Below are 115,343 nucleotides of genomic sequence, written 5' to 3'. Positions count from 1 at the left end.
ATTTTTAGGCAGTAAGGTAAGAAGCGGGCGAGAGCTATCGATGGTATATCCCGCCTTTACTTGAAGGCCGGATATCACGCCATTGTGAGGCGCATAAATCGTTTCTTCTGCGTTACTCTTGTGACTTACTATTTGCTGCGTGAGATCGCTCAAGGTGTTCTCCACGTTTGCCATTTCATTGGCCTGCTGTTGAGGCAAAGTGGCAAGTTCATGGTGGAGAGCAGCGATATTCGCCTTTTCGTCATTTTGGTCTTTTTTGGACAACGTAAGCTGTTGTTCGGCGGTCAACCTTTGTAGCGTATGGTTTTCATAGTCTGCTTGGCTAATGTGCCCTTGATTAAGTAAGGTTTGCGCTTTCTCCCACTGCTTTAGTGCTAGTGCCCACTGGGTTTGCGACAATTCAACGATGGCGTCTAAAGCCGTTAATGCCCGTTTGGCTTGGCTTAGTTGTTCTTCTAAGCCTTGTCGCTGCGCTCTATGCAACACATCAAGACGTTGAATACTTTGACGTGTTCGATGCTGCTTTGCTTCAAGCTCAGCGAGCAACTGCGTGCTAACTTTATTACCTGATGCATCATCGCTACTGTAGTTGATCTTAATTAGCGGCGCGCCCTTACTCACTAATTGACCTTCACTGACCAATACATCAAGTACTTTGCCGCGCCTTGCATCGGCATAGAGCTTAAAAACGCCATGACTGGGTTCCAGCCATCCACTCACTGATGCCTTTCGTGCGTAGCTTCCCGTATTTAGATAAATAATCACTGCCAAAATCCAGACCACAAGCAGGCCAGCTATTGCAGAATAAACAGGTTTTGGGGTCATTAAAAAACGTCCATCAACAGCATTTGATTGCTCATCAATGACTTCCTTTCTAAACAGTCCTGTTCTCATCTCCATTCCTTTTTTGTTTACGTATTTACATTGCAGTGCTTATCTAACTTTGTTTGGGTCACGTTAAAGGTATCTGGCCGCCACTTCCGTTTAGGCTTTTTCTCCTTGGCATCACAGTCCTTGACGCCTCCGTTTTGTTACTACCAGATACCTTGTGGTCAACATTACTGCGGTGACGGTGTTCACTTTAGGTGGGTTGGGAACTTGATGAATTACTGCTAAGGTCTATATTTCAGTAGCACACGGTTTCACTGGTGTTGGCGCATTTTTGAAAGCGGCTGGCTCAAATTTAGAAGTGATTCAGACACAAATAATTGCCAGTAAAATACAAAGAAGTCATAGAACTGTATAAAGAATGTGCTATAAAAAACAAAGGAATATGAAAATAACACGGTAAGAACACACAGAAGGAAGCCTCATGTTTGTGCCCAGCATACTTTTAAAGCAACTCTATACACGCGCAAGTCTTACGAAGACAGATAAAGGCTTATCTTTTTCTCTGAAAAACAGATTGAAAGACGCAACCATTAAAGAAGTAAAGTGGATATCTCTTGATGGCGAAAAAATTCCAGAGCATAAAATTTCACTCCAGTTAACTCCCGACTCCAGTATTTCCGTAGAAGCATTAAACAAATCAGACGGAGAGCCCTTTGGCTTGCGTCAAACCATTACCGTGCATTTAGATATTGATGAAGCGCCGTGCCCAGAAAAGCGAAAACTGGGTATTTGCTTTTCTGCTTCGCCTTTTGGAAAGCTTAAATTTGAAGTGGAAGACAATATTACTGCGCCAGGACAACGCAGCGCTTTTATTCCTCGTGACGACATGGATGACTACGGCGAAAGTATTATAAAAACACGCCAAGAATATTTCGAAAGCGCCACCGGAAAGAAAATTGATCACGTAGGTAAGTATTCAATCGACCCACAAGCGCTTAAGGGGAATATTGAGCATTTTATTGGCGTGGCGCAGGTTCCTATCGGTATTGCAGGGCCGTTGAAGATAAACGGAGAGCATGCACAAGGGGAGTTTGTCGTGCCGTTAGCGACAACCGAAGGTACGCTGGTGGCATCGTATAACCGAGGCATGAAGCTGCTTAACATGAGCGGTGGCGTAACGGCAACGGTCGTCGACGATGCTATGCAGCGAGCTCCTGTATTTATTTTTGAAAATGCACGGGGTGCCAGAGATTTCGTTAAGTGGATTAAAGCAAACTTTGAGAAGATTAAAGAAGAAGCAGAAGCGACCTCAAGTATTGCTAAGCTGACGTATATCGACCATTTCCTATCGAACAAATTTGCGTTTTTGCGTTTTAACTTTAAGACTGGTGACGCAGCGGGTCAAAACATGGTTGGACGTGCTACCTTCGCAGCATGCGGGTGGATACTCGATCATTATGAGGGGATAGAGAATTTCTACCTTGAGTCTAACTTTGCTACAGACAAAAAGGCCTCTCAAATAAACATTATGCGTACCCGTGGTAAACGGGTGACAGCTGAAGCCACTATTAAACGCGAACATCTATTAGAAGTAATGCGCGTAGACCCCAAACAGATAGATTATCACGGCCGTGTAGCTGGCGTAGGATCTTTCTTGTCTGGTGTGAATAACACGGGTCTGCATTCACCAAACGGTATTACTGCTATGTTTATCGCCACAGGGCAGGATGTTGCAAACGTATCTGAATCGTCGGCGGCAATGATGTATTCAGAATTAACAGACGACGGTGACCTGTACGTGTCTATTACCATTCCATCGCTCATCGTAGCGACGTATGGCGGTGGTACAGGAATAGGTACACAGCGCGAGTGCTTAGAGTTGCTGGATTGCTACGGGCGAGATCGCGTGTATAAATTTGCAGAAATTGTGGCGTCTGTGGTGTTGGCTGGAGAGATATCACTAGCATCAGCCATTAGTTCGTCAGACTGGGTGTCGTCACACGAACAGTATGGCCGAAACAGATAAAACCTTGGCCAACGAGGCGATTCATCGGCCAATTGAGACTAAAAATATTGGCCGATGAAAGCGCCGCGGTTTCGCTTCGCCACCGCCTGCATAAATGCACTGAAGCGCTGTGCGTTTCCATTACTTCGGCTAAAGCCTACGCCGTGTATACGAATAACAGGCTGTCCATTGGCACCTTGGTTAGCTTGGGTAATCTGACTTACAATCTGATCTAAATTCGGCCTTTGATAATCATCACCAAACACGTAAAGACTCACGCGCCCTTTGGTGTTTTTATACAGCTTGATGGCTTTAAGGATCCCCGCTTCAGGCTGACTCGCCCCTCCTTTAAAGCTCTTCATTTGGCTCATTGCGGTGTCTCTCATTGTTTGTCTGTCATCTAGCCATTGCCCAGCTCTACTGGAAAACATAAAGCTTCCGTCAGCAGACATAATCTGAAAACCTTTCATTTTAGGATGGTTTTTTAAAATGTCGTTTACGACGGTGATCACGCGATTCCAACCACTGCCAGAGGACATGGAACCCGAGTTATCGATAGCAAAAATAACGTACTCAGCATCGGTGGGAATTCCACCAACATCGTCGTCAGGGGTATCTGTCGGGTTCGGCGTATTTAACATAGCGGTTGCTTGGCGTATTTCGTTACGCAGCGACGAAGCTTTGTCTTTCAGTTGATTAATGGTTTGTTGTGCGCGTGGTATCGATGAGTCTAAATTGTCTTTCTGTTCCGTGACGGAAGCGGTTTTGCTTTGTGCTGCTTTCAGTTCTTGTAGCTTATCTGACAGTGCGCCTTTGAGCGTTTCCACATCAACTTGAGCCTGTAATACCTGGTCAATAAGAACACTTACGTTACTAGGGCCGCGCTCGGTGTCTTCAGTGCCGTTTTTCGCCAGAAGCACCAGCATGACTACGGCGCCGAAAGCACAGGAAATTATGTCGAGAAAGGCAATGTTAAATACCTCAACGGGGGCTCGTTGAATTTTTCGCATTAAGGCCACTCCGGAGCAGGTGATAGGAAAGTGCCGCTTGTTGCGCGGGTCCATTCCCAGTACATAGGTGAAGCAAAAGGATCGCCCTCAATGGGCAGCAAAATCACATTGTAATGCACGCCTTTCTTAGCGCGCTTAACGGTTTCAACAAATAAGGTCTTACGGCAATCTGATGAAATTGACTTTTTACTACTAATGAAGCTTTTGCAGCTCATAGGTAGTCCGTCACCCAAGGTAGGAAGGCCATCGGTGACAATATACACATCGGTGATGTTTGGGTTAGCCTTAAATAAAATGCTTAAACCTTCTTGAAGGTTTGTTCCTCCATTGGGGACGACGGCACCGAGGTCTTTAACTATGGCGTTCATCGAGCCGCTGACTTTGGCACTATTTACATCACGAAGGCCTAGTGTGGTAGCGGTGTCTGAAAAAGTCACTACGGTGACTCTTGATTCTAAAGGGACACGCGCGAGCATCCATTGGGCTACCCGTTTGGTGCGTATCCACTTCGGCGTAGAGACCTTCTGGCTATCACTCAACGCTAACTTGCCTAAAATATCCACCAAGTTATCGCCCATCATTGACGCACTTTTGTCAATTAGCAGACCTATTTCCGGGCCTTCTATTTTCATGCCAGTGATGTAATTCTGTTCGCCGGTACCTTGCATTTGAATGTTGGCTGACTTTTCTACTTCTTTAGACAATGCGGCTAGCTGGTTTTCAAGATCAGCCACTACTGCCATTTCAGTAGACATATCTTGCAGTAGTTTTGACTGGTCTTGCGTTGTATCTGCTTGCGCTTGCTGAGCATCGTCTTGCTTCGCTGACTCAAGGGCAATTTTATCGTTTAATTCGTCAATCGACTTTTTGAGTTTTTGTTGTTCTTGCTCTGCGGCGGCGAGTTCCTGCTCTAATTTTTCTTTCTCTTCAGTTGGTGTAGGTGTAAACGCTTTAAAGTCGACCAGAATGAAAATAAGAATAACCGCGCCAAGGCCACAGGCCATAACGTCTAAAAACGCCAGGTTAAATCCGTCTTCGGCTTTACGCACTTTAGGCATTACTGTCTCGCCTAATTAGTTGTGAAGGTGTGACAGAAGGTGGTGTTCACAAGACTCTTGTGTGCGAATTACCATAGTGTCTTGGCGACCATTTAACAGGTGCATTAACAACATTAGTATAAGCGATATAAAAAGCGCGACGAGCGTAGAGTTGAACGCAACGCCCAGCGAAGCCGTCATTCCCGCTATATCACCATCTAGGGCTGCGTCTGCTTGCGCAAGGGCTGCGCCAATACCGCGAACAGTGCCAACGAAACCAATCGAAGGAATAGCCCAGATTATGTAGCGAATCACGTTATTACCACTTTCAAGCTGGGCAGCAATATTTTCTACCGAAGCGTGGATTGCATCGGCAGCATGCTGCACGTTCTGTGTGTTTTTAAAGCGTCTAATGCAGTTTATCCACGTGCTGTATGCGGGGGTGTCGCTATAAGATGAAGACGAAAGCTCATCTAACGCTTTATCTACATTTAGTGGCGTATCTTTGTTGTGCTCAGGCAGTAAGTCTCGTGAGTAAATCTCTTCTTCATCCAGCAGCTTCCAAAGTTTGTAAACCATTAGGAAAATGCAAAACAGCATCAGCGAGATACAAACCTGTTGCTCGATATCTTTAAGAATAACCCAGAAAGAGGATAGGGACGCTGTGCCAGCCGTTGCCATGACTTTTTCGGCTGCGGGGCGAATGACACCGGCAAATAGGAAATGTACCAAGGCAAATATAAATAGAAAGACCCCGCCACTTACAAGAAAGCTGGGGTTCATTGACAACGTATTCTCTTTATTCATCATCATTCCTTGATAGTTAAATGTTAGTTGGAAAGTCTTGCGGCGAATCTAACGATACAAAGTACGCACTTGCGGTGCCCGCAATGGCCAACAATACTGCAGCAATGATCAGTTTCTTTTTCATATTAATTCTCGTATCTCGCTATGCGAAAGCCTATATCGTCAGCAGGTTCAGTCTCACCGCTGCGCACGCTTGCGCGAATATTTTTAAGCCGACCCGTTTGAAACGACGCGCCTTTTACTACGTGTTTACCTTGTCCAACAGGGCCTAGGTAGTCGGCAAAAGTACCAGACTGGTTTGATGGTGAATTCTGGTAAACATCGTGGACCCACTCACGCACATTGCCATCTAAATCGTAGAATCCACCACGTTCAGCTTTGAACGAACCAACAGGGGCTTTGTCGACAAATCCGTCATCGTAGTCTTTTAAAATGAAGGTCTGTTTCCCACTTAGCGACGCATCAGCGAAGTTACCTTGCTTATCGCGAAGCCTAAACTGATTACCCCAAACAAAGATTGTTGGTGATGCTCGGCGATTCATTTTTGCAACGAATTCCCACTCGGCTTCCGTAGGTAAACGATAGCCTTTCGAGGTTTTATCAATACCCGTTACTCTGCCATTTTGAACAACATAAAACGGTGTTAAACCTTCCTTCTCGCTTAGCCAATTTGTAAACGCAACCGCATCACTCCACGAAACACTCGTGATCGGTAGCTTGCTGCTAGCGCCTTTCCCTGCGAACGCGGCGAACTGCGCCTGAGTAATCTCGTGATTAGACATCCAGAATTTACGCGAAAAAGATACGTCTCTTTGTGTTTCATTGCGCTGGCGATCCTTTTCGTTTGCAGGAGAGCCCATAGTGAAGGCTTTGGGTGTAACAAGCGAAAGTTGAATACCCAGTGTATTTGCAAAAAGCGGCTTACCTTCACGCCGTCTTGCTTCAAACTCTGTAAGCATATCAGCGTGTACTTTCACCGGCTTGTTTGCACTAGGTGTAATAGTCTTGGTAACACTGCGATATCCTTCACGTTCGAATGTTACTGTGTGCGGTAAAGCTTGAAGCGTTAAATTAAGCGGCGTTTGACCTTTAGATGAACCGTCGATGAAAACTTTTGCACTTAACGACGCGCTTATATTCACTTGTCCTCGCTCTTCTTGAAGGTTGAACGTAAGCGCTTTGTTCTCGCCGGGAGCTAGCGTGATCCGCTGGCTTTGTGAAATAAATCCGGTTTTTTCATACTTGACGATATGTGGCGTATTCGCATCCACACGAGATCTTGTATCAGTCGGTTTATTATTTACTGTCAGTACGCCGCCCTGAGGGTCTGTCGAAACTGTTATCTGTGCTTGAAGGGGTTGAAGGTTATAGTTTCTTGTCGGGTTAGGGCGTTGGCTAGTGACTTCAATGGTGTCTTCCAATGGCTCTAGCCCTGACTTCGTCACGACAATTTCGTACTTACCGCCATTCATATTAATAGAAAGTGGCGTGACACCCATATCTTTACCGTCAAGGGAGACATTGGCACCAGAAGGGCTTGAGTTTATGCTAATTGCGCCCTTAACTGGAGAAAGTGAAATAACTTGTTCAATTTCCTGCGCGATATCTGCATCAAATTGGATCTCACCCGTTTCATAATGCGGATGACTGGCGCTTGCTCTGTAGCTGCCCTTTTTTAATTCCGTTACGTAGGTTCTCGATACCGCTACTTTCTCAGCGTTTAAATGCCAGGTTATTTCACTCAACGAAGGGGAGGTTGATAGAGTGATTTTTGCGGGTAAAGGAACGAGCGTAACATTAATAGTGCTTGGCGAGTTGTCGTTAATAACAACCGTGGCGTCTTGATATTTTGGGGCCGAAACCTGGACTTCAGCATGGCTACCAAACACGTAAAGCTTGTCACTAATGAACATCGCACTACCACTTAAAACAGCAAATTGCGGATTTTGTGCTGCACGTTCTGGGGAAACTGCAAAGGCATAACCTTTGGTAAGAAACAGCCAGCCAAAATAAACAACGAGAACGGCGGCCAGTCCTATTAATGAAGCTATAGCAACGCCTTTTCTTCGCTTCTTTCCTTTGGCTATGGCGTCATCAATACTGCTCACTAGATAGGTCCTTATACTTTTTCAGTACATACAACATGTACTGATAGGTTGGTGTCTGACGGTGAAACTACAATCTCTTGAATGGTTGAGCGATAACCCTCGCGGCTCCCTTCAATGCGATATGTACCAGGTTTCAGCTGAATGGTTTTTGTTTTTACTTCCCCCACGAGGCCTACTCCAAGTACCTTAATATAGGTATCGTTATCCGACGTTATTGTTACGGAACGGGGCTGATTGATATTGTCGATCACTTGCTCAAGTGAAGATATTTGGGCACGAAGTTTTGCGCTTTTTTCTGCATGTGAACCTGCTCGCGCAATGTCTTTAAGGGCTAGATTTCTGACGTTGTTATCCGATAAACGCTCTGGCCGCCTTTGGTAAGCGCTCAAGCTTTTTTCTGCATCGAGTATGGCTTCGGCATTTTGCTTTGCCTCAAGTAAAGCAGGGCTGGCTGGAAAGCTAGCGAGGCCTTTATTAGCTAGCAGCTTTACGGTTTGCCATTCATCTGCGCTGACAAACAAGGCGACTTGATTTTCAATTTTCTGCTGCTCTTGTGAAGCAATTAAAGACGCGAGCTTTTTACTAATGGTGGCAAGCTCACTGCTTGAAGCTTTTAGGCTCTTGGCGTCATTTAGGAATTCTGCGGCAGCAGGGAAGTCACCTTGCTCAATAGCTCGATTTGCCTGAGCTAGCAGCGTATCAAATCGGCTGTCTTGCAATTGCCGGTTAATAGCATCAAGTGCTTGCTGTGCGTCCTTACGGGCAGGATCTAACTGTACTATTTTTGCGTACGCTTCGCGCTGTTTGCTGATGTTGTTTTCGACCTTACCAATGCGTGCCTGCTCGTAGGCGTCTTGCACCTCGTCAAATACATCAATGCGTTGCTGCAAAATGTTCGCTTTTTCGAAATCAGGGTTTATCGTTAACGACGTTTTGTTTAGGTTAAACGCGCTTGAAATATTCCCGTTATTGAAGGCAAGGAGGGCGTCTTCATAAGGTTGAGTGTAGGCGTTTTCGTAGTCAGTATTTATTGTGTCAACTGAGCTCTTTATATCATCCAGTGCATTCATAACTGCGCTGTAGTTGGACGCGCTATATTCATTAAACGCGCTATTCAACTTGCGCTCAACTTCACTCGCTTTTTCTAGGAACATCTGGGAGTGTGAAACGCGACTAACCAAGTCGTTTACACTTTGTTTTGACTCGCTAAGCGCCATTTGAAGGGCTTTTCGTTCTTCTTCATTAACTTCCACAACGGGTGTAGCTTTTGCGGTTTGCGGTACTGCTGTTGTGTCATCCGTGGCGTCCGTAACGTTCGATGTGACAGTAGGCATATATGAGATAAGGAGCACGCCTGCGACGCCTATCAACATGACCAGTGAAAAACCGAGCAGTGACTTTTTTATGAGTGCCTTTTTCTTTGCTCTGCTTTGCTCTATTTGTTGCTCAACGCTTGGCATGCGTAACCCTTTACTCTCTAACTTAACAATAGAATAGATATCTTATTTAATGGTTTTGATAACACCAACGACTGGGCTTATAGCGCAGTCATTGGTGTGGATTCCATGTCATAGATATCTTTAAGGCGAGCGCGAAGCTGGTAGTATTGTTCGCTTGCTGTGCCTTGAAGCTCAATTCGTTGATTGTCTATTTCAACAATTTGATCGGCTACCTGAATATCAAGGTTTTGACCCATTTCATCGAATAGATCCCGTTGGGCGTGAAGCTCTTTGTTAGTTTTGATTGCTTCGCTCAGTGTACCAATTGCGGCAATACCAGCACCTGCAGCGGCTACTTGACCAGCCGTTGAGCTAGAGTTAGAGCCTAAAAGCACTGACGCGACTGCGAATAACCCTGCCGTGACTTGTTGTGTGGTGCGCTCTGCTTCAAGTTCTCTGATTTTCTTGGCTTCAGGAAGTGTCTCTTTCTGGTACTTACGGTATGGCTCTTCAGTGGTTACCCAAAAAGAATCATAGGTTTCTTGAAGGCTATCTATAAATTGTTCATCTTTTGCCTGTATGGCGCGCACGCGACGAAGCATTGGATCGCTATCTGAAGGCGCACTTACTAGCTCAATCTCACCTCTTCTGCCTTGAGTAAGGTATTGGCTAAACGACTCAGGGCTATACATTTGTGCGTAGCGCAGGTCTGACACCATTTGCACTTCTTGCTTGTAGGCATCGGATTTCTTTATAAGCAAATCATAAACGAATTTTGCAATTTGCTCGAAAACTGGGCCGTTAGGGTTTTCGCCGCGAGACATGGCATCGCGATACCAGCCTTCACTTACGCGGTATTCAAATTCTTCTTCACCCCACACTGTGTTTTTAGCGTCCATCACTTTCACGCCAATTTCTACAGTTTCGGTATCTGAGTAATTAATTTTGCCCAGCACGTAAACATCGGCAAGTGCAGAAGCATCTGGCGTTACGTTAATACTGCCGAAAGATTTGGTTTCACCTAGGGCTTCTTTCGTCGCTATCGCAAAGCGGTTAGCTTCTAAGCGACGCACTTGAGGCCAAATCCCTTCCTCTTCTATTTCATCGTAATCGATAGTGCCATCACGTTCTGTTGGAAAGCCCGGGTCAAATACAGGTATGGCAACATCCATGTAAATTTCGGAGTTGTAGTTGTAGGTGTTTTTTTGTGCGCCTAACGCCTGACCGCCTCCTGGGCCTACCATAGATGGTCCTACACTGGTGACATTAGTCTGCGTTGAGCCACATCCGCTCAAGAGTATAAACGATGCTGTTGCCACCACGGTAAACAGGGCCTTGGGTTTAAATGAAGACATATCCTTTCCTTCCTCTGATTTTTTATTTACAACCGTATTGCTCTTTTAATGCTTGGAAATGCGCCTTTTCAGACTCAGTTGTTGCTCCTTGCAAGCCGGCAATTACGGCGTCACATACCGCTGAACTTCCACCTTTCGCTTGTCCTCCAACAGACTGTTTTGAAGGATCTGAACTTGAAGTGGTTGTTTGTGTATTCGTCGATGATTCTTGAGACTCAGTGCTGCTTTGTGAGCTAGACTGCCCAGCGCCTGCCCCCGAAGATGATGTGCTCGAGGTATTACCCGCACCAGCGCCTTGCCCGGCACCTTGACCCGCCGCGCTAGCTACGCTTTGTGCGCTCGATTGTGCCGCTGCATTCATGCATTCTTCGCTTTGGTTTAGTGCGCCAAATAAGGAGTCGTCTAACGCTTGTATTTTTTCCGCTTCTGTCATCGTAGATAGGTCTTGTTCGCCAAAATCGAGAACGGCGCAATCTTGATAATAGGTAGGGGCTTCGCTCGTTTGAGCGCCAGCTGAAGCAAAAATGAGTGCGTTAAGCAGTAATGCTAGTGGCAAATAATACTGCATGGCGAATAAGTCCTTTTAATCTGATTTGGGGTGGTTCATATATTACCCTCCATCCTTACAGCAGTTATACCACTCTTTTACTTAAGACTAAACTCAGTTTTAAACATGCACAGGTAAGTTTTCATATTCAGAAAATAAAAAGCCGACGAAACAGGAAGCTTTCGTCGGCTTTAGCGTTGGGTTAATTAAGGCCTACTAGTTTATGTTATTGGTTACTACAGGCCTTTGGACGCAGAATTAATGCTCCCAATGATAGTGGTGCGCTTTCGCTTCTACATCATCTGCCGTTTGTTGCGGCATAAAGGTGGCATTGTCTTGCTCAAAGAAAAACGGTTTACGTTTTTTCTTACTGCCCACTTCGTTCATGGTGGCCGACTCATATACGCGTCCATTTAGTACAGTGTATTCTACGAATTCACTCTTTCTAATGTCGCTTAATACGTCGCCATCAATCACAACTAGGTCAGCAAGTTTACCTTTTTCGATACTGCCAAGATCTTTGCCCATACCTAGGTGTTTCGCGCCATCAATAGTACCGCCGCGTAGCGCTTCCCAAGGCGTGAAGCCGCCTTGTTCCATGATCCACAGCTCCCAGTGAGCAGCTAAGCCTTCACGCTGTCCGTGAGCACCAATATGTACACTGACCCCATTATCTCGGAGCTCTTTGGCGTAGCTTGCTACGTTTTGGTGGTTGTACTGATTTTCTGGCGCAGTAGGTCTGCGGATCGCACGGCTATCTAGAATAGTCGACGGCGTATAACGAAGAAGACGCGGGTTCTTCCACACTTCAGTTTTGTCGTACCAGTACTCTTCACCCATCATGCCGCCGTACGACACAACAAAGGTCGGCGTATAGCCAAACTCAGTGGCTTTCCACAGTTGAGTGACGTCGCTGTAGCCTTTTTCCACAGGAATGCTGTGCTCAAGACCCGTATGGCCATCTACCAACATAGTCAGATTCTGCTGAAGCTTACCGCCTCCTTCAGGCACTACCATCATCTCTTGATTTTTTGCTGCCCACAGCACTTGCTGACGCTGGTCACGACGCGGCTGATTGTAGCTTTTCACTGAAATAGCACCGGCTTCTTTCAAGCGCTCTACGTGGAAATAGGCATCTTCATAATTGTTGATAATCGCTTTGTAACCTAGTCCTTCTGCACCGTATAAAATCGTGCCGGTGGAGTAGATACGTGGTGCAACAATATCGCCTTTACGCTGTAATTCTGCCGCAGCAAAAATTTCTGTCGTGTCGTTTGAAGGATCATGAATGGTTGTTACGCCGAACGACACATTCGAGTACTGACTCCAGTTTTGCTGAGGAATAATCTCATTGCGGCCCTGCGAGCCGTGAGCGTGCGCATCAACAAGCCCTGGGATAATGGTTTTCCCCGTGGTGTCTATTTTCATTGCATCATCAGGAATGGTCACATCACCACGTTTACCCACTGCTTCAATGCGGTTGTCTTTAATCAGCACAACGCCATCTTCGATCACCTCTTGGGTGTTGTCGGCATCGCGCATGGTTACCACTTTACCGCCAACCAAAGCTTTGTAACCAGATGGCTTGTCAGCTTTAGTGGTAAACGACAAATCCATACCTTCAGCTACCGGCTCAGGCAGCGTTTCCCTTGCGCCATCAACAAAGGCAAAGGCTTCATCGAGTGAACGGCTAAATAGCGTAGGGCCGTTAAACCAGCTAAGGGTTCTATTGTCAGGCGACCACGTTAAGTATTCACCTGCACGGCTTGAGAGCTGCGTTACCGGCAGTGAGGTCATGTTCGGGCCTATGGTGATGCGCTTGCCATTTTCGACAAACGGCGCCACGTACGTTTTGAACTGGTAAACAAACGCAACCCATTTCTTATCGTGTGAAAGTTTGTACTCACTTACTTTATCTGCACCGTAAAGGTGAGTTCGCTTGTCGTTACCCTTAAGGTTAACGCTTGAAAGCTGGGTTTCGTAGTAAGCTTCGCCGCCCGCTGATTCGGTGAAATACACTCGGTCGTCGTTACCCGCGAAATGCGCGTTGTAGCCGCCCTCAGAGACTTTTTCTACGGTGTCTTCTTCAAGATCTGCTACGTAAATTCCTGGCTCAACCGAGTATTTGGGGTCTAATAAGTAGCCGCCCGTAAACTTGCGGAAGACGACTTTCTCGCCATCGGCAGAGAACGACGGCTCAATGTAGTGACCTGGCTGCTGGGTAATAACCTTTCCTTTCCCGCCACGAGCAGAAACCACGCGAACGGTGCCTAGGTCTTGGTCATTCCATGTCGTATAAACAATCGACTTTCCGTCGTTAGAGAAGCGCGGATAGTATTCGTCATGGTCGTTTTGTTTCGTTAAACGCTTAATTTTGCCAGATTTAACGTCGCGTACATAAAGTTTACCTAACGCTTGGAAGAGTACGGATTTACCGTTGGGCGACATTTGAGACCAGCGGATCATGCGAACGTCAAATTCATCAGGTGCGACATCTACGTCAAAGCGTAACGCATCGGCAAATTTCACCGTGCCTTCAACGGTCACGTCCATGGTGCTGGTGGTTTTATCTTTCACGTTGATAGTGTGGAACTTACCGCCTGTCCAATATACGATTTCGCTGCTGTCTGGCATCCAGTCGAAGTAGGCAAAGTAACCTTCCGAACCAAAGCCTTCCTGCATATCTCGCTCTAGTTCTAACGTCAGTGGTGTTTCTACACCTGTCTTGATGTCTTTAATGAAAAGCGCGGTTCTATCTTTAACGCGACGCACAAAAGCGATGTATTTACCGTCAGGTGAAGGCGTAGGAACCACAGCGCCGCCCGTACCGCTAATATAGCGGCTCTCTTCGCCGGTTTCGCGGTCGTAGCGAGTGATAGCAAAAATGCCTTCTAATGGGTCGCGGTTATATTCAAAGCGGGCGCCCGGAACCGTATTTTCGGTAAAGTAAATATACTTGCCGTCATGAGAGAATACAGGGTCAGCAATGTTTTGTTGGTCGCGCTTTCCGCTGTTACGAGCTTTAATTTGTAGGCCGTCACCACCTGATTTGTGGTACATCCAAATCTCGCCCGCAGGAATACTACGGCTAGACATGATGCCTTTGGTTACCACTAGGTATTCGCCGTCTGGGCTCCATTTAGGAGAGTGGATAAGATTGCTTTTCTCTTTGGTTACCTGACGAAGATTACTACCGTCAATTTCCATAACCCATACGTTACTTAACCCATCTTTATCCGAGATAAATGCGATCTGTTTACCGTCTGGAGAAATTGAAGGGTGAATATTCCATGCGAAGTCTTGGGTCAGCGGGGTCGCATCGCCACCACTCATGCTCACTTTGTACAAGTCACCCAGCATGTCAAAAACCATAAACTCGCCGTTTGGTGCAACGTCTAAGCTAGACCACGTGGTTTCGTTTGTTTTGATAGTGACTTCGTTTAATGCATAAGGTGGGTTGCTGACTTCCCACGTTTCAAGCTCGGATTCTGTTTTTTCTTCACTGTCGTTTTGGGCGTATAAAGTAGGTGCGACGCCCAAGCCCAGGGCGCTTACTAGCGTGATGGCCAGTAAACTTTTCTTTGTCGTTATCATAATTGTGTTTCCAACCGCTTGTTATTTATTTTCTGTCTACATCAGAGTACATGACTTAACATGAAGATACGTACTCTTGAATTGTAAAACTAAGGTTAATCTTACTGCAAAGTAGGATAGATTCATTTAGCTTATGCGATTGTAAGCACGATTTTAGCGTTTAACTTTCATTGACCAATTTTCGAGAATCGTTACTATTCGCGTTTATTTCGCAATTTGTGAGCGCTGTTTTGAAACTTTGGGTACGACGACTGCACCTTCTATTAGCGCTGGTATGTGGGTTATTTATTATTTGCCTTAGCATCACCGGTGCATTGCTAGTTTATGCAAAAGATATCCAAACCTTTGTCCAACCAGAGAAGTGGACCATAGAATCTCACGAATCGCCCTTACCCCTTTCTTACATAGTGAATGCGCTGGAAGACGAGACGGGTCAGAAAGTCGAGCTTTTAATGCCCGAGTCAGACCCTGAACTCGCTTGGCAAGGGAAGCTCAACAATGGCGAATACGTAAGCGTAAACCCCAACTCTGCCGAAATACTTCATAGATACGATTATTACAGCACGTTTTATGGGTTCACCATGGCTATCCATCGATGGCTGTTGTATCAAGATGGTGACAACGAAAGGCCACTTAGAAATTGGGTGTCTGTTAGTGCCTTAGTTCTACTTCTTGAAGTAATTGTGGGTTTTTACCTTTGGGTAAAGCCAAAAAATAGAATAAAACGCCTTGCGATTAAACGCCGCGCCAAGTTTCGAATTCTCATGTATCAACTTCATACAGTGCTGGGCGTTTATTTGGCTATACCACTAATACTCATCGCTTTTAGTGGCATGGCGTTTAATTGGAAAAGCGCTACGCAGCAGGTGGTGGAAACCGTTACTTTTTCAAAAGTTGAGAAAAGGCCAGTACCTGAACCGTTATCCCACGATGCTAGTAGTGCTTCAGTGGCTATCGATACATCTTATCAAAACGCCTTAGCGGTGTTTCCCAATGCGTCACTATTTCGCATTTACTTCCCAAAAAATTCAGGCGAACACATAGGTTTCAGAATGCAAAACCCCGGCGAGTCTCACGCCTACAGCTGGGTTTGGACAAACCCTCAAAATGGAGAAATAACGGGTTATTACGATGCATCAAAAGCGAATGTAGCGACGCAGGTTTGGAACTTCAAATACAAGTTTCACATTGGTGATTTCGCGGGCCCATTGCTTGAATTTATCTGGTTATTAATCGCATTACTCCCTGCGTTTTTTACGATAACAGGGTTTTACTTTTGGTATAAACGCTACTTTAGATAATGAGAATAATTTTCATTATCTTTACATTGTTCTTCTACACCTTTAGTATAACGCGCCTTTCGTAACCTTATTTTCTTAAAAGAGTTTTCATGTTTAGACCATCGCTTACGCTCATTGCCTTAGCCGTTAGTGCGCCTTCTTTTGCTAATGATGCCCTAAAGGATATGGAACGTATTATCGTTTCTGGAAGCCGTGTTATTGAAAGTATTGATGAAGTACCAGCGTCAATCACCGTTATTTCAAGAAAGCAGATTGAAGATCACCTGAAGGTAAATCCCGAGTTACAGAGCTTGTTAGCGCAGATGGTGCCGGGCTTAGCTCCAGATACAGGTAGTTCGAGCAATACTGGCCAGTCTTTGCGCGGACGTGCTCCGCTTGTGATGATTGACGGTGTGCCTCAGTCCACGCCGCTTAGAAATGGCTCGTTAGGTGTGAAAACGATTGACCCTAGCGCGCTTGCTAGAATTGAGGTAATTAAGGGCGCTACGTCTGTTTATGGCAATGGAGCGTCAGGCGGTATTATCAACTACATTACCAAACAAGCAACAGCGCAAGACACGCATGAGGGCCAAGTGAGTTTGTCTTCACGTTTTAGCGCAGTGAAGCTTGAAGAGTCAGCCGGTGCGCGTATTTCAGCTGCGATTAACGGCAAGGTGGAGAATTTCGATTACCTTGTTACCGCCAGTTACGAGGAAAACGGCGTTCAGCGCGATGCAGAAGGCGACATCTTAGGTTTGCAGTACGGCCTGTCAGACGCTGAAACACAGAACTACTTTACCAAATTTGGTTACGATTTCGATCAAGAGAAACGCCTTCAATTTAGCTACAACTACTTTAGCTCTCAACAAAAAACTGATTTGGGAGATGTTCCCGGAGACATCAACGAAGGCGTGAAAACCTACGCTATTCACGTACCTGAAGCGTTGCAAAAACGCGGGAAACCTCAGGGGCCTGACGGAAATGAGAACATCACCCTGAAATACACAGACAGCAATATCTTTGCAAACAGTGAAATGACGCTTGATGTGTACTCGCAAGATATTGAGAACGTATTCTTCTTTTCGCCTAACTTAGCTAACCCCGATGAAGGCTACGACGGCGGCCAGTCTATTATTCGCTCTGAAAAGCGCGGCGCTCGCGCGACGTTTAATACTGCCATTGATTTCGATGGCGTAGAAGCCACGTTTATCTATGGTATCGACGCGCTAAAAGACACTACCTCACAGCCGCTGGTTGATGGGCGCGTGTGGGTACCTGAAATGGAAATGGACAGCTTAGCTGGCTTTTTACAAACAAAGTGGGTAATTCACTACGACCTTATTGTAAAGGCAGGTGTGAGAAGGGAAAGTATCGATTTATCGGTTGATGACTACGAAACACTGAAGCTGTGTCGCTCTGAAACTCAATGCTCTGTTCCTCTTCAAGTTAAGGGGGACACTATAGATTACGACGCAACCACTTATAACATTGCGATAAAGTATAACTGGAGCGACAGCTTTAGCCCGTTCTTCAATTATTCGCAAGGTTCAGATATCGCTGACATTGGCCGCCTACTGCGCGCTGCAACGGTAGATGATATTGGTCTTATTCAAACGGAGGCTTCTATCATCGATAACTACGAAGTGGGCTTCACCTCTCTTTTCGACCAAGTACGCCTTGAAGTTGCGGCTTACAGAAGTACATCTGAACTCGGTACGACCAATAGTTTCAACGAGGTGACAGGTGTGTATGAGCCTGTTCGCGCACCGCAGGAAATTTGGGGTTATGAAGGCTTAGTAGACTATCGAATCTCTGAAACGCTCAATGTGATAGCCACATATAGTTACGTTGAAGGGAAAAATACCGAAGCTGATGTGTACCTTGGCTCTCGCCAAATTAGTCCACCCAAAGCAACGGCAAACGTAAACTGGAAGCCATCAGACACTTTATCGTTAACAGTTAGCTATCTGTATGTGGGTGATCGTAAACGCTTCTCGCCAAATGCTGACGGCGACTATGTGGGCGATCAAGGACCTATATCGAGCTATAATATTGTTAACCTAAGTGGACAGTACCAGTTCGCTGAAAACTGGAACGCGTTTATGGGTGTCGAAAACCTGTTTAACAGCGACTACTATCCTGCGCGCGCTCAGTCATACACCTACGGTGGCTACAATATTAAAGGATTAGGCACCACAGCAACCCTTGGTGTGACTTACTCTTTCTAACCAATAGCACCTCGTCTAATTGTGGCGAGGTGCCTTCTCTTTTTCATCACTTTCAGTGATGCTTGTCTATTACAGCAATAATCGCTAATTTCGTAACAACTCATTAACAATGAATTGTGTAGGAATTACCGTGAGCAACGCTGAACAACAATTGCATTATTCTACTTGTACGCTTTGTGAAGCAATGTGTGGTATTGAGGTAGCGACGAAAGGCCGTCAAATACTGTCAATAAAAGGGGATAAAGAAAACCCATTTAGCCAAGGTCATATCTGCCCGAAAGCGAGTGCGTTAAAAGACTTGTACGACGATCCTGACCGCTTGAAGCGCCCGGTAAAAAGGGTACGAATTGACGGCGAGGCGAGTGCACCGGAAGACTGCACCTGGGAAGACAGCGCATGGGAAGAGATAGGGTGGGATGAAGCCTTTGATTTGGTCGCAAGCAAGTTACACCACATCCAGCAGGCCCACGGCAATAATGCGGTAGGTGTGTATTTAGGAAATCCTAATGCGCACAATATGGGCTCAATATTATTCGGGCCGTATTTCTATCGTGCCCTCAAGTCGCACAACCGCTACTCCGCTACCTCCGTTGACCAGTTGCCCCATCATATTGTTAGTCGCCGACTTTTTGGTCATATTTCCCAAATTCCCATTCCTGACATTGATCACACGCAGCACTTTATGATCATCGGCGGGAATCCGCTGGCCTCTAATGGCAGCATTATGACCGTGCCAAACGTGAAAAAGCGTTTAAAGGGCATTCAAAAACGTGGAGGGAAGGTCGTCGTTATCGACCCTAAACGCAGCGAAACTGCCGATATTAGCTGTGAACATCACTTTATTCGTCCAGGCAGTGACGCGCTGTTACTGCTAGCTATGCTGCATGTATTGTTTGAAAAGCAGTTATACAAGGCGGATGAAATTTTACCTTATGCCGAGGATATAAAAGCGGTCGAAAAATACGTTCGTGATTATTCACCACAAAAGGTGAGCGAGCTTACCGGTATTACAGCTTCACAAATCACTCAGCTTGTTTTGGACTTCTGCAATGCTGAGTCTGCAGTTTGTTATGGAAGGATGGGGGCTAGCGTACAAGCGTTTGGTACGCTCACTCAGTATCTAATCATGTTGTTTAATATGCTCACCGGAAACCTAGATAAGCGGGGTGGCATGATGTTTACTCAGCCAGCCGCTGACGTATTACCTGTATCAGGCAAGGGCAGCATGGGCGGATTTTCTTCTCGCGTAAGAGGGCTTCCGGCGTTTGCTGGTGAATATCCGGTAGCGTGTTTAGCCGAGGAAATCTTAACCCCGGGAGAAGGACAAATTAAGGCCATGGTAATTGGTGCAGGTAATCCAGTGGTCACTACACCAAATGCAGAACAGCTTGATAAAGCATTTTCTCAACTCGATTTTATGGTTGCGGTGGATTTTTACGTTACCGAAACCTCCCGACATGCAGATGTGATCCTTCCTCCGGTAACCGCGCTAGAACGCGACCACTACGACATTGTTTTTCACAACTTTGCCGTGCGAAATTTCGCTAAGTATTCGGAAGCGGTGGTGGACATTGACGAAGACCAGCTTAGCGACTGGCAAATATACCTTTCGTTAGCCGAAAGGCTCGATGCGCTAAACGGAAAAAACACCGCACACTATGCTGCGCTTTGGGACAAGCAGCCTAAAGGTGTGGTCGATGATTTGTTGCAAGCAGGTCTTTATGGTCGAGCAGCAAGTAAAAAAGAAGGCGCTGATGCTAACTTAAGCGAAACTCCAACCGCTATTCCGGAAGGCGGGTTGTCGATTGATACGCTTAAAGCACACCCACACGGTATCGACTTGGGGCCGCTACAACCGTCTTTGCCTCATGCCTTGTTCCATGAAGATAAGAAGATTCACTTAGACTTTGATTATTTCATGGCTGACTTAGACAGGGTTAACACGCATTTCTTTGGAAAAGCGAACCAAGGTACGCCGCAAAATCAGTCCGTCGTTTTGATAGGGCGCCGGCATATTAAAACCAATAATTCGTGGCTGCATAACAGCCCCCGTATGGTGAAAGGCAACAATCGATGTACGCTGCAGCTTCATCCTGATGACGGGGCTAAATACGGCATTACAGATGGCGATGAAGTAAGTGTGAAATCGCGGGTTGGCCGGTTAACCATAGAGGCTGAAATCACAGATGCAATTATGCCCGGCGTGGTATCTATTCCCCATGGATGGGGGCACAACAAAAAAGGCATAAAGCTGTCTGTGGCAAGTCAGCACCCTGGGGTAAACACCAATATTCTTACTGACGATTTACAGGTAGACGAATTATCGGGAAATGCGGTGCTAAATGGCGTGCCCGTTGATCTAGAAAAAGTAAGTTAAACACATAAAAAAAGCCGGCATTAACTAATAAGCTAATGCCGGCTTTTGTGAGAAAGCGCTCAATTGGGCGCGTCTCTCTAGGTCATCGTAACAAACTCTTCTGCACTGGTAGGATGAATGGCTACACACGCATCAAAGTCAGCTTTGGTCGCCCCCATTTTTATGGCAACGGCGAAGCCTTGCAGAATTTCATCCATGCCGTGCCCAATACCGTGAAGGCCTACCACTTTTTCGTCTTTACCCGCGCATACCAGCTTCATCTTGGTCATTTGACGGTGGCGGGTTACCGCGGTGTACATAGACGCAAAACTAGAGGTGTACACTTTAACGTTGTCTTCACCGTATTCTTCAATAGCTTCTGGCTCTGTTAGGCCAATAGTGCCAATGGGTGGATGACTAAACACAACGGTTGGAATCATTGAATAATCCATGTGAGCGTCTTTTTGGCCGTTGAATAAGCGTTCGCTTAGCAAGCGACCTGCTTTAACTGCCACTGGAGTAAGCTCTGCTTCACCGGTAATATCACCAACCGCGTAGACATTCTTTGCCGTGGTGTTTTGATATTTGTCGACCTTAACCGTGCCGTTGTCGTTCAGTTCAACGTCGGTATTTTCAATATCAATTTTGTCGGTAGAGGGTTTACGGCCAATCGCCCAAATCAAGCAGTCAGCTTTTAACACTTCTCCATTGGTTAAGTGTACTGATAGCTCGCCATCGTCAGCTTTTTCCACTTTTTCTACGCTAGCATGGTCGTGCAATTTGCAACCTTCAGCGTGGATCATGTCAACCAAAGTTTCGTGAATAATAGGGTCGAAATTTCTAAGCGGAGCGTGTTTGCGAACTACCAAATGCGATTCTGTACCAAGGGCGTGAAGAACGCCGGCTAATTCCACTCCAATGTAGCCTGCGCCAACCACGACAGCGCGTTTCGGCTGTTCTTTTAAGGCAAAGAAACCATCAGAATCAATACCGTACTCAGCACCTTCAATATCTGGGATGATTGGGCGGCCGCCTACAGCAATCGTAATATGATCAGCCGTGTACTTTTCGCCGTTGACTTCTACCGTGTTGTTATCGATAAACTTCGCGAAACCGCGAATTAAGGTAACGTCATTTGCGGTAAGAGCGCGGTCGTAAGAAGCATGAATACGCTCAATATAAGCCTGGCGGCTGGCAATTAGGCTGTCCCAGCTAAAGTGATTTACCGACAAATCGAACCCGTATTCAGGTGCATAGCGATGTATGGCTTCAGCCACCTGTGCTCCGTACCACATGGCTTTTTTAGGCACGCAGCCAACGTTCACGCAAGTACCGCCAATATCTTTCGCTTCAATGATGGCGGCCTTCTTTCCATGTTTAGCTGCACGGTTTGCAGATGCGATACCACCGCTGCCACCGCCAATACATATATAATCAAAATGTGTCATTCAAAAAGCCTTCTTTGTCGGTTAGGCGAACGTAAACGATAAGCATAAATGCCTTCGGAAGGTTCGCACAGCAAATCATTCTCTATCGGTCTTGTCATAAAGAGTAATCAAAAGACCGAGATTTGCTTTAGGGAATTTCATTTAGTTTATCAATGGGGACAGTGCAGCCTAATTAAAAGGCTAAGACAAAGCGAAGCATATTCATGCATCGCTCATCCTGCTTTCAGCACGTAATCTTTAAAGCTTATTCACTTATAGTAGCAGAAAGCTCTTCTGGTTCTATTTGAATACTAAACGCTTTTCCACGTTCTTCTTCAAAGTGTACGAGTTTTTGAATGGTGGCATCACTAAACACATGTCCCTCGGGAAGGATAAGGATGTGACTATCGTTATACAAATTTTGGGCTAGTACCATGCCTGCTTTGAGCTGCGAGGCTTTCAATGATGTAGAAAGCAGTTTAGATGTCGTTACATCTTCTGCTTCGAGCAACAGGTCCAAAAATTCACCGTCATAGCGGGTGTTTCTGTGCTTTTTCATTTCTAGTTTGGCATCGCGAGGGCTCATTTCGATACCGCTCATTCTGCCGGTTACTAAGCGCCAGTAATCTCGGGCTATGGCCAAGATACGCGCGCCAGCAGGAATTTCTTTTGCAACTTTGTTATACAAGCCTGAGCCATTATAGTGCTCGAACTGAAATTCAATAATGTCAGAAACTTGATGTAGTTCATGAGCCGGAGCAAGTATTAACGCAGCCTGCTTGGTTTGCGATAGATAGTTTTGCTGCTGTTGATATTTAAGCTTTGAAAATGGCGCCTTAAAATCTTCGCTTTCAAGCCCTAGTAACCCAAGCTCGCAGATAAGGCCAGCATAACGCACCTGTTTGATTTCTTCTTTCTCTAACCGAGCAATACGCGCCAGTTTTGATGCCAACTCGCTAACCTCAATGGCAAACTTACCATTAATGTCAGGGTTAATGCTTATCACGTTGAACAGCACCTGCTCCATTGCAAGGTTGTGTTTTTCGATTTTATTTAGCGCTGCTTTTATCTGGCGCGTGCGCTTTTGAACCACTTGTTCTAGTGAGGCATTTACGTCGCGTAGCTTTTTATTTTGCAGTCGTGTTAGTTTTTGTAGACGAAGGTTTTCCGCCTTTAACTTAACTCGTTCTAAGCCTTCTTCTACAACAGCGATAAGCTCTTGGTTGTCCCAAGGCTTTTGCAGGTAACGGTGTATCTTGCCTTGGTTTACGGCTTTAATTGTGGACTCAATGTCGGCATAGCCAGTGAGCACAACTCTAAATGTCTCGGGATAATTGATAGCGACCTGTTCGAGTAATTCCGCACCTGACATCTGCGGCATTTTCATGTCAGAAATAACTACATGAACATCGTGTTTACTCATTAGATCTAACGCTTTGGCACCACTATCAGCAAGCAGTAAGGTGATGTCCATAGTGAACAGCGCACGCTTAATAGCGCGAAGGATATTCGGCTCGTCGTCGACAAATAGAACCGTGTAGGTCGTGGCTTGTTCTGTAGTAGGCTCTGTCATAAATTATTATCCTTATAAGCGACGTTACAACTATTACACGCAATGCTGCTTGATAACACTATTAGTTGATTCATCCTTCGCTCTCTAATGTTTTGTCTGATTGTGAAACAAGGGGGAGCGCTAACGTAAATATGCTTCCTTCTCCCTCTTTGCTGGTGGCTGAGAGCGTGCCGCCATGCTCCTGAACAATGCCAAACGAAATTGAAAGACCTAAGCCAGTGCCTTGCCCTTCAGGTTTAGTTGTAAAAAATGGATTGAAGAGTTTGTCTAAATGACTTGATGGAATACCGCAGCCAGTGTCTTCTACACGAAGCTCGACAAACTTGCCCGCAGTACAGGTGGTAATAGTTATCTTACCGTTCTTACCCGTGCTCTCTATCGCTTGACCCGCGTTAATGAGTAAGTTGGTAACAACCTGAGAAACCTTGCCTACATTCATGGCAACGTCAGGGACTTTGCCTAAATGCGTTTCGACAGTACAAATATACTTTAATTGGTTGTTCACCATGGCAAGGGTAGTGCGTACACAATCATTAATGTTGTGCTGCTGCATGTGGTCACTGTCTACACGAGAGAATAGCTTTAACCCTTTTACAATTTCAGCAACCCGACTTAAACCGTCTCTCGAATCGCTGAGGAGGTCGGTGATATCTTCATTGATAAACGCCATATCCTGATTAGCTAACATTTTTTCTAGTTCTGATAAGGCAGAAGCACGCTTACCCTCGTCTTGCTCATTAAGCACCGCGTTAATTTGTGAGAATATCATTTGGTAGGTAGCAACGTACTCGCTTAAGGTGGATATGTTGCTGCTGACAAAACCGACAGGATTGTTAATTTCATGGGCGACCCCCGCTGCTAGCTGGCCAACTGACGCCATTTTCTCAGCTTGAAGTAGTTGTACCTGGGTCTCTTTTAGATCTTTATTGGCCTCTTGGAGTTGATAGTTTTTCTGATGCAGCAATGCGGTTCTATCCTGAACCTTTTCTTCAAGTAGCGTGTTAAGCTCTTTAAGCTCATCTTGCGCGTATTGACGCTGCGCATGTTCTTCTTTTAAACGCTCAACCAGTTGATTAAATGCCTCTGCCAGTTCGCTTAACTCATCAGTGCCGCGCACGGGAACAAAAACATCTTGATAGCTGTTGTTTTTCACTGCATCACCTAAACGTTTAGCGCCTTCGTGTAATTGATGAAGTTGCGACATCAGGTAAGAGCCAAGTAAGTAAGAGCACAATCCGACCAAAATAAATTCTAGAAAAGCCAGTGTAACTGTCCAGTTTCTCACCCTCGATACTGATTCAGTTACTGAAGCAATGTTAAGCCCAATCTCTACATAGCCGTACAAAGTCCTGTTCACCATGATGGGGGCTCGGGTGTCGTAAATACCATCATCAGCGTCCGAAACACTTGTGTCGGCAGTAAAAGGGCGGTTTAGTGCGTTGGTGTTACCCTTTTCTACGAAAACTCTGCCTAATTTGTCTTTAACTTTGACGTAAGCAATATTGGGGTTGGTAAGGATTTCTGAGACGTCGGCATCTAGAGCTGCAAGGTCGTAGCTTAAAAAGGCATTTTTTGTCGTCGAAACAAAAAGGGCAACCGTGGTGTCGGCTGACTTCTTTATGTTACTATCGACAAGGTCATTAAGTAGCTGAAACACCGTCACAATGAGCACTAGCAGCAAAAGCGCTGCTATTGATGCGATGCCTGTTATTGTTTTTATACGCAACGACAGTTTCATACGAGTCTACTCATAAATGCGGCCTCGATAGCGACGCTATTCCCAATGCTCTCACGTCGTCCCAATCACTGTCGTTTGACGCTATAAAGCCGTTAAATCCAATACCTTTTAAAATCCAAGACTTACTTGTGTCATTCGACAAAGCAAGTAATGCATTAAGAATAGCTTGTCTGTCAGCGAGTGCCATATTTGGATGGGTTGCGATAGCATGAGGCGTATAACCTTTGCTCTTCCAAAGGACACGTAATTCTTGTTTAACGTCGTCAGGTGAACTGTTAAGCGTACGGACAATGCCACCCCCAGCATTGAAAAAGCCCCTTTGTACTGCGAGGTACACAGAGTCATGAGAATTGACGTAGCGCGGTACAAAAGCAATGCTTTTCATCCGCAAGTGAGCGCTTGTGATAATTGTGGCAGCAAACGCAGCTGGCGCTGGGAAGGCTACTTCAGTACCGCTTAAGTCATCCAGAGAGCGTATGGGGCTGTCTTTATGTACAACAAGTAAGCCGCGAATTTCTTTATCGCGTTGGCGCGCAAGCGCGCGGTATCCCGCAGATTCATTAAAGACCACAAAGTGGTAGGGGTTCATGTAGGCAATATCATATTTGCCGTCGGCGAGATTCGCCTCGAAGGTGGGAATGTCTTTTGCAGTTTTAAAATCAATCTTAAAACCGGTGTAATTGCTCACATAGTCGATTAAGGGTTGCCATGTTTCAGCCATTTTCTTGGCAGACTGCTGAGGTACAACAGCAAAAGTAAGGGGTTTAGCATTTGTCGGTAATGCGCAAACACCTACAAGCAAACTTAAAAGAGCGAATCGCGATAACCAAGCCATAATGTCACTCCCTTTAAATCGATTTACATCGACATAAACTGCTCAAGGACCATTGTTAAGTCATGATTTGAGAACGGCTTTTGTAAGGTGGCATCAGCCCCTATCTCAAGCGCGCGCTCCAGGCTAATTTCATCGAGTGCCGATATGACCACAATTTTGAGATCTTTATATTTATTTTGATCTCGCGTGAATTCGATAACGCTGTAACCGTCCATGCCTGGCATACTTAAATCGAGGGTCATGACTTTGGGCTCGTATTGGCTAAGCATAATCCCCGCTTGGAAGCCGCCTGTAGCGATATACGACTCATAACCCGCCCGTCTGGCCACGCGCTGAATAGACTTGGCAACTGGCATTTCATCGTCAACAATTAATATTGAGGGCGTGGCAATGCCTTTCAATGAATCGGGAATTGGCATGTCGTGTCGTTCAAGAAAGGCGACAAAATCTTCTACTAATACTCTGTTGTTTCCACGCCCAGGAAGTTTGAAGCCTTTCAGCTTGCCGCTTTCGATCCATCGAATTACGGTGCGCAGATTTACATCGCAATACGAGGCTATTTCGCCTGAGGTCAACGTTTTCATATCTATGCCTTGTAGATTTATTAATCGAAATTATAGACGCTGAACAGCGAAGGGACAAAGTAGACAAAAGGATGAAATGTGACATTTGTGACAGAGCTTGGCGGAGCTGACTGTGTTGTTCAGTTTTTATGAGGGGCATTAAGAAAAACGGTGCAGCGGCATTCATTGAATTCGTAAATATAGGCAATAATCATGATCCATGCACGTTAACGGCAAGTAAGTTCAAAATAGGTCAACAGTGGCTAAAACAATAGCTTGCTTTTAATCAGCGAAGCCCCATCATTATTCTATCAACGTGTTAAGAGTGAAAAAGATTATGACAACCCCTGCAATTGAAATGGTAGATGGTCTACCAATTTTTTCTGCTATTGAACCTGCCTCTATTAAGCCTGCAATTGAAAAAGCCATTGCGGCGTGCAAAAGCGAAATAGAAGAGGTCGTGGCGTCGAAAGATTACTCTTACCAGAATTTAGTGCTGCGCCTTGAAGAGGCCGATGATCGTTTAAGTAAAATATTTTCACCCGTTTCGCATATGAATAGTGTAGTGAGCAGCGATGAATTGCGTGAAGCTCACGATGCGTGTTTGCCATTACTATCTGAATATGGAACTTGGGTAGGCCAGCACGAAGGCCTTTACAATGCTTACGCTTCCCTTAAAGCGTCTGACGAATTTGCGACCTTAAGCGAAGAGCAGCAGAAAGTGATTGAAAACGCCGTTCGCGATTTCACATTGTCAGGCGTAGCGCTTCCCGCAGAGCAAAAGAAGCGTTTTGCAGAGATTCAGGCAAAGCTTAGCGAGCTATCGTCAACCTTTTCCAATAATGTGATGGACGCCACTATGGGCTGGACTAAACACATTACCGATGAGGCTGAACTTGCCGGTATGCCAGAGTCAGCCCTTGAAGCAGCGGCGCAAGCTGCGCACCAAAAAGACTTACAAGGCTGGTTGTTTACGTTAGACATTCCGTCTTATTTGCCAGTCATGCTTTACGCCGATAATCGCGAACTTCGCGAAGAAATGTATCGCGCCTATGCAACAAAAGCGTCCGATCAAGGCCCTAATGCGGGTAAGTGGGATAACACCGATATAATCAAAGAGACCTTAACGCTGCGTACTGAACTGGCTGAATTGTTAGGCTTTTCAAGTTATGCAGAGCGTTCACTAGCGACTAAAATGGCAGACTCTACCGATCAGGTCATCGGTTTCTTACGTGATTTGGCGGCTAAGTCTAAGCCTCAGGCAGAGAAAGAGCTTGAAGAAGTACGAGCGTACGCGAAAGACAAGCATGGTGTCAGCGAGCTAGCGGCATGGGATTTACCGTATTACAGCGAGAAACTGAAACAGGAAAAGTACACGATTTCTGATGAAATGCTTCGGCCTTATTTCCCTGAAGATAAAGTGCTGTCTGGTTTATTCGAAGTTGTACATCGCCTGTACGGCTTAAAAATTATTGAGCAGCCTGGCATTGATACGTGGCATAAAGATGTACGTTACTTCACCATTACTGACGATGCTGATGTGATGCGCGGCAGCTTTTACCTAGACTTATACGCACGAGCTAAAAAGCGTGGCGGCGCGTGGATGGATGAATGTCGAGTTCGTCGTGAAAAAATGAATGGCGAATTGCAGCTACCCGTTGCGTACCTTACCTGTAATTTCAACGCACCTGTAGGGGATAAGCCAGCGCTATTCACCCACGATGAAGTGGTGACCATGTTCCATGAGTTTGGTCATGGGATCCATCACATGCTTACTAAAATGCGCGTAGCGGGTGTATCCGGTATTAACGGTGTGCCATGGGATGCGGTTGAACTGCCAAGTCAGTTTTTAGAAAACTGGTGCTGGGAAGAAGACGCACTTAACTTTATCTCTGGTCACTATGAAACTGGCGAACCGCTTCCTGCTGATTTACTGGAGCGTATGCTTGCTGCACGGGATTACCAGTCAGCGATGCAGATGGTACGCCAGCTTGAATTCAGTCTTTTCGACTTCTTACTGCATAGCGAAAAAGGCAGTGAGGTAGACGTACAGGGCACATTGGATAAAGTGCGTGAAGAGGTGGCCGTGGTCATTCCTCCATCGTTTAACCGTTTCCAAAACGGCTTTGGTCACATATTTGCTGGTGGATACGCAGCGGGCTATTACAGCTATAAGTGGGCAGAGGTGCTTTCTGCCGACGCGTACAGCAAGTTTGAAGAGGATGGCATTTTTAACCGCGATACGGGCAAAGCGTTCTTAGAAAACATTTTAGAAATGGGCGGCAGTAAGCCTCCTATGGACTTGTTTGTTGCTTTTAGAGGGCGCGAGCCGCAAGTTGACGCTTTGCTTCGTCACAGCGGTATTAAAGGCTAGGCACACATGAAAGAGTCTAAATTAGAGTCTTTTCAATCTATCTACCGCCGAGCGTGTGAGCGCAAAGGCGGTGAAAGGGTGCTTGAAGCCATGCTCCAAGCACCACTTTCTAAAGCGCAAATTGAAGCAATTCCTGACGACCGCTTTTTAGCGGCGATGACCAAAAAAGTGTTCCAGTCGGGCTTCGTTTGGCGAGTTATCGAGCAAAAGTGGCCCGACTTTGAAACCGTATTTTTCGGGTTCGATATTGATAAAGTGTTGTTGATGCCTGATGAAATGCTAGAGCAAAAAGCGTCAGATAAGCGCATTGTTCGCAACTATAAAAAAGTGATGACAGTGCGTGACAATGCCATGATGATCAAAGACGTAGCCCTGGAGCACGGTAGCTTTGGTAAGTTCGTAGCAGGCTTTGAAAAAGACAATATCACTGAGCTTTGGGCGTTTTTGAAAAAACGCGGTGCGCGATTAGGCGGTAACACCGGCCCCTACATGCTTCGTGCACTAGGCATAGACACGTTTTTATTCTCACGTGACGTGGAAGGTTACTTGCGAAAGAATGAAATTATCGACGGTGGCTTAACCTCGAAAAAGTCGCTGTCGGCGGCCAATGCGGCATTTGCGCAATGGCATGAGGAAAGCGGCCGTTCTTTGCAAGAGATCAGTGCCATTGTTGCTTATAGTTGGGGCACAAACAATCAGGTAGCGTAGAGCAAGCTGATCTAGTCTTCTATACAAGCGAGCTTGTGCCTTGCAGGCTCCGCTTTTGTGAAGGTCAAAGGCTTGATTTACATCAGGAGACAGTCAGGCATAAAGCTTTTGCTTGAGCACACAATCCTATACACTTCGGCATTAATAAAAATATTCAAATTACAGGACTGTCATGAGCGACAATCAAACTCCCGCTACGCAAGCAGACTCTGCAATCGACAATGCTACTGAGCATACAACGCACTTTGGTTTCAAACAGGTGGATAAAGGGCAAAAAGCCTCTTTAGTTGCTAATGTTTTTGACTCTGTTGCAGCAAAGTACGACGTAATGAACGACCTTATGTCGATGGGAGTGCATCGTTTATGGAAGCGTTTCACAATAGACTGCAGCGGTGTTCGCGCGGGTAATAAAGTATTGGATATTGCCGGTGGTACTGGCGATCTAACCGCTAAGTTCTCTCGCTTGGTAGGCCCTACAGGGCGCGTAACCCTTGCCGATATCAACTTGTCTATGCTGAAAGTAGGCCGTGATAAGCTTCGCGATCGCGGCTTGGTAAGCAATATCGATTATGTGCAAGCTGACGCGGAAGCACTGCCTTTCCCCGACAACCATTTTGATGTGGTGACCATGGCATTCGGCCTCAGAAACGTAACGGAAAAGCAAAACGCGCTTAATTCTATTTTTCGCGTGTTAAAACCAGGCGGCCGTTTACTGGTATTAGAATTTTCTAAGCCTACGTCAGAGCAGCTCAGCAAACTCTACGATATGTACTCGTTTCACATTTTGCCAAAAATGGGTCAGCTAGTGGCGAACGATGCAGAAAGCTACCAATACCTTGCGGAAAGCATACGTATGCACCCAGATCAAGAAACCTTGAAGGGGATGTTCGAGCAGGCTGGCTTCGAGCAATGTGATTACCAAAACCTGACTGGCGGTATTGTAGCGCTACATAGAGGTTATAAGTTTTAATGCCTACTTCTGCGCTGGTTACCGCAACGGCTGAATCGGTTTTAAACAAGTTGCTGTCTTTAGACGAAGACAGCGAAGTAAGGCTAAAAGCGCTTGCTGGCGCCAGGCTTACCGCGTTCATTTCGCCGCTTCCTTATGGTATTACGCTGTCGTTTTCTGACCGTATTGACGTACTCAGCGAACAAGGCTCGTTTGAAGACGCCGTCGCGTCCCTTGGGCCGAAAGACTGTTGTATTAAAACGTCGCTACAAACCTTGCCAGAGTTAAAAGAAACCAGCCAGTTGACTCGTCTTATTCAGCAAAAGGCCCTCTTTTTGGAAGGAGAGCTCAATGTTGCTCAGCAGGTCAGTGCCTTGTTTCAGCAGCTCGATATCGACATTGAAGAGTTGCTGGCACAAAAGACCAACGATGTTATTGCCCATCAGACCGTGAAAACGGTGAAAACCGTGCATGAGAAGTCGATGTCAGCGCTAGCTTCCATGGCGAAGGTATTCGGCAACGCCGTAGTAGAAGAAAAGCAGCTTGCTGCACACAAGCTGGCGGTTATGCACTTTAGTGACGAAGTTAATGCGCTTCGCGATCGAGCAGAAAGTGCCGATGCGAGACTGCGCCGCCTAGAAGAAAAATTTAAGTAAGATTGAGAGAAACAGGCTCATAAATGCGTATTGTTAGGTTATACCGAATTAACAAGGTATTGTTGGAACACGGCTTAGACGAACTTATTCCAGCAAAGTGGTTACCCTGGTACGCGCGGGCTATGCGTCATACCATTTTTTGGGTGCGAAACAAGCACAAGGACAAGTCAGCCGGCGAGCGTATTACCCTTGCACTACAAAACCTTGGGCCTGTTTTTATTAAATTCGGCCAGATGCTCTCTACCCGCCGAGACTTGCTTCCTCCTGCCATTGCTAACGAACTTGCTCGTTTGCAAGACAAAGTTCCGCCGTTTTCATCTGACGCTGCACAAGACATTATCAAGCAAGCGCTAGGGCTTTCTGATTTAAGCGAATTATTCAGTGAATTTGAAAAAGCGCCGCTGGCGTCTGCCTCTATAGCCCAAGTTCACGCGGCAAAGTTGAAGCATAACAACGAAGACGTCGTGGTAAAGGTATTGCGCCCAGATATTCGCGATACCATCGTGGCGGACATGGAGCTTTTGTTTAGCTTGGCTAACGTGCTTCAACGCTGGCTTCCTGATGGCAAACGGCTGCGTCCTGTAGAAGTGGTTGTAGAATACCGCAAGACCATTGTTGATGAACTTGATTTACTGCGTGAATCTGCAAACGGTATTCAGTTAGGGCGGAACTTTGAAGGTTCAGACGCGCTTTATGTACCTAAAATTTACAGTGACTACTGTCGCAGTAATGTGTTGGTTATGGAGCGTATTTACGGTCTTCCAATCTCAAATATAGACGCATTACTTACCCAAAATACCAATATGAAAAAATTGGCCGAGCGCGGTGTGGAAGTTTTCTTCACTCAGGTATTTCGCGACAGTTTTTTCCATGCAGACATGCACCCGGGCAATATCTTTGTTTCTACCGAACACCCTGAAAACCCCAAATATATCGCCATCGATTTTGGCATTGTGGGTACGCTCAATCGTGAAGATAAACGCTATCTGGCTGAGAACTTTATTGCCTTCTTCAACCGCGACTATCGCAAAGTCGCGCAGCTTCACGCCGACTCAGGCTGGGTACCGCAGGATACCAATATCGATGAGTTCGAGATGGCCATCCGCACGGTATGTGAACCTATATTCCAAAAGCCACTAGCTGAAATATCCTTTGGTAACGTGCTGCTGCAGCTATTTAATACGGCACGACGTTTCAATATGGTTGTGCAGCCACAGCTTGTGCTACTGCAAAAAACATTGCTGTATATAGAAGGCTTAGGCCGTCAGCTCTATCCTCAGCTTGATTTATGGAAAACCGCCAAGCCGTTTCTTGAAAACTGGATGAAAGAGCAGATTGGCTTTACCGCCATGATGGGGAAGGTGAAAGACAACTTACCTTTCTGGTCTGAAAAACTACCTGAAATGCCAGACCTGCTGTACGACAGTTTACAGCAAATGAAGCGCTTGCCATTGCAACAACAAAGGGCACATTTGGCACTGCTTCAAGAGCAAAAGAAAACAACTCAGACCACTCATTTAAGCGTAGTGGGCGCCACCTTTGTGTTAATGACAGCAATACTGCCAATGTACGATTTATCTTGGTATTTCCCTGCAAGTACAGGCGTAATTGGCGCAATTTGCTGGTATTTAGCCTGGCGGAAAGGGCATTAATTTTTGTTACGCTGCGGTGAAATATTTATGAAATCCGTAGTTTATCAATTAATTTGTATATTAATCGTCCCGAAGAGTGTTATAGTGGCTTTGGCTTTTAGCCAAAGTCTTTAAAGAGACGCGATTTTGTATTATTTGCTATATGTTAAACCACTCGAGTTACCCGGTAATTTGTTGTAAGTTGTTTGTCCATTCGTAAGTAAGACCCAATACTCCGCCAATTTAAAGACTCTAAAGAACTTAGTTACACGCGCTTATGCGCAATTTAATACGATATTTGAGGTCTATACGACATGTCTAAAGTTACAGGCACAGTTAAGTGGTTCAACGCTGATAAAGGTTACGGTTTTCTAACTCAAGATAACGGCGGTAAGGACGTATTCGTTCATTTCCGTGCGATCATCTCTGACGGTTACAAAACGCTTCCAGAAGGTCAGCGAGTAGAATTTGAAGTTGAAGAAGGTCAAAAAGGTCTTCAAGCTGCTAACGTGCAAGCTATCTAAGAATTCAAAAACGGCGGTCATTTGACCGCCGTTTTTCTTTCTATTGTCTGCATTTCCACACTCACGCTAAACGCGCGACAAAGCTTTTAGTCCATACCGCTTTTGGTTTAATCATTTTTAACGAATAACGCTTTCATCAATAGCTAGTCTACTACGTCGCTATCGTCATCCTCTCTCGGCTACACCACATAAGCACTCGTTCACCCCAATAAATTTGAAGCTCGCAGCATATTCCTAATATCAGTACGCCAAGGTATTGCGTAGTCATAGTGTTTAATGCTTTACTCATTACAACGCCCATTTGGGTAATACCAGTCCGCACAGTTAATTACCCACTCAGCGAGACTCAAAGTGTTCGTAATCGCTGCGATAAATACGTCTACAGGGAGTGCTTAAAGCGCATGACATCAACTATTCGATCTTCATTGGCCACCGCGCTACTTATTCTAATTTCAAACCTTGCTTATGCTGCTCAGGCAAATGGACAAGTCGATGATCAGGGTGTTTTAGCAATGGTGCTTAATACCGAAATCCGTATGGCAGACGTCGTACCTAGTGAAGAAGAACGTAAAAACTTGAAGCAGCAAGCGAATGACAATTACGCAGGTATGCTTGATTATGTGGTCCGTGTAAATGCGTCTAACAGAATTTATGAGCTTGTTTTAGAGGACTATGCAAAACAAAAAGGCATAACGGTTAATCAAACACTGGTAAGCAAGTTTATCGAGAAGTTTGAAGGTCAGGTTTCAAGTGAAACGGCAACGAAACCCATTAAGGAGATAGCGGCCAAGCAGGTTATACAGTTTCAAACAGAAAAAGCGATGTATGAAGAGTTTGGAGGGCGTGTTATCTTTCGCCAGTCTAACCCGCAAATGCCGATTGACGCTTACAATACACTGCTATCTCGCTATCGCGATGCAGGTAAACTTAGCATAATAGACGAGGACTTGCGGGATGCATTTTGGGATGTATTCACGCCTCCCTTTCAGTACGAAATTGCACCAGAAAATGTCGACTTTAGTCAGCCTTGGTGGCTTTAAATAGCCTCCATAAAAGTAAAGCGCCTGACGTAATTCGCTGAAAAACTAAGAACACGGAAATAAAGGGCTACATCTCACTATGCGTAGTGAAAAAACAAGCGGTATAGACACAATAGATAAAGCTATTTTGGCCATGCTACAGAATAACGCTGACACGCCTGTCGCAGAAATCGCTGAGCAAATTGGGCTTACGGTAACGCCCTGCTGGCGGCGTATTCAAAAGCTAGAAGAGAAGGGCATAATCTCTAGGCGAGTAGCGCTGTTGCAAGCAAAACACCTGGGGCTGGCCATGACCGTTTTCGTGCAAGTAAAAGCGGGCAGACATGATGGTAAGTGGCTGGCAAGTTTCGCCAAGCACGCCGCGTCGTTTGATGAAGTTGTTGAATGCTATCGTATGTCTGGCGAATACGATTACCTACTAAAAGTCCTTGTTACCGATATGGATTGCTTTGATCATTTTTATAAGCGATTGGTTAACGGTATAGAATTTTCCGACGTCACTTCAAGCTTTGCAATGGAGCAGATTAAGTACACAACCTCGGTACCGCTTAACCATATTTAACCCCTCATAATTAGCATTGGTTTTCTCAATACCTTCGGTGATAAATGAGGCAACTTGCAGTTGAAGACACTAAGTAATACCAGTCCGCATAGATCATTACCCACTCAGCGAGAGTTAAAATGTTCGTAATCGCGGGCGTGTTACCGCAGGTATAGTGGTTCTACATCAAGGTGACACAACAAAGAGTACGAACATTTTAAACTCGCCCTTCGGGAAGGTCTGGCAAGCTTCCTAGCTTCATTCTGGGAATTTGAAAGGGAACAGCCATTCCTGCATTCCCACGCTTTGCTAGGAAACTTGCCAGCGCCTTCTGAGTGGGCAATTTTCTAAGCGGATTGGTACAACATAAATTCGATAACTTCCCGATTAAAAATCTGAAAGAAAAAAGCAACCGTAGCGGTCTATTTTTGTTCAATTGTAGGAGAAGTAAATTTTGTCCTGCTACGAATAGAAAAGGGTGCAGAGACGTGCGACAAGTATAGACGTGCCCCTAAATAATATGGGGGTTATATGTTTAAAGCCATCAAGCAAAGAATCTTGCTCGGTTATCTTCTCGTTGTAATTGTGTCGCTCATCGCGGCAATTGTATTGACAAAGAACAACGCCAATGTCGAAAACTTAGTAGAAGCCTACGTGGCTGAAACATTACCCTCGTTAAGCGCTATCGATGATATACAAACTCAAAGTAAAGAGCTGGTGCTTATCGCGTATTCCTTATACGGAACCACAATAAATAGTCGCGAATATAACGGACAGAAAGACCGGCTCGTCGACGAGACCAACGCCAAATTTTCCCAATTCAGCTATATGGGAAGCGATGCCGCTCAAGAAAAATTTGATGTACTGGTTGCGTCAGCTGCGTCTTTACAGCAAACGATGTCAGCAACATCTATAGATTGGGATATTGCACGGGAAAATCTTCAAGTTATTACCCAAGCAGCATCTGAACTAAATGCACTTTTAACTGGGGTACGCTCGGGTGTTGAGCGTGCTGCGAACTCTCGAACCATGGCTATTTCTGCTGAACTCAGTGTGAGCCAGTTCACTATCTACAGCCTAATCATATTGCTACTGGCTGTATCCATAATGGGCTACATACTTGCTAAGCGGAATATCGCAAGTCCTATCGAAGAGATGGCTAAGAGGCTTGACGATATTGCAAAAACACGCAATTTACAGTCACGTCTACCTACTCAAAATTTACAAGAACTCCACGCGATAACGCATAGCGTTCAAGGTCTACTAGCCGTATTTCACAAGGGAATGACTGACCTTCAACATGCAGTGAATGACCTGAACCACTCATCACAAACACTTAACAGTGCAACATCACACTCTTCAACCGCTATTCTAAGCTTTCAAGGAGACATCAAGCAGCTAGTGTCAGTCATGGATAATCTGTCTGATGAAATGGAACAAAGCCTTACTCTATCTATAAAAGCTGCGGAACAAGCGAAAGGTAGTGCCCACCAGATAGCGCAAGGTAAGGTGGATGTGGAAACCACAGCGCGCGCCATCTCTGATTTAACCCTGAACATTGATAAAACTGCTACTACGTTAGATAAGCTGCAAAGCGATGGAAAAAATGTATCGAGTGTGGTGAAAACCATTGCTGAGATTGCTGATCAAACTAACTTATTGGCACTTAATGCTGCAATAGAAGCGGCAAGAGCAGGAGAGTCGGGTAGAGGTTTCGCGGTGGTGGCGGGTGAAGTGCGTACGCTAGCATCAAGAACTCATCAATCGACAGTTGAAATTAATGCCATGTTAGAAAAAATAGTGCAGTCAATTCGTGATTCTGTACAAACTATGACTTCGAATAAAGACAAGGCACACAACGCATTGGGGCTTGCCAATGAGCTGGTGATTACGTTGGAAGACGGACGCAAAAGTGTTTTATCGTTAGTTGAGGTGAGCAATGAGGCTTCGGCTCTTGTACAACACGCTAAAGATCAGGTGCAAGTTGCACGCGAAGGGGCACTAGATTTTCAAATGCTGGGCGATCAAGTAAAAGCCGCGAATACCAATGTGAATAGTGAAGCGAAAAGCTTATTCAGCCTGGCTGAGAACCTTCAGGAAAACGTTAATAGATTTAAATTGAGCTAAAAAAATGGGGCCGGTTTGACGGGCCCCATATAAATTAATGATTTTGGTCTTCAACGTGCTGGTCGGCAAATATCTTGGATTTCTTTTTGATTTTACATCCTAAGATACGCTGCGCATTTTTACGGCCGATATAGTGAGCGACTGTGTAGGGGTGCGCGCGCTTGAAGAACCGTGAGAACGAATGGAATACATTTTCCATGGTATTGGCTCCTTCTATTAAAAATTGCCCCAAATAAAATATAGTAATATTACAGTTTGATGTCAACAAAATATTTAACGGTAAGTAACGTTTAAATTTTGATCACACCTTAAGGGTAGACTAGCTAACGCTAAACATCCTCTAGTCATTGGTATACATTGTTCGAGGGAAAGGATCATATTTTGATCGCAGGTTTTCAGATCGAGTTCGTGGATTGGGGATACTGGTCGCCGCAAATGCCCCAAGCACAGGAAAGGCGTCGGGAACCGCAAGAAACTCGCAATGTACAGCGTTTAGTATAGCGCTGAATAGAAAGTGAACACCATTGAATTTCAATGATGTTCACTATTGTTTCAAGTAATTGGGATCTGCTGCGATCCCATTAACAAAGGCTAGTAGTAAGAAAGCTTCTCTGATTTACCGGAGAATATCTTATATACCATGGCCGTATAAGCCAAAATAATAGGTACTACAATAACTACGCCAACAAGCAAGAAGCGCAGAGAGCTTGCATCACTAAGCGCATCCATCACCGTCATCTGTCCAGGGATGATAAACGGATAGTAGCTTATGCCAAATGCGGTGAAACAAAGTAAAAATACTAGAAGGGCAATAAAGAACGGAAGCCATTCGCCTTTCCCTTGTGCATCAGGCAGTTTTTTAAGCAACACACCACATAGTGCTAGAAGCGCAAAACACGCTACTGGAATAGCGAAAAGCACATAGCCCCAAGGAGCAGACAACCATAAGTCTCGTACGTCATCGTGTAAGGTTAGATTCGCGATACTTACCGCGACAATCCCTACCGCCAGTACCCCTAAACCTCTTCTGGCCCAGTAATACGCCTTTTGTTGAAGCTCACCTTCGCCTTTAAGTATTAACCAGCACGAGCCAATAAACGCATAGGCAGCCGTAACACCAAATGCAGCGAGAAGTGCAAAGCCTTGCGCCCAAATATCTGTGCGAAGACCCGTCACGTATATACCCAACATATACCCTTGAGCTAATGTGGTTAAAAGCGAACCGTATTTGAATACCATGTCCCACTTACGCTTTTTCACCTGCACAACCTTGGCGCGAAAATCGAACGCTACGCCGCGCAAAATAAGCCCTAATAACATGAAGGTTGCAGGCAAGTACAAGGTTTGTAAAAACTCACTATGGGCTTCAGGGAAAGCAATAAGCAGTAGTCCTATGGCGAGCACAAGCCACGTCTCATTGGCATCCCAGTAAGGCCCTATAGAGGCTATCATGTCATCGCGAAACGTTTCTGTTCTTGGCGGGATAAGTACACCCACACCCAAGTCGTAGCCATCTAAAATGGCGTACAGCAATACAGATAGACCAAGTAAACCCACATAAATATTTCCGAGCATTTCTGCTGATACATTTTCAAACATGTTTGCTCTCCTTAAACCGTGCTTGGGTCTGGGTCAGTAGGTTGCATTTTTGCCTTGGCAACTTCGCGCTCTTCCGTCGTTATCTCTTCAATTTCAACGGCTCTTCTGCACATCAACATAAGTGTTCCCATGTATGCGATTAGAAGCACCGTATAGATAACAAGATAAAGCGTGAAAGACAGAGCAATATTCGCCGGTGGCAATTGGGTAACGGCATCAGCGGTTCTTAATACACCGCTTACCAAATAGGGCTGACGGCCTATTTCCGTTACGTACCAGCCTGCTAATGTAGCAATCCAGCCGCTAAACGCCATGCCTGCAAACGTGCGTTTAAGCCAAATTGGGAAGTCTTTGTTACGCATAAGATAAAGACTGCCAAGCCATGACACAGCGAGCATCAACATGCCCATACCCACCATAACCCTAAAACCGAAGAAAACAGGAGCAACGGGCGGATGCTCTCCTTCAAACTCATTTAACCCTTTAATCTCGCCCTTAAGTTCGTGAGTAAGAATTAAACTTGCGCCATAGGGAATGGGAATTTCAAAATGATTCTCTTTGCTATCTTCGTCAGGAATTGCAAAAAGCAACAAAGGTGCACCTTCAGTGGTTTCCCAAAGTCCTTCCATCGCCGCTACTTTCTGAGGCTGATGCTCAAGGGTATTTAGACCATGCATGTCGCCAGCAAAAATTTGCAAAGGAATTAGCACTGCCGCCGTATAGGTGGCTGTTTTTAAGGCGAGCTTGGGCGCAAGCTTATCGTCGCCTTTAAGCATGCGGTAGGCTGAAAGCCCAGCTATCAGGAAGCTGGCCGTCAGTCCAGACGCTAACATCATATGTACAAAGCGGTAAGGGAAAGATGGGTTAAAGATAATTTCTTTCCAGTTTGTGGCGTACACCACACCGTCGACCACTTCAAAGCCCTGTGGGGTTTGCATCCAGCTATTTAAGGCTAATATCCAGAACGCAGAAGTAGTGGTGCCAAGTGCAACAATAAGGGTTGAAGCCGTATGCAGCCAGTTCGGAACACGGCGTATGCCAAACAGCATGATGCCTAAAAACGTGGCTTCTAAGAAAAAGGCGGTAAGTACCTCATAACCGAGTAGTGGCCCCGCCACATTACCTACTTTCTCCATAAATCCAGGCCAGTTAGTACCAAACTGAAATGACATGGTGACGCCGCTTACTACACCCAAGGCGAAGCTTAGGGCAAAGACACGTACCCAAAAGCGATACATACGCATCCACACAGGGTGACCTGAAATATTAGAGCGCAGCTTAAAGTAAAATAGAAACCAGCCCATCGCCATGGTGATGGTTGGAAACAAAATATGAAAACTAATATTTAACGCAAATTGTAAACGAGACAGCAAGAATGCATCCACAGAAGGCCCCCTTAGTTAACGCTGTTTTTCCCCGGAAGTAGCTTGTCCTTAAGCTCAAGCATACGGCCCACGCCAGAACCCAACTTCATCAACGTGTTTAACTTTTCAGGCCCAAGATTTTGAAGCTCTTCAGACCATGCCGTAATTGATTCGAGTAAATCGTGAATTTCGTTCAGTTTATGTTGTGCATTTGCCTCTTTTTCATTGGCAGGTGCATCAAGCAACAAATCACGCAGTAGACTCATGGTTGGGTCTATCTCGCGCTTTCTTCGTTCTTCAAATACTCTATTGGCCAATGTCCAAATATCGCCAGCCGGAATAAAAAACTCTTTTCTCTCACCAGGAACAAGATGCTGTTTAACTAAGCGCCATGACTGAAGCTCTTTTAAACCCATGCTGGTATTGCCTCTGGATATGTTGAGCGCATCTGCAATTTCCTGCGCCGAAATGGGCTCTTCGTTTAAAACAATAAGCGCAAGAATTTGCCCAACCGTTCTGTTGAAACCCCAACGACTTCCCATTTCGCCAAAGTGCATAACCGCAGATGTAATTAAAGGCGTCATTTTCATTTTTACCTTCCAGAAGTTTCAGAAATTACTGAAAGTTTATTGCGTAGGATCAAGAAACACAAGTTTTATTAGTGATATCACGTACGAATTTTTGAAAATTTAATGTTCTCAGCTAATGATCTAGACGTCGATATAACATGCTTTCTCAGTCATAAGTTGTTATCGTGTGGGTTACTCTACGGAACACACGACGAAAGCTCGCTTTCTTGATACTTGGCGCTAAGTAATGCAAACAATTGACAATACCCCTACAACGCTTCAAAACTGTGAAGATGAAGCTATCCACTTGATTGAAAGCGTACAAAGTTTTGGGTATGTCATAGCCATTAACCCTAGTACCAAAAAAATTCAGGTAGTGAGCGAGAACATTGATGACATGTTCAAAGTAGACGTCGTTCCCGGTGAAACACTTATCACTGAACTAATTGACATTCCCACTCCTGAAGCGCGCACATTCCAGACTATTCATGATGCTGTAAAAGGCGGAAATGTACGCCACGCCTACCAGTGGAAGTTTGCTGAAAATGCGCTCCATCTCAAAGATTGGGAGAAAGAAGGGAGTGGCGTTGCCTTCGATTCTAATGGGCTGTTAGTTATTGAGCTTGAGCCAACCCCTCAACTAAGCTTTGAGGCGGCGCAGCAATGGGTGCCAATGGATGTAGATATTCGCGCATTGTTACCCAATGTCGATGACCGCGACTCCATAGGCGATGTTGCCGATGCTATCGCTCAGGTATTTAAGCAATACATAGGTTTCGACTCGGTCATGGTTTATCAGTTTGACAAAACCTACTGTGGTGAAGTAATTGGTGAAGCCGCAAGTACAGATTCTCGCTCATTCAAAGGGTTGAAGTTTCCGGCTTCGGACATCCCCAGTCAGGCCCGTGAACTGTATCTAAAAAATCGAGTGCGCTGTGTCTACGATGTAGAAGAGCAAGTTATAGGCCTTAAGCCTTCGGTTAAAGAGGCAGAACGTCCGCCATTGGATTTATCAATGTCAATGGTTCGCTCTGTTTCGCCTATGCACATTGCCTACCTTAAAAATATGGGGATCCGCTCTTCATTTTCAGTTTCGCTTGTTTTTGAGGGTAAGCTGTGGGGATTGTTAGCATGCCACAACAGTGAACCTGCTTACATCGACCAGAAGAAACGTTTAGTTTGCGAATCATTAGGTCACCTTTATGCCTGGCAGCTTCACACGAAAGCACTGCATAAAAAGAAAGAGCAATTTCAAATTCGCCAACGCAAGCTGAACTATATTGTTCATCAGCTTACTTCATTCACGAACCCGCTTGAGGCCATCACGCAGAAAGAAGGAGACTTACTGGATGTTGCTGATTCGTGCGGTATGGCGGTGGTTACCCCTACGGGCAACTATCTGGTTGGTAAGACTCCCACAGAGAAAACCTTGGCAAAATTACTCGAAAAATTTGCCATTAGCGGCTCTGAGCAGTCCATTGCTATAAACCGATTAACAAACGAAATTTTAGATAGTGGCGACCTAAACGGCATTCGAGGCATGTATATTTCCTGCGTGTCTTCAAAACTGGGCTACTACACGGTTTGGTTTAGGGAGCAGAAAGACAAGACCATTCGTTGGGCGGGTCGCGATGCAGCCAGAAAAGATATTGGAAAGTCTCTTACTCCTCGTAATTCGTTTGATATGTATTTGCAAAGTGTCGCTGATGAATCGATAGAGTGGACCGAAGATGACCAACTAATCATTGAAGGTTTTGATCATCTGTTTATACCTTACGCGCTAAGCTTAAAAGCGTCGCTCGATAAGCAAATTAGTAAATTAGAAGAGCTGGATAAAGCGAAAGATCAGTTTCTTGCCAGCATTTCTCACGAGCTACGTTCACCACTTAACTCCATTGTGGGGTGGACCGATTTAGCGCTTATGGATGTCGGCAATGTGGACAGAATGACTGATGCCCTTGGCGTGATAAAGCGCGCGGCATCAACTCAGGCAGCACTGATCAACGACATTCTCGATTTATCCCGTATTATTTCAGGTACGATGAAGCTCAGTACCCATTCGCTTAATATCGCAGGGTCCATATCTGAAGTTGCCAAATCTTTTGAGGCTGGGTTTGCGAGCAAGAATATTCAGCTATCGATAAATTGCGAAGACGATCACACGCAAATTCTGGGTGACAATCTCCGTATAAAACAGGTTATCAATAACCTGTTGAGCAATGCGCTTAAGTTCACGTCGAAAGGCGGTACTGTGCATGTAAGAGGTCGAAGAGAGCATTCAAACTACCTTTTCCGCGTTAAAGACAATGGCAAAGGTATGACGCGCGAGCAGCTATCTCATGTTTTCGAACGTTTTTATCAAGGTAAAAACGAGCACAACAAACATGGGTTGGGCTTAGGCCTGTCTATTGTGAAAAGTTTAGTGGAGATGCACGGTGGTGAAATTTATGCTGAAAGCGACGGACCTAACACGGGAACAACGTTTTACGTAACGCTGCCCATTGCGCCGCTTAATTTGCACGACGACATTATTGAAACTAAGAACTCTGAAATTAGCGACCTGACTGAGTCTTTGCGTTTGAACGGCTTACGGATTTTAGTCGCAGAAGATGAGCAAGACGCCCGTGATTTTATAAAGCTGTTTCTAGAATCTAACGGCGCGCGAGTTAATGTTGTAAAGAACGGCCTGTTAGCATGGAAAGAAATTAACGATATGCCAGAAGCCTTCGATCTTCTGCTATCGGATATTGGTATGCCGGAAATCGACGGGCTGGGTTTAGTTCTAAAAATAAGAGCCAGTGAAATACCAGAAATTGCAAAGCTTAATGCCGTAGCACTGACCGCTTATGCCTATACATCTGATCGCGTTAAAGCACTTAAAGCTGGCTTTAACAACTATGTGTCAAAGCCAGTCGATGGCGAAGAATTGCTGACAATTCTGGAAATGTACTTACCAGAAACGTCACACTAACTCTGACGACTCCCCGTCTTCTTTGCAACCTTTGATCAGCGGTATTACGAAGATAGAGCGCGAAGATAGAGCGCGAAGATAGAACGTTAACAAAGCTGACGCATATCTTTGAATAGGTCGTTTAGTTTAAGCAACGACAGGTATGCTTTGTAGTGTAGAAGTCGCGTAGTCGACTTCGTGCTTCTCTACCTAATTTAATGCCTTTCAACGCTCATTGCTTTCAAAGTTCACCGAAGTCAAAATTCATCTACCAGCGGCGGAGTAATAGCTGGTAGGTGGTTTTATCTAACAGCGACTCGCGGGGCGACGAACTTTCTTTATCGGGAAGGGCAGCACGCGCTTCTTCAAGCGATGCATATCTATCCCCGTCAATATAAAACGCGCTGGCTTCAGATGTAGGTTTACCGTCAAGGGAATAGGTGGTGTTTAACAAGTCTGACGTGGTAGTTATGTTGCTGTGCCCGATAAAGTCGGCAACGCCATCGCCATTCACATCTTTGGTGAGCCAAGCTAGCTCAAGTGGCTGATTCAATTCCCCCGAATTCTGCATTGTCGACACAGCTTGATTGAATTGCGCAATAATCCTTTCAGCGTTAGCAACATTTTTGCTGATAGCTATTTGAAATCCGGTTTTTGCTAAAGGTTTTGCTGAAAAGTGCAAGGTTTCTTCATTATCGTTAGCCAGCAGTATGTTTAGCTCTCGCGCAAGCAGCTGGGTGGTAATTAAGTAAGGCGCTCTATCGTCGGCAAGTTGTCGAAATGCATCAAACGTAGTGGGGTTGCGTGACCACTTTATATCTTTCAGCAGTCTGAATGAGGGCGTATTCGCAAAGCGATTTTCAATAGCGACCCGGTTGTCTTTTAAATGAGGAAAAAGCTTTATTGCCTCAACGTCCGCCTCTTTGCTTACCGCGTAAAGGTAAATGGGTAAGTAGATATCGGATAGAACATAGTTGCTGCTATCCTCGCCCAAATTAACGTAGGCAAATTCACCGTCTAGCTTACCTGTCAGTACAGAACTGCCCAAAAAAGCTTGTCGCATAACCTGAAGTTGGATATCCAACTCCGCCTTCTGAAACACCTTTTCGAGCAGTGTGTTAACTCGAGCAGGCTCCCCATCGTCGCTTATGTAGGTCTCGAAGGAAGCTGCACCTAATTTGGTAGGGGCGGCATGTAATTGCGAAACATTAAAACAACAAAGGGCTAGGCTTATGCCTAATAAAGAAAGACGTTGAGTGAAAATAGAGAGCGAGAACGCGCTGAATCTTACCAAAGGTGAACTCCGAACTGCCGTCATACATTTACTACACTGTAATGCAGTTAGTCGCTTAATTCCAATAAACACATTCTGGCTTAAATTAACAAAATGTAAGCGACATCAATATATTGAGTGTAGTGTCCACGTTTATACTAGCTTTTATTGAGTAAAGTCATTCGTGACGATAAGCCGGTTTCATTACCAGCTTAACGTCACGAACTTGATTGCATGCATATACGCACGCTTAATATAGGCGCTCAATAAAAACGCTTATTCTCCAAAGCTTCCCGCAGGACCTGGATAAACCACTACGCTTTCAACACCGTCCTTGTTCACGCTGGCTACGCCAAAGAAGTAGTTGTCGATAACAACGTTCTCAAGCATGGCTTCGGTGACGTTACCCACATATTTACTGTATTCCCATTGCGGAGCATCAGTATGACGCCAGTATACTTTGTACCCTTTAAGCTGCGGGTTCTCTTCAGCGTCTAGTGCATCCCACTTTAAAAATGTTGAAGGTTGAACTGCACCGGCAATTTCTACATTTGCAGGTGGGTTCGGTGCCCACGCCATCGCAGCAAGAGAAACAGCATTAAGGCCAGTAAGTTTGGCTGCGTAATCAAAGTCGACGCCATCCAAGGTGTCGCCATAGGCAATACCGTCTTCTACGCGAAGATCTTGATGTTGGCGGGTGTAGTTTTCGTTAGTTTCCATAATACGAATACCCGGGTAGCCCAAGTCGTTGAACGGGCGGTGATGGCCGCCACGACCAAAACGGTCCAAGCGATAAATCACCATTGTGTCTAGGTTCTCAATATACTGATCGGCAATTTTATCGATGTAACGGGCAAGGTTACGGCTTGGTGAGTCAACTTCACCCCCGGTGAAACGTCGCATGCGTGCTTCTTTATCCGTTTCGGTTACGCGTGAGCCTTCAGCAAACAAGCGAGCGGTGGTGTTGTTAATCACACCGTTAACCCCTTCGATATTGCCTATCATATCATTATTGAGCACGGCTTTAATTCGCCAGCCGTCTTCCTTGGCTTGGTTTGCCATAATACGCCCGCCGAAAAGCCCTTGCTCTTCGCCAGATAAAGCAGCATACACGATACTGCCGTTAAACTTGTATTTGGATAGTACTCGCGCAGCTTCTAGGGTACCGGCAACACCAGAGGCGTTGTCGTTTGCCCCTGGTGAGTCAGAGGTGAAGTCCATTACATCAGAGACCCGTGAATCGATATCGCCTGACATGATGACGTAACGGTCTGGATCGGTGGTACCGCGTTGTATCGCGATAACGCTAACCACTTCTACTGGGTCGGGAATACGTTTTTCTCCGCTGATGACTTCCGACTGGTAGTAAACTTCTAAGCAGCCACCACACTCGGCTGAAATTTTATCAAATTTAGATTTAATCCAACGTCGCGCAGCACCAATACCACGTGTATCAGACTCGGTTTCAGAAAGGGTATGGCGTGTACCAAAGTTCACCAGCGTAGTAATGTCTTTTTCAATGTTTTCAGCGGAAACATTTTTGGCAATATCATAAAGTGCTTGCTGCTGCTCGCTTTGTGCGTGAGCGGCGAATGACGCTGTGCTACTTACCAATACAGCTGATGCCAGTACTTTCATTAATTCAGTTCTTATTTTTGCACTTATACTCGCTAGTGCGGGTCGGTTTTTTATCATTGTTATCTCCTGTTTTTATTTTTTCACCATAACGAATACGTGGCAAAGCTACAATTGGAGTAAACGTGTTTAATGGTTGGTCATCGCAAGGCATCGCGATTGAAAAAAGGAGTAAGACGCTGGGAATGAAAAATGACTTTAAAAAAACAAAAAAGCCGGCATTCGCCGGCTTTCAGAATATGGGTTTACGCTAGCGCTTAAATAAACGCAAACGCGTCGCCAAACAGGTTCTCAACTTTTAAGCCGCGTTGTGTAAAATCATCGCGTACAACTTTGGCCATTTCAAAACGACCTGCAACGTAAACCTGAATATTGGCAAAGTCAGCGTGGTCTGCCATTACCGCATGGTGTACCCAGCCCGTTCTGCCTTTCCATTCGTCGCATGCAAACTCTACAACCGGCACAAAAGTGAAGTGTTCGTTAGCTTCAGCGAGCTCAGTTAGCTTGTCAGCTAAATACAAATCAGCCGCGTGTTTTCCACCCCAATAAAGGGTAAGTGGTGTCTTGTCGCCGCTATTAAGATGCTCTTGCAGAATAGAGTAGGTATATGAGAAGCCAGTACCACCAGCAATAAGCACCATAGGCAGGCCATTACTTTGCAAAAAGGCATTACCATTGCCCACATTTACAGTAATTTCGCCATCCGCACGCATGCGCTCTAGCACTTCACCAGCGTAGCTGTTGCCAGGCTCTGCGCCAATGTGTAATTCAATGCGGTTATTATCAAATGCGGCATTGGCAATAGAAAATGGACGCATATCTTTTTCGCCCATTACCACCATGGCGTACTGACCCGCCTTAAACTCAACAGGGCTTTCTGGCGTTAATTCAACTTTTTGAACCACTTCGGTTAAAGGCGTGATGCTTGCAACCTTACACTTAATTTCTGACATGTATTCTCTTCTAACCTTCTTGCTTAGCGTGTCGCCTTTGCATGCGCTTAAAAAAAAGCGCATGCTTCAATACAAAATAAATAGCGCTAAAAATAGTCGCTACATAATACCAAGACTGTCCCAAATATCATCAACGCGTTTTTTAACGTCTTCGTCCATCACAATAGGTACGCCCCATTCTCGGTCGGTTTCGCCCGGCATCTTGTTTGTTGCATCCATGCCCATTTTAGAGCCTAGCCCTGAAACCGGTGATGCAAAATCCAAGTAGTCGATAGGCGTATTTTCTATCATTACCGTGTCGCGGGCTGGGTCCATACGGGTAGTGATGGCCCAAATAACATCGTTCCAGTCACGCGCGTTGACGTCGTCATCGCACACTATCACAAATTTGGTGTACATGAACTGGCGCAAGAACGACCATACACCCATCATCACCCGTTTCGCATGCCCAGGATACTGTTTCTTCATCGTCACCACTGCCATACGATAAGAGCATCCTTCAGGCGGTAAGTAGAAGTCGACAATTTCAGGGAACTGCTTTTGCAAAATAGGCACAAACACTTCGTTTAGCGCAACACCTAAAATAGCTGGCTCATCGGGTGGACGGCCTGTATAGGTTGAATGATAGATAGGATCTTTACGGTGGGTAATATGCGTTACCGTAAACACTGGGAAGTCATCGACTTCATTGTAATACCCGGTGTGATCGCCGTATGGACCTTCAGGTGCTGTTTCATCTTGTGCGATATAGCCTTCAAGCACAATCTCGGCACTGGCAGGTACTTGTAAGTCGTTACTAATAGACTTAACTACTTCGGTTTTATCACCACGTAGTAAGCCCGCAAAAGCATATTCAGAAAGGGTATCTGGAACAGGAGTAACTGCACCTAAAATGGTAGCGGGATCTGCGCCAAGGGCCACAGATACCGGGTAGGGTTCGCCTGGGTGTGTTTGACACCACTCACGAAAATCAAGGGCGCCACCACGGTGTGACAACCAGCGCATAATAAGTTTGTTTTTGCCGATAACCTGCTGACGGTAAATGCCCAGATTCTGACGCTTCTTATGCGGCCCTTTAGTAACACTCAAACCCCATGTTACCAAAGGCGCAGCGTCACCCGGCCAGCAGCGCTGTACCGGAATTTTTGATAAATCTACGTCGTCACCGGTAAGCACCACTTCCTGACAAGGGGCTTTTTTAAGGACTTTGGCAGGCATATTAAGCACCTGCTTAAATACTGGCAGCTTCTCCCAAAGATCTTTCAGCCCTTTAGGCGGCTCTGGCTCTTTCAAATAAGCCAGTAGCTTGCCTACTTCACGCAGTGCTTCAACAGACTCTTGACCCATGCCCATAGCTACGCGCTCTGGTGTACCAAACAAATTTGCCAATACGGGCATGTCGTGATTTTTAGGGTTTTCAAATAGCAGTGCAGGGCCGCCGGCACGCAACGTCCTGTCGGCAATTTCTGTCATTTCAAGGTCGGTATCAATGGGCTGGGTAATGCGTACTAATTCACCTTTAGCTTCTAGCTGGCGAATAAAGTCGCGTAAATCTTTGTACTTCATCAGTGCAGGTGCATCCACAAACTCAATTTATGGCAAGAATATACTATTTAGCGCCAAAGTCCGATCAGTAAGCGCTGTGTTTACACGATTAAACGTTTTACAGATAAATTACGCTTTACAGAGGTGCCATTTGGGTGTGATATAAGAAAGCGTTAAAAATATTAACAAATCTAGGGCTAATAGTGCTTTGGTGTGTGCGCTTCGGTATAGGTTGTTACCATAGTGCTTTGCTGAGGTGTTTTACAGTGGCCAGCGTGCTAAATCCCTACTAACCCTTTTGCCTAAGGTGGTTACATGAGTTCATTCGATCAGGACATGTTAGACGAATTAAATTTGTTACTGAAGTTTCCAACAGACAGCCTACTTCAAGGTTTAAAAATTCATCACGATGCCAGCCAAAGCATGGTGAACGCAGCATCCAGGCTATACTCCAAAGGCCTAATCACCCAGCCAGACGGTGGTTACCTAACTGATTTAGGTATTGACCTAGCCGATCACGCCCGCCATATCCAATCGGCCATGTGCCCACGGAAAAGTAGCCACTAAAAGCAAGATGCTGGCGTACGGTTAAATGCATGTGGTCAGCATAAAGTTGAAAGCAGATATTAGCTGGCCGCAGACGCTCATGTGTCCATTCGTAAAGAAAAGCATGTCTTGGTTAAGATAATCTATAATTAGTCGATACCTTAACTAAGACATTGTAATCAACACATACTCTTTTGCTATGAAACGTATTCTACACACAGCCTTATTTATCTGCGCGACTGTCACGGGTTTTTGCGCTCATGCTCTTGAAGGGGAAACGATTGAAGAGCTTCGCGCAGTTCAGCTTTACAGCCAAGATGCCTTAATCGATATGATTAATGCTAATACGCATTTAGACAAAGTCGTGGCTGATCGATGCCAATTAGTGCAAGACATTGAAGCGCGTGCAAACGTGTTGAAAGTACCGGCCTACCAGTTTTTATGGGGAGATATGCTGGCATGGGGCGTGTGCGTAGACGCTGAACCTGCCCGTGGTATTGGCTACATGGAAGATGCCGCGAATCAAGGTTTGCCAGCAGCACTAGAGCAACTTGGGCGTTACTATGCCAAAGGCACACTCGTACAGCAGGATAAATCTCGCGCCGTGGTGTATTTACGAGAAGCCGCTGCGCTTAAAAACCTAAAAGCGCAAATTCACTTGGTTGAGTTGTTTTTGGACGGTTATGGCAGTCCTTACGATTATGAAGACGCATACCACTGGCTTTATAACTCGGTGACCAACGATAAAAAGCAGCATCAGCAAATTGCGTCTTACCTCGCTCGCTTAGAAAAATTAATGCACCCGAAAGCCGTGCGAGAGGCAAAGCGGCCTTTGGATAGTTAAAAGCCACAAGTGGCGAGGTGATAACGAACACCTGCAGGCAACTAAAATCTTAAGGGCAGAAAGGCTGGCAAACACAACAAGCCAGCTTCGGCAAAAGTGTATTTATGTCCGTAGCACATCTATGTCTTTACGTAGGCTTAACGCTTACGCCAGCCAGTAAGCATAGGGCGAACTAACTGAATATTACCCATACGTTGTACAGCAAACACGGAAGCAATATGCACCAACACACAGCCGTACAATACATCAGCCATAATACTGTGTATCCATTCCAGCGTGCTATTTCCAAACAGTGCGTCTATTTCTTCCATCATAAAACCGGTAATACCTAACCCAAGCAAAAGGGCAATAACTGCCATCACCATAAGCCAGCCAAAAGGATTGTGGCCATGAGTACGTGGGATTTGTTTATGCTTTAAGTGCTGAAGATGTTCTCTAAAGGCCTGCTTGCTTAGCGAAATAGTGAAGAAGCTAGCGTAATCTGCGGAGCCCTTCTTGTTGGGATTAGCTGAACGTAAGCCCCAAGCAACGCGTATAGATATAAGCGCTACGCCCACATAGCCCGCGATTTCATGAAAAAGCCGGCCTGGCTCTACAATAAAGTAGTTGGTGATAAAACTTGCAACAATGCCCCAGTGGCATACGCGCACTACCCAATCCCAAACATAAATATCTGAACCCGTGTCTTTAGCTTTGTGCATTACGTGACTTTCTCAGGGTAAAACAAAAACGCTGCAATAGTTTGCAGCGTTTTTATCAAGTTTTAAAGCAAGCGTTCGATGAACCGTTTGCTAAACAGAATTTAGTGCATTTCTTTTTTAACAATGCTGCCATCAACAGGGTTAAAGTAAATCTCTACTTTGTTCTCTTCTTTATCGAAGCCGTAGATTTCGTAGCAGTTACCGCCTGTCACTTTAAATTCGTTGATTTTGTAGCCTTGCGCTAACAGCTGAGCCTGAAACGCATCTTGGTTTTGCCATTCAGCTTCCGGCGCAGTAGTACACTGAGTGGTGCCGTGCTCTGCACTACATGCGCTTAATAAGGTCGCGGCGCCAATAGCAGTAGCCATCATTAGTTTTTTCATTGCAGTCTCCGTTTCGCTTTTTATTTAAAAGTTCTTTCTATCCTACTTAAATATTGTACTGACATTGTTCTTTTGTGCATAGAGGTTGCACTACTTTGTTGTACAGAATTGAGTTCTGTTTGGTTTTATAACGGGGCACAGAATACTTGTCATAAAATTGCCTCCGACATGTCACGGATAGTTCATCGAACCGTCTCAAAAGCGTTCTACATTTTTGGGCTTTGATATTTCTAAACACTAGGCAATGTCGCCAATCTGTCGGCGAAATGTTTAAAAAATACATAAAACACCCAATAAGCACACAAAAGGAATGATTTGATGCGTCCTCTGTACCCACGAACGGTTTATCCACGCTCTCTGCTTGCCACAACAATTGCATTTGCGCTATCAAGCGCCGCAATTGCACAAGAAGTAGCGCCCGACACAGAAAACGAACATAACTATATAGAAGAGATTACGGTAACCGCACAAATGCGTGAGCAGTCCGTTATGGATGTGCCTGTTACTATGGATGTAATAGGTAGCGAGTTCTTAGAGCGCACCAATATCATGGAACTTGATGAGCTTTCTCGAATTTTACCTAACGTTCAAATTCAAGAGCAGGCCGTAAGCTTACCGTCTTTTAATATTCGGGGCGTGACTGACGACGTATCTTCGGTATCGGCAACGCCTCGCATCTCTGTATATCAAGATGGCTTCGATATCAGTAAGAAAACCGTAGCCAGTGTCGCACTTTACGATATCGCTCGCGTTGAAGTGTTAAAAGGCCCCCAGCCAACCTTATTTGGTGTGGCGGCAGCCAATGGTGCGGTGAGTATTCACTCTAATCTTCCCACCTTCGAACAAGAAGGCAAGGTACAGGTTGGCTATAACTCAGAAGAAGGCCAAGAAGTTGAATTCATGTATAACCAGCCTATTAACGATAACCACAGTTTTCGTATAGCAGGTCTTTATCGCGAAATGGACGGCATTGTAGAAAACAATGCCTGTAGCGCTGACTCTTATTACGGTAATGCAAATATGTACAACCATCTTGGTGAAGAAGTGCCGTGCAACAGCGAAGATCTTCAGGGTGTTTCAGTACAAGCACTACGTGCAACATGGCGAGCGAATTACAATCAGCTTGAAATCATTGCGCGCGCAGCCATGGAGTATAACGACCAGCCGGGCATTGCCTTCAAATCAGGCTCTATCGCCCCCAATGGCGGAGATACTAGCCCTTTTACTGATGCCGAATTTAGTTTAGGCAGTGAACTAGGCATTGAACGAACGCTTCAAGCTTATGACTTAACCGTAAACTACGATTTCAACCAAACGCTCAGTCTGCATGCCGACGCATACTATAAAGATGTAGAGGTAAGCGAGGGATTTGACGCCGACGGTTCTGCTTTGCGTATTCAAGATGCCTATTTCGATAACGACGCTACGCTTAAAGGTGCGTCAATGCGTTTAGTGTATGACTCGGGTGATAAATTGGCCGCGTTTGTAGGTGCGTCTATTACTCAAGACGACTCTATTTTGCCCTATTATGTAATGGTCGACCCATTTGTACGTGGTACCTTCGATGCGGTAAAAGCACAGCTTGAGGCCACCTCAAACATTCCGCTAAATCAGAATATCGCTACTGACGCATCGTTAGAAGAAATAGAAGCACTGCGTGCGATGTTAGTGTCGCAACTGTTTAATGAAGATGGCTCTCCTATTTCTAATCCTGCATTGCCGCCTATTCTGATACAAGGGCCGTTTATATTTGAAGCTGAACTTGATATAGCGTCTTATGTTGCTGAGGTGTCGTATTTTGTTACCGACGACATCAACATTACTGCTGGCGTGCGCTATATCGACGAAACACGTTATACCCGTAATACTTATACTACTGCAGACGGTACATTTACTTTCGATGCCGAGCGTGACTTTGACGATACCCTGCCACGCTTCGCAGTAAGCTACGATGTAAACAACAACTGGAACTTATATGCGAACTATGCCAAAGGCCGTCGTTCACCGGTTGTGGATGCAAACGCCGGTGGCGTTAGCGTAACTAAACCTGAAATAGTAGACAGTTACGATTTAGGTATTAAATACCAAAGCGCGAACTTCCTGTTCTCAGGTGCCATTTTCACCTACGAATACAGCGATTATCAGCAAAGCTTTACCGACGCGGAAACCTTACAGTCTATTACTGTAACGGTAGGCGACTCGACCATGTCGGGTATTGAAGGCATGGCGACCTATAACTACAGCGAGACGCTGACGCTAACAGCAAGCCTTGGTTTCCTTGACGCTGAATTTGCAGACAATACTGCTGATGGATCTGAGTTCCAATACGGTGGCAATAAGTTCCGCTTAGCGCCAGAAGTTAGCGGCGCGATAAACATCAACAAAGTATTCAATATGGACAGTTTTGACATCGATGTTAACTGGCTTACCAGCTTCCAGTCAGAAGTGTTTTTTGAAAGCAGCAATTACCCTGGTCTTTCTCAAGATACTTACTCACTGACTGATGTATCGGTGAAGCTGCTTCAAGACAACAGCAAGTTTGCCTATGAGTTTTACGTGAACAACCTGTTTGATAAAGAGTTCTTGATTGATGCTGGTAATACGGGCGGTGGATTGGGTATTCCTACCTTCGTACGCGGCATGCCACGCATTGCTGGTGTGCGTGTTTATTATGAGTTTTAGAAGTAAAGAATAAGAGAGTACCTATTCCCGTCAATATGCCCCTATCTTGATGGGAGTAGGACGTAACTTAAATTGTATGGGTCACAAGAAGGAGTATCAGAGACTCTGATTTTATTCGGTGCGATTTAACTATAACGTCTTGCACTCTGTCTTTGGTGATGAAAAGTAAAAGAAGACATTTAATGCTAGTGCAGCTACAATAAAGATTCTCAAAGAACCTCGGAGAATCTACATGCCTTTAAAAGCTACCTCAGTAAGATTAGATGACGAAACACTTGCACGTGTAGGCGAAATGGCTAAGGCGATGGATAGACCTAGGGCGTGGCTGATGGCCGAAGCCATCAAGCAGTATGTTGCTCGCGAAGAGTGGTTTATCCAAGAGGTGGAAAAAGGAGTGAAAGCCGCTGATGAGGGACGTTTGACCGACCATACTGATGTCAAAACTAAGTGGGAGGCTAAGCGTGCAGCTCAAATGGACTGATCTTGCAGGTACCGATTTAGAGAAAATTGAAGCTCATATTGCTCAAGAAAATAGCCCCTCTGTAGCTATTGACGTTGTCATGAACATTATTGATAGTTCGCACCTAGTCCTATCAGAACATCCTAGAGCAGGCCGTCATGGCCGATTGAAGAATACGCGTGAACTTGTAATTAATGGCCTGCCGTTTATCGTTATATATCGAGAAAACATCACTACAAATTGCATCGAAATACTACGTGTTCTTCATGATGCTCAGCAATGGCCCAACGCAGATTAAAAACAAACTATTTGTGGAAAGCACTAAGCTCGTTGTCAGACTTGTAAGGTAGCGTTTGTAGCCTTTAACTTTATAAATAACGTGCATAGGCTCAAGCCTATACACGCTTAAAAACTTGTAGAACGCTATGCCTTAATCTCATAGCTATGCGTATTAACCACTTTGCCTGCTTTGGTCAAAATCGCATCTACATAGTGCCACGTTGCTTTTGCGCTATCTTGGCTAACGGTTAAAGTCATGAACCCGCGCTGGTGGAGGTTACAGTACTGCAAATCTTCTATAAGAAGCGGTAGGTCGTCTGCAAGGGTTTTAGCTTTTTCATCCCCCATGCTTAGGTAATGTTCCATACCGGGTGACGTCACGCCTGGTGTGGCAAGTTCAACTCCCACCTCCGTGCCGTCTTTAAGGGTTAATTTATTGTGCCAAGCATTATGTGTATCACCGGCAAGGGCAATAACTGGCTTGCCGATGGACTTAAGCTGCATCAGCACCTGTTCCCGCTCAACAGGGTAGCCATCCCATGCGTCTAAGTTGTAAGGCATTACGGTATTGATAAGCGCAAGCTCTTGCTCACTAAGTGCACCACCTTGCTTTTGTTTGCGTTTGATATTCGCGAGCCTATGTACATGATCAGGTATTGCTTTGCGTTCAACGCCATTAAAAATCGATACAGGGAAAAGCATACGGCCTATTAATAGCTGTTGCCCTAACACCTGCCATTTAGCCTGGCTTTGCTGCATAGACGAGTGGAGCCAGGTGCGTTGTGTTTCACCGAGTAAACCGCGGTTCGGGTTGCCGATGTCTTTCATAAAGCGTGCTTGGTCAAACGCTTTAGTTTCAGCATCGCGATAGTTGGCGTATTCAAGCTGTTTGTCGCGAGCAAGAACGCGGGTGTCGAGCATGTATAAGTCAAGAAGCTTACCAAAGGTAAACTGACGATAAATTTCTAAGCGCTCGGTGCCAAAAGGTGGGCGTATCGGTAACCACTCATAATAAGCTTGCACGGCCGCAGCACGACGTTCATAAAAATCGCCTTCATCCGCTTGGTGATTTTCAGCACCGTCTTTGTAGGTGTCGTTTGTAACTTCATGGTCATCCCACACAACAATAAACGGCTTGTTTTGGTGTAATGCCAACAGGCCTTCATCCGTGCGATACAGCGCATAGCGGTTGCGATAGTCAGTGAGAGTGTAAAGCTCTGTGTCGTTATCAGGCGCATAGGTCCTGCCAATTTCCTTGGCGTGCTCAGTTGCGTAACCTTCGCCATCGTACTCATAAATGTAGTCACCAAGGTGTAATACATAGTCAATGTTGTCGTCTTTCGCTGCTTCCATGTAAGGCGTGAAAAAGCCAGCGGGGTAGTTGGAACAAGAAAATATGCCGAACGTGACATTAGACACATCGACTTCAGGTAGCGTACGGGTTTCTCCAACAGGGCTTGTATTATTAGCGCTTTTGAAGCGGTAAAAATAACGACGAGCTGGACTAAGTCCTGCTACATCGACTTTTACGGTAAAATCATGGATTGCTTTGGCTTCAACAATACCGCTACTTATCACATTGGCAAAATCAGCATCGCTTGCCATTTCCCATAAAATATCGGCCTTGGCTAAACCTGATTTTGAGCCCGAGCCTGGGCCTGCACCAGAGTCTGGCACTGCGCGCGTCCAAATAATCACGGCGTCTTTTAATGGGTCTCCACTCGCCACACCATGGGTAAAGGTAGCGTTGGTTTGCGGTTGGCTGTTTGCTGAAGCGCTAACAGTACAGCCTGCTAGCCCTGTAGACACTGCTACGCTCGCGCCTGCGAGTGACGACAGCTTTATAAACGATCTTCTATCCATATGCCTGCTCTTTATAAGGTTTGTAAGGTATCCGGTGATGTCATTGTTTTGTTGAACGCTCATGCAACAAAAACGAAAACCCATTTTTATACTGAGTGTTTGTGACATAGAGATGTCAGGCTGAGAATCCATAATAACAGTCAATGTTTTACTGCAAATACTGTTATACTGTGCAGCAAATAACCACATGAACCAAAAATGGTTCGTGTGTCTAAACAATCATATTTATGTTTTCTAAAGGGCTTTGAAGTACTAAGCCACAAACGAAAACACGTTGAACAAAATACGAAAGGTAAATTTAAAATACATGAGTGATGATCCGCATTATCAGCGCGAGAAAGAGAAGTACGAAAATCCGGTAGCCAGCCGCGAATATTTAATGAGTTTATTAAAAGAGCACGACAAGCCGTTGTCGTTTCTTGATATCTGTAACTTGGTGAACGCCTTCGACGAAGAAGCGCGAATTGGAATTCAGCGCCGACTACGTGCCATGGAGCGCGAAGGTCAGGTGCAATTTACCAAGCAGAAAAAATACATTCTCCAAAACCGTGATGAACTCATTAAAGGCAGAATTATTGGTCACCGTGATGGCTACGGCTTTTTGCGTCCTGAAGATAAGAGCGGTGATTTATTTATCAGTGCTGGGCAAATGAACCTGTTCCTTCACGACGATGTGGTAGAAGCGCGCATTAGCGGAACCGATCGCCGCGGAAGAAAAGAAGCGTTTGTTACGCAAGTCATAGAGCCACGCAGCGAGCCAATTGTTGGCCGCTACTTTGTTGAACAAGGTTTTGGCATGGTTGTGCCAGATGACAGCCGGTTGCAGCACGAAATTGTTATTCCACCAGAGAGCACACACGGTGCTCGAATGGGGCAGGTGGTTGTGGTAGAGCTTACCCAGCGTCCACGCCGTAAAATGAGTCCGGTGGGGAAGATTGTTGAAGTACTTGGTGAACATATGGCGCCAGGTATGGAAATAGAAATGGCACTTCGCACGTTTGATATTCCGCACCAGTGGCCAAATGGCGTAACCAAGCAAGTGGAAAAGCTTACCGATCAAGTGCCCGATGAAGCCAAGGAAGGTCGCATCGATTTACGCCAGCTTCCGCTGGTCACTATCGATGGTGAAGACGCCCGCGACTTCGATGACGCGGTATATTGCGAACCGCTAGACGATGGCGGCTGGCAGCTGTGGGTAGCCATAGCCGATGTAAGTCATTATGTAAGAACAGGCTCAGCCCTTGATGATGAAGCGCAGCAGCGCGGTAACTCGGTTTACTTCCCTGACCAAGTAATTCCTATGCTACCGGAAGTGCTGTCAAACGGCTTGTGTTCATTAAACCCTGAAGTCGACCGCCTATGTATGGTGTGTGAAATGACCATCAGTGCAAATGGCAAACTAGAAGAATTCCAGTTTTACGAAGCGGTCATGAACTCACACGCCCGTTTAACGTACACTAAAGTGTGGAATATTCTGCAGGGCGACAAAGAACTTCATCAGCGTTACGAGCCTCATGTACCTCATTTACGTAATCTTCACGACTTGTACCGCGCGCTCAAAAAAGCTCGTGCTAAGCGCGGGGCGATTGAATTTGAAACCCAAGAAGTGAAGTTTGTATTCAACGCCCAGCGGAAGATTGAAAATATTGTGCCGCTGGTGCGTAACGACGCGCACAAGCTTATTGAAGAGTGCATGATCATGGCAAACGTGAGTGCGGCTCTTATGCTTGAAAAGCATGAGGCGCCTGCGCTATATCGTGTGCACGACAAACCAGACGCCGACAGGCTTACCGCATTTACCAGTTACTTAAGTGAAATCGGTATTCCTCATCGCATTGTTGAAGACGCGGAGCCTGCCGCATTTACCGATGTGGTGCTTAAAACCCGCGGTCGAGTGGACGAAGAACTAATTCAAACCATGCTGCTGCGCTCAATGAAGCAAGCGGTTTACGACGGTGACAACGTAGGTCACTTTGGGTTGGCGCTAGAAGCTTACGCGCACTTCACGTCACCTATCCGTCGCTACCCAGACTTGGTCGTGCACCGTGCGCTAAAAGGCATTATTGCTAAACAGCAGGGCAAAAAAGCAGTCAGTGGCGCGAAAAACTACACCGTTGAAGAAATTGAACAGTTAGGCGAGCAGTGTTCAATGACAGAGCGCCGCGCCGATGATGCCACCCGTGACGTAGCTGACTGGCTTAAGTGCGAGTTTATGCTCGACCACGTCGGCGACACCTTTGAAGGGGTGGTCAGCTCGGTCACTAACTTTGGTTTATTTGTACGCCTTACCGAATACCACATCGACGGCCTAGTACATATAACATCGCTAGATGATGACTATTATCACTATGACGATGTAAAACAAGCGCTGGTTGGTGAGTCGGGCCATCGCCAGTTCAGATTGGGTGATACGGTTGAAGTAACCGTAGCAGCGGTCAACCTTGATGAAAGAAAGATTGATTTATTACTCGATAAGTCTATGCTGCGCGGCACTAAGGGTAAGAAGGTAAAAGTGAGGTCTGCGAAAAAGGCTTCAGATAAACCTACTCGTTTTGATAACAAATCACGCTCTGATAAAGGCTCGCGTTCTGATAAAAAAGGGAACAAAGGCAAAGGCGGCTCAAGCTCGTCTAGTCGTAGCGGTGGAAAATCGTCAAGTCGCGGCAGCGCCAAAGGCGGTAGTAGCGGCAAAACACTGTCATTGAATAAAAGAGGTAAGCGTTAAATGGCGCAGCAAGAATGGTTATACGGTTTACATGCCATGCAGTCGGTACTTGAAAAAGAACCCGAGCGTGTAATGGAAGTGTTAGTGTTAAAAGGTCGCAATGACGAGCGCCTAACCAACATTGTTAACCAAGCCCGTCGTTTCGGTATTTCCGTTCAGTTTTGTCAGCGCAAAGCGCTAGATGACAAAGTAAGCGGTGAGCAACACCAAGGCGTGGTAGCAAGAGCGAAACCAGCCCGCGTGCTAGATGAAGCTGACTTAGACAAAATTTTAGAAAGCGAAGCGCAGCCTTTAATCTTGGTACTAGACGGTGTTACCGACCCGCATAATCTAGGTGCGTGCCTGCGTACTGCAGATGGAGCAGGGGTGCACGCGGTAGTAGTACCGAAAGATAAATCAGCAAGCTTAAACGGCACAGTAAGAAAGGTGGCCTGTGGTGCAGCTGAAGTGGTTCCACTTATTCAAATCACGAACCTGGCCAGAACCTTGAAGCACCTTCAAGATAAAGGCCTTTGGATTGTTGGCACAGCCGGTGAAACCGATAAGACCCTTTATGATGTAGACCTGAAAGGCCCAACTGCATTAGTAATGGGGGCTGAAGGTAAGGGCATGCGTAGGCTCACCAAAGAAACATGCGATGAGTTGGTGAAGCTCCCTATGGCTGGCAGCGTGACAAGTTTAAATGTGTCCGTAGCAACCGGCGTGTGCTTATACGAGATCGTAAGACAGCGCAGTTTATGAGACTAAGTTGCTAGAATTGAGCCTCTAATGAGTTTTCAATTGGTTTTTAAAAAAGCGTGTACCTTCGGGAACACGCTTTTTTTATATTTAAGTAAAACTTATAAAGAGTTTAATATTTTGTTACATTTGAATTTGTGAAATTAATGTTAATTATAGTTTTTTATTCCTACCATGAATCTGCTCGTAATACACATTTGGCGCGCTCTTCATAAGTTGTGTTGTTTTTTTGTGCATTTTTAAAGGTATTAAAAATGCTCACCAGGGTTAAGGCAACATACTCAACAGCCTGATTCGCCGCCTAATATGAGCTCTGTAAATAATTGGTAATACCGTTTATTTGCATACCTGACAAACGGGTAGGTCGTTGCAACGCAGTTGCGTCGGTTGTCATGGATGAGCTTTTCGTATGAGGTAATGGTTATACCTGTATGTCATTTAATAACAAATAGCTTCCAAAGCACGGAATAAAACAGTGTTGAAGTTAATAAGACAGATAAAACAGGAAATAAATTTTGAACTCAAAATTAAATAAGAAACACACATGTCTAACAGCAGCTGCTCTAGCTGTATCACTTGGCTTAATGGGTAATTCTGCAATGGCAGCAGGCGAAGGTCTGGTAAAAGTTAAAGAAAAGCCTCAAACCCTAAAACAAGCACTAGGTAAGCGATTGACTGTCGATCGTCTTGTCACCACTGACCAAGAGCGTTACATCATCAAGTTCAAAGATGAGATGACCAGTGAAACGGTTGAAGTGAGTGCATTAAAAGGTAAAGGTCAAATCTCAAGTGCCAAAGTAAAAGGTAAAAAGCCTTTCGATATCGCGTCTGCTAAATCAGAAGTAAGAAAAGCAGGTGGTGCAATTAAGAAAGAGCTTAAGAAGCATAAAATGGTAGCGGCTACGATGAGTAAGTCAGCGCTGAACAAGCTTCGTAAAAATCCAAATGTAGAAAGCATTGAAGTGGACGTTCGTCGTAAGCCTATGGCGCAGACCACGCCTTACGGCTACACCATGGTTCAGGCTAATCAATTTGCACAGTCAGATACTACGGCTCGCAAAGTATGTATCATCGATACAGGTTACAACCTGGGTCACCCAGATTTGCCTGGAACCAACGATGGCGTTACAGGTCAGGCAAATAATAGTGCTGTAGGTAACTGGTATAACGATGGTAACGGTCACGGTACCCACGTAGCGGGCACCATTGCAGCATACGATAATAACGAAGGTGTAGTTGGTGTGTATCCTGGCGTGGATATGCATATCGTTAAAATCTTTAACGACAATGGCCAATGGACTTACGCATCTGACCTTATCGATGCTATCACCCAATGTCAGGATGCCGGCTCGAACGTTGTTAACATGAGCTTAGGTGGCGGCAGTTCGTCAACTACTGAGCGAAATGCAATGCAGAGCTTCACAGATGCAGGCATGTTGTTAGTTGCGGCGGCAGGTAACGATGGTAACAGTGCGAAGTCTTACCCTGCTTCATATGATGCAGTAATGTCAGTTGCGGCAGTAGACTCAAACGAAAATCGTGCAAGCTACAGCCAATATAACGATCAGGTTGAAATTGCCGCGCCAGGCAGTGCAGTTCAGTCTACCTATCCAACAAATACCTACGCTTCACTCAGCGGTACATCTATGGCGACGCCACACGTAGCTGGTGGTGCAGCACTAGTGTGGAGTTACTTCCCGCAGTGTTCAAACAACCAAATTCGTAGTGCACTTAATGCAACGGCAGAAGATAAAGGCAGTGCGGGTCGTGATAACTTCTACGGTTATGGCTTAATGCAGCTTGCTGATGCCTACAATTACCTTAACACCAACGGTTGTGCCGGTGGCGGTACTGGTGGCGGTGGCGGCTCTGAGCCTGGCGTAGAACCAGTATCAGGTCAGCTAACCGGCCTTTCAGGTACGCGCAGAAACTGGGACCGCTACACTTGGACGATTCCTGAAGGTGTAACGCAGATGACTATTCGTACCTCTGGTGGTTCAGGCGATGCTGATCTATACGTGAAGTTTGGCTCACAGCCAGAAACGAATAGCTATGATTGTCGTCCTTATCAAAATGGCAACAGCGAAGTATGTACATTCGACGCGCCAGCGTCAGGCACATGGCACATTGGTATTCGCGCTTATTCGTCATACAGCGGTGTGACACTATCATACTCATATGAGTAAGTAATCCCGTCTCCCTAAGACACAGTTAAAGCCTGCTTATGCAGGCTTTTTTTTGTTTCAGTTTTGTGCGCGGTTTGCTTACGTTTATTCGCACATCTATGCCTTTTAACAGCATTTTTAGAAGCTTGAATGTCAAGTTTCCATAAAGAAAGGTCAGCTTTGCAAAGTTGACGTAAAGCTGCGAACTAAGCCCTATTCACATAGCCATATCGCTGTATTGTGCGTGCCAAGATCAGCACTCTCTACATGTGCCTATTTGCTTTTACGCAGGCTTTATCCAACCAAGAACAACTTCAAAGGACATTCAATTTATGCAATTGACCTCTCAATCTTTGCTTCGTGGAACATGGTTCCAAACAGTGGCAATTGGGCTTATTGCACTGCTTGGGCTTACCGCTTGTGGTGGCTCAGGCAGCAGTAGCTCAGATTATTCGTATGCTTACATTCAGTTTTACAACGCTTCGCCTAACGGTGCTAATGTAGAAATGCGTGAAGTTGATGGCGATAGCTTTGGCTCTGCTCAATTTGGTGATACTACGTCAATGTACTCTATGGATGATGGAGAATTAGAACTCGAGTTCATTCGAACTGATTCAGACGACCAAGAAGTATTTATTGACGAGATTACCGTTAACTTAAAAACCGGTTATAAGACCATTGTTGTTATGAGTGGTGACTTTAGTAACCCCGTTTTTACAACCTATTCCTATAAGCGCGAAACATTGGAAGATCACTTCCGCCTATTCGCTTTGTCGGTAGCAGTAGATGAATCTTCTTATGATTTCTACATGAGTGAGTCTGGCGACCCGTTTGAAGCAGCCAACTTCCTTGGCACGGTTACAACGGGCGACATGATTGAATTTGACTTCTGGGATGCAGATGATGACAGTGAATACTTTGATGAGGGCGAGTACACGATTTATTTGACCGAACCAGGAAGTGACGATGTTGTCTTTGAATCACAAACCATCGATTTTGTATACGAAACTGAGTATCTAATGACACTGCGCGATGTCAGTGGCGCCATTCAAGAAGGGCTAGTTGTAGACACTATTCTTAACTCTTCATCAGTTACGGCGCTTACAGATGTAGAAGCAGATTCACAGTATCGTATTTACAATTCTACGAATCTGGATGCAGAGCTTCAGGTTACCTTTGGTGGAAACACTGATGAAGAGGACGTCAGTTTTACACTCGCGGCGGGCGAGTTGTCTGAGTTTAGTACTATCCGCTATGGCGATTATCGCGTTACCGTAACCGACCCATCAGGTACAGTGACGTCACTGAGCAACAAGCTAATTACGCTTAATCAGGGTGAGAGTAAGGCTATTCTTATCTACAACACCAACAATAAATTAGGCGCAGCAACCTTTGTAGAAAGTGGTTTGCCTCAGGCCTACGATAAGACAGTAAACTTCATCAACTTAGTTAGCGACTTTGATGACGTAGACTTCTACTTGGTAAGAAATGACGAAACCATTGATACTGCTGAGTACGATATACAGAATCTTGAATTTGCTGAAAGTACCAGTGAAGTGCTGCCGTCAGACTACTATGAAGTGATTGCCGTATACGAAGATGACAACGAGGAGCAGGTGCTGCTTGATAGAACCGCGCTGTTTGGCTTTACAGAGGAAGAAAACTACATAGTTACTGTTGAGCCAGCGGATACGCCAACGGGATATGAAATTAACGTGCTTTATTAGTCGGTTAGTATATTTATTATACTAATTGATAAGGGTGAAAACTTTCATCTGCGTGTATTTCACGTAAGTTTAAAAGGTCAACGCTAAAAACGTTGGCCTTTTTACTTGCTGTCCGGGAGGGCGAAAATCCTCATGAGTATCATTAAAGATCTACAAACCATATCAAATGACAAAGCACTTTCATTTGATAAAAAGCTCGAGAGCTTGCTAAGCATAGGTACGGAAATACTCGGGTTGGAAACAGGGATTGTAAGTAACATTCAAGGCGATAATTACCGTGTGCTTAGCGTTATTACGCCCGACAACGACATACCATTAAATACGACCTTCGCATTACCAGACACTTACTGTGCAGATGTGGTGAACAGCGATGCTGTTGTGGCTTATCACAATATAGATACTGCGCCAGGTGCCTCGCATCCGTGTTTTGAAAAATACACATTAAAGAGTTATCTCGCTTCACCAGTGCGAGTACATGGTGAATTTTTCGGTACAGTAAACTTCTCATCTCTCGGTCCACGGGACACACCCTTTACGCCCTTAGAGATGGATTATTTACTTTTGCTTGCTTCGTGGATAGGCAACGAATTAGAGCGTCAACAAGCGATAAGTAATCTCAATGCGCAAAAAGCGATATTAGAAGAGAGAAACTCGTTATTACACCAAGTGACTAACCTTGCCGGTGTAGGTACATGGGAATTAAATATTGATACCGGAGCATTGATTTGGTCTGGTGCACTGAAGCGAATGCTGCATGTGCACGGTGAAAAAGTAGTAAAGCCAGAAGACGTGATCAAATTCGTGGTTGATGAAGACCAGCGGAATAAATACGTCGCTCAGTTCAATCAGATGATAAAAACCGGCGAAGACTTTTCCTATGAACTTGAAGTTCGCACCGATGCGGGAGAAACCCGTTGGTTACAAAGTCGCGCTCATCCGGTCATGGAGAATGACCGTTGCGTTAAGGTAATTGGTGCTACAGTTGATATTACGCAGCTTCACATGGACAAGGCAATGCTGCAGCAAAAAACGGATATGGCAGAAAGCGCCTTGAAAGCACGAAGTGAGTTCCTTGCGAATATGAGCCATGAAATAAGAACACCAATTCATGGGGTACAGGGCATGCTTGAGGCACTTATTAGTTCCTCGCTAAATTCTACCCAGCTAGAACATGCCACTATTGCTATGAAAAGTGCAGATTCATTACTCAACATTGTGAATGATATATTGGATTTTTCTAAAATCGACTCTGGCAACATGTCGTTTGAAGAATCGCCCACCAACCTTGCCGACACTATAGAAGAGCAAGTGCCGATGTTCACGCGGCTAGCTCACGAGAAAGGTATTGAACTTTCAGTAAGCACAAAGGGGGTTGAGGGAAAAACCTTCATAGCTGACAAACTAAGAATTGGGCAAATTCTGATTAACCTATTGAATAACGCCATTAAATTCACAAAAGAGGGGAAGGTAACGGTTGAAACTAAAAGCACCCGATACGGAAAAGGGCGGTTCAGAGTAAAACTAATCGTGACTGATTCAGGGATCGGAATTAGCGAGCAACAGCAAAAGCTCATTTTCTCGCCGTTCGTTCAAGCAGAAAACTCGACGCAGCGAAGATATGGTGGCACAGGCTTAGGGTTGTCTATAGTCAGTCAAATCGTGAAGCATTACGGTGGTAAAATTGAGGTGTGCAGCGATTTAGGCGTGGGGGCGCGATTTATCGTAACCCTCATGCTAGACGATGCTAACGCAGGCACCGTAGCCGAAAAAGCATGTGGCCATAATGCTGTTTATATCCCTTCTAAACAGGAACTGAGCGCGTTTAAAGCACTAATAGTTGAAGACAATGAAATAAATCAGCTTGTCATTAAAGAGCAACTAAAAGAGATAGGCATTACCGCCGATTTAGCAGAAAACGGTGAAGAGGCAGTAGAAAAAGTTAAAGACGCATTAAAAGGAAAGTCACCCTACACAATCATTTTGATGGACTGCCATATGCCTGTAATGGATGGATTAGAGGCGACGAAGCTAATTAGGTCAATGGGAGACAAGGCACGGGACATCCCAATAATTGCATTAACCGCAAATGCATTAACCGGCGACAAAGAAAAATGCTTGAAATCCGGCATGGATGACTTCATATCAAAACCTGTTGGTGTAAGCCGGTTGAAAGAGTGCCTTTACAGGCACTTGAGTAAGCAGCTTGTAAGTAATGAAAATCGCCTAAAAGATCCTGCTTGATAACCTATGACGTGGTTATCAGCCCCGACTTTTAGTCGGGGCTTTTTTATTGCTCACATAGTTTAAAAATAATTCAATTTACCGCTATCACTTCCAAATGTTTTCTGTTATTATTTCGCGCCCTTTTTATGGGGGTATGTACATAAAAGCAACGACATCCAGTTGTTTTTAGCAGCACTAACGACTCGGGAGAGTCTTAATTTTAAGAGCGGAGCACTAACATGATCCAAATGCAAACTAACCTGGACGTTGCAGACAACAGCGGCGCTCGCAGGGTTCAGTGTATTAAGGTTCTTGGTGGCTCGCATCGCCGTTATGCAGGTATCGGTGACATCATCAAAGTTACTGTTAAGGAAGCAATTCCTCGCGGTAAAGTTAAAAAAGGTGACGTACTGAATGCAGTGGTGGTGCGTACTAGAAAAGGCGTTCGTCGTGCAGATGGTTCTACCATTCGTTTTGACGGTAACGCGGCTGTTATGCTTAATGCTAACAAGCAACCAATTGGTACGCGTATCTTTGGCCCGGTTACCCGTGAGTTGAGAAGTGAAAACTTCATGAAAATCATCTCATTGGCCCCAGAGGTACTATAAGGAGTCACGATAATGGCTAATAAAATTCGTCGTGATGATGAAGTAGTCGTATTAGCGGGTAAAGACAAAGGCAAACAAGGCAAAGTCCTTAAAGTGCTTATTGCTGATAACCGTGTAATTGTAGAAGGCGTTAATCTCGTTAAGAAGCACACTAAGCCAAACCCACAACTGGGCGTAGCTGGTGGCATCGTTGAGAAAGAAGCTTCTATTCACGTTTCTAATGTTGCGATTGTTAACCCGGCAACGGGCAAAGCAGATCGCGTTGGTTTCCGTTTCGAAGATGAGAAGAAAGTACGTTTCTTCAAGTCTAACGGCGAACTTGTTTAATTATATTGGAGAGTACGATGGCGAAACTGCATGATTTCTATAAAGAAACAGTAGTAGCTGAACTTGCTAAGCAGTTCGGATACAAAAGCGTCATGCAAGTCCCTCGGATTGAAAAAATCACTCTAAACATGGGTTTAGGTGAAGCAGTTGCTGACAAAAAGGTACTTGAGAATGCTCAAGCTGACATGACGGCTATCGCCGGTCAGAAGCCTGTTGTTACAGTTGCTAGAAAATCAGTAGCGGGTTTTAAAATCCGTGAAGGTTATCCGATTGGCTGTAAAGTAACCCTACGCGGCGAGCGTATGTGGGAATTCCTAGAGCGTTTGATTTCAATCGCTATCCCACGTGTTCGCGACTTCCGTGGTTTGAATCCTAAATCATTCGACGGACGTGGTAACTACAGCATGGGCGTGCGTGAGCAAATCATTTTCCCTGAAATCGATTTCGATAAAGTGGATAAGGTTCGCGGTATGGATATCACTATCACTACCAGTGCGAATACAAATGAAGAAGCACGTGCTCTGCTGGACGCGTTTAACTTCCCATTCAAAAAGTAGGGGTGTAGGGTTATGGCAAAAGAATCAATGAAGGCACGTGAAGCTAAGCGTACTAAGCTAGTAGCTAAGTATGCTGAAAAGCGCGCCGCACTTAAAGCGATTATCAGCGATGTTAACGCTTCTGAAGATGAGCGTTGGGACGCTGTTCTGAAGCTACAACAACTGCCACGTGACTCTAGTAAGTCTCGTCAACGTAACCGTTGTCGTGTTACTGGTCGTCCACATGGTTACCTACGCAAATTCGGTCTTAGCCGTATTAAGCTTCGCGAAGCAGCGATGCGCGGTGAAGTCCCTGGCCTTAAGAAAGCCAGCTGGTAAGGAGTAGCTGATAATGAGCATGCAAGATCCTATCGCGGATATGTTTACCCGCATCCGTAACGGCCAGATGGCACAGAAAGTTTCTGTAACTATGCCTTCTTCAAAACTTCGCGTTGCAATCTGTGAAGTATTGAAAGCTGAAGGTTATATTACTGACTTCGCTGCTTCTGGTGACGTTAAGCCTGTTTTAGAAGTTACGCTTAAGTACTTCGAAGGCAAGCAAGTAATTGACACTATCGAACGTGTAAGCCGTCCTGGTCTGCGCATCTATAAGAAAAAAGATGAGCTTCCAAAGGTTATGGGTGGTTTAGGCGTAGCTATCGTGTCGACTTCTAAAGGTGTGATGACTGACCGTGCAGCGCGTAACGCTGGCATGGGCGGTGAGATCATCGGTTATGTAGCATAACGGAGGAGTTGAAATGTCACGTATAGCAAAAGCCCCAGTAGACGTTGTATCAGGTGTAGAAGTTTCTATCTCTGGTCAAGAAGTTACTGTTAAAGGTAGTAAAGGCACTTTGACCCGCGTTTTCAACGACGCTGTAGAAGTTGCACAGGAAGAGAACCAACTTAAAGCACTTCCACGTGAAGGCTTTGTTGACGGTTGGGCACAGGCTGGTACTGCGCGCTCTATCCTTAACGCAATGGTTCAAGGTGTTTCAGAAGGTTTTGAGAAAAAACTTCAGTTGTTAGGTGTTGGTTACCGTGCACAAGCACAAGGTAACAAACTAAACCTTACACTAGGTTTCTCTCACCCTGTAGCATACGAAATGCCTGAAGGCATTACGGTTGAAACTCCTAGCCAAACTGAAATCGTCGTTAAAGGCGCCGATAAGCAGGTGGTTGGTCAGGTTGCGGCGAACATTCGCGGTTACCGTCCACCAGAGCCTTACAAAGGTAAAGGTGTACGTTACGCTGACGAACACGTACGTCGTAAAGAAGCTAAGAAAAAGTAGGTGGGTGATACGATGGATAAGAAAACAGCTCGCATTCGTCGCGCAACTCGCGCACGAGCAAAAATTCGTGAACTGGCCGCGCATCGCTTGGTAGTTAACCGTACACCTCGCCACATCTACGCTCAGCTAATCGCTCCATGCGGTTCTGAAGTGTTGGCAGCGGCTTCAACTGTTGAGAAAGATCTTGCAAAAGGTCTTAAGTCTACAGGTAACGCTGAAGCAGCGACGGTAGTCGGTAAAGCAATCGCAGAGCGCGCTCTTGAGAAAGGCATTAAAACAGTGGCTTTCGATCGCAGTGGTTTCCAATACCACGGTCGCGTTAAAGCATTAGCTGATGCAGCTCGCGAAGCTGGTCTTCAGTTCTAGGAGTTTATAATGGCTAAACAAGACGTTCAAAATGGTGAATTTCTAGAGAAATTGATCGCCGTAAACCGCGTATCTAAAGTGGTTAAAGGTGGTCGTATCTTTAGTTTCACTGCATTGACAGTAGTGGGTGACGGTAACGGTCGCGTTGGTTTTGGTTATGGTAAGGCACGTGAAGTACCTGCTGCAATCCAAAAAGCAATGGAAAAGGCACGTCGCAACATGGTTGACGTAGACCTTAACGGTCACACGTTACAGCACCCGATTAAAGGTCGTCACTCTGGCTCTAAAGTTTACATGCAGCCAGCATCTGAAGGTACCGGTATTATCGCCGGTGGTGCGATGCGTGCAGTACTTGAAGTAGCTGGCGTACAAAACGTACTTTCAAAATGTTACGGCTCTACAAACCCAATCAACGTTGTACGTGCAACAATCAACGCGCTGACAGAAATGAACAGCCCGGCGAAAGTTGCTGCGAAGCGTGGATTGTCTGTAGAAGAAATTTTGGGGTAATCAGACATGGCAACGATTAAAGTAAAGCAAACTAAAAGTGCAATTGGCCGTCTGCCAAAGCACAAAGCTACGCTTAAAGGTTTAGGCCTTCGTAAAATCAACCATGTTCGTGAACTGGAAGATACCCCAGCCGTTCGTGGCATGATCAACCGTGTATATTACATGGTTGAGATAGTGGAGGAGTAAGACATGCGTTTAAACACAATTTCTCCAGCCGAAGGTTCAAAGCCTACTGGTAAGCGTTCTGGTCGTGGTATCGGCTCAGGTCTTGGTAAAACGAGTGGCCACGGTCACAAAGGTCAAAAAAGCCGTTCAGGTGGCCGCGTTAAGCCAGGATTCGAAGGTGGTCAGATGCCTATCCAGCGTCGTCTTCCTAAGTTCGGTTTCACTTCACGCAAGAGCTTTGTTACTGATCAAGTAACTCTTGCTGAAATCGCGAAGGTTGATGGTGATACTGCATCTCTTGAGACTTTAAAAGCAGCTGGTATCGTTAAGAAAGAAATCCAGTTCGTTAAAGTTGTTAAGAGCGGTGAAGTTTCACGCGCTGTTACAGTAAGCGGGTTAAAGGTTACTAAAGGCGCTAAAGAAGCGATTGAAGCTGCTGGCGGTAAAGTAGAGGAATAAGCTAGATGGCTAAACCAGGATTGGATTCAGGCGCTAAAAGCGGCTTGAGTGAGCTTAAGGCAAGATTGTTGTTCGTACTTGGTGCGATTGTTGTATTCAGACTAGGTTCTTACGTTCCTATCCCTGGCATCGATCCAGCTGTACTTGCTGACTTGTTCGAGCAACAAAAAGGCACCATTGTAGAAATGTTTAACATGTTCTCTGGTGGTGCGCTTGAGCGTGCATCCGTTCTGGCTTTGGGCATTATGCCATACATTACTGCATCCATTATCATGCAGTTGCTCTCGGTGGTTCACCCACCGATGGTGGAGCTTAAAAAAGAAGGCGAAGCAGGCCGTCGTAAAATTAGTCAGTACACGCGTTACCTAACGCTTGTATTGGCTATCTTCCAATCAATTGGAATTTCGACCGGTTTGCCTAACCTGATTAATGGATTGGTGATAAACCCTGGCTTCGGATTCTACTTTACGGCAGTAGTGAGCCTAGTCACAGGAACTATGTTCCTTATGTGGTTGGGTGAGCAAATTACCGAACGAGGTATTGGTAACGGTATCTCTATATTGATTTTTGCTGGTATTGTTGCCGGTCTGCCAACAGCGATAGGTCAGACTGCGGAACAAGCAAGGCAGGGCGACATTAACTTGTTGTTCCTACTGTTGATTGGCGTGATTGTTATCGCTCTTACATACCTAGTTGTATTTGTAGAGCGCGGACAGCGCAGAATTGTGGTAAACTACGCAAAACGTCAGCAAGGCCGTCAGGTTTTTGCTGCGCAAAGCACCCATTTACCGCTGAAAGTCAACATTGCTGGTGTAATTCCACCAATCTTTGCTTCTAGCATTATTCTGTTCCCGGGTACTATCGCAGGATGGTTCGGACAGAATGAATCAACAGCGTGGTTGCAAGATGTAGCGCTTATGCTATCTCCTGGTCAACCGCTGTACGTGATGTTATACGCAGCTGCGATTATCTTCTTCTGCTTCTTCTACACGGCGTTGGTTTTCAACCCGCGTGATACAGCAGATAACTTGAAGAAGTCTGGCGCGTTCATCCCAGGCATCCGCCCGGGTGAGCAAACGTCACGATACATTGACAAGGTAATGACTCGCCTTACACTGGCTGGCGCACTGTACATAACCTTTATTTGTTTAGTGCCTGAATTCATGCTAATTGCTTGGAATGTGCCGTTCTACTTCGGTGGTACGTCGCTTCTCATTATCGTAGTAGTTATCATGGACTTTATGGCACAAGTACAGACACATTTGATGTCTAGTCAATATGAGTCTGTGCTGAAGAAAGCTAACCTTAAAGGCTACGGCCGATAAGTTAGCCCCTTAATATTGATAGAAAGGGGAAAGATGTAATGAAAGTTCGTGCATCAGTAAAAAAGATTTGCCGTAACTGTAAAGTTATCAAGCGCAACGGTGTTGTGCGTGTAATTTGCAGTTCTGACCCAAAGCATAAGCAGCGTCAGGGCTAATCTAAGCGGAACAAGATATTCGCAAAGCTAAGTAAGCAGAACCTAGATAGTACTTGTCTGGTTCTGCTAGTTTTGTTTTAAAGTATTTTGAACCTTAATTTGCAATTTAGTCGACGGGTAAGTATCCTATCGGGCTTTTTAGGTCGTCGACAAATAAACAAGAGGAGTGCTGTTAATGGCCCGTATCGCTGGCATTAACATTCCTGAGCACAAGCATGCTGTAATCGCTATCCAAGCGATCTATGGCGTTGGTCCCACACGTGCGAAAAGCATTTGTGCGGGTGCTGGTGTTGCAGAAAATACAAAAATCAAAGAGCTAGACGAAGCTACTATTGATAAGCTTCGTGACGAAGTGGCTAAATTCACCGTTGAAGGTGACCTACGCCGTGAAGTCTCTATGAGCATCAAACGTTTGATGGACCTGGGTTGCTTCCGTGGTATTCGCCACCGTCGTAGCTTGCCTCTACGTGGTCAGCGCACTAAAACTAATGCGCGTACCCGTAAAGGTCCTCGTAAGCCAATTAAGAAGTAAACGGGGAGTAAGTTATGGCTAAAGCACCAGCTCGTAGCACGCGTAAGCGCGCTAAACGTCAGGTTGCAGACGGTATGGCTCATATCCATGCGTCTTTCAACAACACAATTGTGACTATTACAGACCGTTCAGGCAATGCACTAGCATGGGCGACATCTGGTGGTTCAGGTTTCCGTGGTTCACGTAAATCTACCCCATTTGCTGCACAGGTAGCTGCTGAGCGTGCAGGTGTTGCTGCACAAGAATACGGTCTTAAGAACCTTGAAGTTTTCGTTAAAGGTCCAGGTCCAGGCCGTGAGTCTGCGATCCGTGCTCTTAACGCTACAGGTTATAAGATCACAAACATTACCGATGTGACCCCTATTCCTCACAACGGTTGTCGTCCACCGAAAAAACGTCGCGTTTAATCGACGGACAGTTGGAGAAAGATCATGGCAAGATATTTGGGTCCAAAACTCAAACTTAGCCGTCGCGAAGGAACAGACCTGTTCCTAAAAAGCGGCGTTCGCGCAATCGATTCTAAATGTAAAATCGATACAGCGCCTGGTCAGCACGGTGCCCGTCGTGGCCGTCTGTCTGACTACGGTGTTCAGCTGCGTGAAAAACAAAAAGTTCGTCGTATGTACGGCGTTCTGGAAAAGCAATTCCGCAACTACTATAAAGAAGCTGCACGTCTAAAAGGCAACACAGGTGAAAACTTGCTACAGCTTTTAGAACAGCGTCTTGATAACGTAGTTTACCGTATGGGTTTCGCTAGCACTCGTGCAGAAGCACGTCAGCTAGTTAGCCACAAGGCGATCATGGTAAATGGTCAAGTTGTGAACATCCCATCGTTTAACGTTTCTGCCGAAGACGTGGTTTCTGTTCGTGAAAAGGCTAAGAAGCAAGCGCGTATCGTTGCTGCTTTGGAACTGGCTGACCAACGTGAGAAGCCAACCTGGATTGAAGTAGACAGCAGCAAAATGGAAGGCACTTTCAAGCGCGTTCCTGAAAGAACTGACCTGTCTGCGGAAATTAACGAACAGTTGATCGTCGAACTTTACTCTAAGTAAAGCTAACTAAAGAGGAAGCATTGTGGGTTCTGTGACTGAATTCCTAAAACCGAGATTAGTTGAGATCGAAAACGTTTCTCCTACTCGTGCCAAAGTAACTTTGGAACCACTAGAGCGCGGCTTTGGCCATACTCTAGGTAACGCCCTACGTCGTATTTTACTGTCATCTATGCCAGGATGTGCAGTTACCGAGGTAGAAATTGACGGCGTTCTTCACGAGTACAGCACCAAAGAAGGTGTTCAGGAAGACGTAATTGAAATCTTGCTAAATCTTAAAGGTTTAGCGGTTCGCCTTGAAGGTAAAACTGAGGCAACCCTAACTCTAGTGAAATCTGGCGCTGGCCCTGTTGTTGCTGGTGATATTCAGCATGATGGCGACGTAGAAATTACAAACCCTGACCACGTTATTTGTACTTTAACTGGCGAAGCTGAAATCAGCATGCGCATTAAAGTAGAAATGGGTCGCGGTTATGTACCAGCTTCTACCCGTCGCTCCTCTGAAGAAGATGATCGTCCAATTGGTCGTTTGTTAGTAGACGCTTCATACAGCCCAGTTGAACGTATTGCTTACAGTGTAGAGTCTGCTCGTGTTGAACAACGCACAGACCTAGACAAACTAATCATCGACATGGAGACGAACGGTACTTTGGATCCTGAAGAAGCGATCCGCCGTTCTGCTACTATCCTAGCTGAACAGCTAGATGCATTCGTAGACCTACGTGATGTGTCTGAGCCAGAAGCGAAAGAAGAGAAGCCAGAATTCGATCCGATTCTGCTTCGTCCAGTAGATGACCTAGAGCTGACAGTACGTTCTGCAAACTGTTTGAAAGCAGAAGCTATCCAGTACATTGGTGACCTGGTACAGCGCACTGAGGTTGAGCTACTTAAAACGCCAAACCTTGGTAAGAAATCGCTAACTGAAATCAAAGATGTTCTAGCATCTCGTGGTCTTTCTCTAGGTATGCGCCTAGAAAACTGGCCGCCAGAGAGCATCGCTGAAAAAGATTAATCAGGTTTTTATCAAACTGATTTGTAGAGAAGGATAAAACTATGCGCCATCGTAAGAGTGGTCGTCAGTTGAATCGCAACAGCAGCCATCGTCAAGCTATGTTCAAAAACATGGCCGGTTCTTTGGTCAAGCACGAAGTGATCAAAACTACGTTACCAAAAGCGAAAGAATTACGTCGCGTAATCGAGCCTCTAATCACTATGGCTAAAGAAGACAGCGTTGCAAACCGCCGTCTAGCTTTTGCCCGCACTGGTGACAAAGAGGTTGTAGGTAAACTATTCAACGAGCTTGGTCCTCGTTACGAAGCTCGTCCAGGCGGCTACACTCGCATTCTTAAATGCGGTTTCCGTGCTGGCGACAATGCCCCAATGGCATATGTTGAGCTAGTTGACCGTCCAGTTGTAGAAGCTGAAGAAGAAGCAGTAGAAGCAACTGAAGAGTAATTAATACTCGCTAAACTATACTGAAAGTATTAAGTTTATAGATAAAAAACCCCGTTAAAACGGGGTTTTTTTATCAGTAAAATTTATCGATGTTGCAACTGGTAAAATTTGTCGTAAAATCGCTTCTAAAATGTGGCATACATAATAGCAATAAACTTACGACGCTTTTGGGTCTTTATTAAAGGGTAAAGTAAAAATGAAAAATATCTCAGAGTTCGAGAAGGAAAATATACTTTTGTTATCTCAGCTTCAAGAGATGTGTGGCTATATGGATTTAATGGCAAAAGAATATGAGAAGCGTCTCGATGATAGCCCTAAAAATCAAGTCAAGAGTTCTGGTAACAGAGTCAGTAATTCGCAAGATTTAGATAAAGAGCTTGAGGCTAAATCAAAAGAGCTAGACTCTTTAAGGTTTACGAGTGAGAAAGCTCTTAGGCTCAATAATGTCGCAGCACGATATATTTCAAACATTTTTTCCAATTCATTAGCACTTAAAAGACTCATTAAAAGGCAAAAGGCAGCAATTAATGCATCTGGCTTTTTTGATGAAGAATGGTATCGAGAAAAGTACCTGTCTCAAGACATTGGCAAATCCCCCATTGAACATTACCTAATTGAAGGTTGGCTAATAGGTAACGACCCATCGGAAGAGTTTTCGACCATCAAATATCTTATTTCTAATCCAGATGTTGCAGAAGCTGGGCTAAATCCATTATACCACTATGTTAAGTATGGGGTTGTGGAATGCCGAAATAAGGACTGAGATATCAAAATAACTGAGACGGAGCTTTAAATTGACATCACGAACAAAAAATGAAGAGTGTGATCACACTGCAACAGAAGATTTACTTTTGCATTTAGAAAAAATGATATCTGATTTAGGCCAAGCTATAGCGGAGCAAAACTCTTTATTAAGATCGGTAAATGAAATTAAAGACCGTATTGACAATATTGAAAGTTTACTCATTGCAGGCTTCGGACACACTAAAAAGCAGTTAAAGACAATAGATTCTAATACCTCCTATAATTTTAAGGAGTTAAATAGCGAATTACCGACGCTTGTGAATCAACAAATTCAACTTAGTAAATTTTTTGAAAGTGGCGAAATTCCTTTAAGTTTTGAGGGTTGGACAATTGCACCTGATCTTGCTATTCGGCTTATAACTGACGTAACACTGCATAAGTTTGACGGTATTGTGGAATTCGGAAGTGGTTTATCGACTTGCTTACTCGCTAAATTAAGCAGTTCTAATCCCTGCAAACTTTTTTCATTCGAGCATCACAAGGAGTACTTCGCTAAGACCTCCAATCTTCTAGAAACGTTAAACTTAGATAGCAGAGTAAATTTGATTTATGGAAAACTGCGAAACGTAAGTTACGAAAATTTCAGCTATAGATTCTATACTTGTATTGCAACACTTAAGAGGATGGCCAAGGGACTCAATGCTAGCTCAAAGGTTATGGTACTTGTTGATGGACCACCCGGAAATACGAATAATAAAGCTCGCTTCCCAGCGTTGCCTTTAATTTTGGACTGCTTTCCTAATTGCACAATACATGTTTACTTGGATGATTTTAATCGTGCCCAAGAGCAGGAAATAATAGCGGACTGGGAGTCGATCTTGATCAGCAAAAATATCAAATTTGAGAAGGAGATAGTTGACCTTAAAAAGGGCCTATGTATTCTCAAGATATATAGAAATGAGCAACAGGGCATCGAAGATGAGCCATTATAATGCCAATTTAATAAACCATTTAGTTTCAGGCTTTGGGAAAGTTTTATCTGTAATTGAGACAAACAACACTTATGACGAAATTTTAGGCGAAAAAATAGACAGATTCGAATATAAATCTATTGTTAATAAAGCCGGAATGGTGAGTTCTGGAAATGCGATCAAGTTCTTAACAGAAAAAGTCAGCGAGATTTCAGTTCACATTTTACTTCAGCCTCATTACCTCCCAAAAAATGGATTTATTACTTTTGCTTCAACTGCGAACAACTTGAGAGAGATCGAGTTCTTAGAAAATTTAGTATCGAAGAACGAAAAGTCAATTAAGCGGATCAATATATCCGAGTGGATTTCTTCGCAAAGCAAAGTGAAGGTAAAAGACGACTTCAATCTTTTTCATGTCTTGAAGTCAGGAATTTTAGAGCAATTTACAAAAAAAGCTGAAATTAGAATTTCATCTTTGCATCAGTCTTACAACTATATTGTATTTTTTGTTCAAGCACTCTACAGTTTAAAAGCCTTACCAAGAGATTATAAGTTCGTCATAGCAAACGATCATTCACCAAAACCTGTAGCTTTTACGAAAGTTGCTCAATATTTAGGATTAGAAACAATTTACATCCAGCATGCTGAGGTTACGGAAAACTTTCCAGCATTAGATTTTGATTGGGCACTGCTTAGAAATTATCATTCGAGGAACGTGTACACGAAGCTATCCCCAAATAATACAAAAACCAAGATGGTTGTTGTTAATCGCGTTCTTGAACCTAAATCTATAATTGACGTAAGAGAGAGCTTAAGAGAATTAGTCAATGCTCGTTCATGTAATATAGTTATCTACCTAAGTTCTGTCTTTTGTAAATCTTCAGTAGAAAGACTCTTCAATAAGTTAATTTGCACTGAGGGGGTGGACTCAGTTTATATTAAACTACATCCTTCTACTAAAGACTTGAGTTTTTTCGAGAGTCTCAACATTCCTGTTGTGAACGAGCATGTGCTTTATCAACACATCGCTATTTGTGGAAACTCCTCTGTAGCAGTTGAGCTTCTGAAGAAAGGTAATCTCGTTTTTAACTATTTTAGGTTAGATAATATCCTTAGTGATTACTATGGTTTTGTCAAACAAGGTATTACATTCGAATTAAACGAGGCTGATCTAGGACGAAAGTTTTGGATGTCGGTGGATTTAGAAAACTTTAACAATGAATGCTGGTCACTTTATGACCCATCTGTTCTGACTCCACAAAACGTAATAGAAAGATTAAAAGTGCCCTTAATTACATCTATATTTTTCAGTGAAGAATTGCATGTAATAATGAGAGATTTTTCGTTCGATCGTGACATATTCGCATTCACTGAAAGATTTATACATCTCTGCCGAACTTCACAATGCCGTTACGATGACTTTTATCTTATTAAAAGGTTAGAAACTCATTTTTCCGAGCGTAATCCACTGCTTAGCTATTTATTTAAATTTGCTGATTTGACACGTATCGAATCAGTATTTGAATTTTGGTTGAATATTAAACTTATCGAATGGACAGGTTCAGTGCCGAGTCAAGAAGATTTAGTACTCCATATTGAATATGTAAAGAACTATGAGCTTTCAAGGGTATCCCGCAAAGCTCTTGGTTGGATGGAAAGTAAGTTGTTTGACGTTCTGGTTAGACATTCTCACCCGGAAAATTTATTATTCTTTTTAAAAAACGTACGTATTTTAAAAGTACCTTCATTGGGTATAAATAAAAAAATTGCCTATGTTAATTATGTAAAATTACATAGTGATTTTGAAAAAGGATTACATGAATTTTACAATCCGCGTCGCGCGTCGTTATCAATATTGGAGAAACTTAAATTTAAAACTCAGGCGGGGTTTGCAGCTGATGACTCAGTTAATTTTGACAATTTCAAGGATGCGGAGAGACTGTTTATCCAAGCTTTGCCTACTGTCAAAGATGAATTCTTAGATTCTGTCAGCGTTTTCTATGATAAAATCAAAAGCCGCGCCTGTTTTATTGATGTCAAATATTCGGAAGAGCAACGCCAAAAATTCATTTCATTAGTAATTGCGAAACTCCAAGACAGGAAGGGTTTTTCCTTTATTCGTTTGAGCGATGGTGAAGGTTTTATTTTTCATAATGAACACTCATCTTTTGATAGCAGTGATTCAAAAAATAGGCAGAGGCACTGGTGGGGGACTGAGCTTCCAAAAGCTGTTGAGGACGATTTAAGAACCGATTTGATAAACTCGGTAAAAAATGCTGATGTTTTGGGCGTACCAAGTGTCTATAGATTTATTCGCGATCATTCTGATAAAAGTGTCAGTCTTAAACAGAACCTTCAAGGGAGGGGATTACTCACGGTGTTAGATGGCGTTACGCGAATTGATAGCGATAGTATTCTCTATTCGGATGATAAGCTTAATATAGCTGTACTAAATAACATCGCTATCATTGAACAGTTAGCTTCGTATGCCAAGAAAGTCATCATAATAAATAGTGGTAGTTTGGAGGCGATGAATACTGCATTCGGAAATTCTTTCGAATTTGTTCATATTCAAATCCCCACACACTTCAAAACAGCTACGAACTCAAAGTATAAGTATACAAATAAACCACTTCCATTCGTTTATAAAACTATAGAGCGAAAACTATCGAAGGAATGTGTGCCAGGAAGTCTGGTTCTAGTAGGCGCTGGCGTAGCGGGAAAATCTTTTATGGACATAGCGAAAAAACATAATTCTGTTGGCCTCGATTTGGGCAGCGCAATGGATCAATATATTGGTGGTGAGATTCACTCACTGTTTTAACTAAATGGATAAATAATGTTTGATAATAAAACTATTTTGATTACAGGTGGGACTGGTTCCTTTGGTAAGAAATACACTCAAATTATATTAGAGAAGTATAAGCCTAAGAAAATTATTATATTTTCACGTGACGAACTTAAGCAGTATGAAATGCAACAGGTTTTTAACCAGCCTTGCATGAGGTATTTTATAGGCGATGTACGTGATCCTGTGCGTTTAACAGAGGCGATGGACGGGGTAGATTTTGTAATTCATGCTGCTGCACTAAAACAAGTTCCAGCAGCAGAATACAATCCCATGGAATGCATAAAGACAAACGTAAATGGAGCTGAAAATGTTATCAAAGCTTGTATAAAAAATAATGTCGAAAAAGTTATTGCGCTTTCAACGGATAAGGCCGCAAATCCAATAAATCTATATGGCGCAACAAAATTAGCATCTGATAAATTGTTCGTCGCGGCTAATAATATGGTTGGAGATAAAAGAACTCGGTTTGCTGTAGTAAGATACGGGAACGTTGTTGGATCAAGAGGCTCGGTTATTCCTTTCTTTAATAAATTAGTTTCAGAAGGTGCGACTGAAATTCCGATTACACATGAAAAAATGACTCGATTTATGATCACTCTACGTCAAGGGGTCGAGTTTGTTCTTAAAAACTTTTCGCGTATGCATGGTGGTGAGATATTTGTTCCAAAAATTCCTTCTATGTTTATGACCGAACTCGCTAAAGCAGTGGCACCAAACTTACCTCACAAAATCGTAGGTATTAGACCTGGGGAAAAACTTCATGAAATTATGTGCCCAGCAGACGACAGTCATCTTACATTAGAGTTTCAAGATCATTTTGTCATATGCCCAACAATACAGTTCGCTCACAAAGCTGACTTTGATTTTTCGATCAATGCTCTTGGTGAAAAAGGGCGTCCTGTGGTCCAAGGTTTTGAGTATAACTCGGGTAATAATGAGACATGGTTAACTCACAATGAATTGTTGCAGATGAACGAAGAGCAAAATCCTTAAGAGGTTCTTATGATTCCATATGGAAGGCAATCTATAAATCAGTTGGACATGGATGCAGTACTTGAAGTACTGCAGTCCGATTTTCTAACTCAGGGCCCTAAAGTTCCAGCCTTTGAAAGGCGAGTCGCCGACTACACTGGAAGTAAATTTGGTATTGCTGTCAATAGCGCCACCTCTGCGCTCCACATTGCCTGTCTCGCATTAGGCTTAAAAAAAGGGGACTTGGCATGGACCACTCCAAATACATTCGTAGCTTCAGCTAATTGTGTACTCTATTGTGGAGCAGATATCGATTTTGTCGATGTTGACGAAAGAACTTATAATATGTGCCCCGATTTGCTAGAGCAAAAACTTGAAAGAGCAGAAAAATTTGGCAAATTACCTAATGTTGTAATTCCAGTTCATTTCGCAGGCCAATCTTGCGATATGAAACGGATTTGGGAGCTAAGTCAAAGGTTCGGTTTTAAAATCATTGAAGACGCTTCACATGCAATTGGTGGAAGTTATCTAAACGATAAAGTCGGATCTTGCAGATATTCCGATATAACCGTTTTTAGTTTTCATCCAGTGAAAATAATAACGACAGCAGAGGGTGGAGTTGCGACAACTAATGACGAATCTTTAGCGGAAAGAATGGCGCTTTTCAGAAGTCATGGGGTTACTAGAGACACAAAGCTTATGGCTACTGCAGCTGAAGGGGAATGGTACTATGAGCAAATAGAGCTTGGTTTGAATTATCGTATGACAGAAATTCAAGGGGCTCTAGGTTTGTCTCAAATGGGCAAGTTAGATAGCTTTATTGAAAAAAGACACTTACACCGAAAAGCTTACGACGAATTGTTGAGTGAATTGCCTGTATCTACCCCATTTCAATCCAGTTATTGTTATTCTTCACTGCATCTGTATCCTATACGGCTTAAGCTTTCGAATATATCTAAATCGCGTGGTGAAGTATTTAAATATCTCAGGGTAAACGGGGTTGGGGTGAATGTTCATTATATTCCAGTTCATACTCAACCCTACTATCAGAAAATGGGATTTGAAAAGGGGATGTTTCCCAATTCCGAGCGGTATTACGAGAGTGCCTTGAGCTTGCCACTTTACCAGGATATTACAGAAGATGACCTTCAGTATGTTTGTAAAGTTTTAAGAGAGGGAATTGTGTGAAGCTCTGTATTATACCTGCGCGCGGTGGCAGCAAGAGAATACCAAAAAAAAATATAAGGAACTTTCATGGAAAGCCTCTTATATCTTATTCTATTTCTTCCGCACTTAGCGCTGGTTGCTTTGATGAGGTAATTGTTTCCACTGATGATGCTGAAATCAAAGAAATTGCTTGTGGGGCTGGAGCTGTAGTGCCGTTTATGCGAGAGCCCCAGCTTGCAGATGATTTTGCTACTACGTCATCAGTTATAAAAGATGCGATATTGAAACTTGAGCAAATAGGGATCCATGCAGACGATATTTGTTGTCTTTATCCAACGGCTCCCTTCGTAACTCCTAATAGTATTAATAAGTCGCATGCTGAAATGACTTCATATGGTGCAAGTTATTGTTTTTCTGCAACATCGTTCCCGTTTCCCATACAACGAGCTTTTTCAATTGATGCAAGTGGACATTCAAAAATGTTTTACCCTGAATATCAAAGTACGCGCTCTCAGGACTTGCCGGAAGCTTTTCACGATGCAGGTCAATTTTATTGGGGTAAAAAACAATCTTGGTTAGAAGATGTTCCAATTTTTGGGGCAGCTAGTAGACCATTCATACTTCCAAGATACCTTGTGCAAGATATAGACACTGAAGAAGACTGGAAAAAAGCGGAACTCATGTACTCTCTTTTACATGAAAGTGGAAATCTCTAGTGAAAGTACTTTTAAGAGTTGATTCTTCGATTCGAATTGGCACTGGTCACATTATGCGATGTCTGACGCTAGCGCACGCGCTAGCCAAAAAGGGTGTAGAAATTGTCTTTATCTGCAGAGATTTAGAGGGCAATTTAATAGAAAAAGTGAAGACGTCTGGTTTTAAGGTTCGAGTATTAGCTAGACCTGCTTTAACAAATAGGAAAGTGAAAAAAACTGCAGGAGTCGAGAAATATTTGGAGTGGTTAGAAGTTGAACAAGAAATTGATGCAAGTCAAACCGCAGATATTATTTCAATAGAAAAGCCTGACTGGGTGGTAATAGATCACTATGGAATTGACGAAAAGTGGCAAACGGTCATTTCTAAATATGATTTGAAGATATTAGTTATTGACGACCTATTTAACCGAAAACACATATGTGACATTTTAGTAGACCAAAATTACGGCTCTTTACGAGAAAAATACGAGGATCTCGTGCCAAAAAGTTGCCAATTATTTTGTGGTCCCTCATATACTTTACTTCGTTCAGAGTTTAAGTTGCAGAGAAGCTCTAGTCTAAAATATAGAACAACGAACAGTATTTCAACTATTATTGTTTCAATGGGGGGAGTGGACGAGTACAATTATACTGAGAAAGTAATTGACGCTTTGGGAGACTCGCGATTAGTTGGAAAAATCAAGGAAGTTATCATTTTGCTAGGACGGCATTGTCCCCATAAAGATTCTATTAGAAAGGCGGCAACACTAAGCCCACTTAACGTCAATGTTTTAGTCGAAGCAAATAATGTAGCGCAAATACTTTCCAAAGCAGATGTAGCAATAGGTGCAGTTGGCTCTACGACTTGGGAGAGGTTTAGCCTAGGTGTGCCCTCTATCCTTATGGTAATTGCGGCTAACCAAAATGACATAGCGAAAAGGTTAGTAGGCGATAAACTTATTGAATTGGCAGAACGAACTCGTGATATTCCTGCAATTTTACTCGCTCTATCAGAAAATAAGACAAGGTTAAAGTTTTTATCTGAAGAGCCTTCAAAGGTTATCGACGCTTTGGGAGCCGATAGAATTACTGAAAAAATGATTGAGTTAAGCGTCTGATATGAAAAAAACTGACTTTGAACCTGATATGATTTCATTTACGAAGCTATCGCACGAAAGAAAAAAAGAACTATTAAAACTGCGAAATCATCCAGACGTTCGAAAATGGATGTATAACTCATCCATAATATCCTTGGCTGAGCATTTAGAGTTTATAGATTCTTTAAAAGGTTCTTCTGATAGGCAATATTTCGCGATTTATTTAACCAACGAATTAATAGGGTCTTTTAATCTTAACTACCTTGATAGCGTTAGAGCTCTCATTGGTATTTACGTTAACCTAGAGTTAACTCAAAAAGGTCTAGGCGCGAAAGTTATAGCAAGTGCGATAGAACACGCTAAAGCTAGTGGTATTAAAGAGTTATTACTTGAAGTATTTAAAGAGAATGATAGAGCAAAAGCTTTTTATGAAAAATTTGGCTTTAAATTAACAGGCCAAAAGAAAATAAATGATATCGATGTTCTGTGCATGTCTAAAGTAATATAGTTTGGAGATTTTGTGAAAAACTTAAATATCAACGGTCGAGAGATTGGTAAAGGCCGTACGCCATACATAATTGCTGAAATGTCAGCAAATCATAATGGTAAAATAGAAAATGCTTTCAAAATAATCGATATGGCAGTTAGTTGTGGGGCTGATGCTTTAAAACTTCAGACATATCGCCCAGATACAATAACCCTCAATTCTACGTCACCTGATTTCATGATTGAGGGAGGCCTTTGGGATGGTAAGAGTTTATATGAACTTTATGAAGGTGCTTATCTCCCATGGGATTGGCATAAGCCCCTATTTGATTACGCTAAGACCAAAGGTATTACCATATTTAGCTCGCCATTCGATAATTCAGCGGTTGATTTGCTAGAGGACTTAAATACTCCCGCATATAAAATAGCTAGTTTTGAAGCAACTGATTTACCGTTGATAAAATATGTTGCATCGACTGGTAAGCCGATGATTATATCTACTGGTATGGCCAATGACGACGAAATAGAAGAAGCTGTATCAGCAGCCTATGAGGGCGGGTGCAAGGAACTCGCGTTATTACATTGCGTCAGTGGTTATCCCGCGCCTGCGAGTGATTACAACCTCTTAACTATAACCGATATGAGGTCGAAGTTTGGAGTCAATGTTGGCCTTTCTGATCACACTTTAGATAATACCACTGCGATAGCGAGCGTGGCCTTAGGGGCTGTCATAATCGAAAAACACGTAACGTTGAGCAGAAAGGGGGGGGGGCCTGACGATTCGTTTTCATTAGAAAAAGAAGACCTTGCTGCTCTATGTAGAGACTCGAAAACGGCGTGGTCGGCTATCGGTAGTATTGATTACGGTAAAAAATCAAGTGAGAAAGCAAATGTTAAGTTTCGTAGATCGCTTTATTTCGTCAAGAACATTAAAGCGGGAGAGGTAATTACGCCTGAGCACATCAGAAGTGTAAGACCTGGCTACGGTGTCGCTCCTAAATATTTCGAAAGTTTAATTGGTAAAATAGTTAAAAAAGATTTCAATGCTTGTGAGCCAGTAACTTTTGATGGTATCGCTTAGACCTTTTCAGTGTTACTTTGTCTTCAACGAGTGTGATGTTCAGCATCGCTGCTACTTTTGATGGTTTATGAGTTCTAAAACTTACTTTGACAGAGATTGGTACCTTGATGCGTATCCAGATGTCGCGGATGCAGGAATAGACCCTCAGGAACACTTTGAAAAGCATGGTCGGAAAGAGGGAAGGCTCCCATGTAGCTTACCCGCTATAGCGCTCGAGAAAGAGCTGTGGAGCAATGCTTTTTCACCGACCAAACAGTTAGAGCAATTGCAACAGCAAGCTGTTTCAAAAAATACTAATGCTGCTTATGCTTACAAGGTACTTTGTGCATTTTTTCTTTTTTCGAGTGAATATGAAAAAGCTTGGAAATATGCTAAAAAGATACTTACTAATCTCAATCTAGCAAAAAGGCTTTTCTATGAAGAAGAGCTTTTTCTTCTAATATTCTCTTCTGCATTTCGCATAGGAAATTTTGACATAGCTGAGAAATTAGTTGGCCGGAGAGATTGGCATGAGTCTGTTTCTAAAAGACTAGCAGCCAGTATGCTGACCATTGGAAATTGTAAACAAGTTATACTAAATAACGTTTTTTCTAATGCTAGTTTGTCTACTATTAACTTAGAAGGCAAAGGTGACAACGTGTTTGACCAACTCGACACAAGTCCTCGCTTCTACCCTGATTTTTCACCAATGAAATGGTTTTTTAGAAAAAAACTAGTTTCTATAATCATACCGGCTTTTAACTGCGAAAAAACGATCGAAACAGCTGTACGGTCTATTCTCAATCAAACATGGCGAAATACAGAAATAATTATCGTCAATGATAGCTCTACAGATAATACTCTAAATGTAGCCAATAGTCTTAGAGATGAAAACCCGAAAGTCCATGTTATAACTAATGATCAAAACTTCGGCGCGTATAAAACGAGGAACATTGGGGTCGAGGCTGCCTCTGGTGATTTTGTCACTGTGATTGACGCTGACGATTGGGCACACCCACAAAAAATTGAAAAGCAGCTTTTCCCTCTTTTTCTCAATTCGTCGCTAATTGCCACTTTATCTCATTGGGTGAGATGTGACAACGACCTGAATTTTGTTTCAATGCGGAATTATAACGGTTGGGTGCATAGAAATGTTTCGTCTTTACTTCTTCGAAAGGATTCTGTCACTATGCTAGGGGGGTGGGACGAGGTAAAAGTGAATGCTGACACTGAGTTCTATGAACGATGTCTTGCTAAATTTGGCCTATCTGCGATTAAGGAAATAATGCCAGGCATACCCCTATCTTTTGGAAGAGTACACACATCGTCTCTTACTCAAAATACAGAAACCCATCTGGTAACTCAGTATGGTGGGATTAGAAAGCAGTATATGGATTTCGCTCGAGTATGGCACAAGAATAGTTCAAACTTGAAGCTTTTAAGCGAACCGAAGCTGCGCACTTTCCCAGCACCTCCTAGCATGTTGCTAGGTCTATCTGAACCTTCATTGATAAGTAAAAACAAGGCGGGTTTTGATAAATGGAGCAAAGCACTTGACGAAAATTGGTATGGGCAAATCTATACTGATGTCAGTTCAATGGGTTTTGGCCTTCACGATCATTTCTGGGACAGAGGGGAGAAAGAAGGGCGATATCCATCCCCGTTATTTGTTCCCCAAGCTTACGCGTATAAGTTTCATTTACAAGGTACAGTTTCTCCGACTTGGCACGCGCTAAACAACAAAGATTGGGATTTTTCTGCACCTGTCTCGATATTGGGGTTTGCGAAGTGCCAAGGTTCAATTCATGTTGCCCTTTTTGGGCATTTTGTCTCTGAGAAAATTTTTGGTGCAGAAAGAAGCTTAGTTGATATGGCAAAGGCAATGAATCAATCTGAAATTGAGGTGACGCTATTCTTGCCTTCTTGCTCTAACGTTTCCTATATTGAAGAATTAAGACAGTTTGTAAGCAAAATAGTCTTCCTACCTTTACCTTGGGCGAACGGAAGAAGACAGCCGATAGAGCCAATAGCACAATATTTAGAATCAGATTTCTTAAGCTTTAGCTACGATTGCGTTTATGTTAACACACTTACACTAATAGAACCTTTGAGTGCGGCTAAAAAGGTGGGTATCCCAAGTGTTATGCATGTGAGAGAGCTCGTTGCTTTCGACCAAGATTTAGCCAAATTACTTCAAGAGTCACCGCAGCTTACTCATGAAAGAGTTATTTCAAGTTGCGATTATTTTATTGCTAACTCTCATGAAACAGCTCATTGGTTGAGAGAGCCAGAACGAACTTCCGTTATTTATAATTGTGTAGATACTCCTTCTTCGCAAGTCCCAATGCCCTCTGGCCCATTGAAAGTATGCATGCTGAGTAGTAATGTGAAGAAAAAAGGTGTAATGGACTTTTTCGAAGTAGCAAGCCTCTGCAAAGAAAGTCGTAATATTCAGTTTACTATTTACGGACCGATCACCAATGAAGTTATCATGGCGGCTCAACGATACCATGATGCTAATGTTATTATAGGGGGCTATGTGGAAAATTCTAAAAAGGCAATGGTTGAACACCATATAGTGTTGGCTCTTTCTCACTTTAAAGAGTCTTTTGGAAGAACGGTAGCAGAAGCAATGTCTTTAGGTCGTGTTGTAGTCGGTTATAAATGGGGGGCCGTGGGCGAACTTGTTGATAACCAATTTGGTATTCTTGTCGAATATAAAAGCACTACTAAAATTGCAGAAGCAGTGCTTAAACTGAACAACAAGCCTGAATTGCTAGCTTCGATAGGAGACTCTGCCGCTCAAAGGGCAAAAGAACTTTTTTCTCGCGACACCTTTGATAACAAGCTAGTAGAACAAGTTATTAAAATTTCAAAGAAATCAGCTAACATTAAGAGTTTTTAGCTATCAATATTAGTTCTATAGTAAGTATATCGAATTTCTTAATTTCTCAGTTTGCTATCTACTTACAAGTTGACGTCGTGTAGTGAACTAAGTTGTAGAAGATTAATTATGTCCTATAAAATCCATCCATTTTGGAGTGTGGAGAAATTACTTTCACCGGCAAAGAGTTCGCTAGGCCACCCTCATCGTAACGTTTTTATACTGTCTCACCATATTCCTAAAACTGCTGGAAGCTCTCTTAGAGTAGCCTTTCAGCAAGCCCTTGGTGTCAGGCGCGTTTACGGTATTTACGCGAATACTGGAGCAAGTACATTGTCAAAAGGAGCGGGAGTATGGGTGCCGTCAAAAGCTAAGGTGCTTCACGGGCATTTTAGTCCGCATAAAAATCAAACCCTAATATTTCCAAACGCAATCAGAACAGTTTGGGTTCGCGATCCTATTGAGCGTTTATGGTCACTAATAGGTCACCTTCTAGCGGCTAAAGAGAGGCATCCACACTACCTTTTGCTGAAATCAACGCTGCCAGAATCTAGCTTAAAGTCGCAAGAAAGCATCGTTAAGGAACTGATTTTAAATAATACCATAGAGCCGTTTACAAATACGTATACTCGATTTTTTAAGGATGTACCGATTGGCAAATTTAGCTTTATTGGCTCAAAACATAGATATGAAGAAGATTTAAAGAAATTGACGAATTTGACCGAAATTAAGTTAAAAACAATGCGACTAAACAGGCGAAGTAGTCAAGAATTTCAGATTCCTAGTAGTATTAAGCGGCTTGAATCATATCTGTTTCATGAATATGAAATTGTAGGTAAATTTTTATAAAACTGAAGAAGGGAACTCTAGTGGCGGTTTATTCAATAATTACTCAGCGAGTAGAGAACGCAACTTCACAGGTTACTCTATGGCATCTCGACTTTCCTTGTATGGACCAATACATTGATGGAGTGGAGTTAACTCGTGACGGGTTGTTATTCCAAGGTTGGCTATTGAACGAGAATGAAAAGTTAGCATCGTTGGTTATTTTAAATGGCGATGAAGTGAGAAACGTACCTCTAAATCGTCCTCGACCAGATGTAATTTCAACAGTTTTAGCACAAAATCCAGAAAATCATGATCTACTTTACTGTGGATTTTCCGTGAGAGTTAAGTTGAAACATTCGAAGTTTACGCTGGGTCTAATCGAAAATGGCACATTTACTGAGTTAATGAGTGGAGCAGTTGAAGGTAAGTTTCAAGTTTTAGAGGGTAGGGAAGGTTGGCTGTTCCTTGATAATGACTCCAATAAGAGTATTGAACAATATACAGGAAAACTTAAATTATCTCGCACAGCAAAAAATGCGTGGAAAGAGTACTTGGCATCATTAGATAATTTTGCCCGATTATCAGGGACTCCAGTTTGCTTGCTAGTCGCGCCCTCTAAAGAAATGATATATGAAGAGTACTATCCTTATCGCTTTTCAAAGAAAGCGCCAATACAAGAGTTAGTACAGTTAATACCAAAGTCGCTCAATTTTATATTACCAATAAAAGAACTCAAGAATTTAGAGCAGCGATCATTTAGGGTCTGCGATACACATTGGACGCTTCATGGTGCAAGGGTTGCCGCTCAATTGGTTACGTGTAAGTTATCTTTTAAAAGCATCTGTGAGACAGATATTTTCTCCAATGATGTCTATCAAAACAGGATGGCAAGCGGTGATCTTGGTTCAAAGTTGTATCCGCCTCAACTTCACGAAGAACAGAGCCTCATAAATTTTAATTACAGACGTTGTGTTATCTTTGACAACAATGTGGACAATTTTGGTCGCATCTTAGTAATGTTCCATCAGCATGCTATGCTTGATGGAACCTTGTTAATATTCGGTGCATCTTCGTCATATACTATGTTTCATTACCTCTGCCGTTTGTATACCTCTGTTGTATTTGTACACACGGCTGGAAACGTTGATAAAAATATTATAAATGCTGTGAAACCAGATTATATATGTGTTCAGACTAACGCGCGATTTGTAGTAAAAGCTCCTATATTTAGTGATTCAGTAGTTAAATACATAGAGCAGAAAAAAGAAACTGGAAGAACAAAAGCAGCATTTAAAGCTGAAATCATTCCAAGTAAATGTGCTAAATACATCGAGTACTTTGAGCAAATATCAAATTAAAAAAATGGGGGAATTCCTATTTAGTAAAAAAGTTTGGTTGTTTTTCGAAGTGTGTTTTGGACTATTTGGTGTTGATGTGAACCCTTTTAAAACTGTGGTATACACTTTAGAGAGGGGCTGACGATAACTGAATTCAAAGCGGGTACTCCTCATGAACAAGTATCGTTACATAGAGTCACAACGTGCAAAGATCTTGAAAAGCAGTGGAATAGCCATTTCTAGTAAATGTATTTCACTTGGACGTTCTGTAATACTTCTAAAGCTACAGATTTCATCATGTATCATCTCTGACAAAACAAAAAAGCGGCTTCGAATTCTGCGAAATTGCACAGCCGCTTTCTATTAAGTTGTTGATAAAATATTGGACTCGTTCGCAATAAGTATGCCACTGCTAGAGTTCTTCTCTACATTCTCTGATAATCTAGAGAGTTTTGGCCTTTTTGATTGTCAGTTGCATTTAAACTGAGTTTTATGGCCGGTACTGATTTATTTTGCTAAGCGCGATAGAGTGCATCTGTGCTTCATGGCTAGCTAGCTTTTACCCTCAACTTTTCAAACAAGTCTTGCAGAGATAAGGCGCCGAATTCTGCATTCATGTGAAAATGGTCATTACTATTGTGAATACTTTGCATGCCTCTTTTAAGCTTAACTGAACCTTTAGAATAATTTTGTGAGGTAAACATTTTGTCTACTATTGTGCAAGGTGGTTGATGCGCGAAAATTACTGCGCTCTCAGAAAACAGGCTCGAGCAACCGTTTATATAATGGGAATAGCATTTATCCAGTAGGCCTGCTAAGTGATAATAATCATATTCTGTGTCCCCCAAAACGCTGTCTGCGGGTAAGGGGTTAGGGGAGTAGGCAATAGGAGCTGTACTTATTTCCTGTAGCAGCTTAATTATTTGAATCGCATTACTATTATTTAGGATACCATCTAAAGCAGCTAGTAAAAAGCTATCTGAGATAAGTTGTTTGTCTCCTTCGCAATCTTTAAAGTATTCAAATGTTCTGTGCTCCTTCAATAAAGCTAACATGTGAACCAAACTAAACCCCATTCCTACTAGGATATAAGCATCCATATCTCCTGGGATGTGACGCATTCCATCAGATGTCCAACTCAAATTGTCGGCTAAATCAGTCTTAGTAGGAGTAAGGCAACCATTTTCGACTTTGAAAAATCGCATCGATGAAGCTGGTGAGCCAAAAAATGTTAACTCTAGATCAGGGTATTGATTTCTTATTTCGCTCCAACCTAATTTAAAGGCTGCTAGATGAGAGTTTCCTATTACACCAATTTTCATTTTTCTCCTCCGGCGAAAGCGTCTAACATTGCTTCTTCACAAATAGGCTGGTCGTCATCAGCTGGTTCATAATGGTCTTCACTTACTGAGTTATGCTCACTAAAAAAAATTTTCATCACTTCAGCAACCCCTTTTCGACTAACATTTCGTTTGTTATTCATGAACAAGGAAGGCCCCAAAAATGGCGTGCTAAATACCTCGTAAGATGGAAAGTAATCAACATACTTAAAGTTTCGATAAGCTTCATCTGCTACTGCTCTAAGAACAGACTTAGATCTGACAGAGGAAAGTAATACATGCTGATTTTCTGCCGTGGCCGTTAGTGGTACAGGGGAGACTGTCAAAATAAACTTCATTCCTTCATTAAACGATCTGGCTAATTTGAAAAATTCAGTTAGATCATTGTACACCTCCATAAAACTGAAGTTATGAAACCGGTATAGTTCGCTATCAAAGTTGCCTGCAATAGTGCCAGGTGCGGTCGGATAGACCAAATCATACTGTTTATTAACCCAAGTCTCTGTTAAACCGAGAGTAAATACAAACACGTCGCAATCTTGAAGTACAGATTTGAAACGCTTTACATGGTCCTCCCTCTGTGAGGTTACTTCATCTGGAGAGTTTAAGCCATTCGGCTCAACATTCGGTCTGAATGCATCATAAAAGCGACCTTTTTTTTCCCAAATGTAGCTTTCTGAGGGTGGAGATAACATGCCAAGAGCCTCTTTTGTAAGCTGAAGCAACTGTCTGGCAGTATATATATTCCCATGACGCGCAGAATAAAGACCATAGCCAAATTTATTTTCAATTTCGCCCCTAATTTGTATGGCTTTTGGGCTTGGTTCCTTGTCTATTACTGTATATCCATTTTTTCTTAAACCTTTCGCAATTTCCTGTGCAAAACAGCTACCAGCTGTCGCTATCTTCTTTCCATCTATAGAGAAACGTTTAGTATAAAAGTTGTTGAGGCCACCAACTGAATCAGGTATGGCCAGCTTCCAAAATTGTCGTTCAGGAAGGTTCAAGTAAGGTGAATTCATAAAATTTCCCGCAATAGTTTAAAGTCAGCACGTTATTTTTTAACATCCGTCTAATCGATCTTATCAAGGTTAAAGCTAAGTAGAGTAGAGAAAACTTTGGTTTTCGTTTTTTTTAATCTTCCCTAATTTAACATTAATCCTTTGAAAAGATTTGTCATATTATGCCCTCCTTTATGTATACTCAACAGTCAGCATAAATTTAAGTTAAATACCTTGTTGAAACTAGAAGTAACTAAAATTTCGATAAAGAAATAATCTGGAAATCTACGCTGAGTAAATTATTGTTTTGGGGCCTCTTGAAAATGTCTCACTACTTGAGATATTACTAAAAGGATTAATGAAGTTAGAGTACAAAGAATATGATTCTACTTGGGTAACTTTATTAGACAGGGATGGCGCAAACTAAAGCGCACTCGCAATGGGCTACTCACGTTGGCGTAACTCAATATAATGCACATCCGCATTTTTCTTCTAGCCTAGTAGAAGTGGCTCATAATGGTATTATCGAGAAATATGTCACGTTGCGAAAAGAGCTTGGCGAAAAAGGTTATACCTTTTCAAGTAATACTGACACAGAAACCACTGTGCATGTAGTTCACGATATGCTCAATGATGGTAAGTCTCTATTAAAGGCAGTTCAGAGTGCGGTATCGTATTTCGCCGGCGCGTACAGAGTTGTGTTAGTCGATAAGGGAGACTTTGACACAATGGTATTCGCGAGTTCAGGTAGCCCCTTAGTTATAGAGCAGAGTATGGGTGAAAATTTCATTGCTTCAGACCAATAAGCATTACTACCCGTAACGCGAAGTTTTATATGCTTAGAAGAAAGTGATGTAGCTAAGGTTACGCGCCGTGAAGTGACGATTTTCGACAAAGATTGTAAGCGCGTTGAACGTTAAGTTGTAGAGTTCACCGTAGAACATGATGCAGGTGATAAAGGCGTGTATCGTCACTACATGCTCAAAGAGATTTACGAATAGCCTTCAAGATAGAGTGGATAATGTTCACAACATTGACGCGCTATTTGACGATAGTGCAGAAAACGCCTTAAAATAAGTGATATATATGCAAATTATCGCATGTGGAACCAGCTATCACGCGGGCATGACTGCACGATATTGGCTTGGAGAAGATGCAAATGTTTCTTGCTCAGTAGAAATCGCCTCAGAGTTTAGGTCTCGCAAGTCTGCTGCTCACCAAGATAGCTCGTTTGTTACTATTTCGCAGAGCGGTGAAACGGCAGACACATTAGCCCCGTGGCGCTTGGCTAAAGAGCTGGGCTAAATGTCGGTACTTACGATGTGTAACGTGTCAGGCTCACCGTTAGTACGTGAGTCTGATCTTGCATTTATGACTCTAGCCGGTGCGGAGATTGGAGTTACGTCGACAAAGGCGTTTACTACTCAGTTAACAGCGCTTTTAATGCTTACGCTAGCGCTAGATAAATTTAATGGAAAGTCTAGTGAAAGGGCTAGCTCGGTCACTAATGCGATCGAAACCTTTCCTTGCAAGGTTGAGGAGGCTCTCAGCACTGCCGATGTTATCGAGACACTTGCTGAAGAGTTTGCAGACAAGTACCATAGTTTGTGCTTGGGGCGCGGCGCTCAATATCCGATTGCAATGGAAAGCGCTCTCAAACTCAAAGAAATTTCATATATTCACGCTGTAGCATCTGCTTCGGGAGAGCTTACGCATGGCCCTCTGGCGTTGATTGACGGTGAAATTCCAGTAACTGTAATTGCGCCGATTGTTTACACCGTTCCTCTGCTACTTTTCTCATACTACGTAGCATTGATAAAAGGCACTGATGTCGATCAACCTCGAGATCTTGCAAAGTCAGTTACAGTAGAATAGCACTAATATCTTGATAATCGGCCATGGCTTTTTAAGTTGTGGCCTTTCGTTTTTTAGGAAGTAAAAATGTCTCAAAAATATTTTGGCACAGATGGAATTCGCGGGAAAGTTGGCGAGTTGCCAATGACACCAGATTTCGTTATGAAGCTAGGCTGGGCTGCAGGTGTAGTCTTGGCGGCAGACGGTACAAAAGAGGTACTAGTAGGAAAAGATACACGCGCCAGTGGGTATATGCTGGAATCTGCATTGGAAGCTGGTTTGTCGGCTGCTGGCGTAAACATTGCTCTAGCTGGGCCTATTCCTACTCCAGCAGTAGCCTATTTAGCTTCGACTTTTAGAGCTGATGCTGGCGTAGTCATAAGCGCATCTCACAACCCATATTACGACAACGGGATTAAATTTTTTGGCCGTAGCGGGGCTAAGCTAGGCAGTGAACAGCAGCAGGTAATTGAAGAAAAGCTCCAGTATGCACTAGAAAATGGTATCGATTGTGTTGACTCAGAACGTTTAGGCAAAGCACGAAGAGTTGAAGATGCCGCTGGTCGTTATATCGAGTTTTGTAAAGGTACCTTTTCGAGCGAGCTTAGTTTAGAAGGACTCACAATTGTTGTCGATAGTGCCAACGGAGCAGCATATAAAGTCGCACCTAGTGTATTTGAAGAACTGGGCGCAAAAGTAATTAACATCGCCAATACGCCGAATGGCATAAATATTAATAATGATTGCGGTGCAACTTCCCTCAACTCGTTGAGTAAAGCAGTCACGACAAATAAAGCTGATCTAGGCATAGCCGTTGATGGCGACGCCGATAGAATCATGTTTGTCGACTCTCAAGGTGAGGTTGTTGATGGAGATGAGATTCTCTTTTTAATGGCTCGTGAAGCTAAGCAAGCTGGCTATAAAGGCGGTGTTGTCGGCACACTGATGAGCAACCTAGGCCTTGAAATAGCATTGAAAGAACTTGATATTCCGTTTGTTAGAACAAAAGTTGGGGATAGATATGTCGTCGAGAAACTTAAGGAAACTGGTTGGCGAATTGGGGGGGAAACCTCAGGACATATTCTTAACTTAGATTATGCATTTACTGGAGACGCCATTATCGCTGCGCTACAAATTTTAACCGTAGTAGTAAAAAGTGAATACTCCTTAAGTGAACTAAAAGCAGGGATGACAAAGCTTCCTCAGTGTATGGTGAACGTTCGTCATAACGATCTGGATTCAGTGCTTGATTTAGATGTAGTAAAAGATGAGGTCAGTCGCGTAGAAGAGGCTTTAGGTAAAAATGGACGACTTGTTCTTAGAAAGTCTGGAACAGAACCATTAATTCGTGTGATGATAGAAGCTAGAGATAGGGGGCTTGCTTCTGAGTTAGCCAATAGCTTGGCTGAAGTCATCAGAGAAAATTAAAAAGGAATAACTATGAAACGGAAGGGTATAATTTTAGCAGGTGGTTCTGGCACTCGATTGCACCCATTGACGAAAGTCGTGAGCAAGCAACTGATGCCGGTTTACGATAAGCCGATGATATATTATCCCCTAGCTACGCTTATGATGTCTGGGATAAGGGATATTTTAATTATCACAACACCAGAAGAGCAGAGTCGTTTCATTGAGCTTATCGGCGATGGGAGTGAACTGGGAATTAGTGTTCAATACGCAGTTCAGCCTTCACCCGATGGCTTGGCCCAAGCATTTCTTATAGGTGATAGCTTTATTGGTAATGATTGCTGCACGCTTATTCTTGGTGACAATATCTATTATGGACATGATTTAAAGCGCTCTCTGCAGAGCGCCCATAACCAAGAGCAGGGCGCTACTGTATTCGGTTACCATGTCAATGACCCAGAACGCTATGGTGTAGTTAGCTTCGATGATGACTGGAACGCGCTTTCTATTGAAGAGAAGCCTGCTGTTCCCAAATCTAATTACGCAGTTACAGGGCTCTACTACTACGACAACAGAGTTGTTGATTTCGCGAAAGAGGTAAAACCATCACCTCGTGGTGAGCTTGAGATTACCGATTTAAACAATCTTTATCTAAAAGATGGCGCTCTTAAAGTTGAGTTAATGGGACGGGGCTCAGCCTGGCTTGATACGGGCACTCTAGACTCTCTACTTGATGCAGCGAACTTTGTGGGCGCTATAGAGAAACGTCAGGGCTTAAAAGTATGTTGTCCGGAAGAAGTCGCTTTCAGAATGGGATATATCAACGCTGAGCAGCTAGAAAAGCTGGCGGCTCCACTTAAGAAGAGTGGTTATGGTGATTACCTATTGAAAGTACTTAAAGACAGAGTAAAAGTTTAACCTATATTCAAGTTATAGAAGGTGGCATTGCCACCTTTCTTCTTATATTCATTTGCACATTAGTACGGAAAGTAAATGCAAGTAATCAAGACAGATATCCCCGACGTTAAAATTATCGAGCCGAAAGTGTTTGGCGATGAGCGCGGCTTCTTTCTAGAAACCTTTCGTATCGATTGGTTTAAAAAAGAATGCGCAGATGTAGATTTTGTTCAAGATAACCATTCTAAATCACGCCAAGGTATTCTTCGTGGCCTTCATTACCAAATGGAGCAAACCCAAGGTAAGTTAGTACGAGTAGTTAGCGGCGAAGTGTACGATGTAGCCGTAGATATGCGCAAAGACTCACCAACTTATGGCAAATGGGTTGGAGTAATACTTTCTGCCGAAAACAAGCGCCAGCTTTGGGTGCCTGCCGGCTTTGCTCATGGCTTTTATGTCACCAGTGAATCAGCAGAGTTCGTGTACAAGTGTACTGATTATTACCACCCAGAGTCTGAGGTGTCGGTTAAGTATGACGATCCTACATTAAATATCGCTTGGCCGTTGGTAAACGGTGAGAAACCTTCGCTGTCTGGTAAAGACGAAGCGGGTTTAGCATTTGTAGACGCTCCTACATTCTAATTGTTATTGGGGCTTTTTTTGGGTAATAGCAATTAATGAATATTGTAATTATAGGCAAGTCTGGGCAATTAGCTTTTGAGCTTTCTCGTGAACTAGAAAATAGCCTGCACCAAGTTACGCTTTTTGGGCGCGATGATATTGATATTACAAATAGCGATATCATTGAAGCTTCTTTAGCTTCCCTATCACCAGATGTTTTGATTAACGCGTCAGCATACACCGCTGTCGATAAAGCTGAAGAAGACACTGAAGCGTGTAACGCTATCAATGCTGTTGCCGTTAAGAATTTGGCGATTTTCTGTAAAGCACATGGCGCCTTTATGGTGCATGTGTCGACCGACTATGTGTTTAACGGTCACAAAGGTTCGCCTTATTTAACAGACGACCCTATTGAACCTCAAGGTGCGTATGGCAAATCAAAAGCAGAAGGCGAAAAAGCACTGCTTGAAACATTGCCAGAGGCTAGCTGCTTAATTCGTACCGCTTGGGTTTATTCATCTCATGGCAATAATTTTGTGAAAACCATGCTGCGTTTGATGAGTGAAAAACCACAGCTTTCTGTTATAGACGACCAAATTGGTACACCTACCTGGGCCAAAGGGTTGGCTGAAGCGTGTGTATTGGCAGCTGAAAATAAAACAGCGGGAGTTTATCATTGGACCGACGAGGGCGTAGCAAGCTGGTACGATTTTGCTATAGCTATTCAAGAGCTTGGAATTGACAAGGGTCTACTCAGTAGTACTGTTCCAGTATTACCAATTCCTTCGAGCCAGTACCCAACCCCAGCGAAGCGCCCACACTACAGTGTGTTGGATAAACAAACTGCGCGCGAGGCATTTGCTTCGTGCAAGCCCACTCACTGGCGAAAGCAGTTGTCCGATATGCTTGATGAATTGAAAGCCTAAATGGACAAGATAGAATTATACTTTTGGTAAAAAAATGAGTAAAACAATTTTAGTAACAGGTGGCGCAGGGTTCATTGGTTCAGCCGTGGTTCGCCATCTTATAAACGATACAGGCCATACTATAGTCAATTTGGATAAATTGACCTATTCGGGCAATTTAGAGTCATTAACATCAGTTTCAAATAGCGACCGATATAGTTTTGAGCAAGTTGATATTTGTGATGCTGAAGAAGTAAAGCGCGTGTTCAATACGCACAAGCCCGATATTATTATGCACCTAGCGGCCGAGTCACATGTAGACCGTTCTATCGACGGCCCAGGCGAATTTATTCAGACCAATGTAGTTGGAACATACACCTTACTTGAGCAAGCAAGAGCGTATTGGTCAGCACTTGAAGGCGATAAAAAAGCAAGGTTTAAGTTCCATCATATCTCTACTGACGAAGTATACGGCGACCTTCCTCACCCAGATGAAGTTGAACCAGGCACAGAGCTTCCACTCTTTACGGAAACTACCCCGTATGCGCCAAGCTCGCCATACTCAGCAAGTAAAGCAAGTTCAGATCAGCTAGTACGTTCGTGGCTTCGCACATACAAGCTACCAACCCTTGTAACTAACTGCTCTAACAATTATGGCCCGTACCACTTCCCGGAAAAGCTTATTCCGTTGGTTATTCTAAATGCCCTAGCTGGAAAGCCGCTACCTGTATATGGTAAAGGTAATCAAATTCGCGATTGGTTGTATGTTGAAGATCACGCGCGTGCATTAGTGGTGGTGGCGCTTAACGGCGAGATTGGTGAAACCTATAATATTGGTGGCCACAACGAAAAGCAGAACATTGAAGTGGTGCAAACTATTTGCTCAATTCTGGACGAAGTTAAGCCAAAAGATAGCAAATACGCTGATCAAATTACCTACGTACAAGACCGCCCAGGCCACGATATGCGCTATGCCATCGATGCTAGTAAGATTGAGCGTGAACTAGGTTGGAAGCCACAAGAAACTTTCGAAAGTGGCATTCGCAAAACTGTTGAATGGTATTTAACAAATGAAGACTGGTGGAAAGCTGTCCTTGATGGAAGTTACCAAGGTGAACGCTTAGGTACTGGTAGCTAATACCCATACAAGTTTACAAGTGTTAAACTAATGAGCCGCTTTTATGTAAAGCGGCTTTCTTTATTTTTGAGGCTCTAAATCGTCTACATGAAAAAAATAGTAATGCGGTCTGTTCGCGCCGCCCTTCAATTAATTCCCAAAACTCTGAAAGACAAGCTTAAACAAAACGAGCGTTTAACTGGTTTGTATGTAAGGTCGGTAAGAAAATCTGGGCTATTTTTCGATGCTCCAACGCCTAAACAAACGCAGGCGCTATATAATCACTGGCTTGAAGTGAACGAATCTGCTTTTTCAAAGTCAGCAGGCAAGATCGATGGATGGCAAGCTATAGTATTTGGCACCGAGGGCCAAGGCGTAACTAAAGAAAAGCTTAAGGCGCTTGGTGTTAAAACTTGCTTTATTACGGGCGATATAGATAAAAGCACGTTAGAAGAGAATATTGCTAGACTGGATGACCAAGTTCCTACGTTATTACTTAACGGTGGTGATTCATTACAGGAAGTTGCTATTGGCCACCTATGTGATGCTTTGCAAAAAAGCGACTTAGTATATTGTGATACGGATGAACTTGATATTAATGGGGCTAAATCATCACCAAGATTCTTACCCGATTGGAACCCTGAGCTTCAATTCTCTACCGCTTATATCAATACTGGGGTAATGATTAAAGCAGCGCTGCTCAAGTCGCTACACATTACTAACCAAACAACAATTGCAGAAATAGTTACAGAGCTTTCCCTCACTACCCAAAGTTTGGCTATTGATCATTTGCCGCTGCCCTTGGTGCGCCAATCACCAGTTAAAAAAGGTGAGTCAAACACGCTAGAGCGCGTTAAAACAGTGATAGAAAAACATACAAACGCGAAAGTCGAACTAGACGAGCAATTTAGCGTAAACCGGGTATGCTGGCCTAATAGTGATCCCTTGGTAAGCTTGATCATTCCTACAAAAAATGGGAAAGCCTTGGTGAAAGCATGTATTGAGTCAATCCTAGAGAAAACCATCTACCATAATTACGAAATATTGCTGATTGATAACGGCTCTGATGAACAGGAAAGTATTGAGTATTTTAGCTATTTAAACACATTGGAAAAAGTAAAGGTTATTCGTTATCCAGCGCCATTTAATTACTCTGCAATTAATAACTTCGGTGTAGAACATGCAAAAGGTTCCATTCTTGGTTTAGTAAATAATGATATTGAGGTTATATCGCCTGATTGGCTAACATATATGGTTGGTCACGTTGAGCGGGAAAGCGTTGGCTGTGTTGGTGCAAAGTTGCTTTATTCCGATACGCGTATCCAGCACGCTGGTGTTGTTTTAGGATACGGCGGTGGTGCTGGGCATGCTCACAAAAACTTTCCGCGCTTTCATACTGGTTACTTAAAAAGAATCGTCGCTACAAACAACTATAGTGCGGTAACCGCAGCGTGCTTATTAGTTAAACGCACGGATTTTGATGCCGTAAACGGTTTGAATGAAAAAGACCTTTCTGTTGCCTTTAACGATGTGGATTTTTGTTTAAAGGTTAAGGGCTTAGGCGTTAATAATGTTTACTGTGCAGAAGCAGAGCTTTTCCATCATGAATCGGTTAGTCGAGGCTTAGATATTTCACCTGAAAAAGCGGCTCGTTTTAATCGCGAATTAGCTTACCTTCAAACAACGTGGAGCGACTTCATAGCAAATGATCCAGCTTACAATCCGAATCTAACGCTAAAGCGTGAGAACTTTTCGATAAGAAGCGCAGTAGAATTGAAAGAGTGTCACATAAGGCATAATTGATGCATACTGCATCAAACAGAGCTTTAATACACTATTAAGAGAATTAGGCGAGTTAGCCGTAGTATTCATTATTGTTTAAAATTACTATGCAATGATAGTAATAAAGCTTTAGTAAATTATTTGTACAAAACTGGAGAGGATTTAAATGGATAGTACTATGCAGAAGCTTAAAATAGCTGTAGCAGGCACAGGCTATGTAGGGCTTTCAAATGCAGTGCTACTTGCACAACACAATGAAGTGAAAGCGGTCGACTTAGTACCTGAAAAAGTCGAGATGCTTAACAACAAAAAGTCTCCAATTGAAGACAAAGAAATAGCCGAGTATTTAACAACGAAAGAGTTGAACCTTGTAGCAACGCTTGATGCGCAAGAAGCATATAAAGATGCTGACTATGTGGTAATTGCAACACCAACAGACTACGACCCGCAAACGAATTACTTCAATACTGGTAGTGTAGAAGCGGTAATCAAAACCGTGATGGAAGTTAACCCTGATGCGGTAATGGTTGTAAAATCGACCGTACCGGTAGGGTTTACCAAAGACGCAAAAGCCCGTTTTGGTTCTGACAATATTATCTTTTCGCCTGAATTTTTGCGTGAAGGGAAAGCACTTTACGACAACCTTTACCCAAGCCGTATTATCGTAGGTGAGCGTAGTGAGCGCGCGGAAGTTTTCGCAAAGCTGCTTCAGCAAGGTGCAATAAAAGAGAACATCGATGTTTTATTCACCGACAGTACAGAGGCAGAAGCTATCAAACTTTTCGCCAACACTTACTTGGCAATGCGTGTAGCGTACTTTAACGAACTAGATAGCTATGCAGAGCGTAATGGCTTAGACACTAAACAAATCATCGAAGGTGTCGGTTTAGACCCTCGTATTGGTAATCACTACAACAACCCAAGTTTTGGTTACGGTGGTTATTGCTTACCAAAAGATACCAAACAGTTACTAGCTAACTACAGTGAAGTACCTAACAATATGATTCAGGCCATTGTAGATGCTAACCGTACGCGTAAAGATTTTATCGCTGATTCAATTGTAAGCCGTGGCCCCAAAATTGTGGGTATCTATCGCCTTATCATGAAGTCTGGTTCTGATAACTTCCGAGCAAGTGCTATTCAAGGCATCATGAAGCGTATAAAAGCGAAAGGTATTGAAGTCGTAGTCTATGAACCAGTACTTAAGGAAGACGAGTTCTTCCGCTCTCGTGTGGTAAACGATTTAGAGGAGTTTAAGAAAATTTCTGACGTAATCGTAGCAAACCGTGTTACGGGCGATATCGAAGATGTACTAGATAAAGTATACAGCCGCGACTTGTTCAACGCTGATTAACCCAAGTTTGGGGTCAGAGTACATTTTTCCATGTAAATCAAAAAAGCCAGGTTCATAACCTGGCTTTTCTTAGTTAGACAAACTGCCTTACACTGCGTTTATATATCAGAACGCCCATATCTATCTGAGAAACGAACGATATCGTCTTCCCCTAGGTAAGCTCCAGATTGTACTTCAATTAGTTCTAGTGGAATCTTTCCTGGGTTTTCTAATGCATGAACCGCCCCAATAGGAATATAAACAGACTCATTCTCCGTTAGCATTTGCGTTTCATCGCCTATTGTCACATTAGCTGTACCTGATACTACAACCCAGTGTTCAGCTCTATGATGATGCATTTGAACTGATAGTTTTTCACCTGGCTTCACGGTAATACGCTTAACTTTAAAGCGTCCACCATTGTCTATTGAATCGTAACTTCCCCAAGGTCTGTAAACTTCGCGGTGAAACTCAAATTCAGGGCGCTTTTCAGCTTTCAAACGGTTCACAACGGTTTTGATGTGTTCTGCGTTTTTCTTATTCGCCACCATAACAGCATCTTTGGTTTCAACTACAACCACGTCTTCCAGACCAATAACTGCAACCAAGCTGTGCTCGGCGTTCACATAGCTGTTGGTGGTGCCTTCTAATAAGGTGTCGCCAGTAGTTACATTGCCATTCGCGTCCTTCTCTCCCGTCTCCCAGAGAGACGACCAACTGCCTACATCAGACCAACCTGCATCTAGTGTTACCATCGCAGCTTCGGAAGTTTTTTCCATCACTGCATAATCGATAGAATCACTTGGGCATGAAGCAAAAATGTCTTTGTCTACACGAACAAAGTCGAGATCTTTTTCGGTTTTTTCAATCGCCTTTTTACATACCGAATATATGTCAGGTGCGTGCACTTCCAGCGCCTTTAAAAATGCACTGGCTTTAAACATAAACATGCCGCTATTCCAAAAATACTCACCTGAACTTACGTATTGTGTTGCGGTAGGCATATCTGGCTTTTCAACAAATTCACTTACATCGAAGCCAATATTCAGCTTGTTTCCGGCTTTTATATAGCCGTAACCAGTATGAGGCTGAGTGGGGACAATACCGAAAGTAACTAACTTATCTTGTTCAGCTAGAGCCTGGGCTTCTTTAATTTTGGTACGAAACGTATCGCTATCTTTTATTAAGTGATCGGCGGCTAATACCAAAAGAACAGGATCATCCCCGTTTTCGCAAGCTTGAAATGCAGCAAGTGCAATAGCAGGAGCGGTATTGCGACCAACTGGCTCTAAAAGAATGTCGCTGTTATCGACACTTATTTGTCGCATTTGCTCGGCAACAAGAAAACGATGCTCTTCGTTACAGATAATAGAAGGTGGCAAAGACTCTATGCCATTGAGTCTCAGTACAGTGTCTTGAATCATCGTTTTGTCAGAAGTAAGAGACAGGAACTGTTTTGGTAAAGCGGCGCGAGACTTTGGCCATAAGCGGCTTCCGGTACCACCTGCAAGAATGACTGGCTTCATTTGAATTCCCTAGTTTTCAAATACATTTTATGCATCCAGTATACTGAGTTATGGGCGAGATAAAAATATTTCGACGTGGCTTTAATCGTTAGCCAAAAAAAAGAGCATTTAATTTTCTACTAGTTATCTTAATTATTGCTTAACAATAGGTTATATTCAGCCAGATAAATTCGAAGTCTCATAGTAAATTACTCTAAATACAAGGACGTTCAAAATGAACAAAAGCATTATTGCTATTGCCGTTAGTTCAACTCTTCTTGCTGCCTGTGGCGGTTCCGACGACAACAACCAACTACCAGTGCTGGTCGCTGACTCCGCGGTTACACTCAATGGTGACGCAGTATCTATTGATGCACTTGCGAATGATGCCGATCCTGACGGCGATGCTTTAACTATATCGGCAGTTGGAGTGCCAGATGTCGGTGAAGCCGCTATCATCAATAATGAGATAGTGTACACACCTACAGCGTTGGCGATGGGCGAAGTCAGTTTTTCATACGATGTAACTGACGGTGAAAACACAGTAAGTTCAACGATTACAATCACGAATCAACAGTCTGTTTCTATTTCGAGTATTGCAACCGATGCGCCTTTAGCGAATGCAGAGGTGAGCGCGCTCGATGCAGGTGGAAATGTAATTGCTTCCGTGCAGGCCGGCGCGGATGGTCGATTCACGCTTCCTATTACTGTAAGTGCTGCGCCCGGCGATTTAATTCTTAATGCAGTGGGCACGGAAGAACAAGCCCATGTAACGCTATCATCGCGAGTCGGTGACTTCACTACGATGCGTAACCTTAGCATCGAAAATAATACCGATGAACTTAACAGCGATCTATTTCCTGCAGGCAAAATAACTCATTTAAGTACGGCTTTGGATGTACTCTATTCGGAGTATAAAGAGAACGGCGGCGAGGGAAGCTTCGATACGTTTGCAAGTGAAGTGGACTTCGAAAAGGTTTTAGGATTGGCCAGCTTCATAAAAGTTCTTGCTGATAATAGCGAGTTCTCGGTTCCTGAAAGTATGAGCACCTTGTCGTTTTTTACTGGAAGCCTAGTCGATGCGCTAAGCACCATCCGAAAGTATGTTGATAGCATGGGACTGTTAAACGAAGACGGTACTTATGACGAGGCTTATGTGGAAGCAATTAATGCTGCCCGAGCAGAAACTCTCGAAGATGAATCGTTACAGCAAAATTTCGTAAATGCCGACATTGCGGGTGCGGTTTTTGCGACTTACTACCATTCAGAGCAGCAAGCTGGCAAGGGCATGACAGCGTATACGTTCAACGCGGACGGTAGCGGCGCAAAAACGTCTGCGGAAAATGCATTTAATATTTATTCAGATGAATTTAACTGGAGTGTTGTAGACGGAAACTTAGTTATTGATGAGCTTGATGAATCACTCATAGCTTATTTTGTGTTTCTTGACGAAGAAATCTATGATCGATTTGATGAAGAAACAGCTTCGGAGATTCTTAGTTATGTTCATGAATATGGCATTGAGTATTGGAAAACAGAGCGAACCACAGTGGGCGAGCGTATAGAATTGCTAACACAATCCGGCGGTCACGCACTTGCTGTGTTAACAACTACCACTGAGCTTTCCATCACACCGATGGATGACATACAAGATAAACCAACTTTTACTACCACCTACGAAACTACCAGCGACGTTAAGTACACCGACACCACAGCATCTACGTTTACCGTAACCGAGGAAGACCTGCTTGCATCACCTTGGGTATTTGCTTATCAGGGAAGTTATACGTATGACAAAGACTACTTAAATGAAGATGAGCGTACTGAAGTTGGTATTTTGAACGACCAGTTCACATTTAAAGATGATAATACCTTTACGTCTCTTGTTTTTGATGTGCAAGGAACATGGCAGCTAAATGATGGTGTTATAGACATTGAATTGGAAGATATGTCTTTCACAGTTACGCCCTTTAAAGCGCAGAATAATTTCGTGCTGGCGCTTTATGAATTTGACAATGATGGCGTAGCGATTAAATACACTGGCGATATGCACGCCATAGACTATGAGTTGGCCGAAGACTTCAGCATAGAGAGCTCATTACCTAATGTTTGGATGTCTTCTTACAATGAAGCACTTTTCGTAGACGGTGTACCGTTACCCGATGACTTATTTGCTTATTACTTTTACGCGGACGGTACGGCTGGGAGAATTTATTCCCATATGGAAGAGCCATACTTTGTAGGAGATCGTGAACTTTATAACTTCCAATGGACCGCAGACGACAACGAGGTCAACATCATTGGGTTACGCGAAAGTAACGCGTTTACTTTCAACAGAGAATACACTTGGAAATTACTGGGCTCAAAGCAAGAAGGTGTTGTTACAATACTTGAAATGCAGGCTAATAAGGTTGCTTATAATGATGAGTATACTGATTCTGACGATTTTGTTTTCAACATACTCCCTCGTTTGAGTTTCACCTTTAAATTGAACCTTGAAGAACAATATCCTGAATTTTGGGAAAATACAGACGTAGGTAGTTTAAGCGCGCCTGAAAGCCCAGCTGGCATTGCTCTGTCGTTTTCTTCGGAGTTGATAGCTCGATAGTTCAGTGAAGTAATGGCGCTAGTGCATTAAAGCTAGCGCCAACGCTTTTCAGTTACCGGAAACACCGACACAACCATCACTTTAAAGCGTTAATCAATCTAACCCCGTAAGCGGGAAAGTGTTCATCTTTCGTTAGTATTTGCAATCCTTCAGCTTGAGCTTGAGCAATCAGCATTCTGTCAAATGGATCGCGGTGGTGCATTGGCAACCTCCCCGCTTGCTGGCCGTGAAATAAATTGATAGGTAAGGCACTAAAACCTAACTCTTCGATAACCGACTCAATATCATCTGGTGCCGTAAGTTTTCCCAATTGCTGCTTTATCGACATTTCCCAAACAGACGCGGCGCTGATATAAATGTCGTTTTCAGTATTAGAGATATGCTTTTGAGCGTTATGACCTAATTGCTCATCTCCACTCATCCACCAAACTAAAACGTGGGTATCTAGTAAGATTCTTTTCATTACAAACCGAACATATTTGCTATATCTTCGTTAACCTCTTTTGAGTCGAAGTCTTCAGTAGCATGAACTTGGCCTTTGAATTGCCCAAAAGTTCGTTTTTTTGCTGTTTTATACGGCACTAGCTTCACTGCTGGTTTTCCCGACTTGGCAATAACTACTTCTTCACCGGCCTCTGCCCGTTCGACGAGCTGGGATAACTTGCTTTTTGCTTCATGCATATTGGCTTGCATTTAGAATTCCTTATGGGCTTAGCTAAACTTAGCTATAATAATAGTTTGAAAAAGCAACAGTTGCAATCGCGTCTTCTACTCAGTTCATATCTAACGCTTGTAACTCTAAAACCTGACAAGCAGCCAAAGCAAATACCTACCGTGTCAATGCTACGGTCCCCTTGAGCATTAAAGATCATTCACAAAAAACTTCCCAAATCCCAAAATCCAAAATAGAATCCGCACCAATTCAACCCCTGCCATTAAGCCTCAAGCTTACGCACACCCGGCGGGGAAGAAGCATGCTTTAAAATATTGGGGTCAGAGTACATTTCTTCCTCCAGTACGATCTGTCAATTTGGTTACCAAAATCAATAATCAGAATGTTGAGTTCATGCTACCTATTACATTACACCAGCATGATCATGTATTTGTTTTAGTTTGCTTTTATTAGCGGAGTCGTTATGAATAGGCTGCGTGAGCTGTCCAGTCAAGTGATGGATGTTTACCAATCTCTTTCCCAAGAATTCAGTGCATATCAATCTAGCCAGTCACTAAACTGTGTTGAGAAATGTGGTGCATGTTGCAATAACCCCGACATTGAAGTGTCGCCATTGGAGATGCTGCCTTTAGCACTTCATCTGTTTGATACAGGACGGGCTGAACAGGCGTTTGACGAGCTAGACAGCTACAGCGGCTTCGCCTGTAAACAATATCAACGCTTAAGTTTGGACGGTAAAGAAGGCTACTGCGGAATTTACGAATACCGACCTGGCATTTGCCGTATGTTCGGTGCAGCAGGTTATAAAACCAAATCTGGCGAAGCCACACTTTCGGTGTGTAAACCAATTAAGCAAGCTGTACCAGAGAAGTATGCGGCCGCGCTGATTGCTATACAGCCTCAGCATTTAGATATCTTAGAAAAGCGATTAGTGGATGATATTGCCGCAAATAGTGAGGTTCGAGTTACATCGACAAAGCCGCCAATGATCGCAGAAGGCAGACAAAAACTTGCTCAATTAGATTATGAATTGGGGGAAAGGCTTATGCCTATAAATGACGCACTACGTTTTGTGTTAGAAAAAATTCTAACACTGAGTTTTTATGCTCAAGATATAGATGGTGGTGTTGCTGCTTAAATTAAGTGGGGGCAGAAAATGTACTCTGACCTCCACCATTAAGTGCACTACGTTAGAATTCCGCGAGCGGCTTCTACGATTGCCTCACTAATAGTGTAGTCAGCACGGCTTTTGCCAGTAATGGCATAGTATCTCTCATTTAGTGTGCTTGCGTTACCAATACAGTGCACGTCATATTGCTCTTCTACGTGCTTTGAAATTGCCGATGGTGCGCAGAAAACACCGAAGTCTTCGCTGCCAAAAAGCTTAAGCAAAGCAGTATCGTCAAATTCAGCTACAACTTTGGGGTACAGCTGTTCTGTCTCAAGCCAACTTGTAAGTGCTTGCCGTATTCCTGAAGTATTACCCTGAATTAGCAACGGCATTTGATTTAAACACTCTGGAAAAGTCTGTTCTTCAGTAAGCGGTGCTCTAGCAAAGAAGCTCAACGAACTTTCGCCCAAGAAAAAACTATTGGCGCTTATTTGTGTACCAGGGGCTATGCCTCTGTCTGCTAGAATGAAATCGATGGCGTTAATGGCGAGCTCTTTCAACAGACCGTCGAAGCTATCCTCTTTTATCACGTATTTAACCTGTGAAAACCTACGCATGGTGGCATGCACAAAGTCGTAAAAAAGCACTTTTGGAATACCATTAGTAATACCTATCACAAATTCTTTCGTATTCACTTCATCGCTATTGTTAAGTATTTCAGCTAGTTGATTGCCTTTATGAAATATTTCGCTGGCATACTGATAACTTACTTTACCTCGCGCGTTCAGGTATAGGCGCTTATTTATTCTATCAAAGAGAGAATAACCTAGCTGATTTTCGAAGGTGCTTAGTTGCCCGCTTACGGTTTGCGGGGTAACGTGGAGTAATTTAGCGGCTTTCGCAATGCTACCCTCACGGGCAACAAGATAGAAATAATATAAATGATGGTAGTTTAGGTGATGCATACTTTAACAAGCTACTCGACTATTAAGGTATTAGGGGCAAGAAATGTACTCTGACCCCATTTTTTTCGATGAACTATTAAGAATATAACAGATTTATTCTAACTAACTATTGCAATACACTATCTAGCGTTGTTTTTGTACGATTAAAAACGGCGCGTCACTGATTTTTAAGCTAGCGGTATAATTGAAGACATAACTATGGCTAAACCAATTGATTTACGTAAAACGCGAAAGACCTTATTTTCGCTATTGAAACCAGAGGCTGGCTTTTTTTGGGTTGCTATCGCATACGGCGTAGCAATAAGTTTAATGACCCTTGCGGTACCTATAGCGGTTCAAACGCTGATTAACAGTATCGCCAATATCGGTTCAACTCGGGCAGTTATCATATTGGCCGTCATTCTATTTCTTACTTTATTTATATCTGGCGTATTTAGCGCGCTTCGTATGCGAGTGATGGAGTTCTACGAGCGTAAAGTGTACGCTCGACTCACCGCAGACTTAGGGTTAAAAACTATTCTCGCGCCCCACAGTTTTTTTGAAGGTCGACAAAACGTTAGCATTACACAGCGCTACTTCGACATAATGACTTTTCAAAAGAATATGCCGTCTTTAATGATTGATGGTTTCGCGCTTGTACTACAGATGCTGGTAGGTTTCACACTAGTATCATTCTACCACCCAGCGCTTTTCGCGTTTAATGTGGTGCTTTTACTTACCATGTATGCGGTTTGGAAAATTTGGGGGCGTGGTGCTAAGCGCACGGCTATTGAATTGTCTAACGCGAAATACGATTCTGCAAAGTGGCTACACGATATTGCAATTGCTCACGAATTCTTTAAGTCAGCTGATCATGTTGAATACGCAGGGCGCAGCACCGAAGGTTATATCAGTAACTATGTGAAAAAGCACAAAAGCCACTTTCACTACACCTTTTCGCAGGTGGTTATGTTTCTATTGATGTATGCCGTGGCGAGTGCTTCGCTACTTGGTATCGGTGGTGTTCTGGTTGTACAAGGCGAGCTTTCTATCGGTCAGCTAGTGGCTGCTGAGCTTGTGATGTCTGCTGTTTTCTTTGGGCTGTCTCGCTTTACCCAATATTTAAAACTTTACTATGAGTTATATGGCGCTGCCGAGAAGCTGGGTGGCGCTCTTGACATGCCGCAGGAAGAGCTCAATACGTCGGAACATATACCAGCTTCTTCTAAATTGGTGTTTAACGATGTTGAACTTAAACATGGTAATGATGCGTGCCACCTCAATGTTATCTTCGAACCTGGCACTAAGTATTTTGTTACTACTGATAAAAGTTGGGTACAGAAGCAGCTGCTAGGATTGTTGAAGCAATATGACCGCGTTAAATCGGGCGACATCTTGTTAGGAGAACTTAGTCTAAACGATTACGACACCCATGAGTTACGGCAGGCCGTTACCATTCTAGATCGTTCTTTAATTATCGAAGTTTCTGTAGAGCGCTACTTAAAATTGGCACATCCTCAGGCAACCATCGCGGATATTCGCGCTGCGCTTGAGGAAGTAGAAATGACCAAAGTGATAGATAGTTTACCAGAGGGTTTGCAGACTAAAGTATCCGTATTAGGGGCACCGCTGCAGCCATTGGAGTTTTTGTTGCTTAAACTTGCCGCCGCAATCATTGGTAAACCAAAGCTGCTCATTTTGAATCAGCACTTCGACGCAATACCGGTAGAGTTGAGGGCGCGACTTCTGCGACGCTTAAGTAAATATGATTTTACCGTCATGTATTTTACCAATATGCCACTGCCAGATTGTTTCGAAGGTGTGTTGCATCTGCACGATAACGCAACGGCAATGTTAAATGAGTATTCAAATGGTGAGTCACCGATTAGTGCTGCTAACGCAAGTGAGAGCAACACGGCTTCAAAGAACAATAAGGAGGGTGAGTAAGTGAATCACGCAGAACGTCGCTTTTTAGACAACATCACTTCATTGCCTTCATTGAAAGTGCCAAAGCTTCATCGTGTAATTACCGGAGTTATCATCTTCTTGGTGTTGGCAGCTGGATTAATTTTGTATTTCACACCATGGATCCAAACGGCTTATGGCACCGGTATGGTCGACTCGCTCGATCCTAAAGACAGAACCCAACCGATAAATGCGTTAGTTGATGGACAAGTAAAGCAGTGGCACGTAAGGGAAGGTCAACAAATAAAAGCCGGCGAGCCAATCGTTACGTTAATCGATATTGATGCGCAGCGACTTGAGAAGCTGCGATCTCAGCTTTCAGCAGCGAACTTAAAGAATCAAGCTAATGAAACAGCAGTAAGAAATGCTGAGAACAACCTGGCGCGTCAACAGTCTCTGCAAGAGCAAGGGCTGGTTTCACGCAAAGAAGTAGAACAGGCCGAGATAAAAGTGCAGGAACTGCGAGCAAAAGCTGCCGCCTCTGTTTCGGAAATTAATGAAGTAAGCATGATTTTATCTCGTCAGTCGACGCAAACTAAATATGCACCCGTTGATGGTACGGTTGTTCGGTTGCTATCAGGCGGTGTGTCAACGTTCGTAAAGTCGGGTGATATTCTTGGGCAGTTTATTCCAGCAGATGCGAAACGCAGCGTTCGCGTTACCGTGAGAGGGTTAGACGCACCGCTGGTTAAGCCTGGTGCAAAGGCGCGTTTGCAGTTTGATGGCTGGCCTGTTTTTCAGTTTAGCGGATGGCCGGGTAGTGCAATAGGTACCTTTGGTGGTGAAGTAGTGTATGTAGAGCCTGTTGCTAATGCTACTGGCGATTTTAACGTGTGGATTAGACCTGACGAGTCTGATATTCCTTGGCCAGCAGAAAGTTCTGCGCGTTTGGGAAGCCGGGTTAAAGCGTGGGTGTTATTAGAAGAGGTGCGTCTAGGTTACGAGATGTGGCGACAGTTGAACAACTTCCCGCCATTGCCAACGCAAGAGCCTACTACCGGTGGAGCCAAGGGGGCTGGGGCATCAATATGGTAATTCGAAGGTTTACATTAGCAGTGCTTGCAACGGTTGCGGTTATTAGCACTCATGTTTCTGATGCAGCAGCGCAAAACAAAAATACTAGGCAAGCACCATCAATCGATGCACTTATCCAGAGTATGGTGAACTATCATCCCTACGTTAGGGCGATAAATGAAGGAAACTATCAAGCTGCAGCCGAGTTAGAAATAGCAAGAAGCAGTTTTGATCCGTTTATAGAGCAGAAAACCAGTAGCCGCGTTAGCGGATATTACGATGGTACTAATTTAACGCAGCGCTTTTCTAATCCGTTCGAAGACTTTAATGGCTCAGTTTATACCGAGTACCGTATATCGGACGGTGATTTCCCGGTGTACGAAGCCGATTACGAAACCTTGTCTGGCGGCGAGGCAAGTGTGGGCATTGCCATCTCTCTACTTAAAAATAGAGAACTGGATAAGCGTAGAACGGAGTTAGCCAATGCAGGGCTAGCGACTTCACAATGGCAAGCGTTAGCGACAAGTTTAATTAATGACTTTGTTTACAAGGGGATTAGTGAATATGTTGCGTGGTACGAAAGCGCATTGCAGGTTAATGCCGTTACAGAGTTGCTAAACACCGCAACAGAACGTGAAAGAGCGTTGGTGACCCGCGTACAGAAGGGAGATTTAGCCAATGTTGTGCTGACAGAATTTAAAGCCAACATTTTGCAACAGCGCCTTTTGCTTGCCGAGCTTAAGCAAAAGCGAGACGCACATGCTCAAATGCTTTCTTTTTATTGGCGTTCACCTAAGGGAGATATGTTGATAGTAGATGAAGCGAACCCGCCGAAAGATATCAACTGGCCTTTCTGGGTTGGTAACGGTCAGCTTATGACTCTTCGCAATGCCCTTCGTAATCACCCTGAACTTGATGTGATGAAATTAGAACAGCAGGTGGTAAATAACAAGGCTGCGCTGGCTAGTAACGCGTTATTGCCGAAGTTAGATTTAAAAGCATCGGTTGCAAGAGATATAGGTTCTGGTCCGTCAAATTTAGACGGTACCGAAACAAAAGTAGGTCTGTCGTTTTCCTACCCTTTAGGAAACAGGAAGGCGAAAGCTGAACAAGCCCAATTACAGTCAAAGCAAAGAGAGCTAGAGCACAAGCTAACCTCTACTGAGCAAGCGATAACTCAGCGTTTTGAACAAGCGCTAGTTTATTGGGGGCAGGCGAAAGACATTGTTGCTCTTCAAAGTGAAAATGCGGCGCTAGCGAAAACCCTTTCTAAAGTAGAAAAAACACGTTTCGATGCAGGTGACAGTGATATGTTCGTGTTAAATGCCCGCGCACAAAATGAAATTAAGGCCCAAATAAAAGAGATAAAAGCGAAAGTGGACTTACTAAAGGCAGAACTAACCCTTTATAAAGAAGCCGCTATGTTGCATTCCTTTAACAACTGAGCTCTTTTGAAAACATCAAGTTTAATTGTGAAGTAGGCTTGATTGCTATCGCTTGCTGCTTGTTGTTAAAAAGCAGGTAAGGGTTGAAGATACTAGTACAGCTATAAACAAAAACGGCGTATTGAGTAAATCAATACGCCGTTTTTTTTAAAATCAATTAGTAGGGGGTTAATTGCCCAGTGCACTATTAAAGTCGTCTTCGCTTAGTCCGGCAGACATAGCGTATTCTTTTAACTTATCCTGAGATACACCCGCGTGTTGCGCAGTATTTAAAATACGCATTACTTGTTCACGCTGCTGCGCAGACTCTCTCACTGCCGTTTCAACTACCGTTTCTGCTTCGTTAGGAAACACGGCCAGAAGCGCATCCACTACATACTCACCAACAAAAGGAACAGCATTCAATGCGCTTGTCATGATATCGACAATCTTATTTGGATGTTCTTGCGATAATGTCTGAACAATACTGTCTGCTGCGTCAGGTTGAGTAAGCACGGCAACGCGTACAATCTCATCTAGCTCTTCAGGTGTTGAAACCGCAGCAGCCTGCACAACAAAGTCGACATAAGTCGGCTCTGCTTTTATCGCTAACTGAACAATGTTAGGGCAGCTACTTACTTCTTTCTCAATAGCCAGCTGTACAATCTCTTCAGTAGACGCAGGTTGTGCAGAGATAGCAGCAAAAATGATCTCTCTGTATTTGTCTGGATAGGTATCTAAAGCAATATCCACAATAGACACAATCTCTTGCGGATAATGACCAGCGATCGAACTGATTGCTCGGCCAACCGACATAGTTTGGTTTACTTGACGTCTTAAGAAGGCGGTTTGAAAATGATTTGACTCGTCAGCACTTTCTATATTCGCTGACGCGGGTGGCTGAACAGCATCATTTGAGGATACTTCTTGTGCCATTGCTGTATGACTAACATGAGTTGCTAGTATTGCCGCAGACAGCAGTGTAAGAGTTCGTAACATAAACCCACCTTTATAATTATTGCGTAGTCAATTTCTGACACCACCAGTATTAATACATTTATAAAGAACACAAAGCATAGGTCATTTACGCTTATATACATTCTTATACGTATTCCTTTACGCAAGCCTTAATATCTATCGCTAATATTAAGCATTAATATAATAACGGCAGGATCAAATACTACTTTAAGAACTACTACTTTATAGGATCTGAATTCCTATCCTATTAGTAATTAGTCCATATTGTCTACTAATTATCACATTTGAGCGAAAAATAGACGGTTAGTTCAGTTTTTTCAACTTTTTCAAAATAAGTGTTGACGTGAGCGCTCATTTCCCTAAAATGCGCATCCGCTTCGGGGGAAAAGCAAAACAGCAAGCCTTCTGAAGTAAGTCTCTACTACCTTTATAGGCCAGTAAAGACGGGAGTTTAGAAGAAACGCTTCAGAAAATAAATTTTCAAAA

Annotated in this window: 97 protein-coding genes and 1 pseudogene (1 of these 98 running past the window's edge); 66 read left to right on the top strand and 32 right to left on the bottom strand. The window is 43.8% G+C overall.

What is annotated here, in order from left to right:
- Positions 1-894, bottom strand: the 5' portion of a protein-coding gene (locus AC0J2X_RS09770) for an HlyD family secretion protein (protein WP_039226767.1). The gene continues 360 nt to the left of window position 1, outside the view; 894 of the gene's 1,254 nt are visible here — the first part of the coding sequence; its start codon is at positions 892-894; its stop codon lies beyond the left edge, outside the window.
- A gap of 418 nt (positions 895-1,312) precedes the next feature.
- Here AC0J2X_RS09770 and AC0J2X_RS09765 point away from each other — a divergent pair, with 418 nt between their 5' ends.
- A complete protein-coding gene (locus AC0J2X_RS09765) occupies positions 1,313-2,857 on the top strand; it encodes a hydroxymethylglutaryl-CoA reductase (protein WP_039226763.1) in 1,545 nt (514 codons plus the stop codon).
- A gap of 38 nt (positions 2,858-2,895) precedes the next feature.
- On the opposite strand, the gene AC0J2X_RS09760 is transcribed toward AC0J2X_RS09765, so the two are convergent.
- The 8 genes from AC0J2X_RS09760 to AC0J2X_RS09725 form a co-directional block, all read right to left on the bottom strand.
- Positions 2,896-3,846 (bottom strand): VWA domain-containing protein, encoded by a 951-nt coding sequence (locus AC0J2X_RS09760; protein WP_014950959.1) that lies wholly within the window; start codon positions 3,844-3,846, stop codon positions 2,896-2,898.
- Positions 3,846-4,904, bottom strand: coding sequence for a VWA domain-containing protein (locus AC0J2X_RS09755; RefSeq protein WP_014950958.1), 1,059 nt, complete (start codon positions 4,902-4,904; stop codon positions 3,846-3,848). Before AC0J2X_RS09755 ends, AC0J2X_RS09760 begins: the two co-directional genes overlap by 1 nt.
- Before the next feature lie 15 nt (positions 4,905-4,919).
- Positions 4,920-5,690, bottom strand: a complete 771-nt coding sequence (locus AC0J2X_RS09750; protein WP_014977564.1) for a MotA/TolQ/ExbB proton channel family protein — start codon at positions 5,688-5,690, stop codon at positions 4,920-4,922.
- Between the two features lie 125 nt (positions 5,691-5,815).
- The gene (locus AC0J2X_RS09745; protein WP_472995997.1) at positions 5,816-7,798 is read right to left on the bottom strand and encodes an SUMF1/EgtB/PvdO family nonheme iron enzyme; all 1,983 of its coding nucleotides are present in this window, start codon (positions 7,796-7,798) and stop codon (positions 5,816-5,818) included.
- Between the two features lie 11 nt (positions 7,799-7,809).
- Positions 7,810-9,258 carry a tetratricopeptide repeat protein gene (locus AC0J2X_RS09740; protein ID WP_472995996.1) on the bottom strand — a complete coding sequence of 483 codons (1,449 nt, stop codon included), beginning with the start codon at positions 9,256-9,258 and terminating at the stop codon, positions 7,810-7,812.
- Between the two features lie 77 nt (positions 9,259-9,335).
- Positions 9,336-10,592 carry a hypothetical protein gene (locus tag AC0J2X_RS09735; RefSeq protein ID WP_014950954.1) on the bottom strand — a complete coding sequence of 419 codons (1,257 nt, stop codon included), beginning with the start codon at positions 10,590-10,592 and terminating at the stop codon, positions 9,336-9,338.
- 22 nt (positions 10,593-10,614) lie between these two features.
- The gene (locus tag AC0J2X_RS09730; RefSeq protein WP_014980467.1) at positions 10,615-11,160 is read right to left on the bottom strand and encodes a hypothetical protein; all 546 of its coding nucleotides are present in this window, start codon (positions 11,158-11,160) and stop codon (positions 10,615-10,617) included.
- 237 nt (positions 11,161-11,397) lie between these two features.
- Entirely contained in the window at positions 11,398-14,733 is a 3,336-nt protein-coding gene (locus AC0J2X_RS09725) for an amidohydrolase family protein (protein ID WP_472995995.1), read from the bottom strand.
- Between the two features lie 170 nt (positions 14,734-14,903).
- Between AC0J2X_RS09725 and AC0J2X_RS09720 the strand changes: the two genes are divergently transcribed.
- From AC0J2X_RS09720 to AC0J2X_RS09710, 3 genes are all read left to right on the top strand, one after another.
- On the top strand, positions 14,904-16,034 hold the full coding sequence (locus AC0J2X_RS09720; protein ID WP_472995994.1) for a PepSY-associated TM helix domain-containing protein: 1,131 nt from the start codon (positions 14,904-14,906) through the stop codon (positions 16,032-16,034).
- Between the two features lie 89 nt (positions 16,035-16,123).
- Entirely contained in the window at positions 16,124-18,241 is a 2,118-nt protein-coding gene (locus AC0J2X_RS09715; RefSeq protein ID WP_472995993.1) for a TonB-dependent receptor, read from the top strand.
- 130 nt (positions 18,242-18,371) lie between these two features.
- The gene (locus tag AC0J2X_RS09710; RefSeq protein WP_472995992.1) at positions 18,372-20,618 is read left to right on the top strand and encodes a molybdopterin oxidoreductase family protein; all 2,247 of its coding nucleotides are present in this window, start codon (positions 18,372-18,374) and stop codon (positions 20,616-20,618) included.
- A 77-nt stretch (positions 20,619-20,695) separates the two neighbouring features.
- Here the strand turns inward: AC0J2X_RS09710 and gorA are convergent, their stop codons facing one another.
- From gorA to AC0J2X_RS09685, 5 genes are all read right to left on the bottom strand, one after another.
- Positions 20,696-22,045: a glutathione-disulfide reductase gene (gene gorA / locus AC0J2X_RS09705; RefSeq protein ID WP_014977556.1), complete on the bottom strand. Its 1,350-nt coding sequence runs from the start codon at positions 22,043-22,045 to the stop codon at positions 20,696-20,698.
- A 244-nt stretch (positions 22,046-22,289) separates the two neighbouring features.
- Positions 22,290-23,597: a response regulator c-di-GMP phosphodiesterase, NosR family gene (gene nosR / locus AC0J2X_RS09700; RefSeq protein WP_014977555.1), complete on the bottom strand. Its 1,308-nt coding sequence runs from the start codon at positions 23,595-23,597 to the stop codon at positions 22,290-22,292.
- Positions 23,598-23,667: 70 nt separating this feature from the next.
- Positions 23,668-25,335: a HAMP domain-containing sensor histidine kinase gene (locus AC0J2X_RS09695; protein ID WP_472995991.1), complete on the bottom strand. Its 1,668-nt coding sequence runs from the start codon at positions 25,333-25,335 to the stop codon at positions 23,668-23,670.
- 10 nt (positions 25,336-25,345) lie between these two features.
- Positions 25,346-26,170, bottom strand: coding sequence for a phosphate/phosphite/phosphonate ABC transporter substrate-binding protein (locus AC0J2X_RS09690; RefSeq protein ID WP_338355742.1), 825 nt, complete (start codon positions 26,168-26,170; stop codon positions 25,346-25,348).
- Positions 26,171-26,193: 23 nt separating this feature from the next.
- On the bottom strand, positions 26,194-26,754 hold the full coding sequence (locus AC0J2X_RS09685) for a response regulator (RefSeq protein ID WP_472995990.1): 561 nt from the start codon (positions 26,752-26,754) through the stop codon (positions 26,194-26,196).
- Between the two features lie 316 nt (positions 26,755-27,070).
- On the opposite strand from AC0J2X_RS09685, the gene prlC reads away from it, so the two are divergent.
- From prlC to AC0J2X_RS09640, 9 genes are all read left to right on the top strand, one after another.
- Positions 27,071-29,107: an oligopeptidase A gene (gene prlC, locus AC0J2X_RS09680; RefSeq protein WP_101566077.1), complete on the top strand. Its 2,037-nt coding sequence runs from the start codon at positions 27,071-27,073 to the stop codon at positions 29,105-29,107.
- 6 nt (positions 29,108-29,113) lie between these two features.
- Complete coding sequence (locus tag AC0J2X_RS09675; protein ID WP_472995989.1) at positions 29,114-29,815, top strand: DNA-3-methyladenine glycosylase I; 702 nt, start codon at positions 29,114-29,116, stop codon at positions 29,813-29,815.
- A 172-nt stretch (positions 29,816-29,987) separates the two neighbouring features.
- Complete coding sequence (gene ubiE / locus AC0J2X_RS09670) at positions 29,988-30,785, top strand: bifunctional demethylmenaquinone methyltransferase/2-methoxy-6-polyprenyl-1,4-benzoquinol methylase UbiE (protein WP_014950941.1); 798 nt, start codon at positions 29,988-29,990, stop codon at positions 30,783-30,785.
- Entirely contained in the window at positions 30,785-31,420 is a 636-nt protein-coding gene (locus AC0J2X_RS09665; RefSeq protein WP_101566073.1) for a ubiquinone biosynthesis accessory factor UbiJ, read from the top strand. Before ubiE ends, AC0J2X_RS09665 begins: the two co-directional genes overlap by 1 nt.
- A gap of 23 nt (positions 31,421-31,443) precedes the next feature.
- A complete protein-coding gene (gene ubiB / locus AC0J2X_RS09660) occupies positions 31,444-33,072 on the top strand; it encodes a ubiquinone biosynthesis regulatory protein kinase UbiB (protein WP_472995988.1) in 1,629 nt (542 codons plus the stop codon).
- A gap of 293 nt (positions 33,073-33,365) precedes the next feature.
- Positions 33,366-33,575, top strand: coding sequence for a transcription antiterminator/RNA stability regulator CspE (cspE, locus tag AC0J2X_RS09655; protein WP_012519905.1), 210 nt, complete (start codon positions 33,366-33,368; stop codon positions 33,573-33,575).
- A 401-nt stretch (positions 33,576-33,976) separates the two neighbouring features.
- Entirely contained in the window at positions 33,977-34,615 is a 639-nt protein-coding gene (locus AC0J2X_RS09650; protein ID WP_472995987.1) for a hypothetical protein, read from the top strand.
- A gap of 79 nt (positions 34,616-34,694) precedes the next feature.
- Complete coding sequence (locus tag AC0J2X_RS09645; protein ID WP_014977547.1) at positions 34,695-35,177, top strand: Lrp/AsnC family transcriptional regulator; 483 nt, start codon at positions 34,695-34,697, stop codon at positions 35,175-35,177.
- 510 nt (positions 35,178-35,687) lie between these two features.
- Positions 35,688-37,283, top strand: a complete 1,596-nt coding sequence (locus AC0J2X_RS09640) for a methyl-accepting chemotaxis protein (RefSeq protein ID WP_472995986.1) — start codon at positions 35,688-35,690, stop codon at positions 37,281-37,283.
- A gap of 34 nt (positions 37,284-37,317) precedes the next feature.
- Here the strand turns inward: AC0J2X_RS09640 and AC0J2X_RS09635 are convergent, their stop codons facing one another.
- From AC0J2X_RS09635 to AC0J2X_RS09620, 4 genes are all read right to left on the bottom strand, one after another.
- Positions 37,318-37,482: a hypothetical protein gene (locus AC0J2X_RS09635; RefSeq protein ID WP_014950935.1), complete on the bottom strand. Its 165-nt coding sequence runs from the start codon at positions 37,480-37,482 to the stop codon at positions 37,318-37,320.
- Between the two features lie 392 nt (positions 37,483-37,874).
- The gene (locus tag AC0J2X_RS09630) at positions 37,875-38,882 is read right to left on the bottom strand and encodes a cytochrome d ubiquinol oxidase subunit II (RefSeq protein WP_014977546.1); all 1,008 of its coding nucleotides are present in this window, start codon (positions 38,880-38,882) and stop codon (positions 37,875-37,877) included.
- Between the two features lie 11 nt (positions 38,883-38,893).
- Positions 38,894-40,267 (bottom strand): cytochrome ubiquinol oxidase subunit I, encoded by a 1,374-nt coding sequence (locus AC0J2X_RS09625; RefSeq protein WP_110289348.1) that lies wholly within the window; start codon positions 40,265-40,267, stop codon positions 38,894-38,896.
- 11 nt (positions 40,268-40,278) lie between these two features.
- Positions 40,279-40,836: a GbsR/MarR family transcriptional regulator gene (locus AC0J2X_RS09620; RefSeq protein WP_014999724.1), complete on the bottom strand. Its 558-nt coding sequence runs from the start codon at positions 40,834-40,836 to the stop codon at positions 40,279-40,281.
- A 226-nt stretch (positions 40,837-41,062) separates the two neighbouring features.
- On the opposite strand from AC0J2X_RS09620, the gene AC0J2X_RS09615 reads away from it, so the two are divergent.
- Entirely contained in the window at positions 41,063-43,786 is a 2,724-nt protein-coding gene (locus tag AC0J2X_RS09615; protein ID WP_472995985.1) for an ATP-binding protein, read from the top strand.
- Positions 43,787-44,033: 247 nt separating this feature from the next.
- Here the strand turns inward: AC0J2X_RS09615 and AC0J2X_RS09610 are convergent, their stop codons facing one another.
- From AC0J2X_RS09610 to ubiD, 4 genes are all read right to left on the bottom strand, one after another.
- Positions 44,034-45,059: a substrate-binding periplasmic protein gene (locus AC0J2X_RS09610; RefSeq protein WP_039226834.1), complete on the bottom strand. Its 1,026-nt coding sequence runs from the start codon at positions 45,057-45,059 to the stop codon at positions 44,034-44,036.
- 255 nt (positions 45,060-45,314) lie between these two features.
- Positions 45,315-46,676: a M28 family metallopeptidase gene (locus tag AC0J2X_RS09605; RefSeq protein WP_472996032.1), complete on the bottom strand. Its 1,362-nt coding sequence runs from the start codon at positions 46,674-46,676 to the stop codon at positions 45,315-45,317.
- Between the two features lie 254 nt (positions 46,677-46,930).
- Positions 46,931-47,626: an NAD(P)H-flavin reductase gene (gene fre / locus AC0J2X_RS09600; protein ID WP_472995984.1), complete on the bottom strand. Its 696-nt coding sequence runs from the start codon at positions 47,624-47,626 to the stop codon at positions 46,931-46,933.
- A gap of 99 nt (positions 47,627-47,725) precedes the next feature.
- Positions 47,726-49,192 (bottom strand): 4-hydroxy-3-polyprenylbenzoate decarboxylase, encoded by a 1,467-nt coding sequence (gene ubiD, locus AC0J2X_RS09595; protein WP_014950926.1) that lies wholly within the window; start codon positions 49,190-49,192, stop codon positions 47,726-47,728.
- A 294-nt stretch (positions 49,193-49,486) separates the two neighbouring features.
- On the opposite strand from ubiD, the gene AC0J2X_RS09590 reads away from it, so the two are divergent.
- Together AC0J2X_RS09590 and AC0J2X_RS09585 are read left to right on the top strand one after the other, a co-directional pair.
- The gene (locus tag AC0J2X_RS09590; RefSeq protein WP_014950925.1) at positions 49,487-49,738 is read left to right on the top strand and encodes a TIGR02647 family protein; all 252 of its coding nucleotides are present in this window, start codon (positions 49,487-49,489) and stop codon (positions 49,736-49,738) included.
- Between the two features lie 178 nt (positions 49,739-49,916).
- Complete coding sequence (locus AC0J2X_RS09585) at positions 49,917-50,561, top strand: tetratricopeptide repeat protein (protein ID WP_014950924.1); 645 nt, start codon at positions 49,917-49,919, stop codon at positions 50,559-50,561.
- Between the two features lie 137 nt (positions 50,562-50,698).
- Here AC0J2X_RS09585 and AC0J2X_RS09580 read toward each other — a convergent pair whose 3' ends face one another.
- Together AC0J2X_RS09580 and AC0J2X_RS09575 are read right to left on the bottom strand one after the other, a co-directional pair.
- Positions 50,699-51,262 (bottom strand): cytochrome b/b6 domain-containing protein, encoded by a 564-nt coding sequence (locus AC0J2X_RS09580; RefSeq protein ID WP_472995983.1) that lies wholly within the window; start codon positions 51,260-51,262, stop codon positions 50,699-50,701.
- 101 nt (positions 51,263-51,363) lie between these two features.
- Complete coding sequence (locus AC0J2X_RS09575) at positions 51,364-51,645, bottom strand: PepSY domain-containing protein (RefSeq protein WP_014950922.1); 282 nt, start codon at positions 51,643-51,645, stop codon at positions 51,364-51,366.
- 318 nt (positions 51,646-51,963) lie between these two features.
- On the opposite strand from AC0J2X_RS09575, the gene AC0J2X_RS09570 reads away from it, so the two are divergent.
- The 3 genes from AC0J2X_RS09570 to AC0J2X_RS09560 all read left to right on the top strand — a co-directional run bounded on the left by AC0J2X_RS09570 (position 51,964) and on the right by AC0J2X_RS09560 (position 55,085).
- A complete protein-coding gene (locus AC0J2X_RS09570; RefSeq protein ID WP_472995982.1) occupies positions 51,964-54,327 on the top strand; it encodes a TonB-dependent receptor in 2,364 nt (787 codons plus the stop codon).
- 232 nt (positions 54,328-54,559) lie between these two features.
- On the top strand, positions 54,560-54,808 hold the full coding sequence (locus AC0J2X_RS09565; RefSeq protein WP_014950920.1) for a CopG family ribbon-helix-helix protein: 249 nt from the start codon (positions 54,560-54,562) through the stop codon (positions 54,806-54,808).
- On the top strand, positions 54,789-55,085 hold the full coding sequence (locus tag AC0J2X_RS09560; RefSeq protein ID WP_014950919.1) for a type II toxin-antitoxin system RelE/ParE family toxin: 297 nt from the start codon (positions 54,789-54,791) through the stop codon (positions 55,083-55,085). The genes AC0J2X_RS09565 and AC0J2X_RS09560 overlap by 20 nt, the downstream gene beginning before the upstream one ends.
- A 125-nt stretch (positions 55,086-55,210) precedes the next feature.
- Here AC0J2X_RS09560 and AC0J2X_RS09555 read toward each other — a convergent pair whose 3' ends face one another.
- Positions 55,211-56,929, bottom strand: a complete 1,719-nt coding sequence (locus AC0J2X_RS09555) for an alkaline phosphatase D family protein (protein ID WP_472995981.1) — start codon at positions 56,927-56,929, stop codon at positions 55,211-55,213.
- 307 nt (positions 56,930-57,236) lie between these two features.
- On the opposite strand from AC0J2X_RS09555, the gene rnr reads away from it, so the two are divergent.
- The 34 genes from rnr (at position 57,237) to AC0J2X_RS09385 (ending at position 90,399) form a co-directional block, all read left to right on the top strand.
- Positions 57,237-59,654: a ribonuclease R gene (rnr, locus tag AC0J2X_RS09550; RefSeq protein WP_472995980.1), complete on the top strand. Its 2,418-nt coding sequence runs from the start codon at positions 57,237-57,239 to the stop codon at positions 59,652-59,654.
- Positions 59,655-60,395, top strand: a complete 741-nt coding sequence (rlmB, locus tag AC0J2X_RS09545; protein ID WP_014950916.1) for a 23S rRNA (guanosine(2251)-2'-O)-methyltransferase RlmB — start codon at positions 59,655-59,657, stop codon at positions 60,393-60,395.
- Between the two features lie 512 nt (positions 60,396-60,907).
- Complete coding sequence (locus AC0J2X_RS09540; RefSeq protein WP_039226695.1) at positions 60,908-62,578, top strand: S8 family serine peptidase; 1,671 nt, start codon at positions 60,908-60,910, stop codon at positions 62,576-62,578.
- A 311-nt stretch (positions 62,579-62,889) separates the two neighbouring features.
- Positions 62,890-64,284 carry a DUF4397 domain-containing protein gene (locus AC0J2X_RS09535; protein WP_014950914.1) on the top strand — a complete coding sequence of 465 codons (1,395 nt, stop codon included), beginning with the start codon at positions 62,890-62,892 and terminating at the stop codon, positions 64,282-64,284.
- 132 nt (positions 64,285-64,416) lie between these two features.
- Positions 64,417-66,525 (top strand): GAF domain-containing hybrid sensor histidine kinase/response regulator, encoded by a 2,109-nt coding sequence (locus AC0J2X_RS09530; protein WP_075177815.1) that lies wholly within the window; start codon positions 64,417-64,419, stop codon positions 66,523-66,525.
- Between the two features lie 221 nt (positions 66,526-66,746).
- The gene (gene rplN / locus AC0J2X_RS09525) at positions 66,747-67,115 is read left to right on the top strand and encodes a 50S ribosomal protein L14 (RefSeq protein WP_012519228.1); all 369 of its coding nucleotides are present in this window, start codon (positions 66,747-66,749) and stop codon (positions 67,113-67,115) included.
- Between the two features lie 12 nt (positions 67,116-67,127).
- The gene (gene rplX / locus AC0J2X_RS09520) at positions 67,128-67,442 is read left to right on the top strand and encodes a 50S ribosomal protein L24 (protein ID WP_014950912.1); all 315 of its coding nucleotides are present in this window, start codon (positions 67,128-67,130) and stop codon (positions 67,440-67,442) included.
- 17 nt (positions 67,443-67,459) lie between these two features.
- Entirely contained in the window at positions 67,460-67,999 is a 540-nt protein-coding gene (gene rplE, locus AC0J2X_RS09515; RefSeq protein WP_014950911.1) for a 50S ribosomal protein L5, read from the top strand.
- 12 nt (positions 68,000-68,011) lie between these two features.
- Positions 68,012-68,317, top strand: a complete 306-nt coding sequence (gene rpsN / locus AC0J2X_RS09510; RefSeq protein ID WP_014950910.1) for a 30S ribosomal protein S14 — start codon at positions 68,012-68,014, stop codon at positions 68,315-68,317.
- A 13-nt stretch (positions 68,318-68,330) separates the two neighbouring features.
- Positions 68,331-68,723 carry a 30S ribosomal protein S8 gene (rpsH, locus tag AC0J2X_RS09505; RefSeq protein ID WP_012519224.1) on the top strand — a complete coding sequence of 131 codons (393 nt, stop codon included), beginning with the start codon at positions 68,331-68,333 and terminating at the stop codon, positions 68,721-68,723.
- A 13-nt stretch (positions 68,724-68,736) separates the two neighbouring features.
- Entirely contained in the window at positions 68,737-69,270 is a 534-nt protein-coding gene (gene rplF, locus AC0J2X_RS09500) for a 50S ribosomal protein L6 (protein ID WP_014950909.1), read from the top strand.
- A gap of 12 nt (positions 69,271-69,282) precedes the next feature.
- The gene (gene rplR / locus AC0J2X_RS09495; RefSeq protein ID WP_014999707.1) at positions 69,283-69,636 is read left to right on the top strand and encodes a 50S ribosomal protein L18; all 354 of its coding nucleotides are present in this window, start codon (positions 69,283-69,285) and stop codon (positions 69,634-69,636) included.
- Between the two features lie 9 nt (positions 69,637-69,645).
- Entirely contained in the window at positions 69,646-70,146 is a 501-nt protein-coding gene (rpsE, locus tag AC0J2X_RS09490) for a 30S ribosomal protein S5 (protein ID WP_012519221.1), read from the top strand.
- A 6-nt stretch (positions 70,147-70,152) separates the two neighbouring features.
- Complete coding sequence (rpmD, locus tag AC0J2X_RS09485) at positions 70,153-70,332, top strand: 50S ribosomal protein L30 (RefSeq protein WP_014950907.1); 180 nt, start codon at positions 70,153-70,155, stop codon at positions 70,330-70,332.
- Between the two features lie 3 nt (positions 70,333-70,335).
- On the top strand, positions 70,336-70,770 hold the full coding sequence (gene rplO, locus AC0J2X_RS09480; protein WP_014950906.1) for a 50S ribosomal protein L15: 435 nt from the start codon (positions 70,336-70,338) through the stop codon (positions 70,768-70,770).
- Positions 70,771-70,775: 5 nt separating this feature from the next.
- Complete coding sequence (secY, locus tag AC0J2X_RS09475; protein ID WP_014977524.1) at positions 70,776-72,095, top strand: preprotein translocase subunit SecY; 1,320 nt, start codon at positions 70,776-70,778, stop codon at positions 72,093-72,095.
- Between the two features lie 38 nt (positions 72,096-72,133).
- Positions 72,134-72,250 (top strand): 50S ribosomal protein L36, encoded by a 117-nt coding sequence (gene rpmJ / locus AC0J2X_RS09470; protein WP_012519217.1) that lies wholly within the window; start codon positions 72,134-72,136, stop codon positions 72,248-72,250.
- Between the two features lie 175 nt (positions 72,251-72,425).
- Positions 72,426-72,782, top strand: a complete 357-nt coding sequence (rpsM, locus tag AC0J2X_RS09465) for a 30S ribosomal protein S13 (protein ID WP_012519216.1) — start codon at positions 72,426-72,428, stop codon at positions 72,780-72,782.
- A 14-nt stretch (positions 72,783-72,796) separates the two neighbouring features.
- Positions 72,797-73,189 (top strand): 30S ribosomal protein S11, encoded by a 393-nt coding sequence (gene rpsK / locus AC0J2X_RS09460; protein WP_012519215.1) that lies wholly within the window; start codon positions 72,797-72,799, stop codon positions 73,187-73,189.
- A gap of 24 nt (positions 73,190-73,213) precedes the next feature.
- A complete protein-coding gene (rpsD, locus tag AC0J2X_RS09455; RefSeq protein ID WP_012519214.1) occupies positions 73,214-73,834 on the top strand; it encodes a 30S ribosomal protein S4 in 621 nt (206 codons plus the stop codon).
- 19 nt (positions 73,835-73,853) lie between these two features.
- Entirely contained in the window at positions 73,854-74,843 is a 990-nt protein-coding gene (locus AC0J2X_RS09450; RefSeq protein ID WP_039226687.1) for a DNA-directed RNA polymerase subunit alpha, read from the top strand.
- A 41-nt stretch (positions 74,844-74,884) separates the two neighbouring features.
- Positions 74,885-75,286: a 50S ribosomal protein L17 gene (gene rplQ / locus AC0J2X_RS09445; RefSeq protein ID WP_012519212.1), complete on the top strand. Its 402-nt coding sequence runs from the start codon at positions 74,885-74,887 to the stop codon at positions 75,284-75,286.
- A gap of 196 nt (positions 75,287-75,482) precedes the next feature.
- Positions 75,483-76,049, top strand: coding sequence for a hypothetical protein (locus AC0J2X_RS09440; protein WP_472995979.1), 567 nt, complete (start codon positions 75,483-75,485; stop codon positions 76,047-76,049).
- Between the two features lie 31 nt (positions 76,050-76,080).
- Positions 76,081-77,022 (top strand): hypothetical protein, encoded by a 942-nt coding sequence (locus AC0J2X_RS09435; protein WP_156086977.1) that lies wholly within the window; start codon positions 76,081-76,083, stop codon positions 77,020-77,022.
- Positions 77,009-79,825: a hypothetical protein gene (locus AC0J2X_RS09430; protein ID WP_472995978.1), complete on the top strand. Its 2,817-nt coding sequence runs from the start codon at positions 77,009-77,011 to the stop codon at positions 79,823-79,825. The genes AC0J2X_RS09435 and AC0J2X_RS09430 overlap by 14 nt, the downstream gene beginning before the upstream one ends.
- A gap of 15 nt (positions 79,826-79,840) precedes the next feature.
- The gene (pseB, locus tag AC0J2X_RS09425) at positions 79,841-80,845 is read left to right on the top strand and encodes a UDP-N-acetylglucosamine 4,6-dehydratase (inverting) (protein ID WP_156086975.1); all 1,005 of its coding nucleotides are present in this window, start codon (positions 79,841-79,843) and stop codon (positions 80,843-80,845) included.
- Positions 80,846-80,854: 9 nt separating this feature from the next.
- On the top strand, positions 80,855-82,012 hold the full coding sequence (pseC, locus tag AC0J2X_RS09420; RefSeq protein ID WP_156086974.1) for a UDP-4-amino-4,6-dideoxy-N-acetyl-beta-L-altrosamine transaminase: 1,158 nt from the start codon (positions 80,855-80,857) through the stop codon (positions 82,010-82,012).
- Positions 82,009-82,707, top strand: coding sequence for a pseudaminic acid cytidylyltransferase (gene pseF, locus AC0J2X_RS09415; RefSeq protein ID WP_156086973.1), 699 nt, complete (start codon positions 82,009-82,011; stop codon positions 82,705-82,707). The genes pseC and pseF overlap by 4 nt, the downstream gene beginning before the upstream one ends.
- The gene (gene pseG / locus AC0J2X_RS09410) at positions 82,707-83,804 is read left to right on the top strand and encodes a UDP-2,4-diacetamido-2,4,6-trideoxy-beta-L-altropyranose hydrolase (RefSeq protein WP_472995977.1); all 1,098 of its coding nucleotides are present in this window, start codon (positions 82,707-82,709) and stop codon (positions 83,802-83,804) included. Before pseF ends, pseG begins: the two co-directional genes overlap by 1 nt.
- A 1-nt stretch (position 83,805) precedes the next feature.
- Positions 83,806-84,291: a UDP-4-amino-4,6-dideoxy-N-acetyl-beta-L-altrosamine N-acetyltransferase gene (gene pseH / locus AC0J2X_RS09405; protein ID WP_472995976.1), complete on the top strand. Its 486-nt coding sequence runs from the start codon at positions 83,806-83,808 to the stop codon at positions 84,289-84,291.
- A 12-nt stretch (positions 84,292-84,303) separates the two neighbouring features.
- The gene (gene pseI / locus AC0J2X_RS09400) at positions 84,304-85,350 is read left to right on the top strand and encodes a pseudaminic acid synthase (RefSeq protein WP_156086970.1); all 1,047 of its coding nucleotides are present in this window, start codon (positions 84,304-84,306) and stop codon (positions 85,348-85,350) included.
- Between the two features lie 67 nt (positions 85,351-85,417).
- Positions 85,418-88,234, top strand: coding sequence for a glycosyltransferase (locus tag AC0J2X_RS09395; protein ID WP_472995975.1), 2,817 nt, complete (start codon positions 85,418-85,420; stop codon positions 88,232-88,234).
- 108 nt (positions 88,235-88,342) lie between these two features.
- Positions 88,343-89,062, top strand: a complete 720-nt coding sequence (locus tag AC0J2X_RS09390; RefSeq protein WP_231506576.1) for a hypothetical protein — start codon at positions 88,343-88,345, stop codon at positions 89,060-89,062.
- A 20-nt stretch (positions 89,063-89,082) separates the two neighbouring features.
- Positions 89,083-90,399: an alginate O-acetyltransferase AlgX-related protein gene (locus AC0J2X_RS09385; protein WP_156086968.1), complete on the top strand. Its 1,317-nt coding sequence runs from the start codon at positions 89,083-89,085 to the stop codon at positions 90,397-90,399.
- 527 nt (positions 90,400-90,926) lie between these two features.
- On the opposite strand, the gene AC0J2X_RS09380 is transcribed toward AC0J2X_RS09385, so the two are convergent.
- Positions 90,927-91,700 (bottom strand): hypothetical protein, encoded by a 774-nt coding sequence (locus AC0J2X_RS09380; protein ID WP_156086967.1) that lies wholly within the window; start codon positions 91,698-91,700, stop codon positions 90,927-90,929.
- Positions 91,697-92,740 (bottom strand): GSCFA domain-containing protein, encoded by a 1,044-nt coding sequence (locus AC0J2X_RS09375; protein WP_156086966.1) that lies wholly within the window; start codon positions 92,738-92,740, stop codon positions 91,697-91,699. Before AC0J2X_RS09375 ends, AC0J2X_RS09380 begins: the two co-directional genes overlap by 4 nt.
- 277 nt (positions 92,741-93,017) lie before the next feature.
- On the opposite strand from AC0J2X_RS09375, the pseudogene glmS reads away from it, so the two are divergent.
- The 8 genes and pseudogenes from glmS (at position 93,018) to AC0J2X_RS09335 (ending at position 102,656) form a co-directional block, all read left to right on the top strand.
- Positions 93,018-94,594 (top strand): annotated as a pseudogene (gene glmS / locus AC0J2X_RS09370) (glutamine--fructose-6-phosphate transaminase (isomerizing)).
- Positions 94,595-94,660: 66 nt separating this feature from the next.
- A complete protein-coding gene (gene glmM, locus AC0J2X_RS09365; RefSeq protein WP_472995974.1) occupies positions 94,661-96,001 on the top strand; it encodes a phosphoglucosamine mutase in 1,341 nt (446 codons plus the stop codon).
- 12 nt (positions 96,002-96,013) lie between these two features.
- Complete coding sequence (gene rfbA / locus AC0J2X_RS09360; RefSeq protein WP_472995973.1) at positions 96,014-96,898, top strand: glucose-1-phosphate thymidylyltransferase RfbA; 885 nt, start codon at positions 96,014-96,016, stop codon at positions 96,896-96,898.
- 75 nt (positions 96,899-96,973) lie between these two features.
- Positions 96,974-97,519 (top strand): dTDP-4-dehydrorhamnose 3,5-epimerase, encoded by a 546-nt coding sequence (gene rfbC, locus AC0J2X_RS09355; protein ID WP_472995972.1) that lies wholly within the window; start codon positions 96,974-96,976, stop codon positions 97,517-97,519.
- 35 nt (positions 97,520-97,554) lie between these two features.
- Positions 97,555-98,424: a dTDP-4-dehydrorhamnose reductase gene (rfbD, locus tag AC0J2X_RS09350; protein WP_472995971.1), complete on the top strand. Its 870-nt coding sequence runs from the start codon at positions 97,555-97,557 to the stop codon at positions 98,422-98,424.
- A 34-nt stretch (positions 98,425-98,458) separates the two neighbouring features.
- Positions 98,459-99,541 carry a dTDP-glucose 4,6-dehydratase gene (gene rfbB, locus AC0J2X_RS09345; RefSeq protein ID WP_472995970.1) on the top strand — a complete coding sequence of 361 codons (1,083 nt, stop codon included), beginning with the start codon at positions 98,459-98,461 and terminating at the stop codon, positions 99,539-99,541.
- 87 nt (positions 99,542-99,628) lie between these two features.
- Positions 99,629-101,323, top strand: coding sequence for a glycosyltransferase family 2 protein (locus AC0J2X_RS09340; protein ID WP_472995969.1), 1,695 nt, complete (start codon positions 99,629-99,631; stop codon positions 101,321-101,323).
- Between the two features lie 145 nt (positions 101,324-101,468).
- Entirely contained in the window at positions 101,469-102,656 is a 1,188-nt protein-coding gene (locus AC0J2X_RS09335; RefSeq protein ID WP_472995968.1) for a nucleotide sugar dehydrogenase, read from the top strand.
- A 98-nt stretch (positions 102,657-102,754) separates the two neighbouring features.
- On the opposite strand, the gene AC0J2X_RS09330 is transcribed toward AC0J2X_RS09335, so the two are convergent.
- Positions 102,755-104,161, bottom strand: coding sequence for a mannose-1-phosphate guanylyltransferase/mannose-6-phosphate isomerase (locus AC0J2X_RS09330; RefSeq protein WP_472995967.1), 1,407 nt, complete (start codon positions 104,159-104,161; stop codon positions 102,755-102,757).
- 214 nt (positions 104,162-104,375) lie between these two features.
- On the opposite strand from AC0J2X_RS09330, the gene AC0J2X_RS09325 reads away from it, so the two are divergent.
- Positions 104,376-106,748: an Ig-like domain-containing protein gene (locus AC0J2X_RS09325; RefSeq protein ID WP_342318026.1), complete on the top strand. Its 2,373-nt coding sequence runs from the start codon at positions 104,376-104,378 to the stop codon at positions 106,746-106,748.
- 76 nt (positions 106,749-106,824) lie between these two features.
- On the opposite strand, the gene AC0J2X_RS09320 is transcribed toward AC0J2X_RS09325, so the two are convergent.
- Positions 106,825-107,211, bottom strand: a complete 387-nt coding sequence (locus AC0J2X_RS09320; protein ID WP_342318027.1) for a type II toxin-antitoxin system VapC family toxin — start codon at positions 107,209-107,211, stop codon at positions 106,825-106,827.
- Positions 107,211-107,441 carry a type II toxin-antitoxin system Phd/YefM family antitoxin gene (locus AC0J2X_RS09315; protein ID WP_156078875.1) on the bottom strand — a complete coding sequence of 77 codons (231 nt, stop codon included), beginning with the start codon at positions 107,439-107,441 and terminating at the stop codon, positions 107,211-107,213. Before AC0J2X_RS09315 ends, AC0J2X_RS09320 begins: the two co-directional genes overlap by 1 nt.
- Positions 107,442-107,884: 443 nt before the next feature.
- Here AC0J2X_RS09315 and AC0J2X_RS09310 point away from each other — a divergent pair, with 443 nt between their 5' ends.
- Positions 107,885-108,559 carry a YkgJ family cysteine cluster protein gene (locus AC0J2X_RS09310; protein WP_342318028.1) on the top strand — a complete coding sequence of 225 codons (675 nt, stop codon included), beginning with the start codon at positions 107,885-107,887 and terminating at the stop codon, positions 108,557-108,559.
- A 47-nt stretch (positions 108,560-108,606) separates the two neighbouring features.
- Here the strand turns inward: AC0J2X_RS09310 and AC0J2X_RS09305 are convergent, their stop codons facing one another.
- Positions 108,607-109,497 (bottom strand): LysR family transcriptional regulator, encoded by an 891-nt coding sequence (locus AC0J2X_RS09305; protein WP_342318029.1) that lies wholly within the window; start codon positions 109,495-109,497, stop codon positions 108,607-108,609.
- A 198-nt stretch (positions 109,498-109,695) separates the two neighbouring features.
- On the opposite strand from AC0J2X_RS09305, the gene AC0J2X_RS09300 reads away from it, so the two are divergent.
- From AC0J2X_RS09300 to AC0J2X_RS09290, 3 genes are read left to right on the top strand one after another with little or no spacing between them, the layout of a single operon-like run.
- Entirely contained in the window at positions 109,696-111,423 is a 1,728-nt protein-coding gene (locus AC0J2X_RS09300) for an ABC transporter transmembrane domain-containing protein (RefSeq protein WP_472995966.1), read from the top strand.
- Complete coding sequence (locus AC0J2X_RS09295; protein ID WP_014977505.1) at positions 111,424-112,476, top strand: HlyD family secretion protein; 1,053 nt, start codon at positions 111,424-111,426, stop codon at positions 112,474-112,476.
- On the top strand, positions 112,389-113,900 hold the full coding sequence (locus AC0J2X_RS09290) for a TolC family protein (RefSeq protein WP_472995965.1): 1,512 nt from the start codon (positions 112,389-112,391) through the stop codon (positions 113,898-113,900). Before AC0J2X_RS09295 ends, AC0J2X_RS09290 begins: the two co-directional genes overlap by 88 nt.
- A 168-nt stretch (positions 113,901-114,068) precedes the next feature.
- Here the strand turns inward: AC0J2X_RS09290 and AC0J2X_RS09285 are convergent, their stop codons facing one another.
- Complete coding sequence (locus AC0J2X_RS09285; protein WP_101565996.1) at positions 114,069-114,878, bottom strand: hypothetical protein; 810 nt, start codon at positions 114,876-114,878, stop codon at positions 114,069-114,071.
- Positions 114,879-115,343 lie beyond the last annotated feature (465 nt).

Source organism: Alteromonas sp. R7, assembly GCF_055755235.1.
This window is presented reverse-complemented; position numbering and strand designations above follow the sequence as displayed.

What these genes read in the sequence shown, in the direction of transcription:
- AC0J2X_RS09765 (WP_039226763.1), top strand. Translation starts at nt 1,313, where the DNA reads ATGTTTGTGCCCAGCATACTTTTAAAGCAACTCTATACACGCGCAAGT.
- AC0J2X_RS09760 (WP_014950959.1), bottom strand. Translation starts at nt 3,846, where the DNA reads ATGCGAAAAATTCAACGAGCCCCCGTTGAGGTATTTAACATTGCCTTT.
- AC0J2X_RS09755 (WP_014950958.1), bottom strand. Translation starts at nt 4,904, where the DNA reads ATGCCTAAAGTGCGTAAAGCCGAAGACGGATTTAACCTGGCGTTTTTA.
- AC0J2X_RS09750 (WP_014977564.1), bottom strand. Translation starts at nt 5,690, where the DNA reads ATGAATAAAGAGAATACGTTGTCAATGAACCCCAGCTTTCTTGTAAGT.
- AC0J2X_RS09740 (WP_472995996.1), bottom strand. Translation starts at nt 9,258, where the DNA reads ATGCCAAGCGTTGAGCAACAAATAGAGCAAAGCAGAGCAAAGAAAAAG.
- AC0J2X_RS09735 (WP_014950954.1), bottom strand. Translation starts at nt 10,592, where the DNA reads ATGTCTTCATTTAAACCCAAGGCCCTGTTTACCGTGGTGGCAACAGCA.
- AC0J2X_RS09730 (WP_014980467.1), bottom strand. Translation starts at nt 11,160, where the DNA reads ATGCAGTATTATTTGCCACTAGCATTACTGCTTAACGCACTCATTTTT.
- AC0J2X_RS09725 (WP_472995995.1), bottom strand. Translation starts at nt 14,733, where the DNA reads ATGATAACGACAAAGAAAAGTTTACTGGCCATCACGCTAGTAAGCGCC.
- AC0J2X_RS09715 (WP_472995993.1), top strand. Translation starts at nt 16,124, where the DNA reads ATGTTTAGACCATCGCTTACGCTCATTGCCTTAGCCGTTAGTGCGCCT.
- gorA (WP_014977556.1), bottom strand. Translation starts at nt 22,045, where the DNA reads ATGACACATTTTGATTATATATGTATTGGCGGTGGCAGCGGTGGTATC.
- nosR (WP_014977555.1), bottom strand. Translation starts at nt 23,597, where the DNA reads ATGACAGAGCCTACTACAGAACAAGCCACGACCTACACGGTTCTATTT.
- AC0J2X_RS09695 (WP_472995991.1), bottom strand. Translation starts at nt 25,335, where the DNA reads ATGAAACTGTCGTTGCGTATAAAAACAATAACAGGCATCGCATCAATA.
- AC0J2X_RS09690 (WP_338355742.1), bottom strand. Translation starts at nt 26,170, where the DNA reads ATGGCTTGGTTATCGCGATTCGCTCTTTTAAGTTTGCTTGTAGGTGTT.
- AC0J2X_RS09685 (WP_472995990.1), bottom strand. Translation starts at nt 26,754, where the DNA reads ATGAAAACGTTGACCTCAGGCGAAATAGCCTCGTATTGCGATGTAAAT.
- prlC (WP_101566077.1), top strand. Translation starts at nt 27,071, where the DNA reads ATGACAACCCCTGCAATTGAAATGGTAGATGGTCTACCAATTTTTTCT.
- AC0J2X_RS09675 (WP_472995989.1), top strand. Translation starts at nt 29,114, where the DNA reads ATGAAAGAGTCTAAATTAGAGTCTTTTCAATCTATCTACCGCCGAGCG.
- ubiE (WP_014950941.1), top strand. Translation starts at nt 29,988, where the DNA reads ATGAGCGACAATCAAACTCCCGCTACGCAAGCAGACTCTGCAATCGAC.
- AC0J2X_RS09665 (WP_101566073.1), top strand. Translation starts at nt 30,785, where the DNA reads ATGCCTACTTCTGCGCTGGTTACCGCAACGGCTGAATCGGTTTTAAAC.
- ubiB (WP_472995988.1), top strand. Translation starts at nt 31,444, where the DNA reads ATGCGTATTGTTAGGTTATACCGAATTAACAAGGTATTGTTGGAACAC.
- cspE (WP_012519905.1), top strand. Translation starts at nt 33,366, where the DNA reads ATGTCTAAAGTTACAGGCACAGTTAAGTGGTTCAACGCTGATAAAGGT.
- AC0J2X_RS09650 (WP_472995987.1), top strand. Translation starts at nt 33,977, where the DNA reads ATGACATCAACTATTCGATCTTCATTGGCCACCGCGCTACTTATTCTA.
- AC0J2X_RS09645 (WP_014977547.1), top strand. Translation starts at nt 34,695, where the DNA reads ATGCGTAGTGAAAAAACAAGCGGTATAGACACAATAGATAAAGCTATT.
- AC0J2X_RS09640 (WP_472995986.1), top strand. Translation starts at nt 35,688, where the DNA reads ATGTTTAAAGCCATCAAGCAAAGAATCTTGCTCGGTTATCTTCTCGTT.
- AC0J2X_RS09635 (WP_014950935.1), bottom strand. Translation starts at nt 37,482, where the DNA reads ATGGAAAATGTATTCCATTCGTTCTCACGGTTCTTCAAGCGCGCGCAC.
- AC0J2X_RS09630 (WP_014977546.1), bottom strand. Translation starts at nt 38,882, where the DNA reads ATGTTTGAAAATGTATCAGCAGAAATGCTCGGAAATATTTATGTGGGT.
- AC0J2X_RS09620 (WP_014999724.1), bottom strand. Translation starts at nt 40,836, where the DNA reads ATGAAAATGACGCCTTTAATTACATCTGCGGTTATGCACTTTGGCGAA.
- AC0J2X_RS09615 (WP_472995985.1), top strand. Translation starts at nt 41,063, where the DNA reads ATGCAAACAATTGACAATACCCCTACAACGCTTCAAAACTGTGAAGAT.
- AC0J2X_RS09605 (WP_472996032.1), bottom strand. Translation starts at nt 46,676, where the DNA reads ATGAAAGTACTGGCATCAGCTGTATTGGTAAGTAGCACAGCGTCATTC.
- fre (WP_472995984.1), bottom strand. Translation starts at nt 47,626, where the DNA reads ATGTCAGAAATTAAGTGTAAGGTTGCAAGCATCACGCCTTTAACCGAA.
- ubiD (WP_014950926.1), bottom strand. Translation starts at nt 49,192, where the DNA reads ATGAAGTACAAAGATTTACGCGACTTTATTCGCCAGCTAGAAGCTAAA.
- AC0J2X_RS09590 (WP_014950925.1), top strand. Translation starts at nt 49,487, where the DNA reads ATGAGTTCATTCGATCAGGACATGTTAGACGAATTAAATTTGTTACTG.
- AC0J2X_RS09585 (WP_014950924.1), top strand. Translation starts at nt 49,917, where the DNA reads ATGAAACGTATTCTACACACAGCCTTATTTATCTGCGCGACTGTCACG.
- AC0J2X_RS09580 (WP_472995983.1), bottom strand. Translation starts at nt 51,262, where the DNA reads ATGCACAAAGCTAAAGACACGGGTTCAGATATTTATGTTTGGGATTGG.
- AC0J2X_RS09575 (WP_014950922.1), bottom strand. Translation starts at nt 51,645, where the DNA reads ATGAAAAAACTAATGATGGCTACTGCTATTGGCGCCGCGACCTTATTA.
- AC0J2X_RS09570 (WP_472995982.1), top strand. Translation starts at nt 51,964, where the DNA reads ATGCGTCCTCTGTACCCACGAACGGTTTATCCACGCTCTCTGCTTGCC.
- AC0J2X_RS09565 (WP_014950920.1), top strand. Translation starts at nt 54,560, where the DNA reads ATGCCTTTAAAAGCTACCTCAGTAAGATTAGATGACGAAACACTTGCA.
- AC0J2X_RS09555 (WP_472995981.1), bottom strand. Translation starts at nt 56,929, where the DNA reads ATGGATAGAAGATCGTTTATAAAGCTGTCGTCACTCGCAGGCGCGAGC.
- rnr (WP_472995980.1), top strand. Translation starts at nt 57,237, where the DNA reads ATGAGTGATGATCCGCATTATCAGCGCGAGAAAGAGAAGTACGAAAAT.
- rlmB (WP_014950916.1), top strand. Translation starts at nt 59,655, where the DNA reads ATGGCGCAGCAAGAATGGTTATACGGTTTACATGCCATGCAGTCGGTA.
- AC0J2X_RS09535 (WP_014950914.1), top strand. Translation starts at nt 62,890, where the DNA reads ATGCAATTGACCTCTCAATCTTTGCTTCGTGGAACATGGTTCCAAACA.
- AC0J2X_RS09530 (WP_075177815.1), top strand. Translation starts at nt 64,417, where the DNA reads ATGAGTATCATTAAAGATCTACAAACCATATCAAATGACAAAGCACTT.
- rplN (WP_012519228.1), top strand. Translation starts at nt 66,747, where the DNA reads ATGATCCAAATGCAAACTAACCTGGACGTTGCAGACAACAGCGGCGCT.
- rplX (WP_014950912.1), top strand. Translation starts at nt 67,128, where the DNA reads ATGGCTAATAAAATTCGTCGTGATGATGAAGTAGTCGTATTAGCGGGT.
- rplE (WP_014950911.1), top strand. Translation starts at nt 67,460, where the DNA reads ATGGCGAAACTGCATGATTTCTATAAAGAAACAGTAGTAGCTGAACTT.
- rpsN (WP_014950910.1), top strand. Translation starts at nt 68,012, where the DNA reads ATGGCAAAAGAATCAATGAAGGCACGTGAAGCTAAGCGTACTAAGCTA.
- rpsH (WP_012519224.1), top strand. Translation starts at nt 68,331, where the DNA reads ATGAGCATGCAAGATCCTATCGCGGATATGTTTACCCGCATCCGTAAC.
- rplF (WP_014950909.1), top strand. Translation starts at nt 68,737, where the DNA reads ATGTCACGTATAGCAAAAGCCCCAGTAGACGTTGTATCAGGTGTAGAA.
- rplR (WP_014999707.1), top strand. Translation starts at nt 69,283, where the DNA reads ATGGATAAGAAAACAGCTCGCATTCGTCGCGCAACTCGCGCACGAGCA.
- rpsE (WP_012519221.1), top strand. Translation starts at nt 69,646, where the DNA reads ATGGCTAAACAAGACGTTCAAAATGGTGAATTTCTAGAGAAATTGATC.
- rpmD (WP_014950907.1), top strand. Translation starts at nt 70,153, where the DNA reads ATGGCAACGATTAAAGTAAAGCAAACTAAAAGTGCAATTGGCCGTCTG.
- rplO (WP_014950906.1), top strand. Translation starts at nt 70,336, where the DNA reads ATGCGTTTAAACACAATTTCTCCAGCCGAAGGTTCAAAGCCTACTGGT.
- secY (WP_014977524.1), top strand. Translation starts at nt 70,776, where the DNA reads ATGGCTAAACCAGGATTGGATTCAGGCGCTAAAAGCGGCTTGAGTGAG.
- rpmJ (WP_012519217.1), top strand. Translation starts at nt 72,134, where the DNA reads ATGAAAGTTCGTGCATCAGTAAAAAAGATTTGCCGTAACTGTAAAGTT.
- rpsM (WP_012519216.1), top strand. Translation starts at nt 72,426, where the DNA reads ATGGCCCGTATCGCTGGCATTAACATTCCTGAGCACAAGCATGCTGTA.
- rpsK (WP_012519215.1), top strand. Translation starts at nt 72,797, where the DNA reads ATGGCTAAAGCACCAGCTCGTAGCACGCGTAAGCGCGCTAAACGTCAG.
- rpsD (WP_012519214.1), top strand. Translation starts at nt 73,214, where the DNA reads ATGGCAAGATATTTGGGTCCAAAACTCAAACTTAGCCGTCGCGAAGGA.
- rplQ (WP_012519212.1), top strand. Translation starts at nt 74,885, where the DNA reads ATGCGCCATCGTAAGAGTGGTCGTCAGTTGAATCGCAACAGCAGCCAT.
- AC0J2X_RS09440 (WP_472995979.1), top strand. Translation starts at nt 75,483, where the DNA reads ATGAAAAATATCTCAGAGTTCGAGAAGGAAAATATACTTTTGTTATCT.
- AC0J2X_RS09430 (WP_472995978.1), top strand. Translation starts at nt 77,009, where the DNA reads ATGAGCCATTATAATGCCAATTTAATAAACCATTTAGTTTCAGGCTTT.
- pseB (WP_156086975.1), top strand. Translation starts at nt 79,841, where the DNA reads ATGTTTGATAATAAAACTATTTTGATTACAGGTGGGACTGGTTCCTTT.
- pseC (WP_156086974.1), top strand. Translation starts at nt 80,855, where the DNA reads ATGATTCCATATGGAAGGCAATCTATAAATCAGTTGGACATGGATGCA.
- pseH (WP_472995976.1), top strand. Translation starts at nt 83,806, where the DNA reads ATGAAAAAAACTGACTTTGAACCTGATATGATTTCATTTACGAAGCTA.
- AC0J2X_RS09395 (WP_472995975.1), top strand. Translation starts at nt 85,418, where the DNA reads ATGAGTTCTAAAACTTACTTTGACAGAGATTGGTACCTTGATGCGTAT.
- AC0J2X_RS09390 (WP_231506576.1), top strand. Translation starts at nt 88,343, where the DNA reads ATGTCCTATAAAATCCATCCATTTTGGAGTGTGGAGAAATTACTTTCA.
- AC0J2X_RS09380 (WP_156086967.1), bottom strand. Translation starts at nt 91,700, where the DNA reads ATGAAAATTGGTGTAATAGGAAACTCTCATCTAGCAGCCTTTAAATTA.
- AC0J2X_RS09375 (WP_156086966.1), bottom strand. Translation starts at nt 92,740, where the DNA reads ATGAATTCACCTTACTTGAACCTTCCTGAACGACAATTTTGGAAGCTG.
- glmM (WP_472995974.1), top strand. Translation starts at nt 94,661, where the DNA reads ATGTCTCAAAAATATTTTGGCACAGATGGAATTCGCGGGAAAGTTGGC.
- rfbA (WP_472995973.1), top strand. Translation starts at nt 96,014, where the DNA reads ATGAAACGGAAGGGTATAATTTTAGCAGGTGGTTCTGGCACTCGATTG.
- rfbC (WP_472995972.1), top strand. Translation starts at nt 96,974, where the DNA reads ATGCAAGTAATCAAGACAGATATCCCCGACGTTAAAATTATCGAGCCG.
- rfbD (WP_472995971.1), top strand. Translation starts at nt 97,555, where the DNA reads ATGAATATTGTAATTATAGGCAAGTCTGGGCAATTAGCTTTTGAGCTT.
- rfbB (WP_472995970.1), top strand. Translation starts at nt 98,459, where the DNA reads ATGAGTAAAACAATTTTAGTAACAGGTGGCGCAGGGTTCATTGGTTCA.
- AC0J2X_RS09340 (WP_472995969.1), top strand. Translation starts at nt 99,629, where the DNA reads ATGAAAAAAATAGTAATGCGGTCTGTTCGCGCCGCCCTTCAATTAATT.
- AC0J2X_RS09335 (WP_472995968.1), top strand. Translation starts at nt 101,469, where the DNA reads ATGGATAGTACTATGCAGAAGCTTAAAATAGCTGTAGCAGGCACAGGC.
- AC0J2X_RS09330 (WP_472995967.1), bottom strand. Translation starts at nt 104,161, where the DNA reads ATGAAGCCAGTCATTCTTGCAGGTGGTACCGGAAGCCGCTTATGGCCA.
- AC0J2X_RS09325 (WP_342318026.1), top strand. Translation starts at nt 104,376, where the DNA reads ATGAACAAAAGCATTATTGCTATTGCCGTTAGTTCAACTCTTCTTGCT.
- AC0J2X_RS09320 (WP_342318027.1), bottom strand. Translation starts at nt 107,211, where the DNA reads ATGAAAAGAATCTTACTAGATACCCACGTTTTAGTTTGGTGGATGAGT.
- AC0J2X_RS09315 (WP_156078875.1), bottom strand. Translation starts at nt 107,441, where the DNA reads ATGCAAGCCAATATGCATGAAGCAAAAAGCAAGTTATCCCAGCTCGTC.
- AC0J2X_RS09310 (WP_342318028.1), top strand. Translation starts at nt 107,885, where the DNA reads ATGAATAGGCTGCGTGAGCTGTCCAGTCAAGTGATGGATGTTTACCAA.
- AC0J2X_RS09305 (WP_342318029.1), bottom strand. Translation starts at nt 109,497, where the DNA reads ATGCATCACCTAAACTACCATCATTTATATTATTTCTATCTTGTTGCC.
- AC0J2X_RS09300 (WP_472995966.1), top strand. Translation starts at nt 109,696, where the DNA reads ATGGCTAAACCAATTGATTTACGTAAAACGCGAAAGACCTTATTTTCG.
- AC0J2X_RS09285 (WP_101565996.1), bottom strand. Translation starts at nt 114,878, where the DNA reads ATGTTACGAACTCTTACACTGCTGTCTGCGGCAATACTAGCAACTCAT.